This window comes from Allostigmatella hybrida, assembly GCF_020103775.1.
In the GTDB taxonomy this organism is placed as follows: domain Bacteria; phylum Myxococcota; class Myxococcia; order Myxococcales; family Myxococcaceae; genus Hyalangium; species Hyalangium aurantiaca.
The window spans coordinates 1-112,734 of the sequence record NZ_JAHXBH010000021.1; the positions used below are offsets into that span (position 1 = coordinate 1).

At 69.8% G+C, this 112,734-nt stretch carries 104 protein-coding genes and 1 pseudogene (1 of these 105 only partly in view); 41 read left to right on the forward strand and 64 right to left on the reverse strand.

The window, feature by feature from the left end:
• Positions 1–16: 16 nt before the first annotated feature.
• The 26 genes from KY661_RS25940 to KY661_RS26065 all read right to left on the reverse strand — a co-directional run bounded on the left by KY661_RS25940 (position 17) and on the right by KY661_RS26065 (position 19,348).
• On the reverse strand, positions 17–235 hold the full coding sequence (locus tag KY661_RS25940; protein ID WP_075004970.1) for a hypothetical protein: 219 nt from the start codon (positions 233–235) through the stop codon (positions 17–19).
• 124 nt (positions 236–359) lie between these two features.
• Positions 360–857 (reverse strand): tetratricopeptide repeat protein, encoded by a 498-nt coding sequence (locus KY661_RS25945; protein ID WP_225412781.1) that lies wholly within the window; start codon positions 855–857, stop codon positions 360–362.
• A gap of 87 nt (positions 858–944) precedes the next feature.
• Positions 945–2,066, reverse strand: coding sequence for a DUF1521 domain-containing protein (locus KY661_RS25950; RefSeq protein WP_225412782.1), 1,122 nt, complete (start codon positions 2,064–2,066; stop codon positions 945–947).
• 301 nt (positions 2,067–2,367) lie between these two features.
• Positions 2,368–2,586 carry a hypothetical protein gene (locus KY661_RS25955; protein ID WP_075004970.1) on the reverse strand — a complete coding sequence of 73 codons (219 nt, stop codon included), beginning with the start codon at positions 2,584–2,586 and terminating at the stop codon, positions 2,368–2,370.
• A 128-nt stretch (positions 2,587–2,714) separates the two neighbouring features.
• Positions 2,715–3,311: a hypothetical protein gene (locus KY661_RS25960; RefSeq protein WP_225412783.1), complete on the reverse strand. Its 597-nt coding sequence runs from the start codon at positions 3,309–3,311 to the stop codon at positions 2,715–2,717.
• Between the two features lie 120 nt (positions 3,312–3,431).
• Entirely contained in the window at positions 3,432–3,908 is a 477-nt protein-coding gene (locus KY661_RS25965) for a SycD/LcrH family type III secretion system chaperone (protein ID WP_225412784.1), read from the reverse strand.
• 4 nt (positions 3,909–3,912) lie between these two features.
• Positions 3,913–4,392, reverse strand: a complete 480-nt coding sequence (locus tag KY661_RS25970) for a hypothetical protein (protein WP_075004967.1) — start codon at positions 4,390–4,392, stop codon at positions 3,913–3,915.
• Between the two features lie 50 nt (positions 4,393–4,442).
• The gene (locus KY661_RS25975; protein WP_225412884.1) at positions 4,443–4,724 is read right to left on the reverse strand and encodes an EscU/YscU/HrcU family type III secretion system export apparatus switch protein; all 282 of its coding nucleotides are present in this window, start codon (positions 4,722–4,724) and stop codon (positions 4,443–4,445) included.
• A 55-nt stretch (positions 4,725–4,779) separates the two neighbouring features.
• The gene (gene sctU, locus KY661_RS25980) at positions 4,780–5,844 is read right to left on the reverse strand and encodes a type III secretion system export apparatus subunit SctU (protein ID WP_225412785.1); all 1,065 of its coding nucleotides are present in this window, start codon (positions 5,842–5,844) and stop codon (positions 4,780–4,782) included.
• A gap of 12 nt (positions 5,845–5,856) precedes the next feature.
• Positions 5,857–6,678 carry a flagellar biosynthetic protein FliR gene (locus KY661_RS25985; RefSeq protein WP_225412786.1) on the reverse strand — a complete coding sequence of 274 codons (822 nt, stop codon included), beginning with the start codon at positions 6,676–6,678 and terminating at the stop codon, positions 5,857–5,859.
• Positions 6,679–6,685: 7 nt separating this feature from the next.
• Positions 6,686–6,952, reverse strand: coding sequence for a flagellar biosynthesis protein FliQ (gene fliQ, locus KY661_RS25990; RefSeq protein ID WP_075004964.1), 267 nt, complete (start codon positions 6,950–6,952; stop codon positions 6,686–6,688).
• A gap of 12 nt (positions 6,953–6,964) precedes the next feature.
• Positions 6,965–7,795, reverse strand: coding sequence for a type III secretion system export apparatus subunit SctR (gene sctR, locus KY661_RS25995; RefSeq protein ID WP_075004963.1), 831 nt, complete (start codon positions 7,793–7,795; stop codon positions 6,965–6,967).
• Positions 7,796–7,805: 10 nt separating this feature from the next.
• Positions 7,806–8,414: a flagellar biosynthetic protein FliO gene (locus KY661_RS26000; protein WP_398577240.1), complete on the reverse strand. Its 609-nt coding sequence runs from the start codon at positions 8,412–8,414 to the stop codon at positions 7,806–7,808.
• 116 nt (positions 8,415–8,530) lie between these two features.
• The gene (gene sctQ / locus KY661_RS26005; RefSeq protein ID WP_225412788.1) at positions 8,531–9,856 is read right to left on the reverse strand and encodes a type III secretion system cytoplasmic ring protein SctQ; all 1,326 of its coding nucleotides are present in this window, start codon (positions 9,854–9,856) and stop codon (positions 8,531–8,533) included.
• Positions 9,853–10,863 carry a flagellar hook-length control protein FliK gene (locus KY661_RS26010; protein ID WP_225412789.1) on the reverse strand — a complete coding sequence of 337 codons (1,011 nt, stop codon included), beginning with the start codon at positions 10,861–10,863 and terminating at the stop codon, positions 9,853–9,855. Before KY661_RS26010 ends, sctQ begins: the two co-directional genes overlap by 4 nt.
• 30 nt (positions 10,864–10,893) lie before the next feature.
• Positions 10,894–11,382, reverse strand: a complete 489-nt coding sequence (locus KY661_RS26015) for a flagellar assembly protein FliH (RefSeq protein ID WP_225412790.1) — start codon at positions 11,380–11,382, stop codon at positions 10,894–10,896.
• A gap of 63 nt (positions 11,383–11,445) precedes the next feature.
• Complete coding sequence (gene sctN / locus KY661_RS26020) at positions 11,446–12,756, reverse strand: type III secretion system ATPase SctN (protein ID WP_225412791.1); 1,311 nt, start codon at positions 12,754–12,756, stop codon at positions 11,446–11,448.
• 3 nt (positions 12,757–12,759) lie between these two features.
• Positions 12,760–13,425 carry a FliH/SctL family protein gene (locus KY661_RS26025; protein ID WP_075004957.1) on the reverse strand — a complete coding sequence of 222 codons (666 nt, stop codon included), beginning with the start codon at positions 13,423–13,425 and terminating at the stop codon, positions 12,760–12,762.
• 24 nt (positions 13,426–13,449) lie between these two features.
• Positions 13,450–15,120, reverse strand: a complete 1,671-nt coding sequence (locus KY661_RS26030) for a hypothetical protein (RefSeq protein ID WP_225412792.1) — start codon at positions 15,118–15,120, stop codon at positions 13,450–13,452.
• A 53-nt stretch (positions 15,121–15,173) separates the two neighbouring features.
• Positions 15,174–15,983 carry a type III secretion protein gene (locus KY661_RS26035; RefSeq protein ID WP_225412793.1) on the reverse strand — a complete coding sequence of 270 codons (810 nt, stop codon included), beginning with the start codon at positions 15,981–15,983 and terminating at the stop codon, positions 15,174–15,176.
• Between the two features lie 127 nt (positions 15,984–16,110).
• Entirely contained in the window at positions 16,111–16,596 is a 486-nt protein-coding gene (locus KY661_RS26040) for an ATP-dependent helicase HrpB (protein ID WP_225412794.1), read from the reverse strand.
• A complete protein-coding gene (locus tag KY661_RS26045; RefSeq protein ID WP_225412795.1) occupies positions 16,553–17,386 on the reverse strand; it encodes a sigma-70 family RNA polymerase sigma factor in 834 nt (277 codons plus the stop codon). The genes KY661_RS26040 and KY661_RS26045 overlap by 44 nt, the downstream gene beginning before the upstream one ends.
• Before the next feature lie 7 nt (positions 17,387–17,393).
• Positions 17,394–17,789 (reverse strand): hypothetical protein, encoded by a 396-nt coding sequence (locus KY661_RS26050; protein ID WP_075004954.1) that lies wholly within the window; start codon positions 17,787–17,789, stop codon positions 17,394–17,396.
• 30 nt (positions 17,790–17,819) lie between these two features.
• Positions 17,820–18,254, reverse strand: a complete 435-nt coding sequence (locus tag KY661_RS26055; protein WP_075004953.1) for a tetratricopeptide repeat protein — start codon at positions 18,252–18,254, stop codon at positions 17,820–17,822.
• A 90-nt stretch (positions 18,255–18,344) separates the two neighbouring features.
• Complete coding sequence (locus tag KY661_RS26060; RefSeq protein WP_075004952.1) at positions 18,345–18,911, reverse strand: hypothetical protein; 567 nt, start codon at positions 18,909–18,911, stop codon at positions 18,345–18,347.
• A gap of 155 nt (positions 18,912–19,066) precedes the next feature.
• Positions 19,067–19,348 carry a hypothetical protein gene (locus KY661_RS26065; protein WP_225412796.1) on the reverse strand — a complete coding sequence of 94 codons (282 nt, stop codon included), beginning with the start codon at positions 19,346–19,348 and terminating at the stop codon, positions 19,067–19,069.
• A 259-nt stretch (positions 19,349–19,607) separates the two neighbouring features.
• Here KY661_RS26065 and KY661_RS26070 point away from each other — a divergent pair, with 259 nt between their 5' ends.
• From KY661_RS26070 to KY661_RS26075, 3 genes are all read left to right on the forward strand, one after another.
• Positions 19,608–20,261 carry a hypothetical protein gene (locus KY661_RS26070; RefSeq protein ID WP_225412797.1) on the forward strand — a complete coding sequence of 218 codons (654 nt, stop codon included), beginning with the start codon at positions 19,608–19,610 and terminating at the stop codon, positions 20,259–20,261.
• A gap of 198 nt (positions 20,262–20,459) precedes the next feature.
• Entirely contained in the window at positions 20,460–20,594 is a 135-nt protein-coding gene (locus tag KY661_RS37360; RefSeq protein WP_263437367.1) for a hypothetical protein, read from the forward strand.
• A gap of 98 nt (positions 20,595–20,692) precedes the next feature.
• Positions 20,693–21,535 (forward strand): hypothetical protein, encoded by an 843-nt coding sequence (locus KY661_RS26075; protein ID WP_225412798.1) that lies wholly within the window; start codon positions 20,693–20,695, stop codon positions 21,533–21,535.
• Here the strand turns inward: KY661_RS26075 and KY661_RS26080 are convergent.
• Positions 21,525–22,619: an EAL domain-containing protein gene (locus KY661_RS26080; protein WP_225412799.1), complete on the reverse strand. Its 1,095-nt coding sequence runs from the start codon at positions 22,617–22,619 to the stop codon at positions 21,525–21,527. The two genes, KY661_RS26075 and KY661_RS26080, sit on opposite strands and share 11 nt — an antisense overlap.
• 11 nt (positions 22,620–22,630) lie before the next feature.
• Positions 22,631–24,097: an LVIVD repeat-containing protein gene (locus KY661_RS26085; protein WP_225412800.1), complete on the reverse strand. Its 1,467-nt coding sequence runs from the start codon at positions 24,095–24,097 to the stop codon at positions 22,631–22,633.
• Between the two features lie 181 nt (positions 24,098–24,278).
• Here KY661_RS26085 and KY661_RS26090 point away from each other — a divergent pair, with 181 nt between their 5' ends.
• Complete coding sequence (locus KY661_RS26090) at positions 24,279–27,767, forward strand: tolB protein precursor protein (RefSeq protein WP_225412801.1); 3,489 nt, start codon at positions 24,279–24,281, stop codon at positions 27,765–27,767.
• Between the two features lie 35 nt (positions 27,768–27,802).
• On the opposite strand, the gene KY661_RS26095 is transcribed toward KY661_RS26090, so the two are convergent.
• A complete protein-coding gene (locus tag KY661_RS26095; RefSeq protein WP_225412802.1) occupies positions 27,803–28,276 on the reverse strand; it encodes a hypothetical protein in 474 nt (157 codons plus the stop codon).
• Between the two features lie 284 nt (positions 28,277–28,560).
• Between KY661_RS26095 and KY661_RS26100 the strand changes: the two genes are divergently transcribed.
• Complete coding sequence (locus KY661_RS26100) at positions 28,561–30,312, forward strand: CotH kinase family protein (RefSeq protein WP_317987300.1); 1,752 nt, start codon at positions 28,561–28,563, stop codon at positions 30,310–30,312.
• Between the two features lie 22 nt (positions 30,313–30,334).
• Here KY661_RS26100 and KY661_RS26105 read toward each other — a convergent pair whose 3' ends face one another.
• The 7 genes from KY661_RS26105 to KY661_RS26135 form a co-directional block, all read right to left on the reverse strand.
• Complete coding sequence (locus KY661_RS26105) at positions 30,335–30,934, reverse strand: DUF4476 domain-containing protein (RefSeq protein ID WP_225412804.1); 600 nt, start codon at positions 30,932–30,934, stop codon at positions 30,335–30,337.
• Between the two features lie 186 nt (positions 30,935–31,120).
• A complete protein-coding gene (locus KY661_RS26110; RefSeq protein ID WP_225412805.1) occupies positions 31,121–32,371 on the reverse strand; it encodes a DUF7305 domain-containing protein in 1,251 nt (416 codons plus the stop codon).
• Positions 32,368–33,204, reverse strand: coding sequence for a tetratricopeptide repeat protein (locus KY661_RS26115; protein ID WP_225412806.1), 837 nt, complete (start codon positions 33,202–33,204; stop codon positions 32,368–32,370). Before KY661_RS26115 ends, KY661_RS26110 begins: the two co-directional genes overlap by 4 nt.
• Positions 33,201–33,833, reverse strand: coding sequence for an RNA polymerase sigma factor (locus KY661_RS26120; RefSeq protein WP_398577241.1), 633 nt, complete (start codon positions 33,831–33,833; stop codon positions 33,201–33,203). Before KY661_RS26120 ends, KY661_RS26115 begins: the two co-directional genes overlap by 4 nt.
• The gene (locus KY661_RS26125) at positions 33,830–34,915 is read right to left on the reverse strand and encodes a hypothetical protein (RefSeq protein WP_225412807.1); all 1,086 of its coding nucleotides are present in this window, start codon (positions 34,913–34,915) and stop codon (positions 33,830–33,832) included. The genes KY661_RS26120 and KY661_RS26125 overlap by 4 nt, the downstream gene beginning before the upstream one ends.
• A gap of 216 nt (positions 34,916–35,131) precedes the next feature.
• A complete protein-coding gene (gene pbpC / locus KY661_RS26130) occupies positions 35,132–37,510 on the reverse strand; it encodes a penicillin-binding protein 1C (protein ID WP_225412808.1) in 2,379 nt (792 codons plus the stop codon).
• Between the two features lie 9 nt (positions 37,511–37,519).
• Positions 37,520–43,252 carry an Ig-like domain-containing alpha-2-macroglobulin family protein gene (locus tag KY661_RS26135; RefSeq protein ID WP_225412809.1) on the reverse strand — a complete coding sequence of 1,911 codons (5,733 nt, stop codon included), beginning with the start codon at positions 43,250–43,252 and terminating at the stop codon, positions 37,520–37,522.
• A 309-nt stretch (positions 43,253–43,561) separates the two neighbouring features.
• On the opposite strand from KY661_RS26135, the gene KY661_RS26140 reads away from it, so the two are divergent.
• The 4 genes from KY661_RS26140 (at position 43,562) to sthA (ending at position 46,862) form a co-directional block, all read left to right on the forward strand.
• Positions 43,562–44,284 (forward strand): RNA methyltransferase, encoded by a 723-nt coding sequence (locus KY661_RS26140; protein WP_225412810.1) that lies wholly within the window; start codon positions 43,562–43,564, stop codon positions 44,282–44,284.
• A 105-nt stretch (positions 44,285–44,389) separates the two neighbouring features.
• The gene (locus KY661_RS26145; RefSeq protein WP_225412811.1) at positions 44,390–44,578 is read left to right on the forward strand and encodes a hypothetical protein; all 189 of its coding nucleotides are present in this window, start codon (positions 44,390–44,392) and stop codon (positions 44,576–44,578) included.
• 60 nt (positions 44,579–44,638) lie between these two features.
• Positions 44,639–45,451 (forward strand): pseudouridine synthase, encoded by an 813-nt coding sequence (locus tag KY661_RS26150; RefSeq protein WP_225412812.1) that lies wholly within the window; start codon positions 44,639–44,641, stop codon positions 45,449–45,451.
• Positions 45,444–46,862 carry a Si-specific NAD(P)(+) transhydrogenase gene (gene sthA / locus KY661_RS26155; RefSeq protein ID WP_225412813.1) on the forward strand — a complete coding sequence of 473 codons (1,419 nt, stop codon included), beginning with the start codon at positions 45,444–45,446 and terminating at the stop codon, positions 46,860–46,862. Before KY661_RS26150 ends, sthA begins: the two co-directional genes overlap by 8 nt.
• Before the next feature lie 24 nt (positions 46,863–46,886).
• On the opposite strand, the gene KY661_RS26160 is transcribed toward sthA, so the two are convergent.
• Positions 46,887–48,248 carry an L-type lectin family protein gene (locus tag KY661_RS26160; protein ID WP_225412814.1) on the reverse strand — a complete coding sequence of 454 codons (1,362 nt, stop codon included), beginning with the start codon at positions 48,246–48,248 and terminating at the stop codon, positions 46,887–46,889.
• A 176-nt stretch (positions 48,249–48,424) separates the two neighbouring features.
• On the opposite strand from KY661_RS26160, the gene KY661_RS26165 reads away from it, so the two are divergent.
• From KY661_RS26165 to KY661_RS26180, 5 genes and pseudogenes are all read left to right on the forward strand, one after another.
• A complete protein-coding gene (locus KY661_RS26165) occupies positions 48,425–48,751 on the forward strand; it encodes a hypothetical protein (protein ID WP_225412815.1) in 327 nt (108 codons plus the stop codon).
• A 51-nt stretch (positions 48,752–48,802) separates the two neighbouring features.
• Positions 48,803–49,261, forward strand: coding sequence for a hypothetical protein (locus KY661_RS26170; RefSeq protein WP_225412816.1), 459 nt, complete (start codon positions 48,803–48,805; stop codon positions 49,259–49,261).
• A 428-nt stretch (positions 49,262–49,689) separates the two neighbouring features.
• Positions 49,690–49,923 (forward strand): annotated as a pseudogene (locus KY661_RS37910) (DUF7151 family protein); the annotation flags it as partial.
• Positions 49,924–49,959: 36 nt separating this feature from the next.
• Positions 49,960–51,372, forward strand: a complete 1,413-nt coding sequence (locus KY661_RS26175) for a DUF7151 family protein (RefSeq protein ID WP_225412817.1) — start codon at positions 49,960–49,962, stop codon at positions 51,370–51,372.
• Between the two features lie 282 nt (positions 51,373–51,654).
• Entirely contained in the window at positions 51,655–53,067 is a 1,413-nt protein-coding gene (locus KY661_RS26180) for a serine/threonine protein kinase (RefSeq protein WP_225412818.1), read from the forward strand.
• A gap of 206 nt (positions 53,068–53,273) precedes the next feature.
• Here the strand turns inward: KY661_RS26180 and KY661_RS26185 are convergent, their stop codons facing one another.
• The gene (locus KY661_RS26185) at positions 53,274–53,636 is read right to left on the reverse strand and encodes a nuclear transport factor 2 family protein (protein ID WP_225412819.1); all 363 of its coding nucleotides are present in this window, start codon (positions 53,634–53,636) and stop codon (positions 53,274–53,276) included.
• Between the two features lie 215 nt (positions 53,637–53,851).
• Between KY661_RS26185 and fusA the strand changes: the two genes are divergently transcribed.
• From fusA to KY661_RS26225, 8 genes are all read left to right on the forward strand, one after another.
• Positions 53,852–55,966: an elongation factor G gene (gene fusA / locus KY661_RS26190; protein WP_225412820.1), complete on the forward strand. Its 2,115-nt coding sequence runs from the start codon at positions 53,852–53,854 to the stop codon at positions 55,964–55,966.
• 124 nt (positions 55,967–56,090) lie between these two features.
• Entirely contained in the window at positions 56,091–57,560 is a 1,470-nt protein-coding gene (locus KY661_RS26195) for a DEAD/DEAH box helicase (RefSeq protein WP_225412821.1), read from the forward strand.
• A 15-nt stretch (positions 57,561–57,575) separates the two neighbouring features.
• Positions 57,576–59,498, forward strand: a complete 1,923-nt coding sequence (locus KY661_RS26200) for an ABC-F family ATP-binding cassette domain-containing protein (RefSeq protein ID WP_225412822.1) — start codon at positions 57,576–57,578, stop codon at positions 59,496–59,498.
• Between the two features lie 19 nt (positions 59,499–59,517).
• Positions 59,518–60,417 (forward strand): aspartyl/asparaginyl beta-hydroxylase domain-containing protein, encoded by a 900-nt coding sequence (locus KY661_RS26205; protein WP_225412823.1) that lies wholly within the window; start codon positions 59,518–59,520, stop codon positions 60,415–60,417.
• Positions 60,418–60,518: 101 nt separating this feature from the next.
• Positions 60,519–62,141 carry an ABC-F family ATP-binding cassette domain-containing protein gene (locus KY661_RS26210; RefSeq protein ID WP_093521277.1) on the forward strand — a complete coding sequence of 541 codons (1,623 nt, stop codon included), beginning with the start codon at positions 60,519–60,521 and terminating at the stop codon, positions 62,139–62,141.
• Between the two features lie 2 nt (positions 62,142–62,143).
• Positions 62,144–62,584, forward strand: coding sequence for a hypothetical protein (locus tag KY661_RS26215; protein ID WP_225412824.1), 441 nt, complete (start codon positions 62,144–62,146; stop codon positions 62,582–62,584).
• Positions 62,585–62,672: 88 nt separating this feature from the next.
• On the forward strand, positions 62,673–63,551 hold the full coding sequence (locus tag KY661_RS26220; protein ID WP_225412825.1) for a hypothetical protein: 879 nt from the start codon (positions 62,673–62,675) through the stop codon (positions 63,549–63,551).
• Positions 63,552–63,643: 92 nt separating this feature from the next.
• Complete coding sequence (locus tag KY661_RS26225; RefSeq protein ID WP_225412826.1) at positions 63,644–65,668, forward strand: serine/threonine-protein kinase; 2,025 nt, start codon at positions 63,644–63,646, stop codon at positions 65,666–65,668.
• A gap of 13 nt (positions 65,669–65,681) precedes the next feature.
• Here the strand turns inward: KY661_RS26225 and KY661_RS26230 are convergent, their stop codons facing one another.
• A complete protein-coding gene (locus KY661_RS26230) occupies positions 65,682–66,989 on the reverse strand; it encodes an Ig-like domain-containing protein (RefSeq protein WP_225412827.1) in 1,308 nt (435 codons plus the stop codon).
• A gap of 99 nt (positions 66,990–67,088) precedes the next feature.
• Here KY661_RS26230 and KY661_RS26235 point away from each other — a divergent pair, with 99 nt between their 5' ends.
• The 3 genes from KY661_RS26235 to KY661_RS26245 are packed head-to-tail and all read left to right on the forward strand — an operon-like array spanning position 67,089 to position 69,647.
• Complete coding sequence (locus KY661_RS26235) at positions 67,089–68,087, forward strand: glutathione S-transferase family protein (RefSeq protein ID WP_225412828.1); 999 nt, start codon at positions 67,089–67,091, stop codon at positions 68,085–68,087.
• 11 nt (positions 68,088–68,098) lie between these two features.
• The gene (locus KY661_RS26240; protein ID WP_225412829.1) at positions 68,099–69,025 is read left to right on the forward strand and encodes a hypothetical protein; all 927 of its coding nucleotides are present in this window, start codon (positions 68,099–68,101) and stop codon (positions 69,023–69,025) included.
• Positions 69,026–69,035: 10 nt separating this feature from the next.
• On the forward strand, positions 69,036–69,647 hold the full coding sequence (locus KY661_RS26245) for a glutathione S-transferase family protein (protein WP_225412830.1): 612 nt from the start codon (positions 69,036–69,038) through the stop codon (positions 69,645–69,647).
• Positions 69,648–69,681: 34 nt separating this feature from the next.
• On the opposite strand, the gene KY661_RS26250 is transcribed toward KY661_RS26245, so the two are convergent.
• Entirely contained in the window at positions 69,682–70,074 is a 393-nt protein-coding gene (locus KY661_RS26250) for a DUSAM domain-containing protein (protein WP_225412831.1), read from the reverse strand.
• Between the two features lie 4 nt (positions 70,075–70,078).
• A complete protein-coding gene (locus tag KY661_RS26255; RefSeq protein ID WP_225412832.1) occupies positions 70,079–70,555 on the reverse strand; it encodes a hypothetical protein in 477 nt (158 codons plus the stop codon).
• A gap of 35 nt (positions 70,556–70,590) precedes the next feature.
• Between KY661_RS26255 and KY661_RS26260 the strand changes: the two genes are divergently transcribed.
• Positions 70,591–70,734 carry a hypothetical protein gene (locus KY661_RS26260; RefSeq protein WP_225412833.1) on the forward strand — a complete coding sequence of 48 codons (144 nt, stop codon included), beginning with the start codon at positions 70,591–70,593 and terminating at the stop codon, positions 70,732–70,734.
• Positions 70,735–70,751: 17 nt separating this feature from the next.
• Here the strand turns inward: KY661_RS26260 and KY661_RS26265 are convergent, their stop codons facing one another.
• From KY661_RS26265 to KY661_RS26280, 4 genes are all read right to left on the reverse strand, one after another.
• The gene (locus KY661_RS26265; RefSeq protein WP_317987302.1) at positions 70,752–71,051 is read right to left on the reverse strand and encodes a PAAR domain-containing protein; all 300 of its coding nucleotides are present in this window, start codon (positions 71,049–71,051) and stop codon (positions 70,752–70,754) included.
• Positions 71,052–71,224: 173 nt separating this feature from the next.
• Complete coding sequence (locus tag KY661_RS26270) at positions 71,225–73,138, reverse strand: OPT family oligopeptide transporter (RefSeq protein WP_225412835.1); 1,914 nt, start codon at positions 73,136–73,138, stop codon at positions 71,225–71,227.
• Positions 73,139–73,200: 62 nt separating this feature from the next.
• The gene (locus tag KY661_RS26275) at positions 73,201–73,686 is read right to left on the reverse strand and encodes an FKBP-type peptidyl-prolyl cis-trans isomerase (protein WP_075004918.1); all 486 of its coding nucleotides are present in this window, start codon (positions 73,684–73,686) and stop codon (positions 73,201–73,203) included.
• A 114-nt stretch (positions 73,687–73,800) separates the two neighbouring features.
• Positions 73,801–75,078 carry a dicarboxylate/amino acid:cation symporter gene (locus KY661_RS26280; protein WP_225412836.1) on the reverse strand — a complete coding sequence of 426 codons (1,278 nt, stop codon included), beginning with the start codon at positions 75,076–75,078 and terminating at the stop codon, positions 73,801–73,803.
• A 114-nt stretch (positions 75,079–75,192) separates the two neighbouring features.
• On the opposite strand from KY661_RS26280, the gene KY661_RS26285 reads away from it, so the two are divergent.
• From KY661_RS26285 to thiE, 3 genes are read left to right on the forward strand one after another with little or no spacing between them, the layout of a single operon-like run.
• Entirely contained in the window at positions 75,193–75,831 is a 639-nt protein-coding gene (locus KY661_RS26285; RefSeq protein WP_225412837.1) for a hypothetical protein, read from the forward strand.
• A gap of 15 nt (positions 75,832–75,846) precedes the next feature.
• Positions 75,847–76,650 carry a hydroxyethylthiazole kinase gene (gene thiM, locus KY661_RS26290; protein WP_225412838.1) on the forward strand — a complete coding sequence of 268 codons (804 nt, stop codon included), beginning with the start codon at positions 75,847–75,849 and terminating at the stop codon, positions 76,648–76,650.
• 4 nt (positions 76,651–76,654) lie between these two features.
• On the forward strand, positions 76,655–77,314 hold the full coding sequence (thiE, locus tag KY661_RS26295) for a thiamine phosphate synthase (RefSeq protein ID WP_225412839.1): 660 nt from the start codon (positions 76,655–76,657) through the stop codon (positions 77,312–77,314).
• Here the strand turns inward: thiE and KY661_RS26300 are convergent.
• The 3 genes from KY661_RS26300 to KY661_RS26310 form a co-directional block, all read right to left on the reverse strand.
• A complete protein-coding gene (locus tag KY661_RS26300) occupies positions 77,280–78,038 on the reverse strand; it encodes a DNA-methyltransferase (protein WP_225412840.1) in 759 nt (252 codons plus the stop codon). The two genes, thiE and KY661_RS26300, sit on opposite strands and share 35 nt — an antisense overlap.
• A gap of 33 nt (positions 78,039–78,071) precedes the next feature.
• Positions 78,072–78,311: a hypothetical protein gene (locus KY661_RS26305; protein WP_075004912.1), complete on the reverse strand. Its 240-nt coding sequence runs from the start codon at positions 78,309–78,311 to the stop codon at positions 78,072–78,074.
• An 83-nt stretch (positions 78,312–78,394) separates the two neighbouring features.
• Positions 78,395–79,138 (reverse strand): endonuclease III domain-containing protein, encoded by a 744-nt coding sequence (locus KY661_RS26310; RefSeq protein ID WP_225412841.1) that lies wholly within the window; start codon positions 79,136–79,138, stop codon positions 78,395–78,397.
• 147 nt (positions 79,139–79,285) lie between these two features.
• On the opposite strand from KY661_RS26310, the gene omp85 reads away from it, so the two are divergent.
• A complete protein-coding gene (gene omp85, locus KY661_RS26315) occupies positions 79,286–80,683 on the forward strand; it encodes an Omp85 family outer membrane protein (protein WP_225412842.1) in 1,398 nt (465 codons plus the stop codon).
• Between the two features lie 21 nt (positions 80,684–80,704).
• Here the strand turns inward: omp85 and KY661_RS26320 are convergent, their stop codons facing one another.
• From KY661_RS26320 to KY661_RS26330, 3 genes are all read right to left on the reverse strand, one after another.
• On the reverse strand, positions 80,705–81,877 hold the full coding sequence (locus KY661_RS26320) for a TfuA-like protein (RefSeq protein ID WP_075004909.1): 1,173 nt from the start codon (positions 81,875–81,877) through the stop codon (positions 80,705–80,707).
• Positions 81,874–82,980: a YcaO-like family protein gene (locus KY661_RS26325; RefSeq protein ID WP_398577244.1), complete on the reverse strand. Its 1,107-nt coding sequence runs from the start codon at positions 82,978–82,980 to the stop codon at positions 81,874–81,876. Before KY661_RS26325 ends, KY661_RS26320 begins: the two co-directional genes overlap by 4 nt.
• A 126-nt stretch (positions 82,981–83,106) precedes the next feature.
• Entirely contained in the window at positions 83,107–83,691 is a 585-nt protein-coding gene (locus KY661_RS26330; RefSeq protein WP_225412844.1) for a TIGR02265 family protein, read from the reverse strand.
• Between the two features lie 173 nt (positions 83,692–83,864).
• Here KY661_RS26330 and KY661_RS26335 point away from each other — a divergent pair, with 173 nt between their 5' ends.
• From KY661_RS26335 to KY661_RS26350, 4 genes are read left to right on the forward strand one after another with little or no spacing between them, the layout of a single operon-like run.
• Positions 83,865–84,503, forward strand: coding sequence for an RNA polymerase sigma factor (locus KY661_RS26335; RefSeq protein ID WP_225412845.1), 639 nt, complete (start codon positions 83,865–83,867; stop codon positions 84,501–84,503).
• Positions 84,500–85,024 (forward strand): anti-sigma factor family protein, encoded by a 525-nt coding sequence (locus tag KY661_RS26340; RefSeq protein WP_225412846.1) that lies wholly within the window; start codon positions 84,500–84,502, stop codon positions 85,022–85,024. Before KY661_RS26335 ends, KY661_RS26340 begins: the two co-directional genes overlap by 4 nt.
• Positions 85,025–85,041: 17 nt before the next feature.
• Positions 85,042–85,551 carry a hypothetical protein gene (locus KY661_RS26345; RefSeq protein ID WP_398577242.1) on the forward strand — a complete coding sequence of 170 codons (510 nt, stop codon included), beginning with the start codon at positions 85,042–85,044 and terminating at the stop codon, positions 85,549–85,551.
• Between the two features lie 59 nt (positions 85,552–85,610).
• Entirely contained in the window at positions 85,611–87,425 is a 1,815-nt protein-coding gene (locus KY661_RS26350) for an amidase (protein ID WP_225412848.1), read from the forward strand.
• A 26-nt stretch (positions 87,426–87,451) separates the two neighbouring features.
• Here KY661_RS26350 and KY661_RS26355 read toward each other — a convergent pair whose 3' ends face one another.
• The 7 genes from KY661_RS26355 to KY661_RS26385 all read right to left on the reverse strand — a co-directional run bounded on the left by KY661_RS26355 (position 87,452) and on the right by KY661_RS26385 (position 100,782).
• Positions 87,452–87,997, reverse strand: coding sequence for a hypothetical protein (locus KY661_RS26355; protein WP_225412849.1), 546 nt, complete (start codon positions 87,995–87,997; stop codon positions 87,452–87,454).
• An 8-nt stretch (positions 87,998–88,005) separates the two neighbouring features.
• The gene (gene sitA5, locus KY661_RS26360) at positions 88,006–89,370 is read right to left on the reverse strand and encodes a SitA5 family polymorphic toxin (RefSeq protein WP_450097580.1); all 1,365 of its coding nucleotides are present in this window, start codon (positions 89,368–89,370) and stop codon (positions 88,006–88,008) included.
• 182 nt (positions 89,371–89,552) lie between these two features.
• The gene (gene uvrA / locus KY661_RS26365; RefSeq protein WP_225412851.1) at positions 89,553–94,853 is read right to left on the reverse strand and encodes an excinuclease ABC subunit UvrA; all 5,301 of its coding nucleotides are present in this window, start codon (positions 94,851–94,853) and stop codon (positions 89,553–89,555) included.
• A gap of 166 nt (positions 94,854–95,019) precedes the next feature.
• Positions 95,020–98,088, reverse strand: a complete 3,069-nt coding sequence (locus KY661_RS26370; RefSeq protein WP_225412852.1) for a TonB-dependent receptor plug domain-containing protein — start codon at positions 98,086–98,088, stop codon at positions 95,020–95,022.
• A 56-nt stretch (positions 98,089–98,144) separates the two neighbouring features.
• Positions 98,145–98,429 (reverse strand): hypothetical protein, encoded by a 285-nt coding sequence (locus KY661_RS26375; protein ID WP_143101283.1) that lies wholly within the window; start codon positions 98,427–98,429, stop codon positions 98,145–98,147.
• Between the two features lie 246 nt (positions 98,430–98,675).
• A complete protein-coding gene (locus KY661_RS26380) occupies positions 98,676–99,986 on the reverse strand; it encodes a M18 family aminopeptidase (RefSeq protein WP_225412853.1) in 1,311 nt (436 codons plus the stop codon).
• Positions 99,987–100,008: 22 nt separating this feature from the next.
• Complete coding sequence (locus KY661_RS26385; RefSeq protein ID WP_075004895.1) at positions 100,009–100,782, reverse strand: hypothetical protein; 774 nt, start codon at positions 100,780–100,782, stop codon at positions 100,009–100,011.
• A gap of 82 nt (positions 100,783–100,864) precedes the next feature.
• Between KY661_RS26385 and KY661_RS26390 the strand changes: the two genes are divergently transcribed.
• Complete coding sequence (locus KY661_RS26390) at positions 100,865–101,581, forward strand: hypothetical protein (RefSeq protein ID WP_225412854.1); 717 nt, start codon at positions 100,865–100,867, stop codon at positions 101,579–101,581.
• Here KY661_RS26390 and KY661_RS26395 read toward each other — a convergent pair.
• Positions 101,575–102,513: an acyl-CoA dehydrogenase family protein gene (locus KY661_RS26395; protein ID WP_225412855.1), complete on the reverse strand. Its 939-nt coding sequence runs from the start codon at positions 102,511–102,513 to the stop codon at positions 101,575–101,577. The two genes, KY661_RS26390 and KY661_RS26395, sit on opposite strands and share 7 nt — an antisense overlap.
• Before the next feature lie 253 nt (positions 102,514–102,766).
• Between KY661_RS26395 and KY661_RS26400 the strand changes: the two genes are divergently transcribed.
• Genes KY661_RS26400 through KY661_RS26415 form a run of 4 tightly spaced genes read left to right on the forward strand, consistent with a single transcriptional unit; the run spans position 102,767 to position 107,340 of the window.
• The gene (locus KY661_RS26400) at positions 102,767–103,978 is read left to right on the forward strand and encodes a TolC family protein (RefSeq protein ID WP_225412856.1); all 1,212 of its coding nucleotides are present in this window, start codon (positions 102,767–102,769) and stop codon (positions 103,976–103,978) included.
• Positions 103,975–104,715, forward strand: coding sequence for an ABC transporter ATP-binding protein (locus tag KY661_RS26405; RefSeq protein WP_317987303.1), 741 nt, complete (start codon positions 103,975–103,977; stop codon positions 104,713–104,715). The genes KY661_RS26400 and KY661_RS26405 overlap by 4 nt, the downstream gene beginning before the upstream one ends.
• Positions 104,712–106,121, forward strand: coding sequence for an efflux RND transporter periplasmic adaptor subunit (locus KY661_RS26410; RefSeq protein WP_225412857.1), 1,410 nt, complete (start codon positions 104,712–104,714; stop codon positions 106,119–106,121). The genes KY661_RS26405 and KY661_RS26410 overlap by 4 nt, the downstream gene beginning before the upstream one ends.
• A gap of 7 nt (positions 106,122–106,128) precedes the next feature.
• The gene (locus KY661_RS26415) at positions 106,129–107,340 is read left to right on the forward strand and encodes an ABC transporter permease (protein WP_225412858.1); all 1,212 of its coding nucleotides are present in this window, start codon (positions 106,129–106,131) and stop codon (positions 107,338–107,340) included.
• A gap of 12 nt (positions 107,341–107,352) precedes the next feature.
• On the opposite strand, the gene KY661_RS26420 is transcribed toward KY661_RS26415, so the two are convergent.
• Complete coding sequence (locus tag KY661_RS26420; RefSeq protein WP_225412859.1) at positions 107,353–107,997, reverse strand: SET domain-containing protein; 645 nt, start codon at positions 107,995–107,997, stop codon at positions 107,353–107,355.
• Positions 107,998–108,067: 70 nt separating this feature from the next.
• On the opposite strand from KY661_RS26420, the gene KY661_RS26425 reads away from it, so the two are divergent.
• Complete coding sequence (locus KY661_RS26425) at positions 108,068–108,439, forward strand: DUF423 domain-containing protein (protein WP_225412860.1); 372 nt, start codon at positions 108,068–108,070, stop codon at positions 108,437–108,439.
• Between the two features lie 3 nt (positions 108,440–108,442).
• On the opposite strand, the gene KY661_RS26430 is transcribed toward KY661_RS26425, so the two are convergent.
• Positions 108,443–108,754, reverse strand: a complete 312-nt coding sequence (locus tag KY661_RS26430; protein WP_225412861.1) for a hypothetical protein — start codon at positions 108,752–108,754, stop codon at positions 108,443–108,445.
• 44 nt (positions 108,755–108,798) lie between these two features.
• On the reverse strand, positions 108,799–110,139 hold the full coding sequence (locus KY661_RS26435; RefSeq protein ID WP_225412862.1) for a DUF4032 domain-containing protein: 1,341 nt from the start codon (positions 110,137–110,139) through the stop codon (positions 108,799–108,801).
• An 85-nt stretch (positions 110,140–110,224) separates the two neighbouring features.
• Here KY661_RS26435 and KY661_RS26440 point away from each other — a divergent pair, with 85 nt between their 5' ends.
• Positions 110,225–111,766, forward strand: coding sequence for a hypothetical protein (locus KY661_RS26440; RefSeq protein WP_225412863.1), 1,542 nt, complete (start codon positions 110,225–110,227; stop codon positions 111,764–111,766).
• Between the two features lie 10 nt (positions 111,767–111,776).
• Here KY661_RS26440 and KY661_RS26445 read toward each other — a convergent pair whose 3' ends face one another.
• Positions 111,777–112,139, reverse strand: a complete 363-nt coding sequence (locus KY661_RS26445) for a metal-sulfur cluster assembly factor (RefSeq protein WP_225412864.1) — start codon at positions 112,137–112,139, stop codon at positions 111,777–111,779.
• Positions 112,129–112,734: the 3' portion of an amidohydrolase family protein gene (locus KY661_RS26450; RefSeq protein WP_075004886.1), read on the reverse strand. The gene runs 474 nt beyond the window's last position; 606 of the gene's 1,080 nt are visible here — the last part of the coding sequence; the start codon falls outside the window, past its right edge; the stop codon is at positions 112,129–112,131. The genes KY661_RS26445 and KY661_RS26450 overlap by 11 nt, the downstream gene beginning before the upstream one ends.

A 112,734-nucleotide genomic window follows, 5' to 3' on the forward strand; every position in this document is an offset into this window, starting at 1 on the left:
ACTTCAGGAGGGTGAATTACCCGCCGATGTTGCGGATGATGCTCATCGACATCTCGTGCATCGCCTTCATCATCTGCGTGATCAGCTGCACCATCTCCTGCATCTTCTGCATCTCCAGCTGCGCCTTCATCTGGCCCTGCATCTCAGGGGGCGCGTTCGCGATCCACTGGTTCTCCGTCGCGGTGTTGCCACGAACTCCGCCAGCCACCTGGTTCACGATTCCGTTGAGCGACATGTGGGTATCCTCTGGTCCTGAAAGGGTTGGAAGGGGGGAAGCAACAACCTGTACACCCTGATTATCGGTCTACCCCCGGCGGAGTTTCCTCCCCTTTTTCAGATTTTTTCGGGGAGGTGCCGCTTCACTTCCCCTCGGCCATCCGCTGGAGCACCATCAGCGTGGCCCGCGCCCGCTTGGTGGTGTCGCGCTCCGCCTTGGGGTCCAGCGCCAGGGCCTTGGTGATGTCCTTGAGCGCCTCGGGCACCTTGCTCTCGCGCAGGTACAGCTCTCCACGGCCCACGAGCGCGTCCACGTTGGCGATGTTCAGCTCGAGGGCGCGCGTGTAGGAGCTCTTCGCCTCATCGAAGCGCTCCAGCCGCGCGTAGGTGGCGGCCAGGTTGCAGTGGAACACGCTGTCGTAGGGCGAGGCCGCGGTCAGGCCCTCGAAGATCTCCAGGGCCTGCGGGAGCTGGCCCGACTTCAACATCCCGTGGCCCAGCGTGGCGATCTTGTAGAGCCGCTCGTTGGAGAGGCCGAGGAACTCACCGGGCGTGATTTCGCCACCGATGAGTTTCTCCGCATCCTCCTGGCTCAGCTCGCGGGTGGTGCTCTTGGCCTTCTCTTGGGTTTTGTCGCTCAAGGGATTCCTCCTGCAGAAATGACGACGGGAGGCAGGCACGCGGCAGCGCACCTACCTCCCCTCGGGAGCTTCAGAACTGGGATGCTATCAGGCCATGAAGTGGTTGCGGTTGGTCTGGATGCCGGTGCTCAGGTTCTGGAACTTGGTGGCCGTGTCCAGCATGCGGCCGATCTGGGCGAACGCCTTCTCCAGCGCGCCCTGACGGCGGTTCAGCCAGGGGCCGCGGCCCGGGGCCTGCGCACCACCGCTCTGCTCGTTGCGCTTGCCGAGCAGGTCGGACAGCTTGGACAGGGACTCGAACACCTTCGACAGCGACTTGAACAGGTCCGCCAGCTGCTCGAACTTGTTCGCCGGGGCCGGCTTGGTCGTCGGGTTGGTAGGGGTCGTCGGGGAGCCAGCGGCCAGGTCCTTGCCGAGCTTGAAGGACTCACCGCCGTTGTTGCTGCCGATGACCTCCTTGCCCTGGAAGGACCAGTCGTCGGACTCCTTGCCCATGACGAACACGTCCTTGCCACCGAAGCTGTTGACGTTGGCGTAGCCGTCCGCCGTCACGGGGCCGGTCTTGCCCTTGCCCTTGTCGATGTCGGTGATCTGCACGCGGTCGTTGCCGGAGATGATGTCCAGGCCACCGGTCACCGTCATGCCGTTGCCGTAGGGCTTGCAGGTGACGTTGATGCGGGTGCCGTCGCCCAGCACGAAGGTGCTGTCACGCTTGAAGTCCCAGGTGCCGCCGTCGCCCTCGGCCACGTGCGGGTCGCCCCAGATCTTCGTCTCCTTGCCGTCCGGACCGGTGATCTTCCAGTCGAACTGGCTGAGGGCCTCGATCTTGTAGCCGCCCGGGGTGGTGACGACGCCCGTCTTGGGGTCCGTCTTCAGGTTGCCCGACGGGTGCGCGGAGTCGCCCGGCACCGGGGAGGACGGGGCGCCGTTGAGCGCCAGGTTGAACACGTCGTTCAGGGACTTGGCGCTCCCACCCCAGTCCAGGGCGTCCGTCTGGGCGCCCGTCGCGGTGTTGGTGGGGGCAGCGGCCGCGGGGGCGGCGGTCTTCGACAGCTGGTCGAGCGTCGAGGCGGCGGTCTTGGCGAACTCACCCAGCGTCGCGACGGCGGTCTTCACCAGCTGCGCATCGGTCGCGCTCAGGCCCGCCTTCAGGCCAGCGCCCCAGGCGTTCACGTTCGGGGTGTTCGCTCCGACAGACTTGGTAGACATGGTTTTTCTCCTTCGGGTTTGGTCAGGTGTGAGCGGGATTCCTCGGGGCATCATGCCCCCCGCGTTTCCGCGGGGCCCCACTCCACCGGAGAGGCTTGAAAGGATTATCGCACGCCCTATTTTCGAGTTTCCACTTCACTCCGAAAATGTGCTGGCTGGTACCCCGAGGAGAGAGCCAGCCTGCGGCCCGGCCATCAGGCGTCAGGACAGACCCCAAGCCCGCAAAGCGGAACCGGCTCCGCCCGAGACCCGAAGGTCCGCGCGAAGCCGGTTTCGACTGCTTCTACTTCAGGAGGGTGAATTACCCGCCGATGTTGCGGATGATGCTCATCGACATCTCGTGCATCGCCTTCATCATCTGCGTGATCAGCTGCACCATCTCCTGCATCTTCTGCATCTCCAGCTGCGCCTTCATCTGGCCCTGCATCTCAGGGGGCGCGTTCGCGATCCACTGGTTCTCCGTCGCGGTGTTGCCACGAACTCCGCCGGCCACCTGGTTCACGATTCCGTTCAGCGACATGGGGGTATCCTCGAACTTTCGAAAGGGTGTTTGGAAGAAAAGCACCTGCTATGCACTGATTATCGGCGGACCCCGGCGGGAGTTTCCTCCCCTTTTTCAGGATCATTTCCGGCCTCAGGCCACGGGCCTCAGCCCTTCACGTTGCCGACGTTCGGATTCTTCATCCACGTCTTGAAGGACTCGAGCTTCTGCTGCTCGGACTTCTCCGGGGCGTTCGCGGGCGGCGGCGGCGCGGCCTCCGGGTTGATCTGCAGCGAGCGCTTCGCGGAGCCCTCGAAGCCGTCCTTGATGCCGCCTCCGGCCGAGGCCGGGGCCGCCATCGGGGCCGGAGCCGCCGCCGGGGCGCTCACCTGGGTCTCCACCAACCCGGCGGGAACCGGGGGCGCGCCCGGGGGCAGCTGCATCTGGCCGGTGAAGCCGAAGGCCACCAGGCGCTTCTGCATGAACTCCACGCACTGCATGATGATCGCCGGGGGCGGCAGCACGGGGTCCTTCATGAACCGCTCGAACGCGGACTTCACGTCCCCGTAGATCTGAATGTCGAACGGTGCGCCCGGCCGGGTGTGCGCCATCAGCTCGTGCAGCTTGCGCAGCACCGCCTGGGCAGTCCCCGTGGCCGCCTTGGCCTGCTTCTCCAGTTCGGGCAACAGGCGATCGCGCTCTGCGGCCAGCTCAGGAGGCTCGGGGGGAAAGGCGGGAGCCGCCGGATTCTTTGCGTTCGACATCGATGGATCCTCTTCTGGGGAAGACGGGGGTTACTCGCTACAAGTCGGATAGAATGTTACCAAGAACAGGTATTCTTGGATCAAGGGGCACCGGGCGGTAACCCCCCCGAGCGGCCTGAATCACCGCCTGGACAGCGTGGACACCATGGCGGCGGCCTTGCGCCCCACGGGATCCTCCTCGGGCACGAGTGACGCGGCGCGGCGCAGGTCCTCCACCGCCTGGGCCTTCTGGCCCAGGGTCAGCTTCACCTCGGCCCGGCCCACGTAGGCCTGGGCATCGTTCGGCGACAGCTTGATGGCCACATCGTAGGCGGCCAGGGCCCCCTGGGCGTTGCCCGAGGCCAGCTCCACCACGCCCAGCGCCTTGGCGAAGTAGGAGTCCGCCGGGTTGATGGCGTACAGCCCCTGGAAGAGCGTGCGCGCCTCGTTCAGGCGCCCCTGGTAGAAGAAGAAGTAGGCCGTCTTGGCGATGGCGTAGAGCTCTTCGTCCGTGTAGCCCCGCACGTCGCGCAGGGTGGCCTTGCCATCCGCCCAGCGCTGCAGCGCCGCGACGAGCTTCGCCTCTTCCTGCGGGCTGTTGGAATCCGGTGCGGCCATGCGGCTAGTACCCCTGGTCCTTCTGCTCCTCGCGCATGCGGCGGTAGATTTCCTCCACCTCGGAGTGGACCTGGCCCACCAGGGTCAGCATCTGCGACTCGCGCTGGAGCAGCGCCTTGAGCCGCTCCAGGCGCTCCGGGGGCGCGTTGATGCGGCTGAGCCCCCGCTCGAGCATCCGGCGCTGGTCCGTCTCGCCCCGCCCGGACACCGTCTCCAGGTGCGGCCGGTCCGTGAACCCCTCCAGGGGCGCGTCATTGCCCCGGGGGCTGGGCGGCGTCGGCAGCCGCATCTCCTCCGAGGAGTGCGCCGGACCGATGAAGTCCAGCAGGGCCGCCGAGGCCAGGGCGGGGTTTTTCGGGTTTCCGGCTTTTTTCGCCTTCCGCCGGTCGACCTGCGAGGTATCAACGAGCCGCTCGCGGACCGAGCGAGGGCCTCCCCAGGGCCAGAGGGGCGCTTTTGGAGGTTGATTGTTGATTTTAGCCATGGTGCGGACCCCACCTCACTCCAGAAAGGGACTTGCCGTCCAGTCCCCGCTCAACGCTTCCCGCCTGCCTGCTGTTCCTGCTGCAGTGCGTAGATGAAGTTGAGGACCTCGGCCACCGCGTCATAGAGCTCCTCCGGCACTTCCTGGCCCACGTCCACGCGGTACAGGGCGTTGGCCAGCGGCAGGTTCTTCATGAGGGGGATGTTGTACTGCTTGGCGATCTCCCGGATCTTCTCCGCCTTGAGCCGCATGCCCTTGGCCACCACGCGCGGCGCGGAGTCCTTGTTCTGATCGTACTTCAGCGCGATCGCGATCTCGGGCTCGTCATTCATGCCTGGCATGCCTGGCTCCGGGGAGGGTTCGGGATGATACCGGATTTCCGGGGGCTCACGAGGGGGCCCCCGCCGCCCCGGTCTTCAGCCCGTAGACGAAGTTGAGGACCTCGGCCACCGCGTCGTACAGCTCCTCGGGGATGTCCTGGCCCACCTCCACGCGCAGGAGCGCGTGCGCCAGCGGCACGTTGCGCAGCATGGGCACGTCCGACTCGCGGGCAATCGCCTTGATGCGCTCGGCCTTGAAGTCGATGCCCTTGGCGAGCACCCGGGGGGCCGCGTCCTTGTCCCGGTCGTACTGGAGGGCCACCGCCACGTGGTCGGGGTTGGTGACGATGACGTCGGCGTCCTTGACGGCCTCCATCTGCGCCCCCTCCATGATTTCCTGGTGCATCTGCTTGCGGTGCGCCTTGTGGTGCGGGTCGCCTTCGCTCTCCTTGTACTCCTTCTTGACGTCGTCCTTCGACATCATCATTTCCTTCATGAAGGCCTTGCGCTGCCACCAGATGTCGAAAATGGAGAAGAGCAGGAAGACGAGCGCCACGCGCGTGCAGACCCGGTAGACCATCTCGCCCATCACCGCGAGCAGCCCGTGGGTGTCCATGCGCACCGTCTGGAGCAGCATGTCGAGCATGTCCCGCACGACGCCGAAGACCACGTAGCCCGCGACGCCGATCTTCACCAGGTTCTTGATCATCTCCACCAAGGTCTTCTTGGAGAACATGTTCTTGATGCCCTGGATGGGATTGAGCTTCTCGAGCTTGGGAATCAGCGGGTCCATGGTGAAGAGCGCCCCCACCTGGAGGAACTCCACCAGCCCCGCGATGATGGCGCCGCCGGCCACCACCGGCAGCGTGAGGAACAGCGTCGTGTGCACCGCCATCGTCATGGCGTTGGATGTGGCGCGCGCCAGCTCGTCCGGCTGGGAGATGTACTGGAAGGTGAAGAGGAAGAGCGCCTTCAGCTCCTCGACAATCGTCTCCCACATGCCCTTCACGGCGCCCAGGCCCACGAGGAAGACGAAGACGCCCGTCAGGTCCTTGCTCTTCCAGACCTGGCCCTTCTTCCGGGCGTCATCGAGCTTCTTTTGACTCGGTTCCTCTGTTTTCTCGTCGGACATGACGGCTCGGAATCAGGCCAGCAGGTGCACGGCGCGGTTGAGGAGCTCCAGCATGCGGATGAACTCCGCCTGGAACCGTCCGAGGAGCATGCCCATCGCGAGCGCCGCGATGAGCACCGACACCATGGGCTTGATGGCCATGGCGATGAAGAAGACCTGGAGGTTGGGCGCCACGCGGTTGACGGCGCCCATGGCCAGGTCCGTGAGGAACGCGGAGAGCATCTGCGGGGCCGCCAGCGACAGGCTGATGGCCAGCAGGTTGGCGAACGCACGGCTCACCACGTCGAAGAAGGCCCACGTGCCCCGGCTGAACTTTGGAAAGCTGTCGAGCGGGACGATGGCGAAGCTGTCCGCCAGCGCCGAGATGACGATGTGGTGCCCATCCAGCGTGAGGAACAGCACCACGGACAGCTGCACCTTGAGGCTGGAGAAGAGCGAGACTTGCTGCCCCAATTGGGGCACGTAGAGCTGGGCGTTGTTACTGCCCGCCATGGTGTCCACCAGGGTGCCCGCCACGCGCGCCGCATCGAAGATGATGTTGACGATGAACGCCAGCGAGACGCCGATGAACACCTCCTTGAGCAAGAGCGCGATGTAGGGCAGCGCGCTGGTGGGCAGCGCCCCCATCCGGTCCGCCACCGAGGGGAAGAGCACCAGCGACAGGGTGACGCCCACGCCCATGCGCACCTCGGTCGGCACCACCTCGCCGCCGAGGAACGGCGAGAAGATGAGCACGGGCATGATGCGGCACATCAGCAGCCCTATCGTGAAGATCATCAGCGATAGGTTCGACTGCTCAATGAGCCGCGTGAAGGCTTCCTGGACGTTGTTCATCCGCGGTTCACCCGTTGATGAGGGCCGGGAACCGGTCGAAGACGTGGAAGGTGAAGCGCAGGAGCTGGTGGCCAATCCACGGCCCCGCCATGGCCAGCACGATGAAGACGATGACGACCTTGGGGGCGAACGTCAGCGTCTGCTCTTGAATCTGCGTGGTGGCCTGGAACAGGGCGATGATGAAGCCCACGATGAGGCTGATGAGCACCGGCGGCGCCGAGACGATGAGCACCAGGAACAGGGCCTGCTGGGTGATGACGGACAGTTGGTGCATGGAAGGCGTCTCCTACAGGTAGCCGACGACCAGGCCCTTGGCGATGAGGTACCAGCCGTCCACCAGCACGAACAAGAGCAGCTTGAACGGCATGGAGATGGTGGTGGGCGACAGCATGTGCATGCCCAGCGCCAGGAGGATGTTGGCCACCACCATGTCGATGACGATGAAGGGCACGAAGAGCAGGAAGCCTATCTGGAAGGCCTCCTTCAATTCGGACACCACGAAGGCCGGGATGATGATCATGAAGTCCCGGTCCCCGATGTCCTTGCGGTCCTCCGCCTTGCGCATCTTCTTGGCGAGGTGGAAGAACAGGGCCCGGTCCTTGTTCTTCACCTTCTTCACCAGGAACTCGCGCAGCGGCTCCTTCGAGCGGTCCGCGGCCTCCAGCAGCGTGCCCACCGTCTCCGAGGACAGGAGGCTCGGCCCCTTGGCCCAGATGTCCACCTTGGCCGCCTTGTACATCTCCTGCCCCACCGGGGCCATGATGTAGACGGTGAGGATGACGGCCAGGCCGGTGATGACCTGCGTGGGCGGAATCTGCTGGGTGCCCAGCGCCGAGCGGACGATGGAGAGCACCACCGAGATTTTCACGAAGCTCGTCACCATCATCAGCATGAACGGCACGAGCGACAGGGCCGCCAGCGCCAGGATGAGGATGAGCGGCCGCGAGGCGAACGACTCGTTGCTCGTGGCGGCCTGGACGACGCTGTCGGGGATGTCGTCCCCGCCCCCTCGGCGGCGCTGCGCCAGCGCCACCGCCGGCTGAAGCGCGACCGTGGTGGCGAAGAGCCAGGGGATGATTCGAGACGACAGGAGCGGTCGGACGGACAAAGGTCTCACGGGGCAGTCTTCAGGAACGCGGCGGCGTGGAGCCGGTGCGGCGGGAGAGGAGCTTCTGAAGGAAGGGGCTCAAGGGGATGGCGGGCGCCGGCGGACGCTCGGCGCGGATGCGCTCGACCGCCTCGGTATCGAGCTTGGACAGGAGCTGAAGGCCCCCCTCCCCGCCCCCCACCAGGAGGTATTCGTCCGCCGCCTTCAACACGAAGAGCGTCCGGCGCTGGTCCAACGGCAGGCGCTCCAGGACCGCGATGACGGAGGGGCGCCCCACCGGCACGCCCTGCAGCCCCATCAACCGCCGCAGCCCCACGTTGAGCGTCAGGTAGATGGAGGCCACCACCGCGGCCAGCAGCAGCAGCGTGCGCACCAGCGTCCAGCCCATGCTCTCGGGCTCCTCGGGGGCGGCCTCGGCGGCGAACGGATCCGGCAGCTCGCTTCCCGCCGTGGGCGCGGAGGCCGCCGGCGCCGCGGGCGCGGCCGGAGGGGGCTGGGCCACCGGGGCCGCGGCCTCCGGAGGGAGGGCCGTGGGCGCGGGGGCCGACGGGGGTGGCGAGGAGACCGCCTGCGCCGCGGCGAGCGACGGCGCGATCAACAACCAGCCACAGGCCACGAGGGGGCGCACGTTCGAACCAAGGAAAACCGCCATGAATGGACCGAAGGCTAGTCCATTCGGAGGCGGGACCGCCATGGCCGCCCTTGGATTCGGGCGGTGCCTCCTTGCCCGCCCTCCCGCCAAGGCTACCCGGCCAGGGAGAGCACCCGGACGCCGAGCTGGCCCTCCACCTCCACCAGCTCGCCCCGGGCCACCACCTTGCCGTTGACCGACAGCTCCACGGGCTCCCCGGCGGAGCGGTGCAGCTCGATGACGTGGCCCACCCGCAGGGCCACCACCTCGTCCGCGGAGACGGCGACCCGGGCCAGCTCCACGGCGATCTGCAAGGGGATGTCGGCCAGCAGGTCGCTGCCCTCTGGCTTGTTCATCGTGTCCACGGACTGTCCTTCCGACTCCGGAGACCCGCCGGTCTCGGACTGGGTAAACCCGTCTTCCCCCTCGGGCGGAGGGACGGCGCGCTGGAAAGCCGGCTCGCCAATGACGATGGAGGTGACGCGCGCCTTGTACTGGCCGTCCTCCAGAAACACTTCCGCTTCCACCCGGGAGCTGCCCGCGCCCAGGCGCAGCACCGCGGTGCCCTCCTCGCCCCGGTCCGGCCGGGCCGTGAGCGCATCCAGCAGCACCACGTCCTTGACGCGGATGTAGGCCAGGTCCTCGCTGGCGATCTCCGCCTGGCCGATCTCCGCGCGCATCCAGGAGCGCACCGTGGAGAGCATCCACTGGTTCTGCTGGAGGTCCGCGTTCAGCCGGGAGCGCCGCTCCGCGGCGGCCTGCCCCAGCTCGGCCGCGCCCACCACGGCGGCGGGAATCACCAGGCGCACCAGCCCCGTGTGGGGGCCAAGCGAGGCGTTCAGGTGGACGACCACCATCCGGTCATCGTCTCCCAGCCGCGACGCCACGTCCTCCACCCCGCGGGCCACCGTCTCCAGCCGCAGCTTGGGCAGGGCCGGATCCAGCGCGGGCGCCAGCGCCTTGAGGGCCTCGAGGACGACGAAGCTCATCACGCCCTCCTCGATGTCCGTCAGGGGCCTGAGGCCCACCGTCTCCCCCACCCCGCCCAGCAGCATGTCCACCAGGTTGTGGGCCAGGGGCAGCTCCACCTCCAGCACCACCCGTTCCTTGAGGGCGCCCGGGGCGAGCACCCCCAGGAAGGATGGATCCCCCAGGTAGCGCTGCAGCTCCAGGAAGGGGCGCACCTGCACGGACACCAGGTTCACCCGGGCCTCGGCGTCGAACAGCGCCTTGAGCCGGGCGTACAGGGGCTCGGCCGCGCTCGCGGGCGGCAACATCCGTTGAACCTGCAGCGAGAGCCCGGCCTGTTCGCGGTTCACCCGCTCCAGGTTCCGGAAGCTGAAGGGCTTCCAGGACTTGGCCGGCGGACGGATCTGGCGCAAGTCCACCAGCATCGTCCGGTCGTAGGTTCCGGGCTCATCATCCCGGCTGAGACTCATGCGCGGACCTCGAAGCGCAGATCCTCAAGCTTCAGGCCCCGGCTCGTCAGCGCGCTCTTCAGGCCTTCCTTCTGCTCTTCGATCATCTTGAGCACGTCACGGTCGCTGCCGCTGAAGACGGCTTGAATCTTGCCGTTCTTCGCCGACAGCTTGATGGACAGGCCGCTGAGCACGTTGCTGCGCAGGTCGATCTGGAACTCCGCCACGCCCGCGCCGTTGGTGCCCACCCGCGCCCGCTCGACAATCTTCTGGGCGATCTCGTTGGCCACGGCGCGCATCCGCTCCGAGCCCGTGTTGGGCTTGGGCTTGGCCACCGGCACCGGGGCCATCAGCGCCGGGTTGAAGCGGAAGCCCGCCGCGGCGGCCGCATCCCCTCCGCCCTCCTTCTTGTCCTTGCCGCCGCCGCCCTGGCCTCCGCCCGCGTCCGCGTCCGCCTTGAGCGAGCCCTTCTGCCCGGAGCGCCCCTCGCTGCGCGACAGCGAGCTCTTCTCGTCCGCCTCGGAGTCGCTCTCGGCCTTGCCCTCGGTGTGGCGCGCCTCGGTGCGGGCCTCGGAGACGCCCTCGTCGTGCCTGCGGCTGGCGCTCGCCGCGCCGCCCTGGGACGACTCCGTCTGCCGGCCCTCGGCCGTCTGCCGGGCCTCGCCGGTCTGGCCCTGGAGCACGCGCTCGTCGAGCGCCTTCGCGTCCTGGCGGCCCTGGGCGCGCGTGGTGTCCTGGCGCAGCCCGGACTGCTGGGCCTGGGTGCCCTCCTGCTGGCGCACTTCCGCCCCGGCCTCCTTCGTGCCCGACTCCTTCAGGAGCCGGGCGAGCGTGGCCTGGGCGAAGGTCTGCTTCGTCTCCTGCTTCTGCTGGGTCTGTCCCTTGTCCGTCTGGGACTGCTGGACCAGCTTCGAGAAGGCCGTCTCCCCGTCCTTGCGCTGCTTGCCCTTGGCCTCGGCCAGCTGCCGCTCCTGGATGAGGCGCTGGGCAATCCGCTCTGCGTCGCGATCGTCTTCGACTCGGCTCATCTCTTCACACCCGGAAAGGAGGAGGCCAGATTACTTGCGCTGGCGGGCCAGGAACAAGGCACTGCCGATTTCTTCCTGGGTCAGTTCCTCGCGCTGCTGCCGCTCGTACTTGATCTGCTTCTGCCAGTTCTCCTTGTGCTTCTCGATGGCCTTGAGCTCCTTGGCGGCCTCCGCCATCTGGGCCCGGCGCTGCTCCACGGTGCGCTCGGCCACCTTCACCACCTCGCGCTGGCGCTCGATGTCGAGCGCCACCTGGGCCTCCTCGTCCTTCAAGCGCTGCTCGAAGCGGGCCATCATGTTCATGCCGTTGATGCCGGCACCCTTGGCCATCACCTCGTTGAGGTAGGCCATGACCTTCGCCTTGCGCTCGGCCTTGCGGCGCGCGAGCTCGTCCTCCAGGCGCTTGAGCTCCACCTTCTCCTTTTCCAGCGCCTTGATGGCCGCGGAGAAGGCCTGCTCCGCCTCCTCCTTGGCGCGGGCACGCATCTCCAGGAGGGTCTCTAACCGGTACGGGGGCATGGGGCGCCCATCCTAACCCGGAAAACCCCGCCCGGAAACCCAGCCCGGAAACCCGGGCCCGCCTCAGTCCTCGAAGAGGGCCAGGAGCCCGTTGACGGTCTCCTCGTAGGTGGAGTTCGAGTGGGTGTCCTGCTTGAGGTACTCGATGATGGCGTCGTACTTGTCGATGGCGTAGTCCGTCCGGGGGTCCGTGCCGTACTGGTAGGCGCCCAGGAGGATCAGGTCTCGCTGCTTCTCGTACGTGGAGAGCGTCTCGCGCAGCTTGCCGGCCGCCTTCTTGTGTTCCTTGGCGACAATCCCGCTCATCACACGGGAGAGGCTGGCCAGCACGTCCATGGCGGGCCACTGGTTGCGCTCGCCCAGGGCACGGTTGAGGATGAAGTGACCGTCGAGAATACCGCGGACCTCGTCGGCGATGGGCTCTTCCATGTCGCCACCGGCCACCAGGCACGTGTAGATGGCGGTGCACTTGCCCTTGGCCGAGTTGCCCGTGCGCTCCAGGATGCGCGGCAGCATGGAGAACACGCTGGGCGGGTAGCCCTGGCGGGCCGGGGGCTCGCCCACGGCCAGGCCGATTTCACGCTGGGCGCGCGCCAGACGCGTCACCGTGTCCAGCATGAACATCACGTTGCCGCCGCGCTCCCGGAAGTACTCCGCGATGGCGGTGGCCACGTAGGCGGCCTTCAGACGCACGAGGCTGGGCTGGTCCGAGGTGGCGCACACCACCACGGAGCGCTTGAGGCCCTCCTCGCCGAGCGCGTCCTCGATGAACTCGCGCACCTCGCGGCCACGCTCGCCGATCAGCGCGATGACGTTCAGCTCCGCCTTGGTGTTGCGGGCAATCTGCCCCATGAGCGTGGACTTACCGACGCCGGAGCCTGCGAAGAGGCCCACGCGCTGGCCCTCGCCCACCGTCAGCAGGCCGTCGATGCAGCGCACCCCCAGGGGCAGCGGGTGCTCGATGCGCATGCGCGTGAAGGGGTCCGGGCAGTCCCGGTCCACCGACCAGTCGATGAGGTCATCCGGCAGGGGCTTGCCGTCGAGCGGCTCGCCGGTGCCCCCGAGCACGCGGCCCAGGAGCCCCTCCCCGCACTTGATGGTGAGCGGCTTGCCGGTGGGAATCACCTCGCTGTCCGGACCGATGCCGTACAGCTCGCCCAGCGGCATGAGCATCACCTCATCGCCCTGGAAGCCCACCACCTCCGCCTTCACCTTCCCGCGGATGCGGCTGTTGATGTAGACGACTTCGCCCACGCGCACGTTGGGCACGCTGGCCTTGATGACGAGGCCCGTCAGCTCGGTGACGCGCCCCCGCACCCGGACGAGCGACGCGTCCTTCAGCAGCGCGTAGTAGCGCGATAAGTCGATCGCCATGGGCTAGGCCGGTCCTTCCGTCTTGGAGAGGTCGGGCAGCAGCACGTTCTGGAGCATCTCGAACTGGGTGGGCAGCTGCGCGTCCACCGTGCCGAACTCCGTCTGGACGATGCAGCCCACGGGCGCCACGTCCGCGTCCTCGCGGATGGCCAGGTCCACCGCGCGGCCGATGAGCTCGATCAGCTCGGGCTTGCGCGCCCGCAGCACCTGCGCCGTCTTCGGGTGCACCCGGAGCACCATGGCGCGCGCGCTGCGCAGCTGCTCGATGGCCGAGGCGCACATGTCCACCAGCAGCTCCGGCTGGCGCTCGATGTCCCGGCCGATGATTTTCTCGGCGATGCGGCACGCCAGGGCGATGACGTCCTTCTCCTGGCCCGCGAGCATCTCCCCGGCCTGCATCTTGGCGCGCAGGAGCAGCTCCGTCGCCTGGGCCAAGCCCTCCTGGCGCCCCTGCTCGCGCGCCTTGGCCAGCACGTCCTCGCGCTCGCGCTGCGCCTCCGCGAGGATGCGCTCCTTCTCGCGCTGCGCTTCCTCCAGGATGCCCTGGGCGGACTGACGCGCCTCGAAGACGTCGGCGTTCATCACGCCCGCGCGCGAGGGACGCGGCGCGGACCGCTCAGGGACGGGGTCCGGCGTCACGTCGCCTTTGATTACCTTGCCGATCGCCATGAACCGCTCCTTGTCCCCCGGATGCTAGCGCGATCCGCCGCGAGGTCCACGCCCGGAATTCCCAGGAGGCGGGGAAGACGGGGGACGGCGCGGGAGGCTCCTTCCCTCGCCTGGTGAGCCCTCCGCCGAGCGCGGCGCCGCCGAGGGCTTGCCCGACAACACCCGCGGAGGCCGCTCCGGCTCCTCGGAGGCCACCGCCCGCATCCCGGTCCGGCTGACGCTGCGGATGCTGGGCGAGCTGATGACGCGGGAGCCTTCCGGATCCGAGCCGCTGGCGCGCTCCGTGGCCCGAGGGGGAACCCGCGCGGGCGGCACCTCCCGGCGGGGAACGCCCGGGGCCCCGGCGCGGGGCGAGGGAACCCGGGAGCTCGCGCGCGGAGGGCCCGAGGCCCCGGCGCTGCTCCGGGCCACGCCCCGCTCCGCCTCGCGCGGTGGGGCAGGCGGGGCGGCCCCGGGCTCCCGGCGCACACCCGCCGCATCCCGGGTTCCCGGAGCGACGACGCGCGACGGCTCACGGGCCGAGGAGAGCGCTCCGGCGCGCCGGGCGGCCCGCTCCGCCATCGGGTCCCTGCGCACCGCGTCATCGCCGGTGTTGGAGGCCACCGCGCCCGCGCGGCGGGCCTCGCGCTCGGCCATCGGGTCCCTGCGGGAGGGGGCGGCGGAGGACGGCGGCGGCGGGGCGCTCGGGCGGGGCGCGGCCTGCGGGGCGGCGCGGCCCGGCGGCGGGTTCAGCACGGGGCGCGGCGGGGTGAGCCGCACGGGGCGCTCGATGAGCCCCCGGACCGCCAGCCGCTCCATGTCCGCCAGGATGTCCGCGCGGCCCCCATCCGTGGTGCGGGAGCTGGGCTTGGAGCGCTCGTCCCGGACCCACTTCGCCAGCTGGCTGCCGAAATCGCCCCGGTGCCGCTCCAGCATGCGCGCGGCGAACTCCGCCGACTGCGCCACGCACGCGCGCGCCAGACGCTGCACGCCCGCGCTGCGGATGGCGCCGGAGAGGTTGTTCAGCCCGTCATGCACGGCGAGCTGCTCCTGGGCTTCCTCCTCGGGCAGCTTGCGTGGGGCATTGGCGGCAATGGACTTGGTGGCGAGCTGCTTCTGATCTGGCGGCAGGGCCGCGATGAGCCCCTCGCGCACCGCCTCGGGAAGTCCCGCCATCGCGGGCCCGAGCACCCGGGCACCCAGCCGGTCACACACGGTGAGCAGCTCGCGGGGCTGCAGCAGCAGCACATCGGTGAACTTCAGGCTCGCCTGGGGCCCCGCGGTGCGCGCCAGCCCCTCCTCCAGCTTCCACCGGACGATGTCGAGGATCTGCGGGCGCACCTCGCGCGTCAGCTTCACCGGCCGCTGCGGGACATGGGCGCGCATCGCGTCGGCGAGCCCCGAGGGCAGCGCGCGCAGCACCACCTCCACCAGCGCCCCGCGCTCACGCCGCAAGAGCTGGGCGAGCCGCTCCGGGTCCGCGCTCCACAGCTGGCCGCGCCGGTCCTTCACCAGCCGCTTGAGCTCCTGCACCAGCAAGGGGATCCGCTTCTCGCGGGGAATCTGCATGATTCCCTGCGCGCGGTGCCCGAGCAGTTCGGCCTGCTCCTGGGAGAGGTGCTCCAGCGCCGCCACGCCCTCCTGGCCGCCAAAGGTGATGGCGGTCAGGAGCAGCATGGTCTGGCGCTTGTTGAGCGAGGTGAAGAATTGATCCAACGGTCACCTGGCGAGCCTGGGGCTCGGGGCGGGGGTGCGCTCCAGAATCAGGGTCAGGCCTGCGGCGGACGCGGGCGGGCCGCGCGCACCGACGCGTTGCTGGAGCCGCCTCCGCGCATGAAGACCCAGGCCGCCAGGCCGACGATGGCCAGCACGAACAGGGAGACGACGCCGATGAGCACGCGGAACTGGCTGGCGCTCGCCGCCGTCATCCGCATGCCGAACACGTCCTGGAGCCGGCTCTCGGGGCTGGTCTCCGCCGAGGCCGACACGGAGGGCGTCAGCAGCACGGTGACCGCCTCGGGCTTGAGCTCCTGCACCGCGGAGGCGACGAACTGCTTCACCTGCGGCTCCTCCACGGGCGCCTTGCCCTCCACCGAGGGGCGGTAGCGGATCATCACCGAGGCGGAGGGCATCGGCTTGTTCTCCGGCTGGGTGAGATCATTGTTCTCGGGGATGTTGACGATGACGTTGGACTCCAGCACGCCGTCGATCTTGTTGAGCGCGTTGGACACCTCGCCCGCGATGGCCTTGAGCATCATCGCGCGCTCCTCCGCGGCGGTGGGCACCATGCTGCCCTTGGCGAAGTGGTTGAAGCCCTTCTCCATGGGGCGCGGCAGGGAGTTGGCCCGCAGCAGCTCCGCCGCCTGGGCCGCGTCCGCCTTGGGCACCTGGATGGAGAATTGGACGTCCTGGCCTTCCCCCTCCTTCAGCTTGACGGCGTTGATGCCGTTCTTGCTGAGCAGGACGTAGATCTCGTTGGCATCCTGCTCCGTCAGGCCGTGCTGAAGATCAATGGAACAGCCCGTGACGAAGAGCAGGGCCACCAGGGGAAGGACGCGCGCGTGCGAAAGGTGATTCATGTGCGGCACCTAGCTTAGCGGTGAGGCCGCCGCGTTCCAACAGGGCCCCGGAAAACAGGAAGGGCGACCCCTCCTGCGAGGAATCGCCCTTCATGCGAAGCGCTGGGACGGCCAGCAGCCAGGGAGGCTACACCTGGGTCTTGACGACGTCCTTCAGGCCGCTGGTGGCCTTCTCGACGACCTTGCTCGTCAGGTCCAGCTCCTGGGTGTACTTGTACATGGAGGCCTGGAGCGACAGCAGCTCGCCGTTGGAGAACTGCTTGCCGGAGGAGCCCTGGGCGATGAGCTTCTCCAGGTTGAGCTGGCCCTTCTCCAGCGAGCTGACGACGCTGGACATCATGTTGCCGGCCTTGGAGGTCTCCGCCTTCGCGGTGACGGGCTCGGCGGCGCGCGAGGTGAGCTGCTCGCTGGTGGCGCCATTCACCTTGTTCAGGGCCGCCTTCTCCGTCTTGTTGACGGTCTCCACCTGGCGCACCTGGTCCGCGCGCTGGGTGGCCTGAGCGGCCTGGGCCTTCTGCGCGGCCTGGACGCCCTGGACCTGCTCGGCGCCACCGGCCGCCTGGCTCTTGTTAGCGAGGACCCCGTCGAACTTCGAGGCTCCCTGCTTGTTCACCTGCTGCGCGCCCTGATCCTGCAGCTTCTGCTGAGCGATCTGCGCGGCCGAGACGCCCGCCATTGGACCCGCCATGTGACTGCCTCCTTGTATCGTCGGAAGAGGCAGGTGCCTCTTCGTCATCCAGAATCTCTTTGAGCCGCTCGATGGCCCGCGCATGCAGCCGCGACGCCCAGCTCTTCGACTGACCGATCTCCGAGCCCGCCTCTTCCAGCGTACGGCCCTGGAAGTAATACCCCTGCAACAGCTGGCGCTCCTTGTCCGGGAGCTTGTCGATCGCCGCCCTCACCCGCCGCTTCAACTGCTCCATCTCCAGCCGCTGGTCTGCCGGCAGGGACTCGTCCGAGTACCCCGCGCTGTCGGCGCCATCCAGGCTGGTGGCGAACACCATCGCCAGCCCCGCGACCGCGTTGGAGATGTCATTGACATCATCGTCGAATGACCCCCCGCGGTTGCCTCCGCCCTGCTCGCGATCCGAAAGATTTCCCAGGTACGCCGCGGCGCGCTCGCCCACGAACGCCGAGCGGGCGTCCCCGCCGCGCAAGATGCCCATTTTCCTCAGCCCGTCGAAGATCGCACCTTTGATGCGATAGTGGGCAAAGGTAAGGAAGTTGGCCCCGACCTTGGGATCGAACCGGTCGGCGGCCTCGAGCAGGCCAATCTGGCCGTAGGAGACCAGCTCGTCGAGCTCCAGCTGGGCGTTGAACTGCTTGCGGACGGTGGCCGCCAGCGACCTCACATATGGGCCGTACTTTTCGAGGATCGCCTTCTTGTCGTCGCCGAACCCCAAGCGCCGCTCACTCGGCCTTCGACCACAGCCGCTCGAGAACCTGGTTCAGCCGCGGATCCTCCTGGAGCGCATCTGCGATCTTGCTCGAAAGCGTGGAGGACTTCATGTGGAGCTTCTCCTTGAGAACCTCGGCGACGAGCTGCTTGGTCGCCTCTTCCTTGTTCTTGAAGCCCCCGTTCTTGAGCTGCTTGGCGATGGCCATGGCCTGGGAGGCAATGGGGTCCGCAGCCTGGGTTCCCTGAACATTGGAAGAGCCTACCAGACCCGATGGGCCCACGAGCGACTCGGTCTTGTCGACCTTGCCCCCGAAGCTGGCTCCGCCCGCCGGTGCCTTGCCGGAGGCACCCTTCGCCCCACCGGCCCGGCCCTTACCGCCCCCTCGTCCGACTCCACCGACAGACATCGCCCGTCCTCCTCGTATGCTTGCGGACCGCTACTTCTTGGCAGGCGGGAGAATCCCCGCTTCCTTCGCATCCATCAGGGCCTGCGCGAGCCGGGCCCCGTCGCTGTCCGGCTCCAGATCCATGGCCGCCTTGAGCTCCTTCACGGCCTCCGGCACCTTGCCCATGAACAGTAGCGCTTCTCCGGCGTGCGCGCGCGGCAGGGCCGACTGAGGCGCCAACCTCTGGGCTGCCCGGTAGGCCTGCAAGGCCTTGTCGTGGCGCCCCTGCGCGAACTCCAGCGCCCCGAGCGCCAGCTGGGGCACCTCGCTCTTGGGCATCAGCGTGGCGGCGCCCGCGAAGACGTCCTTGGCCTTGTCGAACTTGCCCATGTCCATCCAGACATAGCCGGACTCCAGCAGGACCATCGCCTGCTGCTTGGCAAGGGGAACCAGACTGCCCGAGATCTCCGACGCAGACTCCGCCATGAACGTCCTTCTCCTTGGTCAGGCCCAGAAGACAAGAGGGCGGCACAACGGCCGCCCTCCCGAGATCCGACCCGATATTGCCGCCAGAGTCTAGCGGATGTTGCCGATCGAGTTCTTGGCCGACTCGTGGCGCGACTTCAGCACGTTGGAGATGGCCTGGTAGCGCTGCTGCTCGTTCTGCATCTGGGTCTGGAGCTTCAGCAGTTCCTTCTGCTGGGTGAACATGCTGGAGAGCTCACCGTTGAACTCGCTGCCCACGCTGCCGGAGGAGCCGCCCAGGTAGTTCGGGCCGCCCGTGGTCGCCGTGCCCGGGATGCCCACGCCGCCAGTGCCCACCGTGGTGTTCACGGAAGGAACGCCGCCGGTGACGCCGCCCGGCGCCCCACCCGTCACGCCGCCGGGAACCGCGCCCGCGTACGGGGTGCCCGCGGAGCCGGTGGCGCCCGAGGCGAAGGTGTTCACCGAGGAGACCGCGGCGGACACGATGCCCCCGCCCGGAATCATGCTGGTGGCCATGCCGACGCCGCTGGACACCGCGCCCGCCGCCGCGTTCAGGCCCGCCTGCACGCGGTGACCGAACTCGTTGTTCGGGGTCTGCTTGTTCACCGTCAGGTTGGTGGACATCCGGGGACCCATCATGTTGCCGTCAATCTTCATTTTTCCTCCAGGACGCGAATCAAAGAAAGGGGTAGAGCCCGGCCAGTCCGACGCTCACACAAAGGATTATCGGTGAATCGGCGCCGGGGTTGCCTCACCCCGGACGGTTTGTGGCCACCGCCCGGAAAGGCCAGGAAATCCAGACGGTTGCCGCGCTAGCGGCGACCCTTGGAGCCCTGCGCCTCGGCGATCAGGCGCTCGCGGGTTTCCAGCAGCAGGCCCAGCAATTCCTCGGCGCTGGCCAGGGCCGTCTGGACCTTCTTGCCCTGCTCGGCCTTGGGGCCCTTGAGGGTGGTGAGCTCCTCCTTGATGGGCGAGAAGAAGGACTGCACTTCCTCGGCGGACGCCCGCTCGATGAACCCCTCGATGGCCGGGTAGGTGGGGGTGGGAAGCGGCTCTTGCGCGGGGGCGGTCTGCGGCTTGGAAGGAGGAGGCATCGTGAGAAAGGTCTCCTGACAGGGCGCCCACCAGACGGCAGGCGCGAAAGGACACCGCCACGCTAGGTGAAAACCCCCTCTGGACTCAAGCCACCGGAAAACCCGGGCAACGGGGGCTCCAAGCGACGGCCGTCCAGCAAGCGTGCACGCGAGGCGGGCCGCCCGGGCCTGTCGTCTTCCCCGGCCGCCCCTAGGTTTTTCTCAGCGGGGGGCTTTTCTTTGCCCTCGCCTCCATCCCCCCACCCACAGGAGAGAGACCATGACCCGGAAATTGATTGGACTGTTTGCATCCATGGCGCTGATGGGCTCGAGCGCGGCCCTGGCGGGTGACACCTGGAAGAAGGGCGAGGCGGCAGGCCGCGAGCAGGAGAGCATCGGCGCGGTGGGCCGTGACTCGGACACCGCCCTGCCGGAGGTGGGCTCGCAGGAGGATGCCATCGGCGGCTCGGGCCAGAGCGGCATGAGCCAGGAGCTGACGGGGCGCGTGGTGAAGATCGACCGCAAGACCGTGTGGATCGAACACGCCGGCGCCGTCATCCCCCTGAAGATCGACAAGAGCACGCAGTTCACCGGCACCGGGCAGAAGCGGGCCAGCGACTTCAAGGAAGGCGCTGAGATTCGCGCCAGCTTCTCGGTGAACAAGACGGACAACGTCGCCACGAGCATCGGCCTGGCGAGCGAGGGCACCGGTGGCAGCGGCGAGGTGCAGTTCCCCGCGCAGGACACAGGCGCGCTGCCCCCCGCCCCCATTCAAGAGGGCACCAGTGAGGGCACCACCTCCGAGGACCCCCTGAATGGCACCGGCGGCAGCGGCAGCACCCTGACGCCTCCGGACATCAGCGAGGACGGAACCAGCTCCGACCTGGGCACGGACATCGGCGTCAATCAAGGTAGTCGCAACGGCAACTACTGAGAGGAATGGACGGACGGCACAGCGGACGTTGACGCGCTGGGCCGAAAGAGGAGATAGATGCCCGGTTCATCTGGGGAGGTGCTCGCCAGGGCACCTCCCTCCCTCTGGACTCTTGGCGCTATGAATGCAGGTGGACCCAATAAGACGGCGCGCCGTTTCCAGGACGCTTCCGGTGAGCGCCTGCCGTCCGAAAGTGGCATGAGCCCGCGGCTCCCCCCTCCTCCTGCGGAGTTCCCCTACCGAGGACGGTCCTGCATCGCCTGGTCGGCCATGCCGCTGCGCCCGCCGCCGCTCCGCCGGCGCATCCACGCGCACGGCCTCCTCAAGTTCTGAGGCCCCCTTCTCCCCTGTCGCGGTGAGCAAGGAGGCGGACGGGCCACCCCCTCCCTTCCCGTGTTCATCCCGTTGGCGAATGAACACGTTGAGTTGCGATGAAGCCCTTGCTCGCACTCTCCTTTGGCTTGTTGCTCGGGCAAACGCCCCCCTCCACCTCATCCCTGCCTCCGGATGCGGACGTGCAGGACTCCGCCGCCATCGCGTTCCGGGATGCCTGGGAAGAGGCCCTGGAGGATGCCTCCGCCGCGGACACCGCACAGCCCGCGCAGGGCACGGTGGCATCCACGCTCGCTCCCCCTCAAGTCACGGTGCTGGAGCCAGCGCAGGTGTCCCAATCCCAGGCCAATGAGGGAACCGGCGGCTCGGGCCCGGCGGCCTCCACCGAGGGCGCCCCCGCGCAGGCGGCCGCCCCCCCGGAAACGGCCGCACAGCCGCCGCCCCTCACCCTCCAGCAGATGGGCGAAGAGGTGCAGCGCCTGCGCGCCCAGGTTCAGACGCTCCAGGGACAGCTCGAGACCCAGCAGCAGGAGAGCGCCGCGGTGGCGCAGGGCATGGGCCAGGAGCTGACGGGCATGCGCGAGCGGGCCCAGGAGCTGGAGCGGCTGCGCACCCAGAACCTCGCCCTGATGCAGGAAGCCTCCACGTGGCTCGCCGCCGCCGACCAGTCCCTCGATACGGGGGAGCTGGATGTGGACACCGCCCTGGCGGAGGCCGACGCCATGCTCGCCGAGGCCCTTCAGAACGCCTCGTCCGCCGGCCGGGGCAACGCGGCCGCCCAGGTCCAGTCCGCTCGGGGCTTCATCGCCCAGGCGCTCGATGCGGCGGGGCGCCGGGACGTCTACTACGCCCGCTGGGCCCTGCTCTACGCGGCGGACCGGCTGCGCGCCGCCCACGGCGATACCCTCGACCAGCAGGGTACCTCCGTGCTCAGCCCGTGATGTGCGGCGTGCTCTGCACGGGCGGGTTCTGCGGCCGGGCGATGAGGTAGCCCTGGAGGTAGTCCACCCCATGCGCCCGCACCCAGCGCAGCTCCTCGGGCGTCTCGATGCCCTCGGCCACCGTGAGGATGCCCAGCTTCTGGGCAATCTCCAGCAGCTTCTGGGTGATGGACGCCTTGTACTCATCCTCGTGGATGTTGCGGATGAGCTCCATGTCCAGCTTCATGATGTCCGGCCGCAGCTGGTGGATGAGGTTCAGCGAGGAGTGCCCCGCCCCCAAGTCGTCCAGCGCCACCCGGAAGCCCGCCTTCCGGTAGAAGTCGATGATGGCCCGCAGGTGCCGGGTGTCCTGCGCGTGGTCCGACTCGATGACCTCGAAGACGACCTTGTGCGGCTCCAGGCCCGCTTCCTTGATGACCGAGACCGTGGAGCGCAGGCAGTACGCCGGATCATAAATCGCCGTGGGCGTGAAGTTGATGAACAGCGAGCCGGTCAGCCCGTGGCGCACCGCCTCGCGGATGGCCGAGCCGCGCGCGGCGAGATCCAACTGGAACAGCAGGTCCGCCCCGCGTGCCGTCTCCATGATGGTCCCGGGCGAGACCAGCGAGCCGTCCTTCTCCATCCCCCGCATGAGCGCCTCGTGCGCGAAGATGCGGCGCGTGTCGTCCGCGTGGACGATGGGCTGGAAGTGCGAGGTGAGGCGCTGCTCGGCCAGCATGTCCACCAGCCACCCGGCCCGGCTCAGGGTGAGGAACTGCTGGAGCGGCCCCACGTTGGGAAAGTCCGTGAGGTCCGGCTCCCCCGAGCCCTGCTTGAAGAGCGCCCGCGTGCCGCGCAGCTCCTCGCGCGTGAGCGTGTCCCCCAGCCGGCCCGCCAGGGCCGCCGAGGAGCCCTGCTCCAGCCGGACCACCACGCACTGCGCCTCCGGCCGGAGCTGGTACTCCAGCCCCGCCTCGCGCATGAAGGCCACCAGCTTGCCGAGGCTGTGCCCCAACGGCGGCCAGAGGAACAACTGCCCCGTCTCCTCGACCTTGGCGGGAAGCGTCTGGCACCGGCCACACTGCGCGGGAATGGTGTCGCTCATGGCAACCACGCTCAGGGCTGTTCGCGGAAGACGAGCAGGCCCCGGGACGTCTCCGAGGCGTAGATGAAGCCATCTCCGGGCGCCTTGATGCCACTGAGACCTTCATAGAAGGAGGCCCCGCGGCCGGTGTCCGTCTCCCGCCAGGTGTTGTAGTAGCCCACCTGCTCCAGCGCGCCCGAGGGCGACACCTGGAGCACGCGCAGTCCTTCCTGGTAATACGCGACGTAAAGCCGCTCGCCCGACAGCGCCATCGCCTGGACGGAGATCTCCGGGCGCAGCTTGAACTCGCCCGCCTGGGTGATGTTCTCCGGCGACGTCACGTCCAGCACGCGCAGGTAGGAGTTCCAGGACTGGCCGCCCTCGAACGCCAGCGTGCGGCTGCCGAAGGTGCCCACCACCGCCGTGCGCGAGCTGGCCGCCGTGTAGGTGAAGGAGCCCAGGCGCTTGGGCTGGGCGGGGTTCGTCACATCCGCGACCGCCAGGCCGTAGGACCAGTGGCTCACGTACAGCCGCCCGTTGCGGGCCTGCACCCCGTAGGGGCGCTCGCCCGCGTCCGGCCGGGTGTTCTCGACGAAGTAGCGCTTGGAGAGCGACGGCTCCAGGGGCTTCGTCACGTCGAAGATGAGCACCTCGGCGTTGGGGTACGGCGCCGCCACGTACAGCCAGTTGCCGTCCAGCGACAGCGCGCGCGCATCCACGCCCGTGCCCGGCACCGTCTTCTTGTAGAGCGGCTCGGAGGGCTTCGACACGTCATAGACGAGGACGCCCTTGGTGGAGGAGGCCACGTACATCGCCGGGCCCTGCACCCAGACCTCGTTCCACACGTCGCCCGCGCTGGGCTTCAGCGACGCCACCAGCCGCGAGCTGCCCGGCGCCCGGGGCGCGTCCGGCGTGGAGACGTCGAAGATGTGGAGGCCGCCCTCGTACGCCGAGACGTACGCGTGGTTGCCCGACACGAACACGTCCCGGGCAGAGCCGGCCGGCAGGGGCAGCTCCAGCACCAGCTCCACCTGGGAGGCCTCGGCCTCGCCCTCGCGCCGGGTGAGCCGCGCCGCCTCGAAGGTGCCCTCCAGGTCCGCCGTACCGTTGGAACACCGGCGGAACACCCCGGACAGCTTCGTGGGGCTCGAGGCCCTGCACCCGGCGAACAGGTAGCGCAGCGGCACCCCGTTCGCGTTCGTCAGCTCGCTGGTCATCAGGAGCACCCCCGGTTCCACCCGCTTCTCCGTCAGGGGAAGCCCGGCGACGTGGGGGGATGTGCCCTGGAACTGGATGACGCCCGGGGAGTGCTCTCCATCCCCGAAGTCGAAGTCCATGTTCCAGATTCCTTCGGCCTGGACGGCGCCGAGGCTGGCCGTGTCACACGCGGAGAGATCCAGCTCCTCGAACTCACAGTCCCGGCGAAGGGTGTTTTCATTCTTTCCGCACCCCACCAGGGGGAGCAGTGCACTGAGGGACAGGGCCAGGAAACGTTTCATGCCCCTTCCATACCGGGCAGCCCGCCGGGACGAAAGCCCTACCCACCCGGCGGCGCCTCCCTGCCCGGAAGTGCAGAGCTGAGCAAAACCTCACGCAGGGCTTGTGCCGCCCTGTCCTGGGAGGGAGCCTTTGCCCGTCAGGACGCTCCAGCGCCCGTCTTCCGTCCCAAAGGTCGTGCTCGTGAACCGTCGCCCCCTCGTTGCCGCCGCGCTCCTGGTCTTGCTGCCCAGCGCCGCGCTCGCTCAGGTCTTCGTCGTTCCCCGCCGCGCCGAACGCAGCGCCGTCAACACCTTCGACTTCGAGTGGAAGCACGTCGACATCCTCGTGGGCCCCGCCTCCACCGGCGTGGCCGATGCGCCCGAGCGCACGGCCTACCCCCAGCCCCCCGGCGCCCCGGCGGGCCCCGCCATCGACGCCCCCGCCACCGAGGCCCCCGCGGACCCCTTGGCCCCCCCGTTGGATCCGCCGGGTGAGACGCGGCAGACGCGCTCGGAGCCGCCCTCCCCGGGCGGCATGGGCGCACCCCAGGCCAGCGCGCCGGACGGCGGGACGCCTGGCTCCGATGGGGGGCCCATCACCGTGCCGGAGTCCCCCGGCCCGATGCAGGCCTCGGTGGATGGGGGCGCCGACGGGGGCACCACGCTCACGGTCGAGTTCGCCGACGGCGGCAGCGCCGATGGCGGCCCCAAGTACGCCACCTCCCTGGGAGCGGCCACCGGCGGCGTGCGCTTCTACTTCTACGAGCGCGAGCGCACCGTCGCCGAGCGCGCCACGCCCCTGATTGAAGAGGCCTACCGCTACCTCGTGGAGCAGTTCCAGTACGTGCCCACGAAGACATTCCCCTACATCCTCTACAACTCGTACCAGGAGTTCCTGCAGACCAACGTCTTCTTCGTGCAGGAGGGCACGCTCGGCGTCACCAGCACCGAGGACCTGAAGCTGTCGCTGCCGTACCTGGGGGACCACCAGCTCTTCGAGGAGATCAGCACGCACGAGCTGGCGCACCAGTTCACCATCCAGAAGGTGCGCACGCTGGCGGACACCGAGAAGACGTTCGGGGATCCGCTGCAGGCCATTCCGCTCTGGTTCATCGAGGGCCTGGCCGAGTTCTACGCCAAGCGGGGGTTGGATCCCGAGGCGGAGATGCTCGTGCGGGACTTGATGGTGAACCCCGACCTGATGAAGGGCTATGCCTTCCTGGACTTCTTCTCGCCCGGGCCCTACGGCTACCTGTGGATCTACAAGGTGGGCCAGACGCGCGTGGCCTTCCTGGAGGATGAGTACGGCAAGGGCTTCACCCAGCGGGTGCTCAACGAGTCCCCGCGGCTCGTCTCCGCGGGCAAGGGCTCGGAGGCTCTGAAGTTCGAGGAGCTGCTGGAGCGGCTCACCGGCGACAACCCGAAGAAGATCTCCGCCCGCTTCGAGAACTGGATGAAGCGGCGCGCCTTCAAGACGTACCTGGGCTCCGAGCAGGCCGCGCCCGCGCTGGACTTGCTGGAGGAGCGCACCGGCATCGTCACCGCGCTCAACAGCTCCCCGGATGGAAAGCTCCTGCTCTACCGCACCATCGTGCCGGAGACGGGCGAGAGCCGCCTGTACCTGGTGGACCCCAAGGCCCCCCAGAGCGCCGAGAAGGTGGTGAGCGACGGGCAGCCGGGGGCCGAATCGCTCCACCCCATCTTCGGGCGCAACTTCGCCCTGTCGAAGGACACCGTGGCCTACGTGGCGGAGGTGAATGGGCGCGACGTCATCTACGTGCGGCGCTACACGTACACCTCCGAGCAGCGCACCCAGGATGCGCTGGAGCGCCGCAGCGCCATCCGCACCACCGTCAAGCGCGAGACGAGCTTCTCGGTGGACATCGACCTGGGGGACACCACCGCCTACCGCGTGGGCCAGCATGGGCTGCTGGGCGTGGCCTCGGTGGCCTTCTCCCCGGATGGCCAGTCCCTGGCCTTCATCGGCATCAACGAGGCGGGCTTCCGGGACGTGTACGTGCTCTCGCTCGCCGGGGGCAAGAACGCCCAGCCCGTGAAGCTCACGGATGACCAGTACACCGAGCGGCACATCACCTGGGGCCCCGGCGGCATCCTCTACACCTCGGATGCCACCTCCCACCGCCACTTCAACCTCTTCCGGGTGCAGCCCACCCCGGGCACCCCCGAGCGCCTCACCACCGAGGATCGCGACGAGGCGGACCCCGTGGCCCTGCCGGATGGCCGCATCTTCTTCGTGGCCTACCGCAACAGCAGCTCGGACCTGCACGAGCTGATGCCCGGGGGCGCCATCATCCGGCGCTCGGACCTCACCACCGGCGTCTTCGAGCCGGGCCCCGGCCCGGAAGGCAGCCTGTGGATGCTCTTCCACCAATCCGGGGAGCGGCGGCCCGCGCGGCTCGAGGCCCCCAAGATGTTGAACCTGCCCACCGCGGGCGCGGATGTGCCGGCCGAGCCGCCGGTGCCGCTCGCCGCCCGGCCCCTGGACAATGCCCAGGACTACCGGCCCCTGGCCTGGGAGAACATCGAGTTCGGCCCCTTCCTCGGCTTCGCGGGGGCCGGCAGCGGCGGGTTCTTCGGGCAAATCTTCGCCATGGCGACCGACCGGCTGAGCGACCACGCCATGCTCTTCAATCTGGCCGTCTACGGCTCGTTCGAGCTGGCCGATGGCGTGCTGCTCTACGTGAACCAGGAGAAGCGCTCCACCTGGGCCACGGGCCTCTTCCAGTCCCTGCGCTTCCGGCTCGACGAGAGCTTCGCGGACGAGAACACCACCTTCTTCTCCGGCGAGCGCTACTTCGGCGCGACGGGCACCCTGCGCTACCCGCTCAGCAGCTTCTTCTACCTCCAGGGAGACGTGTCGGCCGGCGGCGCCTCGTACTTCATCGACTCGTACACCGCCTTCCGCCTGAACAACCCGTCGTTCAACGGCGCGGGCCGGGACTTGTACACCCCCTGGCTGGCCGCCAACGACGAGATGCGCTTCCAGACGGAGCTGACCGGCCAGGTGGGCTACAACAACATCCGCTACCACTACGCCACCGGGCCGCTCTCGGGCTCCTCCGCGCTGCTGGAGCTCACCGCGGGCGCGCAGCCCTTCAACGAGCAGGCCTACAGCAACGTGCGGCTGGACCTGGAGCACTACTTCTCCGTGTATGGCCGCACCAACCTCCTGTTCCGCGCCGCGGGCGGCACCACGTTCGGCGGCCGCTACGCGCGCTCCTACTACCTCTCCAGTTTCGACACGCTGCGCGGGGTGAACTTCCGCGACGAGGACTGGCTGCTCGGGCGGCACTTCGCCTACTCCACGGTGGAGCTGCAGCTGCCGCTCAATGATCTCATCCGCATCGCCTTCCTCAGCGACCTGGAGGCCGTGGCGGCCGTGGACGTGGGCGGCGTGGGCAACTCGTCCCGGCAGCTCTGGGACCGGCGCGTGCTGGACTTCGTGCTGGGCACCAACATCGCCCTGGGGCCGCTCGTGCTCCGGCTGCACTTCGCCCGCCCCGTGGACATCGGCGCGGACGCGGGCAAGCCGGACCCTGGCTGGGTGACCAACTTCTCCATCGGCATCGCCGGGCTCAACGGCTTCTTCGATCAGCGGGGCGAGGCCCGCGGCAAGCCCACCGTCATGCCCCCGCCGGGCTTCATCGGAGGCCCGCGCGCGGGGCTCTGAGCCCCCATCCGGGTTTTCCCCTGGGGATGGCCGCCTCAGGACTGCGCGGCCACGAGCGCGGCGTTGGCCCGCGCCAGGGGGCCTCCGTCGTTCTTGGGAATGCGCTCGAAGTCTCCCCGCAGGGCCTTGAGGGCGAACTTCTCCAGGTCGATCTCCCGGCGCGTCCGCACCCCACCCACGGCGCGCACCAGCCCCGCCAGCGGCCCGAAGCCGAACAGCCCGTGCTGGAGCAGCAGCCCCGAGGCCACCGCGCTCACGGTCCTCCAGCCGCTGGGCTTGCCCCGCCCCAGCCACAGCCCCACCAGGGAGACCAGGGAGCCGGCCACCATCGCCGTGCGGCCCACGTCCCACTCGCGCTCGAGCTTCTCCAGGTAGGGGGTGATGTCCTTCCGGTCCTGCTGCGCCATGTGGCGCACGCACCGCTCCACCTGCTCATCAATGCGCTTGTTCACGCCAGCAGCCGCGTGCGAGCGCACCCCATCGGCCGACATCTGGTTCCAAGACTCCATCGCCACTCCCTCGCTGGTGTGCGGGCAGATCCACGCCTTAAGGGTAGGAGCGCCCTTCCCTCCGTGGTCCCCTGCCCCGCCGCCCCCTTGCCCTCTCCACCGGAGGACAAGGGAGCAAGCAGGCCCCGGCCGCCGCGAGGGGGCACCGGGCAGGGGGGAAACATTTCTCCGTCCCCAGGCAGCGCGTTTCCCTGCCAGAAGGCCACGCCTTCCATGGCCGAGGCATGAAACATGCCGAGCGCAACCTGCACGGCAAGGCACACCGCTTGCTCAGGCGTAGGGCCATGAAACACCTACGGCCTCTCTTCTTCCTTCTCATGGCGCTCGGCGCTGGCTGCGGGGACACCGGCTCCGGCAGCACGCCGCCCTACGGGAACCCGCCTCCGACCGCCGGAGAGCCGGAGCCCGGGCCTCCCGTCACGCCGCCGCCCACGACGCCTCCCACCTCGCCGGGCCCCCTGGAGCCGCAGGAGCCCTCGGAGCCGCCCGCGCCGCCCGAGGTGGAGCGCCGCTTCGAGCTGCCGCCGGTGCAGACGGCCCTGCCGGAGTACGAGCTGCTCATCCCGCTAGAGGCGATGGCGAAGTTCGAGGCCGATCCGTGGACGCCCGAGCAGGACGCGGTCTTCGTCAGCGGGGGCCAGCGCTACAACGTGAAGGTGCGCCTGCGCGGCGCCTCCGCCCGCTTCTTCGTCAAGAAGAGCTGGAACGTGAGCTTCGAGAAGAGCACCCCCTTCCAGGGGCGCACCTCGCTCAACCTCGTGGCCGAGTTCGCCGATGCCACCCTGCTGGCGGAGAAGATCAGCTTCGACTTGCTGGCCGCGATGCGCGTGCCAGCCTCGAAGGCCACCTTCGTGCGCGTCAAGGTCAACGGCGTCTACCAGGGGCCGTTCCTCGACATCGAACAGGTGAACAAGGCCTTCCTCGCCGCGCATGACTTCAGCGACGGCGACGCCTCCATCTACCGCTGCGGCTGGAAGGACTGCGAGTTCAAGACGGTGAAGGTGCCCTACCAGGGCAACTGGGCGAAGAAGACGAACGAGAAGGAGAAGGACAACGCGCTGCCCGAGGTGCTGGAGGTCATCAACCACACGCCCGAGCCGCAGTTCGCCGCCACCCTGGAGCAGCACCTGGAGGTGGAGGGGTTCCTGCGCTCCATGGTGCTCGATGCGCTGATGTCCAACAACTACGTGGAGGACTCGGAGAGCTACTTCATCCACGACCGGGTGACGAAGCGCTGGGTGTACGTGCCCTGGGACTTGAACAACGTGGATGCGCGCTGGTGGTACGAGAGCACGCTCGACAACCGGCCGCTCGTCAACCACCCGCTCTTTGGCTTCACCCTGACGGACGGGTGGACGCAGAAGATGTACGACCGGCGCAAGAACGAGCCGAGCTACCCGGGCTACCTGCCGGTGTTCTCCAACCTGGGCACCCGCGTGGTGATGAACCCCGAGCTGAACGCGCGGCTCACCGCCCGCCTGCGCAAGGCGCTCGATGAAATTTTCACCCCGGAGGTGATGAACCCGTACATCGACGCGCTCCACGCCCTGGTCGATGACGCCATGAGGGAGGACCCCTACATGGACTACGCGAAGTTCACCGCGGGCAAGCCGTTCCTGCGCAACTTCGTCGTCCAGCGCCGCCAGTTCATCCTCTCGGAGCTCCACCGTCACAGCACCCGGAAGTCCACGCTCGTCATCGAGGAGTTTGATCCGCGCGCGGGCGTCATCGTCCTGGGCAACCGGGGCCCGCAGGCCGTGTCCCTTGCGGGCAAGACGCTGACCACCCAGCTCCGCGTGAGCCTCGCCAGCCTGGTGACGGCCCCTGTGGGCACGGTGCTGCCCGCCCTCACCCTGGCGCCCGGGGAGACCCGGCGCTTCACCGCCCCGGAGCTGGGGCTGACGTTCCCCGAGAAGGGCGAGATTGGCCTCTTCGACGGGACGAGCGTGGTGGGGGTGTTCGACCTGATGTTCTACGGGCCCCTGCCCTACGGCCAGCGCTACCTCCACGGCCCGAAGGGCTGGGAGGCGCGCTGAACCGGAGGAGCCCCGGAGGGGATTACGGCTGCTGCTCGGCAATCATCTCCGTGTACTCCTCGCTGGAGATGGAGTTGCGCCACTTGGAGGCGAAGCCCAGGGCGTGCTGCGGGTTGACCACGCGGCGCGCGGCGAAGGTGGCCACCTCCAGGCGGGAGATCTCATTCACGAAGAGATCCAACACCTGGCCGTACTGGGACGCCGTGAGGTACTGGCGCTTGAGCATCTTCTCGGCCATCTCCTGGCGGGAGATTTCGTTGGCCTGGGACTTGAGCGCCGTCATGAAGCCCCGGTAGGTCTCCGCGTCCATGGCGTACTGGCCATCCCGCGACATGTCACAGCCCGGATCCCTCCCCGTGCCGCAGTCCCGGTACACGGGCTCGGCGGGGGGACGCGGGCGGCGGCGCGAGGCGGGCTGCTCCTCCTGAACCTCCACCACCTCCCGGTGGGCCGGCGGGGGCGCGCCCGGGTCGCCCTTCACCTTCACCTCCATGCGCATGCCGCTGTTCTTCACCCGCATCTCCTGCCGCATCTCCTGCGGGTTGCCTTCCGCGTCCGGCACCTGCATGCGGATCTGCGTGGAGGGCATGCCGTCCTCGTCGACATGAACGTTCATCTCCATGTTCATGTCCTGAGCCAGAGCGGCGGACGACGCACACAGGGAAGAGACAAGAACAGCGCGCAGGATGTGTTTCACGGGGTTCCTCAGGGGTGGGAAGGTCAGCGGCGTCCCCGCCAGGGGGAAATGGCCGCCCCCACAGGACGCCCCTGCTTCTGTTCTTATTCACACATTGTGAACCCAATCGCGTCAACGGGTCGAAGACGACACACAGGCGTCCGCCGCGTGGAGCACGTCGAGATCATGGTGGAACAGCGCCGTGCTGGAGGCTTCGACGCGGCGCACCAACACCGAGCCGAACACATCCGCGTTGCCGCTCAGGCGCAGCAAAACTTGGGGCGCATACAAATGGCCCGTGAGGGCGCTGTCCACCTCGACCGTGAGCGTGCCGGGGCCCGCGATGTAGACGCGCATCCGGGGCAGCTTCGTTCCGCTGCCCAGGCGCAGCGGCCCCGTCACCGCCACGTCTCCCGCGATGAAGAGATCCAACTCCGCCCCGGGCCCCTGGACTTCCACCGCGAGCTCGCCGCCCAGGCTCACCCTGCCCCCCACGAAGAGCGCCGTGCGCCCCTGGGCGGCCAGCGTCAGCCCGCCCTCCCCTGAGATGCGGTCGAGGTAGAAGCGCCCGCAGGGCAGCTCCAGCCGCCGCGAGCCCGTGAAGCCATCCAGCGCCGACGGCGCCAGGCCGATGTCCGCGTTGTGGTTCTCCTGGGCGTGGTGGGCCACGAGCCCCGCGATGTCCAGCGCGCCGGTGGGCGCGCAGCCGCAGGGCGCCGGCACCTCCACGGGCTGCCGCAGCACCTCGGCGGCCTGGAGGGTGCCGGTGAGGGTGTTGCCCGCGGGCACGGTGAGGCGCCCGCCCACCGTCAGCGAGCCCACCCCCACGTTGCCCCGCACCTGGGCGTCCTTCGCCACGGTGAAGGTGCCGTTGCCCAGCAGCGCGCCGCCGCCGTGCAGCGTGTCCCCCACGGCGAGCGAGAAGCCCATCCGGATGAGCCCCCCGGCGCTCACGGCCCCGCCCACGTCCACCACGTTGTCGGACGTCAGGTCCCCGTTCACCCCCAGCGCCCCGGCCTTCTCCCCGGTGGTGTACGGCCCCTGGGAGCCGTGGAAGGCATCCACCCGCAGGGGCGCGCTCAGCGACAGCCCCTCGCAGGCACACAGGGCATGCGTGAAGGCCTGCTGGGCCAGCACCCCGCTGCACACGGACGGCCCGCTGCCGTTCACCAGCACCGGCGGCCCGCTGCCCTGGCAGTACGTCACCCAGTCCTCGGGGGGCGGGGGCGGCGGAAGGCCCCCATCCTCTTCGCCCTCGCCCGGAACGGAGGCGTCCTCGCCGTCGCGCACCTGCGCCACCGGATCCCTCACGGTGCAGGCCCCGGCCAGGGCGCCCACCAGCAGCCACACGCCCCACGCCCTTCGAGAAGCCCCTGTCCTCATGGTCCGGCGAGCTCCCGCAGCCGCTTGCGCGCGGCCGCCTCCAGGGGCGAGTCCGGGTGGCCCGCCAGAAACCGCTCCAGCGCCCGCGCCTCCTGCGCCCGGTCCCCCAGGGCCCGCCAGGCCTCCGCCACGCCGTGGCTCGCCTCGTGGCTCAGCACGCCCTGGGGTTGCAGCCGCTGCGCCTCCTGGAACTGGCGCAACGCCCCGCGCGCATCCCCCAGGTGCTCCAGGCGGAGCGAGCCGGAGGCCACGCGCGCCACGTAGGCGGCCATGCCCCCGGGGTGCGCCCGGATGACCCGCTGGTAGAGCGCCTCCGCATCCTTCCACCGGCCGGCGACCCGGTGCGCGTTGGCCATGCGCAGCAAGTCCTCGGGCGCGAGGACCTTCGCGGGCCGGGGCTCCTTGCGCACCGGCCCGGGAGGGGGCGCCGCTTCGAGGGCCGCCTCGGGAGGCGCCCCGGGCGGGGGCTCCCCAGGAACAGGGCCCGGCACCTCCGGAGGCGCGGACTCCGCCGGGGGCGGGCCGGGCTCGGGCGGCACGGGGGCGTTCACGGAGGGGGGGGGCTCGGGGGGAGGCGCGGAGACGAGGTGGCCGATGCCCGCGGCGGCCGCCGCCGTCACCAGGAGCGAGCCTCCCGCCCAGGCGGCCCGGGGCCACCGCCGGCGCACGGGCTTCGGGGGCGCGGAGGAAGGCTGAGCTGCCGCCGCGTCCAGCGCCGCGCGCACCATGTCCGCCGCCTTCTGGCGGGAGATGCGCCGCGCGGGACCCGACCGGTCATCCAGCGGGGTGAGCAACTCGAAGGGCTCCTCACCGTCCTCGTTGTACGGACTCATCGGGACGCTTTCTCCTCGGCTTCCTTCTTCTTCTCCGCCATCGCCCGGAGGGAGGTGCGCCCCAGCCGCAGCCGGCTCCTCACCGTCTCGAAAGGAATTCCCAGTTCCTCGGCGATCTCCGGCACGCTCAACTCCATCACGTGGTGGAGCACCAGCGCATGGCGTTGCTCCGGCGGGATGTGGTCCAGCAGGGTGACCATGTGCCGCCGGTGGACGTACTCGTCCAGGGGCGCATCCTCCGAGGGCACCGCCACCAGCTCCACCTGCTCCGCCCCTTCCGCGTTGCGCCGCGCCCCCTCATTCCGCTCCCGCTTCAGCCCCGCGAACACCGTGCGCGCCACCACCCGGTCCGCCCAGGAGCGGAACGTGCCCTCGCCCCGGTAGGACTTCAGCCCTCGCAAGATGGCGAGCAGCGCCTCCTGGGAAAAATCCTCCGCCTCCGCATCCCCCTTCACCAGGTACCGCACCAGGTTGCGCACCCGGGGCAGCATCTCCTCCAGCAAGGCCTCGGCCGCCTCGCGGTTTCCCGCCAGGACCGCCCGGAGCTGGGGGTCCACGGCCTCCGGGCCCCCCTTTCTCGTTTTTGGGATGGAGAGCGGAGGGGGGGACTTCGGGTCAGTCGGGTTCACGGAAAAAAGACCCCCGTCACACTGAGGCGGGGCCGCACGGCCCACCCTTCACTGTGTTTCACGAATTCCCCCGCCTCGAGGTAGCCCAGGACCGGGCGCCCCCAGAGCCCCTCGGCCGCCACCGCCGCCTCCAGGGCGAAGGGGCGCGACACCCGCCAGCGCAGGGAGGACTCGGGGCCCACCGCCAGCGCGAACACCGTCCGGGACGGGGTGGCCTCCACCTCCGGGACCCGGGCCTCCGTGTCGCGGGAGAAGCTCAGGACACCTACCCCTCCCCCCAGCGCCCACCGCCAGCGCGGCGTGGCCACCAAGGTGGCATCCGCCCACACCCCACCGCCCTGCTGGCGCAGCCCCACCCGGGTGCGCCCATCCTCGCGCGCCGCCGGGAGCCCCACGAAGAGCTGAAGCCGCACCCGCAGCCTGTCCCCCTCGTGCCCCGCGCCCAGCACCACGCCCTGGGTGCCCCCCATGCCGTACCCGTCGAGCGCGGCCTGGCCGCCCACGGCAAGCTGCCACGGGCTGGGGGGCCTCACCGCCGGTGCGGGGGGCTCCGGGACGAGGCTCACCGCGGGCCGCAGGGGCTCGGCCGGCTCGGGCGGCGGCGAGGCCACCGCGACTTCTTCGCCCAGGGGCTCGCCCACCTCCACGGCCCGGAGCGCGGAGCGCACCACCAGGGCCACGGCCTCGGCGCCGGCGGACCACTCCAGGCTGCCGGGGCGGCCCTTCACCTGGGCCGCGCGCACGAAGAGGTGGCGGGTGCCCGGCTCGGCCAGGTGGATGTGCAGCATGACGCCGGTGCGCTGGAACCAGAGGACCGCCCGCGCCCGGTGGGCCCCGGCGAGCGCCTCCGCTCCCCGCCAGCGCGCGGGCTCGCCCAGCTCCAGCGGCGGGCCCGGATCCGCCACCAGAAGCACCGGCAAGTCACTGCTCTGCCCCCGCACGCGCTCCAGGAGCAGCTGCTCTTCGTCCGAGGACACCCGCGCCACGGCCCGCCAGGGCTCCGCGGCCCCGCGCGCGGGGCTCACCACGAGGAGGAGGGTGAGCACCTGCGCCAACCGAACCACGGTGTCCAACCACCTCATCCAGGTGACCCTAACGTCGCGAAGAGGGAGCGCCACGGACGGCCCCGGAGAGGGCATGTCTCCTTCAGGGCACCGGCCGTCCAGGCCCACCAGGATAGCGCTTACCTCCCACGAATGCCGATGGGAGCACGCCCGGCCACGCGTGACATCCTGCGTCAGCCCGTGCGGGGACGAGGCGGGAACGGCGGGCGCTCCGCCGCACGCCTGGAGGGAGGCTCAGCGCCGCTCGCGCACCACCAGCAGGCGCCGGGAGGTGAGCCCCCGGTCATCGGTAACGAGGATCTCGTGCGTGCCCTGAGCGGGCGTCCACCAGAGCCGCTCGGCCGCCTTGGCGCGGCCCAGGAATTTGCCATCCACGAACCACGTCAGCTCGCGGTCGTTCGCGGCCTCCGCCTCCAGGGGCACCTCCTGCTGCTCCGGGGCCACGCCCGGAATCAGCAGCGACACCTGCCCTTCCGCGGGCGAGAGAATCTCCGGCGGGTGCTCGGCCCCGCCCGGCTCGCAGCCCGGCGCGTACGCGGGGGGCGTGGGCAGGCTGCGGTGCTGCTCCGTCAGCCAGCGGCGGATGCTCGCGGGCCAGGTGAGGTACACGCGCGAGTCCACCTCGCGCCCCGCGCGGCACACCGGGCTCACCGCCAGCCCCGTGCGCGCATCCACCTCCACGTGCTGGTGGTAGGGGCAGCGCCGGGTGGGCACCGACTCGCGCCGCGCGTACACCTGGCGCCGCTGCGGGCAGGCCTCCGTGGGCAGGTGGCCCGAGTAGGCGCAGACCTCCACGGACGTCAGGTCCGGGGGCGGCACGGGCGCGTCCGCCTCCGCGGCGAGCCCCCGGGGGCCCACGGCCTCCAGGATGTCGAAGAGCAAGGGGCCCGCGGCCTCCGCGCCCACCAGGTGCACGCTGGGCGAGCTGTCGAAGTTGCCCAGCCACACCACCGCCGTGTGCCGGGGGCCCGAGCCCGCCGCCCACGCATCCCGGTGGCCAAAGCTCGTCCCCGTCTTCCAGTGCACCTGCGCCGGAATGCCCGTGAGCCTGCGCCGGGCCGGAAAGTCGGGCCGGTCCTTCAGCGCCAGCGCCCGCCGGGTGAGCCAGGCCGCCCCGGGCGAGAACAGCTCCGGGGCCTGGGACGGGGGCGCGGGCGGCTCCTCGCGAAGGACCTTCAGCGGCGCAGCGCGGCCGTCCCGCGCGAGCGCCACGTACACCCCGGCCAGCTCCAGCGGCGTCACCTCCAGCCCGCCCACCGCCGCGGACAGGCCGTAGAAGCCGGGCTCGAGGGCCAGGCTGCTGACGCCCGCCCGGCGCAGCGTGCCCAGGAAGCGCTCCACGCCCAGCCCCTTCAAGAGCCGCACGAAGGGGATGTTGAGCGACTGGGACAGCGCGTACTCCATGCGCACCAGCCCCATGAAGCGCCCATCGAAGTTGCGCGGCGCATAGCCGCCATAGGCCTCGGGGACGTCCGCCACGAGGTGCTCCGGCAGCATCAACCCCCGGTCGATGCCCATGGCGTACAGGAGCGGCTTGAGCGCCGAGCCCGGCGAGCGCGGCGTGGCGAAGCCGGCAATCTGCCCCCCATGCCGCGCGTCGAAGAAGTCGAAGCTGCCCACCAGCGCCACCACCTCCGCGCTCGCGTGGTCCACCACCACCGCCACCCCGTTGTGAATGCCCCGGGGGCGCAGCTCCCCGGCCGCATCGCGCATCAGCCGCTCGGCCAGCCGCTGCGTCCCCGCCTCCAGGGTGGTGCGCAGCCGCGAGGCCTCCGGCCGCTGGGCCCGCAGCCACGCCGCCGCGTGGGGGGCCTCGCGGGGAAAGGGCTTCAAGCCCTGGGGCACGGGCGCGGCCAGCACCTCGGCCTGGAGCTGCCCGGGCGTCACCTCCGCCCCCGGGGGCCCCAGCGGCAGGGCGCCCTCGGCCAGCAGGCGGCGGGCAATGTCATCCCGGGCCGCCTTCAGCCGCCCCAGGTTCGCGGGCGTGGGAAAGCGGCGGTTGGGGTTCTGCGGCACCGCCAGCAGCGTGGAAATTTCCGTGGCGCTCAGGTGCGTGGCGCGGTGGCCGAAGTACGCGAGCGACGCGGCCTCCACCCCCTCCACGTTGCGCCCGTACGGCACGAACTGAAGGTAGGCGGCGAGAATCTCGTCCTTGGACAGGTGCAGCTCGAGCTGCACCGCGCGGAAGGACTCGATGAGCTTCGAGAGCAGCGTGCGCGGCCGGGGCTCCAGCACGCGCACCAGCTGCATGGTGAGCGTGGAGGCCCCGGACACCCGGCGCCCCCGCGTCATGTTGGAGAGGCCCGCCCGCACCACCGCGAGCGGATCCACCCCGGGGTGCCACCCGAAGCGCTTGTCCTCCAGGGCGAGCAGGGCCCGCACGTATGCGGGGTCCACGTCCTGCCTCCGGGTGAGCACCCGCCACCGCTCGTCCGGGGCGAGGAAGACGTGCGCGGGCGTGCCATCCCGGTACTCGATGACGGCCGAGTGCGGCGAGGCGAGGCGCGCGGGCAACGGCACGAGCCAGGCCGCCCCGCCCCCCCCCGCCACCAGGCCGAGGAGGAGCAGCAGTCCCAGGCCGAGCCGGCGCTTCGGGAGGCGGGGCAGGCGCATGGCGGCGGGCTACAGCAGGAAGTCCTGCCAGGGGCCGGCCACCTCCACCGGTCCGCCGGCCTCGCGGGCCCAGATGCGCGGATCATACATGGCCTCGGCCTCCACCGGCGGCAGGGTGAACTTGCCGGAGGTGACGGCGCGCACCGCGTAGACGACCTTCTTGGACTCCTTGGCCTCCAGGCTGCCGAACACCTCCATGCGGTCATCCCGGATGTTCACGTAGTCCGCCGTCCAGAGGCTGCTGGTGTCCACCCACTCCACGCTGCCGCCGCGCCCCAGCCGGGCGTTCTCGATTTCCCAGCCCGCGGGCAGCCGGTCCACCAGGGCGATGTTCTGGATGCGCTCGCCCGAGGTGTTGGCGATTTCCACCTCGACATAGAGGAGGTCCGCCAGGTTCACCGGCTGGCCCGGGCTGATGACGGTGCCATCCAGCTTGCGGTAGGTGCGGGTGAGCGACAGCCCCTCGCCGCCCGTCTTCACCTGGCCCCCGGTGCGCACCCCATCGCTGTTGAGGATGAGGTAGAGCTTGCCCGAGCTCTTCTCCTTCAGATCAAGCGCCACGCCCTTGCGCTCGCTGGCGCGCACCAGTGCCCAGGTGCTGTCCGAGGCGCGGGCCGCCTTCGGGTTGCCGGTGGCCTGGGGGGCCACCTCCTTGCCATCCGCCACCAGCGTGGGGGGCGTGAAGTCCGAGGCGGCGCCGGACACGCGCTTGCCCAGGCCGGTGATGCCCCACACCAGCTCCTGCGTGGTGTACCAGGCGCTGGAGTGGCCCTGGAGCGCCTGGGCCACCTGCTGCGCCAGCGGCTCACCCGTGGCGTCGTTGCCGAACAGGTCCTGGAAGGTGCTGAGCATGAAGCCGCGGCGGCGGCGGTCCGAGTAGAAGGACCAGGAGTTGCGCCGCTCGTCCGTCACGGGCTCGAGCACGGGGTTGCGCAGCTCCTTCTCGTAGCGCCGGTCTCCGGACAGGTAGAGCGCCGCCTTGAGCATGTACTCCTGCTCGCGATCCTCGCCGGAGAGGGTCTTCTGCTGGGCGAACTCCTCCACCATCTTCTGCACGCGCGCCTTGCGGCCCTTGCCCGCCATGGCCAGCACATAGTGCATGTAGGGCTCCGCCTCGTGGCCGGAGGAGCGCTCCTTCACGCTGCTGCCCTCCTTGCGGGTGAGCTCCTGCCCCATCCACGCCAGGGCGTCGTCCAGCCGGTCCTGCGGCACGGGGTACTTGAGCTTCTGCGCGTCCAGGAGCATGTGCGTGGCATAGGCGGTGCCCCAGGCCACGGGCTCGGTGTCGCCTGGCCAGTAGCCAAAGCCGCCCGCGGGCGTCTGCATGGAGACGATGCGGTTGAGGCCCGCCATCACCATGTCCTCCACCTTCTTGTTGCCCGTGAGCGACGGGTCCACGTTGTCGATGAGCTGCGAGACGAAGAGCAGCGGGCGCGTGGAGGAGGTCGTCTGCTCGATGCAGCCGTAGGGGTAGCGCACCAGGTAGCTCAGGTGCTGGAGCGACTCGGCGTACGGATTGGTCGTCACCCAGAACGTGCTGCGCTCGGTGGTGGGCACCCAGCCCTGGAGGTAGGGCATGAGATCCATGCGCCCCGCGGCCAGCTCCAGCCGCTGCACCTGGCGCTCGCGCGGGCCCGCGGGCAGCAGCGGCACGTCGAGCTGCTCGAAGGACGTGTGGCCTCCGCCCTCGGCCGTCACCTTCAGCCGGGCGGCGCCCACCGCCTGCACCGCCTTCGCCTGGAAGACGAGCGTGGCCGCCTTGCCGTTCTCCAGCCGCATGCGCCCCTCGCTCTTGCCGAGCAGCTTCAGCGGCGAGCCCAGGGAGGCCGCGGGCATGGCCATGCCGGGCACCGGGAGGCTCTCCGCCGTGAGGGTGACCTTCACCTCCTGGGGGCTGCCCGAGAGGTTGGTGAGGAAGACGGGAATCTGAATCTCGTCATTCTGCGTGAGGAAGCGCGGCAGCGTGGCCTGGAGCACCAGCGGATCCCTCACCAGCACCTGGGCGCTGGCGCGGCCCACGCGCTTGGCGCCGGCCGTCACCGCCATCACCCGCACCGCGCCGCGGTACTGCGGCAGCGTGAAGGGCAGGCTCAGCTTGCCGCTCGCGGGCACCGGCACCACGCCGCTCCACAGCGCCACGGGCTTCACCGGCTGCACGCGGCCGGAGGCATCGCCGCCCTCGTCACCGCCGGTGCTCCGGGAGTTGCCCGCCGGGGGCACCAGCAGCGTCCAGCCGATGGTCTCGTAGGTCTCCACGCCCAGGGCGCGCTTGGCGAACAGCTCCTTCAGGGGGTCCGGGCTCTGGAAGCGCGTCAGGGACAGGATGCCCTCGTCCACCACGGCCACCGTGGCGTAGGTGGGGCCCTCCAGCGCCCCCAGCTCCAGGTTCACCGTGAAGGTGCTGTTCGAGCGGACCTCCTCGGGCACCGAGAGCTTCACCTCCTGGGTGAAGGCCGTGGGCTCCAGGGTGACGCTGCCCACCCCGAAGGCCCGGTCCGGCATGAAGGCCTGGGCGGACTCCAGGTGCGGATCCTTCACCATGAACGCGCTGAGGTAGACGTTGGGCGCGAACTCCCGCGGGGTGAACGTCCACGTCACCTCGCCGGGCTCCATCGTCTTCCACTCGGAGGCGATGACGCGGTCGGTCTCCGCGGTGAGCAGCACCCGGCCCCGGTACGGGGCCTTGAGCTTCACCGTGAGGGGCTCGCCCACCTTGCCCGAGCGCGGCAGTTCCATGGCGATGGAGGCGGGCTTCATCGGGCGCGGCGTCTGGTCCACGCGCTCCTCGCCGTCGCCCCACCAGTAGTACTCACCCCGGCCCTCCAGCTGCAGGTCCGTCTGCGCGTTGCCCGAACGCACCCGGACGATGAAGCCGGCGGCGTCCTGCGAGGGCGTCACCGTGAGCTGGAACTTGCCCCCCTCCACCTTCACGGTGCCCTTGCCCTCGCGCACCGGGCGCAGGTAGCGCTGATAGCGCTCATAGCCCTCCGACTCGTCATAGAAGGAGCCGTACTCCTGCTCCAGCCGGAGGTACTCCACCTCCAGGGGCTTGATGTCCTGGGCGCGGGTGAAGGGCTGGCCCTCCCAGTCCACCACCACGCCCGTCACGGTGAAGGCCTTGCCCGCCTCCACCTTGCGGGTGCCCGTCTGGAGCCCCACGTAGTAGCGCTCCGGGTGCATGGGCACCGTGGCCTCCCCGAGCGTGGAGCGGCCGCTGCCCGCCTCGAACACGCTGGCCTGGGCCACCAGCTTCGCCGGGCCCTTGAAGCCGCCCGCGGCCGCCTGCGCCGGACACTCCAGCACCGCCTGGCCCTGGGCGTTCAGCGCCCCCGTCACCTGGCCCAGCGTGACGGCCTTGGCCTCGGAGCCGCCCTGGCGCCACACGCCATAGGCGAACTGGCCGTTCTCCTTCGGCGCGAACGTGGAGGGCTCCAGCCGGCACGTCAGCTCCAGCGGGCTGTCCTCGGCCGAGCCCCCGAAGAGGTACGCGGCCTCCACCTTCACCGGCACCGGCGCACCCTGCGCGTAGCCCGGCTTGTCCGTGGTGGCCGTCACCTTCATGCGCTCCGGGACGAACTCCTCCACGCTCAGCGTGTACTGGGCCACCTCCCGGTCCGCCACGTGCAGGGACACCCGGTAGCGGCCCGTGTCCTGGAAGGAGGCGAACGGCAAGTCCAGCGCCACCAGCCCCGCCTCGTTCGTCTTGAGCGCCACCTTCTTGAACTCGCGCTCGCGCGGATCCACCACGCGCATCTCCACCGGCAGGTCCGCCGGGGGCGCCACGCTGTCCTGCCCGCGCACCACCGCCGCCACGTGCGCGGTGTCCCCCGGCCGGTACACGCCCCGATCCGAGTAAATCGAGGCACGGTAGAACGTCTCCGCCCGGTACGGCTCGCCCTGCACGTCCGAGTTGGCGATCTCCGTCTTCAGCTCGCTGTACTTCAGGTACGTGAGCTCCTCGCCCTTGCGCGCCACCAGCGCGAACGGGGCGCTGGGGTCCACCTTCTGCGCGGGCACCTGGAGCTTGCAGCCCTGGGCGCCGTCCGTGGTGCAGCGGGCCACCGCCTGCCCGCTCTTCTTCACCAGCGACACCTCCACCCCCGACAGCGGCTCGGTGGACTCCATGCCGAGCACCCACACCCGCACTTCCTCCTGGCCCTGGGAGCCCTCGGCCACGCCGCCGCGCTTGGCCACGAGGCTCAGGTCCGTGAGCAGGATGCGCGTGGAGGCGCGCTTGTTGAGGTAGCTGAGGGAGACTTCCACGAGCCCACGGGTGGTGGCGGGCACCAGGCTGCCGACATCCAGGTAGGTGGTGGAGAGCACGTCCTGAGTGCCCTGGAGGGGCAGTGCCTTCGCGAGCAGGACATTGGAGGTGCGCTCATCGGCGGTCTCCTGCCCGTCATTGCTCATCCAGAAGATGAGGTTCTCCGGGGGCACCTGCCGCACCACGAGCTGCGCCTCGTCCACGTTGAGGTGGCTCAGGGGCAGGTTGCGCCAGGCGCTGCGCGGCAGGTAGCGGCCCGCCGAGGTGAAGACCAGCTGGGGCGTGCGCGCGCCGAAGGTGTAGGAGTTCTCGAAGGCGGAGAGCAGCCGGCCCCGGCCCTCGGAGAGCGCGCCCGCGTCGATCTTCAGCGTGTACTTGCCGCTCTTGAAGTCGCCGAAGAGGCGGAAGCCCCGGCGGGCCGGCGCCACGGAGAACTTCACCGGGGGCGTGAAGTGGATGGCCTCGGCGGCCGCGTCCTCGTCGAACGTACAGCCGGGCTGGTTGCTGTAGTACCAGTCGTCATACTGGCGGCTGGGCGGCGCGTTCATCTCCACGTCGCGGCACTGCACCTCCAGGTAGAAGCCGGTGTTGCCCTCCTCCAGGGAGACCGTGGTGATGTCCAGGCGCTTGCCGCCGAGCACCTCGAAGGTGCCCTGCCCCGCAGGCGCGCCCTTCCCGCCCTGCTGCGACGTCAGCCCGGCCTTGAGCGCATAGCCCACCTTGGCGCCGGGCTTGAGCAGGGGGCTGGTGAGCTGCGCCGAGAGGATGTGGCGGTGCTCTGGATCCGCGCTCAGCTTGAAGGACGTCAGCGGCTTGCCGTCCACCTGGAAGGTGCTCACGCGGCGGGCCTTCGCCGCGTCCACGGGGCCCGAGAAGACGAGGTCCACCGTCACCAGGCCCTTCTCCGTGTCCACCTGCCGCGGGGCCATCCGCAGGAAGGCGAACGCGGGGGTGGTGAAGGTGTAGGGGGCCGGGGGCGGCTTCACCACGCCGGTGGGCGTCTCCACGGCCTCCACGGTGACGGTGTACTGCGTGCCCAGCGCGAACCCGTTGCCGGGCGTGAAGGAAAGCGCGGTGCTGTCGCGGTAGTACTCGAGCTGGCCCTCCACCTCCGGGGTGAACCGGAACACCGTGCCCTTCTTCCCATGCCCATCGGAGTACTGCACGCTCCGGGAGAACTGGAACACGAGCTGGGTGAGCACCACCCCCTCGCCGGGCGCCACCTCGCGGACGGTGGGGACATAGGCCTCGGGCTTGAGGGGCTCGGCACTGGCCGGGGCGCCCAGGGTGGCCGGGGTGGGCGTGCTGGAGGCAGGTGCCCCCGGAGCGGGCGTGGCGCCAGGGCCGGACGCGGCGGGCGGAGTGCCTTCCTCCTTCTTGCAGCCGGCGAGCGCGGTGCCCACCAGCAGGGCCGCCACCAGCCACCGCGCACGGGCGGGACGGGGCGGACGCGGTGTCTTGAGAGACTGCGGATTCATGGTTCCTCCGAAGGGCATCTTCGACATTTCACGTGGCATGCCGGGAGCGCCGGCGCCGGATTCAAGGGGAAGTGTGGTTCAGGGCCCACGGCTCGACGGCGCCCCCCGCGCGTCTTGGGGCCCACACGGTGTCCCGCGGGCCACGCAGGGGCCCCGGCACCGCGCTGGCAATGAGTGATGGCGGCGGACGCTAGGCGCCCCCCCTCCGCCGGTCAACGGGGAGGCCCCCGGGCCCCGCGCCCACCGGGGGTGTTTCGAGGCCGGAGGTGTTTCGATGTTTGATAATTCAGGAGTAGAAGGCCCGGGCCCATGGTGTTGCCCATCCGCTTTGTCCTGATGCGTCCGCGCAACGCGGAGAACCTCGGTGCCGCCGCGCGGGCCATGAAGAACTGCGGCCTGTCCCACTGGACATGGGTCCGGCCCGAGGCGGAGGACCTGGCCCCCGCGCGCCGCCTGGCCGTCCACGCCGAGGAGCTGCTCGACGGGGTGCGGCGGGAGGACACGCTGGAGGCGGCGGTGGCCGACTGCGTCTGGGTGGTGGGCACCAGCTCCCGCAAGGTGGAGGGCAAGCGCCGGCTGGCGCCCCGGGCCGTGGGCGAGGAGCTGGTGGCCCGCGCCGCCCAGGGGCCCGTGGCCATCGTCTTCGGGGATGAGCGCAGCGGGCTGACGAACGCCGAGGTGGAGCGCTGCCATGATCTCTCGGCGGTCCCCACGGACCCCTCCCAGCCCTCCATCAACCTGGCGCAGGCGGTGCTGCTGTACGCCTACGAGGTCCGCATGGCCTCGCTCGCGGCGGCCCCCCCGCCCCCCGCCCCACTGCCGGTGGCCGCCTCGGACGCGGAGCTGGCGCGGGTGGAGGAGACGCTGGAGACGCTGCTCAAGTCGGGAGGCTTCCTCGTGGACCCGCACGCGGGGCGCACGGGCCTGCGGGACTTGTTCGCCCCGCTGCGGCGCTCCCGGCTCACCCACCACGAGGCCCGGCTGTGGCTGGCGGCGCTCCACACCCTGCGCAAGCGCCTGACGGCGGGCTGAGCGCCCTCCGCCTGCTGCTCCCCCAGCAGCCAGGGGGCCATGAGCAGCCCGCCGCCCCCGCCAGACCTACCTTCTGGGGACACCGAACTCCCGAGGGAGGGACCCATGCACCACAAGCCCAAGAAGGACATGAAGTTCGGCGGCGGCGAGGCCACGCCGTCCCGGGAAGCCGGTTCGGAGCAGGCCCCGGGGCGCACCCCCAACTCCGCCGAGGGCAAGGACGGCGAGCAGCGCCGGATGCCCGGGGGAGAGCCCGGGAAGACCCCGGGCTCGGCCGAGGGCGAGGACCGCTAGCCCTCGCTTCGCGGCAGGCCTGCTGCTCCATGGGCGGGCACCGGGTACAGTGCGCCGCCCATGCCCCGTAAACCGCCCCCGCGCCGCGCGCCCGCCCTTCAGGACAACACGTCTCGCCCGGCCCGGTGGGAGGGCAAGACGAAGCCGGACTGGCTGTCCCGGGCCCTGGCCCGGGCGGGCGCCCTGCCCCTGAAGCAGGCCGAGGAGGCCATCGAGCAGGGGCGCGTCACGGTGAATGGCCGCGCGGTGCGCCAGCCGCTCGCCCCCGTGCCCGAGGGGGCGGTGCTCAAGGTGGACGGCCTGCCCATCCGCCGCGAGGTGGAGACGCACGTGCTGGCCTTCCACAAGCCGGCCGACTTGCTCACCTCCACCGTGAGCCAGCACCGCACGGGCACCGTGTACGAGGTGCTCCTGCCCCAGCTGCCGGATGCGCTGGCCCGCTACACCTGGCACGCGGTGGGCCGGCTGGACCGGGGCACCACGGGCCTGCTGCTGTTCACCAATGACGAGAAGCTGGTGGCGCACGCCACCGCCCCGGAGACGCACCTGACCAAGCGCTACGTGGCCACCGTGCAGGGCACTGCGGACGACGCCCGCCTGGAGCCGCTGCGCCGGGGCGTCCAGTTGGAGGACGGGCCCACCCGGCCCGCCCAGGTCCAGGTCCGCGACGCGCACACCGTGGAGGTCATCGTCACCGAGGGCCGCAACCACCAGGTGAAGCGGATGCTCGGGGCGGTGGGGCTGCCCGTGCGCGCGCTGCACCGGGAGGCCATCGGTGGGGTGGTGCTGGATGTGCCCGAGGGCGCCTTCCGCCCGCTCACCCCCGGGGAAATCACCGAAGGACTGGGCTACACGGGAAGACACCATGGTTGATGTGGACTTGCTGGTCATCGGCTCGGGCCCGGCCGGCGAAAGCGGGGCCGTGCAGGCCGCGCGCATGGGCAAGCGCGTGGTGGTGGTGGAGAAGGAGCCCGTGCTGGGAGGCACCGCCGCCAACACCGGCACCCTGCCCTCCAAGACGCTGCGCGAGACGGCGCTCTACCTCTCCGGCTACCGGGCCCGGGGCCTCTACGGCGTGGAGCGCAGCCTGCGCCACGAGGCCACCGCCTCGGACTTCCTCTACCGCGAGCGGCGGGTGAAGGACGTGGAGCGGCTGCGCATCGGGCAGAACCTCCAGCGCCACGGGGTGACGGTGCTTCAGGGCACCGCCTCCCTCGTGGACGCGCACACGGTGCGCATCCGCCAGGAGGGCCACCCCGAGCGCCTCCTCACCGCCTCCTACCTCCTGGTGGCCACCGGCTCCTCGCCCTACCGCCCCCCGCTCTACCCGTTCGGGGATGACCGGGTGCACGACTCGGACGAGGTGCTCGAGCTGGCCGAGCTGCCCCACTCCATCGTGGTGGTGGGCGCCGGCGTCATCGGCTGCGAGTACGCGTGCATGTTCGCCGCGCTCGGAATCCCCGTGACGCTGGTGGATGGGCGCAAGGAGCTGCTGCCCTTCCTCGACGACGAGTTCTCCGCGCTGCTCGGCCAGCGCATGGCCGCGCTCGGCATCCAGATGCGCCTGGGCTTCACGGTGGAGGACCTGCAGATGACGCCCGGGGCGCCCCTGCGGCTGACGCTCTCGGGGGGCGAGGTGCTGGAGACGCACCAGGTGCTGGTGGCCTCGGGCCGCTCGGCCAACACCGCGGGGCTGGGGCTGGAGGACGTGGGCGTCACCCTGGGCACCCGGGGCCTCGTGGAGGTGAACGCCACGTACCAGACGTCCCAGCCCCACATCTACGCGGTGGGCGACGTCATCGGCTTTCCCGCCCTGGCCTCCACCTCCATGGAGCAGGCCCGCGTGGCGGTGCTGCATGCCTTCGGGATGCCGCGGGGGCTCTCGCCCATCCTGCCCTACGGCATCTACACCATCCCCGAGGTGTCCATGGCCGGGGAGACCGAGGAGTCCCTGCGCGCGAAGGGCACGCCCTACGTGGCCGGCCGCGCCGCGTTCGCCACCAACCCCCGGGGGCAAATCATCGGCGAGCAGCACGGGCGGCTGAAGCTGCTCTTCCACCGCGAGAGCCTGAAGCTGCTGGGCGTCCACGTGCTGGGCGAGCAGGCCTCGGAGCTGGTGCACGTGGGGCTCACCGCGCTGGTGGCGGGCGCCGGCGCCCAGCTCTTCATGGAGACGTGCTTCAACTACCCCACGCTGTCGGAGGCCTACAAGACGGCCACCCACAACGCGCTCCACCAGCTGGAGCCCCGGGATCAAGCCGCCCCCGTCAGCACGGGGACGTGAGGCGGCCTGCCTTGCCCGCGCGTCTTAGCGGCGCGGGCCCGTCACCTGGCGCAAGGAGACGTCATCCACGAAGGTGCCCACCCCGTTGGAGCTGCCCACGTCGCGCAGCTCCAGGCGGGAGTTGGGGCCGTTGGCGCGGACGCGCACCGTCGCGTACGTCCACGACGTCTCGGAGAGCCCCTGGCCACTGGCCTCCAGCTGGGTGACGACCTCGCCGTTCCACACCACCTCCAGGGCGTTGTCCGAGACATCCGTGCCCGGCCGGGCCGCGAACGCCAGCCGCAGCTCGTACTCGGCCCCCGGCCGCGTGGCCACGTCCTGGAAGATGCCCGTGGTGTCGGCCCCATCCAGCTCCACGAGCTGATCTCCCGACACGGGGCTGCCCGCGGCGCGGTTCTGCAGCTCGATGGAGCGCCCCACGGAGCGGCTCCACCCGGGCACGTTGGACACGAGCCGGAAGTTGCCCCGCGGCAGGGAGGGCTGCTCGAAGCTCCCGTTGATGAGCAGATCCCCACGCTGACCGGGGCCAGGACCCGGACCATGGCCAGGACCCGGGCCATGGCCCGGCGGCGGCGGCGGGGGCGGCACCTGCCGCGGCTGGAAGGTCAGCCGCACGTCACGCACCGCGTGCATCGCGGTCGCATCGCCGGTGGCGGCCGACAGGCCCAGCCGGTCCGAGGAGAGCTGCACCGAGCCGCGCCAGTCGATCTGCTGCTCGCCATTGAGGAAGACGCGGATGCCATCGCGCTCCACCTCGACGCGCAGGGTAGCCCAGTCATTGCCGGTGTAGACGCCGGGGTTGCGGCGCGCGGCCAGCGTGCGCCCCGTGCCGTCGGTGAGCAACAGGCCGCGCTCATCGCCATAGAGGGGCAGGTGCACGCCGAAGCCCTGCCCGTCGGGGGCGAAGCCGCGCGTGCCGCCCGTGGGCAGGGAGTCGCGGCGGTTGGGCGGACGGCGGCCGAACATCAGCACCAGCCCATCCCCGGAGACCCACGGGCCGATGCCGCCCCGGTTGTACGTGGAGAACTGGAACTGCACGGCGAACGGCGCCTGCACGGGCTCATTCAGGAAGACGGCCCCCGCGGCCTTGCGCCGGTTCTCGGGGATGAGGACCAGGCGGTTGGCCTCCACGCGGGGGTAGCCCGCGTTGAGGGTGGACAGGAAGGTGAAGCGCGCCGAATTCTGGAAGCTCCAGGGCGGCGTGTCCTGAAGGGCCGCCTCCCAGCCAGAGCCGCCGCCCCAGGCGGGCTGGCCACCGGGAACCCGCACGCCTTGCAACGACGTCGACGGCTCGGTTTGAGCCCACGCCCCGGCCGAACCCAGCCCCAGTCCCCACGCCCCCAGAATGGCCAGTACTTCGGCGCGCCTTCGACGGTTCAAACGCATTGTGCCCCTCAGGAATTGCTACAGGCGCACATCTACTTGAAAAGGGCGCCCCGGGGCAGGGGGCTGTTGGAAAACGGGACCTGACGCCGCCGGACAGGCTCTCGAAAAACAGTCGGCTCCGGCAAAGCGCACGCGGCACTGCCCTGGCGCCGGCCAGAGGGCCAGCATGGAGGCGCATGGCCCTTCAGCCTTCTCTGGCTGCCCTTCGAGCGCAGCTCCGCACCTCCCCCTTCACGCCGGAACTGGCCCGGGAGCTGGGCGTCTCGTTGGACGAACACATCGATCAGGTGGTGCACTTCGTCCTGCACCCGCGCGAGGAGCCGCAGCTCGCCGTGGTGGAGACGGAGGGCCTGCTCGACGAGGGCCACCGCCCACCCCGGGAAGAGGACATGGCGCGCCACCTGGACCGGTCGGACGCTTCGCCAGAGCCGGATTCCCAGCGTGAGGAACTTCGGTCCTACCTGGAGTCGCAGCGCCTCAAGGAACGCATCGCCCTGGACTGATCCGGCGTCGCGTTCCAACCCTCACCCGCACAAGGAGTGCCCATGGGAGTGATGCTCGACGGTTTCCTCAAGAGGCTGCGCAGGGGCCTGGGCCACGCCACGCAGGGGCTGTCCTGGTACACCCGCTCCCCGCTGGGAAGACGGGCCGCGCAGACCGGGCTCTCCCATGTCACCGGGGAGCCGGGAGCCCCGCGGGGCCAGGGCTTCAGGAAGCTCGACCGGCTGAGCGGCGCGGGCCGGCTCCTGAGCACATTCTCAGGATTCGCCAGCCGGTTTCTCGGACAGGCCACCCACCTGCTCAGCCTGTCCGGGCTCAACGGGCTCTGGGCCTTCCTCCAGGGGGCGGACAGCCCCCGGGAGCTGCTCGGCATGACCCAGCAAGTCATGGCGGCCCGCCGCTCATGTCAGGCCAAGAATCCCACCACCGAGCTGATGGCCAACCGGAACCTCTTCCAGCTCGTCGCCTACCGCTATGCCCAGACGCTGAAGCAGCAGGTCCAAAACCGGTAGCCATACTCATCCCATGGTGTGGGGCGAAAGGAATTCCTTAGGAAGTGTTGAGTTAGAGCGATCGCAGCATGATGGGCCTGACCAGCGGTCGACCAATCACAAGAAGTTGGGGCGGTGCTCAGAAAAGCAACCTGCTCACCTGCCCCTGCTCAACACCCTCTTAGTAATACCCGGCCATATCGGGACACCGCTCCGAGGGAATCGACCCTCTGGAGTTCGCCGGTATTCGGAAAGCCCTCTACGAGAGGGAGAGCCGCCTGTGGCTCTCTGGAAGTGACTGCGTAGTATTAGAGGCATAAAAAGGCCATAAACACCACCAAAGCCATCCCGTGCCACAAGAGGCCTGCTCCAGTTCATGAGGACTTCCTTGCTTGCACCTAGCCTGCAGCTGGGATAGGCCGCAACAGCTTAACCAAGGAGATCAAGCCATGCCAATTTGGACCAGATTGTATGGGTGTATTCTAGGAGTCCTCTTCACGGCCTGCGGTCAGGGAGCCGACTCAGAGGGCCCAGCACCACAAGACAAACCCAGCCAAGGAATCCTTTTCCGATGGAGTGCGGCACCTCCAGGGGGCCTTTGCGAGGACGGCGGCACGGCTGTCCAGTTTGGTGCCGACACGAACGCCAATAACGTCCTAGACGATGAAGAAGTGACCCGAACTACTCACACTTGCCATGGAACAGCACGCACTGAAGTAGTGCCAGGGACGAAGGTTCTGCTGCATCTTGAGGCCGAGGTCATTGGAACCAACTGTTACTATGGCGGCACCTCGGTCCGAACTGGTATTGACACCAATGGCAATGGCATTCTGGAAACGGCCGAAGCCACACAGACAGAATTCGTCTGCTCGTCCGCTCCGCCTTATGCAACGGGTTGGGCTGCCTCGTCTCCCAACGGCATCACGTCAGGGCTCGCACCCATCGGTTTCTGGGTACCTAGCGGACGGAAAGTTACCATTTTCAAGGCCAGTCCGTCGTCGCAGCTTAAAATCACTGTCTCAGACAGCCTCATCAGTGGACACCTCGTCAACGGCGGCCAAAGCACCTATGAGGTCCGGATGAACGGCGGCAGAATGTCACCGGCATGCTATCAAACACAGTACACCTGGAACGCAATGGGATGGAGCACCTCTTTCTCGTTTCCATTCTCCACCGTATGCCTTACTGACCAACTGCCCGTTGGACTCTATGAGTTTGAGACCTGGATATTCGCAAGTACAGGTCAAGCAGGCGTCGGCTATGGAGTCTCACAACCTCTCGTGCTTGTTGAAGAACTCACCCAGGCCGCCAACTACGGAAGCTCCACGTCCGGAAGCACCTTCGAGACCACAAACACGGTCTTCCAGAGAGCACCAGGAAGATCTGTGTCCTACCAGAAAAAAACGCAAACCTCACTCTTGAAGATAACCCTCGCCGACACATTGCGCACCGGCTACAATCAGAACCACGGCGTTGGCACTGTTATGGTGAGAATCGACAACACCAACACAGCCTGCTTCACCGGAAAACACAACGCACAGGGCACTGGAAGCGACATCGCCACTCCTTTCGTAATGACGTGCATATTGCAAGGCATCTCATCTGGAAACCATACGTTCAGCGTATGGCTCAGAGCAGACTCCGGCGGCGGCACACTTCTGGGCTGGGAGCGCTCCTATCCACTTCTCCTTGTTGAAGAATTGCCCAATCAAAACATCACCTACACCCAGAACACATCCGCAAGTGGAGAGGTAGGAGGCGACTGGTCCATCCTCAGCGGCCGCTCATTGATACACTCCATCAGCGCCAGTGGAAAAACCCTGCGCGTGACCTATTCAGACACCTTTCGTCCAACTGCAGGATGCAACGATTACTACGGGTTCTACCAACTCTATATTGATGGACAGCCCTCCAGATGCATCAATAGCCAGATGGCATACAACAGCGCGGGCACTTATCAAGACCACCACCACCCCATCAATCAGGTATGTTTATTTAAAAACCTCTCCCAAGGCCCCCATAGCTTCGCTATTGCCTCAACAACCCGGCAAAACAACGGCACCACCTGCGGCACCAATCACTTTGGTTGGAACCGAGGGCAGCCCTTGCTCTTGATCGAAGAATTGCCGTAGTTCAACAGCCTTTCCTCCAGCAAGAGCGGGCACCCCTCATTCAGAGGAGTAGCTGAATAGCACCTGCTCGTGTAAGTTCTTGCTCATTCGCCTTGCAGGTGGCCGAAGAAGCCCCGGACGAGGCTTGTTCGGCCAGTCGGCCTGCCTAAACGTTTAGACAGGCCGCTGCAACCCTCATGGTTTCTCCATCCCGCCCATCAGAGCACATGATGGCCTGCCTACGTCTGACGTAGGCTCCAAGCCTTTGGACGGTGTACCCTTTTTCCGCTGAAGGCCTTTTTCATGGAGACCACGCACGATTGCGGCTGGAAACAAGGCTTCCTTCTGGAAGGAACCCGAATCGGCGCGTGGCGCGTGGTGCGCTGGTACGGACAAGGGGCGCATGGTGCTGTTTACCAAGCCGTGCAGGTGCGCTCCCCATGGCCCTCTCCCGTGGCGCTCAAGTTGGCACTTGCTCCAGAAGACCCGCGCTTCGCCCGCGAGGTGGCGCTGCTCACCCGCGTGCGCCACCCATGCATCCCTCGCCTTCTCGGCCATGGGCATTGGCGGCACCCGGCGGGGACGCTCCACCCCTTCATCGCCCTGGAATGGGTTGAAGGCCCGTCCCTGTATGACTGGGCCCGCGAGCGCAATCCCTCCTCCCGCCAGGTCCTCCTGCTCCTCGCCCAGCTGGCCCGCGCCCTCCAGGCCATCCATGGGACTCACGCCGTTCACCGGGACGTGAAGGGCGGCAACATCCTGGTTCGTGCTTCGGATGGCAGGCCTGTCCTCACCGACTTCGGCTCCGGCGACTACCAGGGCTCCGAACGCCTCACGTGGCGCTCCATGCCTCCGTTCACCCGGGCCTACCGTTCTCCCGAGGCCTCTCGCTTCGCCTTCCGCTTCATCCACGAGCCCGAGTCCCACTACGTGGCCCGGCCTTCCGACGACCTGTTCTCCCTGGGCGTCACCGCCTACCGGCTCCTCACCGGCCTTTACCCGCCTACCCAGTTGCCCTCGGCAGAGGCGCCTGCGTGGAACCCCGAGGACGAGGGACCCGGGTCTCTCCGGAAGCTCAACCCACGGATGGCGCCTGCGCTCGGAGCCCTCGTCCTGCGCATGCTCTCCCCCCAGCCCGAAGCTCGCGGGACGGCCCAGGAACTGGCCGAGGCGCTGGAACTCGCTGCGGCACGCGCGGGCACAGAGGCGGATCTTCCCCTCTTCGAGCCGTCGCGCCTCCCACTGGAAAAGCCCCTGCCGTCCAGGCAGGCCCGTTCCTGGGCCATGGGCCCGCGGAGCGGTACCGCACTGGCGGTGGGACTGCTCCTACTCCTGTGGCTGGCTCAGACCGCGACCCAAAGGGCCGACGTGTCCCTCCTTCAGAGGCAGGATGCTGGAACCCCCGATGCGGGCAACGTGGCCGTGGGTGACGGCTCACTGACGGCTCCCAGCGCTCCTCAGCAGGCCCTTTCCGCCTCCGAGGGCATTGCGCTGGAGCTTCCCTCCAAGCCCTTTCCTGGACAGCACAGGCCGGATGCGAACAACCAGTGCCCCCGCCGAGGGCAGGTCGCGATCAATGGCGGCTGCTGGATAAAATTCGCTCTGGACGATGAAGCCTGTGCGGCGAACGCCGACACCAGCTACGTCTACAAGGGCCGGTGTTACGCCCCGGCCTTCCCTCCCCGGCGCCAGCCCACTTCCACCCAGGGACCCTAAGAAGGCCCAGCGGGCTGCCTAAACGTTTAGGCACCCCCTCGGTTGGGACGAGGGCCGAAAACTCCATCGAGGTGTCTAACTGGTTAGACACCTCACCTCCCGGTTGGGGCAAGGACCGAGGAACCCATCGAGGTGTCTAACTGGTTAGACACCTCACCTGTCTAAACGTTTAGACACCTCTCCCCGGGGTACACCCATCCACCCGCTCAGCCGTGGTAGACGCGCGAGGCGACAATCTTCCCGCCCCGCACCTCCAGCACCTCGGCCACCGGCATGGGCGCCTCCCCGGGGGCGTGGCGCAGGTACTCCATGAAGACGCGCTCCCCGTCCGCCGTGAGCGCCGTCTCCTCGTAGCGCAGCCCGGGCAGCCGGGCGTTGGCCTCCTTCCACCACTGGGCCAGGGCCGGCTTGCCCACCAGCTTGCCCCCCGTCTCCGGATGCAAAACCCGGATTTTCGGAGAGGTATGCGTGGCGTCCTCGGCGTACAGGGCCACCAGGGCCTCCACGTCGTGGGCGTTGAAGGCGCGCAGCCATTCGCGCGCGAGGGAGAAGTTTTCGGCAGCACTCATGTGTTAGGAGACCTCGGGAAGGCGTACCGCAGGCCCCGGACGCAGGGCTCCAGCGCCTCTCCTCATATAATGACGCAAGCCAGGCTGGTAGGCGGAGGTGGGAGCACGGGGTGCCCCACCGACATGCGGATTTGGCTGGAAACTTGAACTTGTGGGAAGTAGAGGCCCCGCCTGCCCTGTTCCCTCAGGCATTTCAAAAGAAGAAGGACCAGATCGTGGCCTCCAACGTACCCATCGAAAAGATTCGTAACATCGGTATCTCCGCCCACATCGACTCGGGCAAGACGACGCTGTCCGAGCGCATCCTCTTCTACACGGGCCGCATCCACGAGATCCACGAAGTGCGTGGCAAGGATGGCGTCGGCGCGAAGATGGACTCGATGGACCTGGAGCGTGAGAAGGGCATCACGATCCAGTCGGCCGCGACCTACGCGATGTGGGGCGAGCACAACATCAACCTGATCGACACCCCGGGACACGTCGACTTCACCATCGAGGTGGAGCGCGCGCTGCGCGTGCTCGACGGCGCCATCCTGGTGCTCTGCTCCGTGTCGGGCGTGCAGTCCCAGTCCATCACCGTGGACCGGCAGATGAAGCGCTACAAGGTTCCGCGCATCGCGTTCATCAACAAGATGGACCGCGCCGGTGCGAACTATGATCGCGTGGCCGCCCAGCTCAAGGAGAAGCTCAACCACCACCCGGTGAAGCTCCAGTACCCGATCGGCGCCGAGGACCGCTTCCAGGGCCTCATCGATCTGGTGCAGATGAAGGCGTTCTACTTCGACGGCGAGAGCGGCGAGACCGTGCGCGAGGAAGAGATTCCCGCGGACATGCTCGACGAGGCGAAGCTGCGCCGCCAGGAGATGGTGGAGGGCGTGGCCGAGGTGGATGACACGCTCGGAGAGCTCTTCCTCGCCGACGCGGCCATCAGCAACGACCAGATCGCCGCGGCCATCCGCCGGGCGACCATCGCGCTGAAGATGACGCCGGTCATGTGCGGCTCGGCCTACAAGAACAAGGGCGTGCAGCTGCTGCTCAACGCGGTGTGCAGCTACCTGCCCAACCCCAAGGAAGCGACCAACGAGGCCCTCGACCAGAAGAACAACGAGGCCAAGGTCATCCTGGAGTCGGATCCGGCCAAGCCCTTCGTGGGCCTGGCGTTCAAGCTGGAAGACGGCCGCTACGGGCAGCTGACGTACATGCGCGTCTACCAGGGCCGTGTGGCGAAGGGCGACTTCATCTTCAACCAGTCGAACCAGAAGAAGGTGAAGATCCCCCGCATCGTGCGCATGCACGCCAGCGACATGAACGACATCAACGAGGGACAGGCCGGTGACATCATCGCCCTGTTCGGCGTGGAGTGCGCCTCGGGCGACACGTTCACCGACGGCACCGTGAGCTACACGATGACGTCCATGCACGTGCCGGACGCCGTGATTTCGCTCGCGGTGAGCCCCAAGGAGCGCACCTCGACGGCCAACTTCTCCAAGGCCCTCAACCGGTTCACCAAGGAGGATCCGACCTTCCGCGTGCACCGCGACGAGGAGAGCGCCCAGACCATCATCAGCGGCATGGGCGAGCTGCACCTGGAGATCTACATCGAGCGCATGAAGCGCGAGTACAACTGCGAGGTCATCGCCGGCAAGCCGCAGGTGGCCTACCGCGAGACGATCAGCCAGAAGGGCGAGTTCTACTACACGCACAAGAAGCAGACCGGTGGTTCCGGCCAGTTCGCGCGCGTGTGTGGTTACCTCGAGCCCCTGCCGGCCGACGCCGTGCAGCAGTACGAGTTCGTGGATGACATCGTGGGCGGCTCCATCCCCCGCGAGTTCATCCCCGCGTGCGACAAGGGCTTCCAGGAGGCCGTGAAGAAGGGCAACCTCATTGGCTTCCCCGTGGTGGGCGTGCGCGTCGTCATCAACGACGGTGCGTTCCACGCGGTGGACTCCAGCGAAATGGCGTTCAAGACCGCCGCCATCATGGGCTTCCGGGAAGGCTACGCCGCGGCGAAGCCCATCATCCTGGAGCCGATGATGAAGGTGGAGGTGCAGGCGCCCGAGGACTTCCAGGGCTCCGTCGTCGGCCAGCTCAACCAGCGCCGCGGCACCATCCTCAGCACGGAGAACCGGGACGGCTACCTCATCGCCGTGGCCGAGGTGCCGCTGAACGCCATGTTCGGTTACTCCACGGACCTGCGCTCGGCGACCCAGGGCAAGGGCGAGTACACGATGGAGTTCGCCAAGTACTTCCCCGTGCCGAAGAACGAGGCGGAGGCCCTGATGGCGGCCTACCGCGAGAAGCAGGCGGCCGAAGCCGCGGCCCGTAAGTAGTCCGGGCATTCGCTCTACACGAAGTGCAGTAAAGGGAGGGCGCCTCACGGGTGGAGGCGCCCTCTTCCTTTTTCCGGGTCCCGTTTGTTCGGAGCCCTTCCTCCACCCGGACCTGACGAGAACCATGACTTTCGAAGAACTGAAGCTCTCCGAGCCGCTGCTTCGCGCCGTGAAGGCCGAGGGCTACACCACGCCCACCCCTATCCAGCAGCGGGCCATTCCCCCCGCGCTCACCGGACAGGACGTGCTGGGCTGTGCCCAGACGGGCACGGGCAAGACCGCGGCGTTCGCGCTGCCCATCCTCCACCGGCTGTCGTCCGGCCGTCCCCCTCCCGCCGCGCATGGCCGCCCCATCCGCGTGCTCATCCTCACCCCCACGCGCGAGCTGGCCAGCCAGATCGCCGAAAGCTTCCAGTCGTATGGCCGCTTCACCGGCCTGTCCTGGGCGGTCATCTTCGGCGGCGTGGGCCAGCATGCCCAGGAGCAGACGCTGCGCCGGGGCGTGGACGTGCTCATCGCCACCCCGGGCCGCCTGTTGGATCTGATGAACCAGGGGCTCGTGTCCTACAAGGCGCTGGAAGTGTTCGTGCTCGATGAGGCGGACCGCATGCTGGACATGGGCTTCATCCACGACGTGAAGCGCGTCATCGCCGCGCTGCCCCCCAAGCGCCAGACGCTCTTCTTCTCGGCGACGATGCCGCCGGAGATCCAGTCCCTGGCGCAGGGCATCCTCAAGAGCCCCGTGCGCGTGGAAGTCACCCCGGAGTCCACCACCGCGGAGACGGTGGAGCAGAAGATGTTCTTCGTGGAGCGCGAGCAGAAGCGGCACCTGCTGGTGCACCTGCTGGGCGACACCTCCATCCGCCGCGCCCTGGTCTTCACCCGCACGAAGCACGGCGCCAACCGGGTGGCCAAGCACCTGGAGTCCTCGCGCATCAGCGCCGAGGCCATCCACGGCAACAAGAGCCAGAACGCCCGCGAGCGCGCCCTGAGCGCCTTCAAGGACGGCAGCTGCCGGGTGCTGGTGGCCACGGACATCGCCGCGCGAGGCATCGACATCGAAGGCATCACCCACGTCATCAACTTCGATCTGCCCAACATCCCCGAGTCCTACGTGCACCGCATTGGCCGCACCGGCCGCGCGGGCGCGGTGGGCACCGCCCTGTCCTTCTGCGACGGGGAGGAGCGCGCCTACCTCCGGGACATCGAGCGCACCATCCGGCGCAACGTGCCGGTGATGGCCGACCACCCGTTCCGCTCCGGCCAGGCGGCCCCCGCGCCCACCGAGCCGGGCGAGGCCCGCCCCCGGCCCGCGCAAGAGGGACGGCGGCACCCGGGCGGCCAGCGCCCCCAGGGCCGCGGCCCGGGCAATGGGCAGGGTGAGGGGCGCCACCGGCGCCGGGGCGGCGGCCGTGCCGGCGGAGGCCAGAGCGGCAATGCCCGGCAGGCCGAGGGCCACCGGGGCTCCGGCGGCCGGGGTTCCGAGGGAGGCTCCCGGGGTTCCGGGGGACGCCCTTCCGGGGCGTCTGCCCCCGCACAGGCGGCTTCCCGCCCGGCCCCCCCTCCGGTTCGCACCGCTCCGAAGTGGCTCTGAGGTAAAGAGGGCCCCGTGACCCTGCTCCGCGCCGCCAACGTCCAGCTCAGCTTCGGCAGCCGTACCATCTTCCAGGGGCTCACCCTCACCATCGAAGAGGGTGAGCGCGTGGGCCTGGTGGGGGTGAATGGCTCCGGCAAGTCCTCGCTGATGAAGATCATGGCGGGGGTGGCGCGGCCGGACACGGGCGAGCTGCAGCTGCGGCGCGGGGCCCGCGTCACCTACCTGCCCCAGGAGCCGGAGTTTCCCGAAGGCGCCACGGTGGCCTCCGAGCTGTCCGTGGCCCAGGGGCCGCTGCGCGAGGCGCTCGCCAAGCACACGGAGCTCAGCCGGCGGATGGAGACCACGCCCCCGGAGGGCCACGCCAAGCTGCTGGAGCAGATGGCCACGCTCTCCGACCGCATCGAGCACCTGGGCGGCTGGGACACCGAGCACCACGCCCGGATGCTGCTGGACCGGCTGGGCGTGAAGGACTGGGACAAGCCCGTCGCGCAGCTGTCCGGCGGCCTGCGCAAGCGCGTGGCCATTGCCCGGGCGCTGCTCACCCAGCCGGACCTGCTGATGCTGGACGAGCCCACCAACCACCTGGACGCGGACACCGTGGACTGGCTGGAGGAGGAGCTGGACAAGCTCCCCGGCGCGCTGCTCCTGGTGACGCACGACCGGTACTTCCTGGACGGGCTCGTGGACCGGATGGTGGAGATTCAGCCCGGCGAGGGCGTCACCTCGTACCCGGGCAACTACGAGGCCTACATCGAGCAGAAGGTGGCCGCGCAGGAGCAGGCCTCCCTGGCGCAGCACAAGCGCGAGCGGTGGATTGCCCAGGAAGTGGCCTGGCTGCGCAAGGGCCCCGAGGCCCGGCGCACCAAGAGCAAGGCGCGCATCGACCGGGCGCGCAAGCTGATGGCGGAGAAGGGCTTCGAGCGGCCCAAGGCCGCGGGGCTCCAGGTGGTGGCCGCGCCCCGGCTGGGGCACACCGTCATCGAGGCCGAGGGCGTGAAGAAGGCCTTCGGCGAGCGGCGGGTGCTGGACAAGGTGGACCTGCGGCTGCAGCGCGGCGAGCGCGTGGGGCTGGTGGGCCCCAACGGCGTGGGCAAGACGACGTTCCTGCGCGTGCTGCTGGGCGAGCTGCCGCCGGATGACGGCAAGCTCGTCATCGGCAAGAACACCAAGGTCGCCTACTACGACCAGAGCCGGGCCGCGTTGGATCCGGAAGCCACCGTGTACGAGGCGGCCTCCTCCGGCGAGGACTGGGTGGAGATGGGCGGGCAGAAGATCGCCCTGCGCGACTACCTGGACGATTTGCTCTTCCCGGTGCCCATGCAGCGCCAGAAGGTGCGGGCGCTGTCGGGCGGCGAGCGCAACCGGCTGCTGCTCGCGCGGCTGTTCCTGGAAGGCGCCAACGTGCTGGTGCTGGACGAGCCCACGAACGACCTGGACATCGTCACGCTGAACATCCTGGAGGGGCTCTTGCTGGGCTTCACCGGCAGCGTACTGCTGGTGACGCACGACCGGTACTTCCTGGACAAGGTGGCCACCTCCATCCTCGCCTTCGAGGGCGAGGGCAAGGTCATCCGGTACGAGGGCAACTACGCCATGTACCGGCGCCTCAAGGAGCAGTCCGAGGCGGCCCGGGCCGCGGCCGCCGCGCCGAAGAAGGAAGCCCCGGCCCCCGCTCCCGCCTCGGAGGCGGCGAAGTCCGCGCGCAAGCCCGGGAAGCTCTCGTACAAGGAACAGCGGGAGCTGGAGGGGATGGAGGCCGCCATCGAGGCGGCCGAGACGCGCAAGGGCGAGCTGGAGGCGAAGCTGGCCGACCCCGCCGTCTACAGCAGCTCGACGAAGGTGCCCGAGCTGCAGCGCGAGCTGGACGCGGCCACCACCGAGGTGGACCGGCTCTACGCCCGCTGGCAGGAACTCCAGAACACCGTCAGCGGGTAAGCCCACCCGGGGAGCCGTCATGCCGGACGCCGCCACCCAGCAGGTCCTCATCCAGGTGCACCATGCCCTCGTGCAGCTCGCGCGCCAGGGCGGCTACATCGATGCGGTCATGCAGGCGGGCAGCGAGCTGGACCGGCTCAAGGCGTACCTCGAAGTCTGGGAGGGCCGGCGCTCCGCCCCGCCGGCCCGGCCCGGCCAGGCCCCGGTCCTCTTCCCGCCCTTCCCCGGCCTGGAGGAGCGCCCCTGGCGCGACCCAGCCAGCATCCCCGAGGCGGCGGCGCTGGAGCGGCACTTCCCCGCGGTGCTCGAGGACCTGGAGCGGCTCGAGCAGGCGGACCTGGTGAACTACAGCACGGGCATCGTCCAGGGGGGCCAGTGGTCGGTGCTGCCCATCTACCTGGCGGGCGAGCGCGTGGACCGCCTCTTCCGGCCCGAGCGGGCCCTGGACGCAACGGCGGCGGCCGTGGAGTCCCTGGCGGGCCAGTGCGCCGCGTTTCCCCTGAGCGACGTGCTCTTCTCGGCCCACACCCCTGGCACGCGGCTGACGCCCCACTGCAGCTGGGACGGGTTCCGGATGCGGCTCCACCTGGGGCTGACGATTCCCCCGGGGTGCGGCATCCGGGTAGGTACCGAGTCCCGGACGTGGGAGCCGGGCCGCGTGCTCGCCTTCCACGACTCCTTCGAGCACGAGACGTGGAACACGGGCGAGGGGCGCCGCGTGGTGCTCATCGCCGACTGCTGGCACCCAGGGCTCACCGTGCCCGAGCGCGAGGCGCTGCTGGCGCTGACGCGCAAGTTCGAGGTGCGGCGCATCCTCGCCCTGCTGCGCATTCCGGATTCCATGGAAGCCCCCCTCATGGCCCGCTTCGCCGAGGCCGAGCGGGACGATCCCCTCCTCCAGCGCTTCTGGCGGACCTGACGGGGGGGAAGTCTCCCGGCGCGCCACGCGTTATAGGCCCGCCTCCCCGCCCCCCGGGGCGTGTGCTAGGTAGGCAACCTTTCTTTCACCCGTAGAGACCCATGATTCGGCTCGACAACATCGGCAAGCAGCACGGCCAGCAAATCCTCTTCGTGGAGGCCTCCGCCCAGCTCAACCGGGGCGAAAAAGTGGGCCTCGTGGGCCCCAACGGGGCGGGCAAGTCCACCCTCTTCCGCATGGTGGTGCAGACCGAGCACCCGGACGAGGGCCAGGTCTCCGTCGATAAGGGCGTCACCATCGGCTACTTCGACCAGGACGTGGGCGAGATGGCGGGCATGAGCGCCGTGTCGGCCACCATGGATGGGGCGGGCCCGGTGTCCCAGGTGGCCGCGGAGCTCAAGGAGCTGGAGGCCGCCATGGCGGACCCCGAGCGCATGGACGAGCTGGACAAGCTCGTGGAGCGCTTCGGCATCGTGCAGGGCCGCTACGAGGAGCTGGGCGGCTACGCGCTGGAGGGCCGCGCCCGGGAAATCCTGGCGGGCCTGGGCTTCAACCAGGACATGATGGACGGGGACGTGGGGGCGCTGAGCGGCGGGTGGAAGATGCGCGTGGCGCTGGCCCGCATCCTCCTGATGCGCCCGGACGTCATGCTGCTGGACGAGCCGAGCAACCACCTGGACATCGAGTCCATCATCTGGCTGGAGACGTTCCTCAAGGGCTACGAGGGCGCCCTGCTGATGACGAGCCACGACCGCGCGTTCATGAACCGCGTCGTGTCGAAGATCATCGAGATCGACGGCGGCACGCTCACCACCTACTCGGGCAACTACGACTTCTACGAGCAGCAGCGCGCCATCGCCGAGCGCCACCACCAGGCGCAGTACGAGCGCCAGCAGGCCATGCTCGCCAAGGAGCTGAAGTTCATCGAGCGCTTCAAGGCGCGCGCCTCCCACGCCGCCCAGGTGCAGAGCCGGGTGAAGAAGCTGGAGAAGATCGAAAAGGTGGAGCCGCCCAAGCGCCGCCAGACGCTCGTCTTCGAGTTCCAGCCCGCGCCCCGCTCGGGCGATGACGTGGCGAAGCTGCAGAACGTGGTGAAGGGCTACGGCAAGCGCCGCATCTACGAGGGGCTGGACTTCCTCATCCGCCGCGGCGAGCGCTGGTGCGTGATGGGCGTCAACGGCGCGGGCAAGTCCACCCTGCTCAAGCTCATCTCCGGCGAGTCCCGGCCGGACGACGGCGAGGTGACGGTGGGCTCCAGCGTGAAGATGGGCTACTTCGCCCAGCACGCCATGGAGGTGCTGGCGCCGGAAATCACCGTGTACGACTCGCTGGTGAACCGCTTCCCGCGCGCCACGCAGGGCTCCATCCGGGCGCTGGCCGGGTGCTTCGGCTTCTCGGGAGACGAAATCGAGAAGAAGTGCCGGGTGCTCTCCGGAGGCGAGAAGGCGCGGCTGGTGCTGGCGCAGATGCTCTATGATCCGCCCAACTTCCTGGTGCTGGACGAGCCCACCAACCACCTGGACATGGCCACCAAGCAGATGCTCATCACCGCGCTGGCGCGCTACGAGGGCACCATGCTCTTCGTCAGCCACGACCGGCACTTCCTCGCCGCGCTGTCCAACCGCGTGCTGGAGCTGACGCCCGAGGGCGTGCGCCAGTACGGCGGCGGCTACAACGAGTACGTCTCCAGCACCGGCCAGGAAGCGCCGGGGCTGAGGAGCTGAGCGTGCGCTACCCTCCCCGGCTGGGCCACCTGGCCACCCGTCCCGTGGTGGTGAACCGGCTGGTGCCCACCTACGCCCAGGCCCATCAAATCGATGAGCAGGAGGCGGCCCAGCGCCTGTCGCGCGCCATCTCCGGACACCTGTGGGAGGACCTGCTGGCGGCCACCTGGAAGGCGCTCCAGGCCAAGCTCAAGCGGCCGGATGAGGACAAGCTCCTGGAGAAGGTGGCCACCACCCTCCAGGAGCGGCCCCTGCGCTACGGCAAGGCGGTGGAGACCAACCCTGCCTGGAGCGCCTTCATGATGATGCTGGACCTGGAGATTGGCACCGCGGGCGACGCGGCCCGGCGCGTCATGGAGACCGAGCAGGGCCGGAAGATGGTCGGCGCGGGCCTGGAGGAGGCCGGGAGGTTCCTGGCCACGGAACTGACGAAGGGAAAATAGCCTGCCCGAGCTCATCCGCTACGCCGACTGGAAGAAGCCCACCGACGCCGCCTACGCCTTCGCGCTCCGCGCCGGGCTGTCCCCGGCCGTGCCCCCCCTGGGCACCGTGAGCGACATCCGGGACGTGGCCCGCGAGGTGCTCGGCGAGGAGGCCGCGGCCCGGTTCGAGCAGCGCATCCACCGCTGGACGGGCCCGGAGAACGCGGTGGGCGAGGCGGGCGAGAAGCCCTACGCGGGCCGGCAACTCACCTTCCAGGAGTGCCCCTGGAAGGACACGCTCTCCCCCTCGGACATGGACACGGTGCTCCGGGGCACCGTGCAGGTGATGCGCGGCCCGGGGGGCCAGACGGACTACGTGATGCGCGACCACCACATGCTCGATGTGGTGCTCTACCATTACCGGACGGCCCAGGCGCTGCCCTCCGCGCTGTTCCACGCAGACCGGCACTCGGACTGGTGCAAGGACAGCTACCTGGAGGCGCGCATCCCCCAGCAGGCGGCCACCTGGTGGCGGCTCCTGGAAGGGCTGAAGCGCCCCGGCAGCGGGGACCCGGTGCTCACCGAGCAGGACGTGCACTTCACCACCGGGGCAGCGCCCCGCACCGAGGGCATGAGCGGCCGGGACATTGGCGCCTCCGTGCGCGTACCCTGGTTCCTGGAGCCCGCGCAGCTGCGCTGGAGCCACCTCGTCGAGCAGCCCCAGGCCCTGGCCTCCGATTGGGTCTCGCTCGACCTGGACTTCTTCCAGCCCGCCCCCCAGCTCCGGGTGAGCCGGGGCCTACTGCGCGACGCGCGCTTTCAGGGGATGCTCGCCCAGGCCCGGGTCCGGGTCTTCGTGCTCTCGCCCCAGTTCACCAACGGGGGTGACCGGATCGAACCCTGGGAGGTCCAGGGAAGCGTGCCCTCCTCGCTCCGGCTCCTGAACCTCCTGCGCCACCTGCCCGGTAGGGCGCGGCTGCGGCCCTGACGCTCCGCGCCGGTACGGGCACAAGTGACTTTCTGCCGCGAGACGGCGAAAATCAGGCCCGCGGCAGCAGCGCAGAGGATCCAAGGAGTCCGATGCCTCAGGACAGCAAGAGCGATCCCGGGGCCCCCTGTCCAGAGCCCTCGGAGCGCTCCGAGAAGACGGCCATGCTGGGCAACCCCGCGCCGGGGCCTGACGCCGTTGCGTCCACCCCGCCCCCCGCCGAAGCCGTGGATCCGCTGCTCGGCCAGGTGATTGGCAGCTTCCAGATTCTGCGCAAGCTGGGCGGCGGGGGCATGGGCACCGTCTACCTGGGCCAGCACACCCTCATCGGCAGCAAGGTCGCGGTGAAGTTCCTGCACGACCACTTCGCCTCCAACGAGGTGCTGGTCCAGCGCTTCCTCGCCGAGGCGCGCGCGGTGAACCTCATTGGCCACGAGAACATCGTCAACATCTTCGACATGAACGTGATGCCGCCCCGGCGGCACTACCTCGTCATGGAGTACCTGGAGGGCACCCCGCTGTCGTCCCTGACGCACAGCCCGGAGGCCCCCTCCGTCGTCATCCCCATCCTCACCCAGGTCTGCGATGCGCTGCAGGCCGCCCACGGGCATGGGGTGGTGCACCGGGACTTGAAGCCGGAGAACATCATGCTGGTGCGGCACGACCGCATCCCGCACTTCGTCAAGGTGCTCGACTTCGGCATCGCCAAGCTCTTCGACTCGGACAAGAAGGGGCACACCCAGGTGGGGGTGCTCATCGGAACGCCGGGGTACATGGCGCCCGAGCAGTGGTCGGCCCAGGCCGTGGACGGCCGCACGGACCTCTACGCGCTGGGCATCATCGCCTACGAGCTGCTCACCGGCCGGATGCCCTTCCCCAAGGGGCCGCTGGGAACGATGCTCCACGCCCACCTCAAGGAGATTCCCCCCGCGCCCCGCGAGGTGAATCCCGAGGTGCCCGAGGCGCTCTCGCAGCTCGTCGTGCGCGCCCTCGCCAAGCGCCCGGAGGATCGGTTCCAGAGCGCCAGCGAGATGCGCGCCGCCCTGGAGCAGGCCCTCTCCCCCGAGCCCCCGGCGGTTCGCCCCGCCCTGACGCCCGTTCCGCAGGCGCCCTCCGGGAAGGTGGCCGAGACGCCTCTAGCCTCGGAGCCCCCGGCCTGGAATGCCCCGGCCCTGCCCGCCCCGGTGGACATGATGGCACGGGTGGTGCTCCCGCCGGGCACGGGGCCCTCGCGGGTGCACTGCACGGACCTGTCCCGCAACGGCGTGTTCCTGTGCACCGGCGAGCCCTTCCCCGCGCTGCGCTCCCGCCTGTCCCTCACGCTGGAGCTGCGCGAGCAGCCGCTGACGTGCGAGGGGGAAGTCGTCCACCACGTGCCCGCGGCCCAGGCCAGCGCCTGGGGAACGCGGGCGGGCTTCGCCGTCCAGTTCCTCCACTTGGCGCCCGAGGCCCGGGAGCGCCTCTCGCGCGCGCTCCAGGGCCGGCTCGCGGCCCCCGCCCAGACGCCCTCCAGCAAGGCCCCCGTGGCGGACGACGCCGAGGCGGGCGGGGTGCTCACCCCGCTGGCGAAGGCGACCCCGGCGGACCCCTACGCCCTGCTCTCCCTGCCCCTGGATGCCCCCTTCGACGACATCCGCCAGCAAGCACGCCACCTGCTGAAGACCCTGGAGGGGCTCGCCGCCCGGCCGCTCTCCGCGCGCCAGAGCAAGGAGCTGGGCGAGGCCCGGACCCGGGTGGAGAAGGCGGGAGAGCTGCTGGGCCACCCCCGGCAGCGCATCGAGCACGATGCCTGGCGGGGCAACTTCGCCGGGGTGGCGCGCTGCATCGCCAGCGGACTGACGGCCTCCGACATCGAGGCCCTGCGGGTCCGCTTCCTCCAGGCCCACCCCGGTGCGGAGGCGCGCGAGCGGATCCACGCCACCACCGCGTCCGCCTGGGAGTCCCAGGGCAACCTCGCCCTGGCGCTGGCCGAGTACGAGAAGGCGCTGGCGGCCGTCCCCCTCAGCCTCTCGCTCCAGCAGCGCTACTGGCTGCTCAAGCAGCGGGGCCTGAAGTCCACGCCGCCTCCCGCGAAGGGCCCCGAAGGCGGAGGGCCCCGCCGCCCGGGCCGCTCTTAGCGCGGAGTCCCCGTCAGTTGTTGGGCGCGCCCAGGAGAATCCAGGAGCGGATCCGCGTGAGCTCGCCGGGGTTCTTGTCGAAGTACTCGGGATCCAACTGCGGCATCCGGCCGCCACAGCTGTCCCCGCTGATCTTCAGCACCAGCAAGGAGTCATCGGGCAGCCCCGGCTCGACACGCTTGAGCGCGCTGCAGCTGCCCCGGCCGGACGTGTTGACGAGCGAGGCGTAGGACTTGCCCGCTTGCAGGTTCAGCCCCCCGGGGGAGCCGTCGCTGTGGCAGGTGGTGCAGGTGGGGGTCCACAGGGGCTCGATGTCCTGGGCATACGAGGGAATCCGCACCTGCACATCCACCGAGCGTGTCACGGAGGCCGTGCCATCGGACACGGTCACTTGGAAGGTGTAGCGCGTGTTGGAGGTGAGGTCCGGAGAGCGCCACTGCACGGACGAGGGCTCCGTCTGCGTGAAGGTGCCCGCTCCGGGGGGCACTGTCGTCCACGCGTAGGTGAGCGCATCCTTGTCCAGGTCGCTCGCGCCAATGGAGAGCAGCACCGGATCTCCGGCCACGACCGGCGCGGTGGGGGCGATGATGGCCTCGTCCACGAACGGCGGACGGTTGAGCGCCGGCACATTCACCGCCTTCACCGGCACCGTGGACTGGACCGAGCCGCCCCGGCCATCGCTGACCGTCAGCTTCAGCGTGAAGGCCGTGTCGCGCGACAGCAGGGGCGCGGTCCACGTCCAGGTGCCCCCGCTCCCGGCGAAGGTGCCCGCGGGCACGAGCGGGCTCTGCGTCCAGGAATAGCTCAGCGCATCTCCATCCGGATCGCTGGCGGAGACCTGGAGGGTGGCCGCCGAGCCCTCCTCCACGGTGGGCGGCGAGGCCGTCACCCCGGTGAGCGAGGGGGCCCGGTTGGGCGCGGGGACGGTGAACGTCAAGGGCTCGGAGTCCGAGGCATTCCCCGCCGCGTCATACGCGCGGGCCGAGAGCGTGTGGCGCCCCTGGGGGGTGGCGCCAGGGTCCCAGCCGCAGGAGAACGGCTCCCCGGAGTTGCGGTCCGTGCCATCCGTGCACGCCAGCGTGCCGGAGACATAGAACTCCACCTTGGACAGCTTGCCCGAGTCATCCTCGGCGGTGGCCTGCAACGGCCGCCGTCCGGTGACGGTCTCCCCGGCCGCCACGCCGCCCGTCACGCGGACGTTCACCGGGGCCAGGGTGTCCTTCGTCTCCTCGCCGCCGCCGCCGCCGCCACAGGCCAGGCCACACAGCCAGAGAGAGGACCACCAGAGGGGGGAGCGGACCACGTGCAGGGGCGTTGTCATTCAGGGAACCATGCTACCCGAACCCTGTTTCCCCGAGGTGCCAGGAGCACGGGCCGGGCCGTACCCTGGCACCGGCGTCCGCACACAGGAGGCACAGCCGTGGGACTTCTGGTCAAAGGGGAGTGGAAGGATCAGTGGTACGACACCGGGAAGACCGGAGGCCGGTTCGAGCGCGAAGCGAGCCGCCTGCGCAACTGGGTGACCGCGGATGGCGCGCCCGGGCCCACCGGCGAGGGCGGCTTCCAGGCCGAGCCGGGCCGCTACCACCTCTACATCGCCCGGGCCTGCCCGTGGGCCCACCGGACCATGATTCTTCGCAGCCTCAAGGGGCTCGAAGACGCGGTGAGCGTCTCGGTGACGCACTGGAAGATGGCGGAGCACGGCTGGACGTTCGAGCCCGGGGAAGGCGTCGTGCCGGATCCGCTCTTCGGGGTGCGCTACCTCTACGAGCTGTATGTGCGCTCGGAGCCCGAATACACCGGCCGGGTGACCATCCCCCTGCTCTGGGACAAGAAGCGCAACCGGATTGTCAGCAACGAGTCCGCGGACATCCTGCGCATGTTCAACAGCGCCTTCGACGCGGTGGGGGCGCGGCCCGGGGACTACTACCCGGAGGCGCTGCGCGGGGAGATCGACGCCGTCAATGCGCGCGTCTACGACACGGTCAACAACGGCGTGTACAAGGCGGGCTTCGCCACCACGCAGCAGGCGTACGAGGACGCGGTGCGCCCCCTCTTCGAGAGCCTGGACTGGCTCGAGGCCCGGCTGGGCCAGCAGCGCTACCTCTGCGGAGAGCAGCTCACGGAGGCGGACTGGCGGCTGTTCACGACCCTGCTCCGGTTCGACAGCGTTTATGTGGGCCACTTCAAGTGCAACCTGCGGCGGCTGACCGACTCCCCCAACCTCTGGGCCTACACGCGCGAGCTCTACCAACTGCCGGGGATCCGGGAGACGGTGAACTTCGAGCACATCAAGCGGCACTATTACCAGAGCCATGCCCAGATCAACCCGTCTGGAATCGTCCCACTCGGGCCGCTGCTCGATTTCAACACGCCGCCGCCGCGGCGCCCCTTGGGTGGAGAGGCCAGGGCCACGTAACCTGCCGACCCATGCGATTTCTTTCCCTGTTGCTCGTGCCGCTCCTCGGGGCGGGCTGCGCCTCCAACCTCTCCACCCTGCAGACGGCACGGCCGCTGGCGCCCGGGCAGGTGCAAGTGTCCCTCGGGGCCGGGGCCTTCCTGCCAGTGGGCAACCTGCTCGACGTGGTGGACCTTGGCATCGACCAGGGAAAGCAGCTCAAGGAGGACATCGAGGACGGAGAGTCCGTCAACCTCTCGGAGGCGGACCAGCAGCGGCTGCTCACGGCAGGCACCGCGCTCGCGGTGGCGCCACCGGGCATCGTCAACGAGCTGATGATCCGCGCGGGCGTGGTGGAGAACCTGGACCTGGGCCTGCGCTACAGTGGGATTTCGCTGCGGCTGGATGCCAAGTACCGCTTCCTCCACAGCGGCAGCCCAGAGGGAACGTCCGAGCACACGCGCCGCTCCTTCGACATGGCGATCGGCCTCGGCGGGTCGCGCCACATCTTCAAGAGCCCGGCGCTGGATGCGCTGAAGGTCGTCGAAATCAAAGACTTCTCACGGTACGACGTGGAGGTGCCGCTCTACATCAGCTGGGACGTGGGCGACATCTTCAAGCTGTACGCGGCGCCCAAGTACATCTTCAGCCGGACGACGCTGGACCAGGCGCTCATCAACTACGCGGAGCAGGGCAAGCCGGTGACAGGCTTTGATGCCTCGCTGCCCGCCCGGGTGAACAGCCATTTCGCCGGGTCCACGCTGGGCCTTTCTTTGGGCTACAAATATGTCCACCTGTACGCGGAGCTGACGGGGGGCTACACCTTCTGCGAGCCGCAGCTCTTCGGGGCGAAGCGCAACCTGGGCGGGGCGACGTTCTACCCGGCGGTGGGCCTGGCCTTCCGCAACGGGGCCTCCTCGGAAAGACAGCCCATGCGGCCGGGGCCCGCGAGGCAGTAGAGTGGGCGGCATGAAACTCTACGGAACCCTCACCTCTCCATTCGTCCGCCGGGTGCGCATCGTCGCCCTGGAGCTTGGCCAGTCCTTCGAGTTCATCACCACGGCGGCGCCAGAAGGCGACGCCGAGCTGCGCCAGCATACGCCCCTGTGGAAGTGGCCCACGGCCGTCTTCACGGAGAACGGCACGAAGCGGGTGCTCTGGGATTCGCGCAACATCATCGACGACCTCTTCGCCCAGCACGGAACGGGACCGTTCCAGCTCCCCACGCCGGAGGAGGCATGGAAGGAGCGCAACGCGATTGAAGCCATCGACGGCGCGCTGGAGGCCAGCATCCACCTGTTCTACCTGGAGAAGGAGGGGCTGAGCATTCAAGCAGCGCCCTACCTCACCAAGCAGAGCCAGCGTGTTGCCTCGGTGATGACCTGGGCGGAGTCGCAGTTGCACGGGGCCTCGTTCTTCGAGAAGCCGCGGCTAGGCATGGCGGAGTTGGCGCTGCTCACCACGCTGGACTTCATGGTGTTCCGCAACCGCTACCCGGTGGCCCAGCACCCGAAGCTGGTGGAGTTCCAGCGCATCCTCTCGGAGCGCCCCAGCATCCGGCAGACCTACCCCACGGCCTGAGAACAAAGCCGTCGAGGAACAGCTTGGCTCCGGCCTATGACGGCTCGTCGAGCTGTTCCAGTTGCCCTTCCGCAATATCCCGGTAGAGCGGCACCACCTCAACGGCAAGCAAGTCTCTTATCAGCTGGCGCGCCGCATCGAGACTGCCTGAGTCTCGCAGCCGGTACATGCGGTGCAAGGCATCGCTCAACCGATGTGAGCCCTCACGGATGCGTGCCCGAATCTTCAGAAGCAGTGCCGTAGCGCCTTCCATGCTGGCGAGGGCGGCTTCTGACTCGCCCCTGCTGATGGCAACCGTTGGAGCCGCCTTCTGCAGCAAGGCCCGCACTTCAGGGGTGAGGTTCAGGGCTTCGCCCCTTTGCACCCGGTTCTCCAGTTCCCACAGCTGATTCCAGACGGCATCCAGATCAGCATCCACATCCTCCACTTTCTCACCTCTTGGACTTGCGCTTGTTGGGTCCGCACATGGCAAACGGCCACTCTTGCTGCCCTTCGCAGCGCCGCAGGCAGTCATAACAGGGGCCAGCCCAGTCTGGTTCCTGCTTACATGCATAGTAGTTCTTGATACATCGCTGCTTCCATTCAGGAAGATTAGCGTTGTTGGCAAAATCGTCCTTCTCTTCGGGCTCCTCGCCTTCTGCCTGTGAAGCCTCGTTGAGAACTTTGACTCCATTGAGGACTGCGGCCACCTCCGCTGCGGCGGCCCCACAGCTCTCCATGGCGGTGCGGGGGAACTTCTTGATGCAGCAAACCATCGAGGAGTCACCGGGACGACAATCGATATTGAGCGATTGCGCCAGGTAAATTGAGCCGTTCGCCGAGTAGTTTGCCCCTGATGCACAACCTGACGCGGGACCTCCCAAGAGAGCAGCCAGCCCAATTCCGAGAGCATGGAGCGTGTTCTTCATACGGGGCCTCGTTCTTCGAGAAGCCGCGGCTGGGCATGGCGGAGCTGGCATTGCTCACCACGCTGGACTTCATGGTGTTCCGCAACCGCTACCCGGTGGCCCAGCACCCGAAGCTGATGGAGTTCCAGCGCATCCTCTCGGAGTGCCCCAGCATCCGGCAGACCTACCCCACGGCCTGATCGCCAGCCCCTGGGGCTTACGCCTTGGCCTTCTCCACGAAGGCCGCCGCCGCCTTGGCGGCGCAGGCCAAGCAGAAGCCCTGGGTCACCGAGCCGATGAGGACGGTGGGGCATCCCGTCACGATGACGCCTCCATGTGAGGTGGAGTCCCCCAGGCGCGCGGCCTGCTTTCCCCCGATGATGACCGTGGCCTCTCCCTTGGAGATCGAATCGGGCGGCCCGATGCAGACGAGCGAATCGCCTACCCGTGCCGCCGGCTGCCCTCCAATGATGACCGTCGGCTCACCGACGATGACCGGGCCTCCGACGTGCGGCACGGGGCCTGGTTCCACAGCAGGGCACGTATGCATGTCGGTGATACGGGCGGCTGGAGGCATGGATCCTCGTCTGTGGAAGAGGTACGCACCCACAGTATAGACGCAAGCGCTGAACGAACGGGAGAGTAAGTCTTGTTCTTACACCGGGTTCGCGGCGCATCGCGCCTGCGCAGCTACTTGGGCATGTACTTGAAAGCCTTGAGCATCACGAGCGCGATGCCCATCAAGCTCTCGCCCGCGATGAAGCCCGAGCCCACGGGCATCACCGCCGCCTCGGCCAGCTTCGGCTTGCGCCGCCGCAGCACCTCGGCAATCGCCGCACCGATGAAGAAGCTGATGGAGCTGGAGCCCGGCAGCACGATGGCCAGCCCAAACCCAGACGGCGAAGGAATGTAGGGCTTGGCCGCCTTGGGCGCCCACCGGTCCAGCAGCACCAGCGCCACCCCCAGCAACGCGCCGCACAGCGCCCCCACGCGGGCGCTCGGGTGCAGCGCCTGCAACCCCACCGACAGCATCTTCGACACGCCCGCCCACACCAGCACGCCAGGCGCCGGGAAGTCCTCCGAGCCCAGCACCGAGGCATCCGGCACCAGCAAATTGAACACCGGCACCACGATGGCGGCCCCCGCCACCACGCCGAACAGCTGGCCGATGAACTGCTGCCGGGGATTGGCCCCCAGCAGCCACCCGGACTTGAGGTCCGTCAGCAAGTCCGCCGCATGCAGCCCCACCCCACCCGTGGCGTTGGCGCTCATCACGTTGGCCGCGACATTGCCCGGCGCCAGGCCTCCGTAAACGAGCTGCGTCACCGGCCCCAGGGCCTTGGTGGGCGTGGTGTCCGTCTCGCCCGTCACCCGCGCGGCAATCACGCCCATCACCACCGCCAGCGGAAGCGCCAGCACGCCGGCCCATACGGGAATCTGGAACAGGTACGCCATCAGCCCCACGGCCACGGGCCCCAGCACGGCGAAGCCCAGGGGGAACCATGCGGGCGGACACTCAATCCCCGCCAGCGGATCCGCCGCCGCGCCCTCGTCCTTCTTGCCGAACAGCCCGGACAGGGCCTTGAAGGAGCGCGCCACGCTGCGCCACTGGAATGCGAAGGACAGCACCCCGGAGGACACGAGCAGGGCCGCGCCCGTCCAGAGCGTCCACGTGTTGATGGCCTTGAAGCTCACCTCGGCGATGTAGCCCTGGTCCACCATCGCGGGCGCCAGGAAGCCATAGGTGAGAATGGCCCCCAGCAACAGGGACCAACCCGTCTTCCAGCTCATCAGCGCCCCGGCGCCAATGAGCAGCAGGCTCAAATCAAAGGACAGCCCCCAGTCCCCGGCGGGCCGGCCCCGGATGGACAGGAACGGCACGCTCAGCTTGGAGGGAATCAGCGGCGGCTGCAGCCACGAGGGCGCATGGGTACTCAGCCACACGCTGCGCAGCTCGCGCAGCATCGCCACGAAGGCCCCCAGGAGCCCCGCCCCGCCCAAGAGCCACGCCTTGCTGCGCGCCTCCTGCCCGTGCCCGTGGAGCGCGTTGATGGTCTCCGCGGTGGCCGTGCCGGTGGGGAACGGCAGCGCCTCGATGTTGACGAGCTGGCGCTTGATGGGGATGGCGGCGAAGACGCCCAGCGCGGAGATGACGGCGAACCACACCACCAGCCACCCCGCGCTGGGCAGCGTGCCGGTGAGCAGGAGCAGCGCGGGCACGGCGGCCATGTTGCCGCCCCCCGTCATGTAGCCCGCGGCGGAGGCCACCGAGCCCATGGCGTTGTTCTCCAGCGGGGAGAACTCCTTCTTGAACAGGCCCAGGCCCTTGAGCCCGCTGAAGACGGCGAACGCCAGGATGCAGGCGGTGATGGTGACGCCCATGCTCCAACCCGTCTTGAGGATGACGTACAGGTTGGACAGACACATCACCATGCCGATGAGCATGCCGGCGATGACGGCGCGCACGGTGAGCTGGCGCGAGCCTCCTTTGTAGACATGCTCCAGCCAGTACCGCTCGGGGTCCTGTCCCGCGCCCGGCGAGGCCGCTGGGGCGGGAGGAAGGGACTCGGGGGGAGCGGACGGCGTCGAGGCGGGGTGGCTCATGGGGGCCGCAACGATAGTGCAAGGGCTCCCTCAGAACGAGGGCCCTGGCCCCCCCGGGACACTCAGTGCTCGTGCCCGTCCGGGCCGTGCGCGTGGCCGTGGGAGAGCTCCTCCTCGGTGGCCGCGCGGACATCCCGCACGGTGACATCGAAGTGCAGCGTCTTTCCCGCCAGCGGGTGGTTGAGGTCCACCAGCACCGTCTCGCCCTTCACCTCGCGGATGCCGATGGGGATGACCTCGCCCCCGTCCGTCTGGGCCGCCAGGCGCACGCCCGGGCGCAGCTCGGCATCGGGGGGGAACATGGAGCGGGGCACTTCCTGGAGCCCGGCACTCTCGTGCTCGCCATAGCCCTCCGCGGGGCTCACGACGACCTTCTTGGCATCTCCGACGCCCATGCCCTCCAGGGCACCCTCCAGGCCGGGAACAATCTGTCCGCCGCCGTGCAGATACGAGAGCGGCTGGCCGGGCTCGCTCTCGTCAATGACTTCCCCGTCTCCGAGGTGCAGCTTGTATTCCAAGGCAACGATTCGATCCTTGCCAACTTTCATGGGGCTCCCCGGTCCTGGACTGCGAGTGGGCCTGCGCGGGAGGGCTCTTATCAGCCGCCCCCGGCGCGCACGAGCCTCAAGCCCCAAAGGGGCGAACAGCGGACACTCTCCCTGTTACCCGGGCTGCTGAGCAGGCTCGCCGGGCGGAGGCTCCGAGGCGGACTCGCCCCGGGCAACGTACACCGCGGCGGCCAGATCCCCGGTGACGTTGAGCGTGGTGCGGCACATGTCCAGGAAGCGGTCCACGCCGAGGATGAGGCCAATGCCCTCCACGGGAATCTTGAACATCCCGAGGATCATCATGATGACGGGCAGGGAGCCGGCCGGGACGCCCGCGGTGCCAATGCCCGCCAGCACGCAGATGAACATGATGACCATCTGGTCGCTCAGGCTCAGGGGCACCCCGTACACCTGGGCGATGAAGAGCACGGTGATGCCCTCGAAGAGCGCGGTGCCGTTCTGGTTCATCGCCGAGCCGGCGGTGAGCACGAAGCGCGACACGTGGTTGGGCAGCTTGAGGTTCTCCTCGGCCACCTTGAGCGCGGTGGGCAGCGTGGCGTTGGAGGACGCGGTGGAGAAGGCCGTCACCATGGCCAGGCGCACGTCACGGAAGAACGTGAGCGGGTTGCGCTTGCCCAGGAAGCGCACCGCCAGCGAGTACACGCCGAACAGGTGCAGCCCCAACCCCAGCACCACCACGAACACATACGCGGCGATGTTCTTGAGGATGCCCACCCCCAGGTCCGCCGTCACCGAGAAGAGCAGCGCGGCCACGCCAAAGGGCGCCAGCCGCAGCACCCCGTCGATGAGCCGCATCATCACGTCATAGAGCCCCTGCACCATCTCGCGCAGCCGCCGCGCGCCCGGGGTCTGCGTCACCGCGAGCCCCGCGCCGAACAGGAGCGAGAAGACGATGAGGCCGATCATGTCCCCATCCGCGGCGGCGCGCAGGGGGTTGTCGGGCACCATGGCCACGAGAAAGCCCACCGGCGAGCCGCTGGAGGGCGGGGGCGCGGCCTTCAGGGACAGGGGGTTCTTCTCCGCGGCCTGGAGGGCCTCCAGGTTGAAGCCCTCCCCCGGGCGGATGACGTTGACGAGGACGAGGCCCAGCGCCACGGCGATGGCGGAGAACACCACGGTGTAGCCGAGGGTGCGGACGCCCAGGCGGCCCAGCTGCTTCAGGTCCAGCTCGCACACGCCCATCACCAGCGCGGAGAACAGCAGCGGCACCACCAGCATGAGCAGCAGGCGAATGAAGATGCGTCCCAGGGGCATGGTGAGGTTGGCCACCACCCATTTCAGCGCCTCGGTGTCCCCCGCCAGCTGGTTGGCCAGCAGGCCCGCCGCCGTGCCGGCCGCAATGCCCACGAGCATCTTCTGATGTGCTTTCATCCGGGGTTTCTCGCGCCTCGCTGAAGAGCGTGGCCCACGGGCCACGAAGGGGGCAGCCTACCGGCGAAAGGGGGTAGCGCCTACCTTCCCGTTCAGCGGAAGCTGCCCTCCACCGTGGATTCCCTCGTCCAGCTCACCGATGGCGCCCTGCCGGGGCCCCTCTTCCGCCGTCTGCTCAAGCGCGTGGGGGCGCTGGGCACCGAGCGCCTGCGCACCACCTACCAGACGACGTTCTGGTACGGCTTCGGCCCTCCGGCCAACGTCGTCGAGGAAGTGATTCTCGCCCTGCGCCCGGCCGTGGTGGGCCGGCGGCGCATCGCGGGGGTGGAGTGGTGGCTGTCGCGCATGCACACCACGGATGTGCGGGTGGACTTCCACCAGGACCGGGACGAGCGGCTGGCCTTGAGCACCGGGAGGCTGGTGCACCCGCGGCTCTCCTCGGTGTTCTTTCTCAACCGGGTCCGGGGCGGGGCGCTGGCCCTCACCCGCCAGCCGCCCGAGCCGGACAACCCCTCGCTCGCCCCCAAAGACTTGAGCGATTTGACGCTGGTGGCCCCGCGCCCCAACCGCTTCGTCCTGTTCGACGGCACGCTCACGCATGGGGTGCTTGACGCGAACAACCAAATCCCCGATGGACGTTTGCCAGGACGCACCCGGCAGCGGCGCACCATCCCGCTCAACTGGTGGAGCCACCGCCCCACGGGCGTGCCCACCTGGGCGGAGACGGGCTTCTACCGCGCACTGGGCGTGTAACCGGAGGAGACACCCGTGACCCTGACCGCCGATGCCATCTGGAAGGATGTCCAGGCCATCCGTCAGCAGAGCCCCCTGGTCCACAACATCACCAACTACGTGGCCATGGAGTTCACGGCCAACGCCCTGCTCTCCCTCGGCGCCTCGCCCGTCATGGCGCACACGGCCGAGGAGGTCCGGGAAATCGTCGGCATCTCCCAGGCGCTCGTCATCAACATCGGCACGCTCAGCCCGGCGTGGATTCAGGGCATGCGCGAGGCGATGGCAGAGGCGGCCCGGCGCAACGTCCCCATTGTCCTGGATCCGGTGGGCGTGGGCGCCTCGCGGCTGCGCACCGAGACGGCGCGGGAGCTCATCGAAGCCGTGCCGCCGCGCATCATCCGGGGCAACGCCTCGGAGATCATCGCCCTGGGCTCCGATGCGCAGAAGACGCGCGGGGTGGACAGCTCGGCCACCTCCTCGCAGGCCTATGAGACGGCCCGGGCGCTGTCCAAGCGCTATGGGTGCGTGGTCTCCGTGAGCGGGGCCACGGACCTGATTCTCCAGGGAGACCAGGAGCTGCGCGTGAGCAACGGCACCCCGCTGATGACGCGGGTGACGGCCATGGGGTGCGCGGCCTCTGCGCTCACCGGCGCCTTCGCCGCCTGCAACCCGTCCGCGCTGCACGCCGCCGCCCACGCCATGGCGGTCATGGGCATTGCCGGCGAGCTGGGGGCCGAGCAGGGCCAGGGCCCGGGCACCCTGCCCATGCACTTCCTGGACGCGCTCTACCACCTGAGCGCCGGGCAGCTTCAAGCGCGGCTGCGCGCGGGCGAATGACACGATGGACCTGAGGGAACGGCTCTCCGTCTACGTCATCGTCAGCGGCGCCACGCCCGAGGGCATCGTGGACCGCGTGCTCGCCGCGGGCGTCGGCAGCCTCCAGTACCGGGAGAAGCACCTGCCCCTGAGCCAGCAGCTGCGCCAGGCCCGGCGCCTGCGCGAGCAGTGCCGCCAGGCAGGGGCGCTCTTCTTCGTCAACGACCGGTTGGACCTGGCGATGGCCGCCGGGGCCGACGGCGTGCACCTGGGCCAGAGCGACCTGCCCCCCGCCGAGGCCCGGAGGCTCTGGGGCCCTCAGGCCCTCATCGGCGCGAGCTGCGCGACGCTGGAAGAGCTCCCGTTTTCCGCGGGCGCGGACTACGTGGGCGTCGGGCCCATCTACGCCACCGCCAGCAAGGAGGACGCGGGGGCGCCGCAGGGCGTGGAAGCCCTCGCGCACATCTGCCAGGCCTTCCCCGGCCCCGTGGTGGGCATCGGGGGCATTGGGCCCGGCCGCGTGGCGCCCCTCATCCGCGCGGGGGCGTGCGGCGTATCGGTCATCTCCGCCGTGCTCGATGCGCCCGACCCAGCCGCCGCCGCCCGCGAGCTGCTGCGGGAGGTGAAGCACGCCCTGGCGGAGACGGGCGCTACCCGGGGCGGCCCTCGCGCAGACGGTTCGTGACGCGCGCGGCCCACTCGGGCTCAATCTCCATGCACGCGGCCCGGCGCTCCAGCCGCAGCGCCGCGGCGGGCGTGGAGCCGCTGCCCGCGAACGGATCCAACACGGTCTCCCCCGGCCGGCTGTAGGTCCTCACCAGCGGCTCGAGCACCGAGAAGGGCTTGTGGTGGGGATGGTTGCCCCAGCGCTCGGCCTCGGCGTCATCGTCATAGCCCCCCACCACCGCCCAGACGGCCGGAGCGTCCCCCGGGCCCGGCGGGGGCAGCGGCGTGCGGGAGAAGACGAGCGCCACCTCGTAGACGCGCAGGAGCTGCTCGTTGGCGTTCTTGTCCGTGGTGCGCTTGCCCCAGACGTACTCCCCCAGGAAGTGCGTGTAGCCGAGCTGCCGGGCCACGGTGGTGATGGGCTCCTTGCCCAGGAGGTTCGTCCAGATGACCAGCCGCGCCTCGGGGGTGAGCCAGGAGACGGCCCGGGTCATCCACGCTTCGGTGAAGACGCGGTAGTCCCGCACGGTCTCGAAGCGGACGATGGGGTTGCGGTCGATCTTCTTGTGGGCCCGGGGGGCGCGCTCGTCTCCGCCCTTGCGCCTCCGGGTGAGCAGACAGTACGGAGGATCCGTCAGCAGCAGGTGGGCGCGGGACTCCCCGAGCGCGGCCCGGTAGCCCTCGGGCTCTCGCGCGTCGGCGTGATGGCAGCGCGGCGCCTCGGCAGAAGGTTCAATGCTCATCCGCCTCGCACCCTACACCCGCCCGGGCCCGGCTCAAGGCGCGCGGACGGGCTCCGGGCGGGAAACGGCGGAGATCTGCCCAATCGACACCCGGTCATGCTGCCGGAACACGGCGAACTCGTCCCCGTTCTCGGTCAGCACATCCAGGAGCTGGTCAATGAAGGTCTCCCCCTCCCGGAGCTGGACGGCCACGGGACGGCCCCGCGTCACGGCCTCCTCGAGCACATCGATGAAGTCACACCGTCCCACATCGTCCTGAGAGATCCGGCTCATGGTTGGCTCGCCTTCTGCGGTTAATCACCGGAAGGCTCCCATGCAAGCCGGACTGCCCCGGGAACCGGCGCTCTGTCCGTCCCTCACCGCTGTCCGAGCCGCGCTTGTCCATGAGGGCACAGATCCAAAACGGGACAGCGCTGACAGGCGGGCGATTGATGAAAGCAACACCGCTGGCCGTGCAGCATCAGCACCTCATGGTGGTCATAGACGTGCTGAGCCCCCCAGTCCTGGGGCAGCAGCGCGGCCAGCAGGGCGTGAGAGGGGCCCACGGGGATACGGGGCGAGAGCAGCCCCAGGCGGACCGCCACGCGGTAGTGGTGGCTGTCCACGGGCATGGCGGGCTTTCGCAGGCGGCTGAAGAGAAGCACCGCCGCGCTCGTCTTGGGCCCTACCCCCGGCAGGCACTCCAGCCACGCGCGAGCCTGGGGCACGGGCAGCTCCCCCAGGAAATCCAGCGCCATGTCCCCGTCCCGCCGGGCAGTGATTTCCCGCAGGATGAGCTGCAGGCGCGGGGCCTTCTGCTCGGGCCAGGTGACGGGGGCGATGGCCTCCTGCACCTCGGCACAGGGCGCATCCCGCACGGCCTCCCAGGTGGCGAAGCGCGCCCGGAGCTGGCGGAAGGCCCGGCCCGAGTCCGCGTTGTGCGTGCGGTGTGACAGCAACGCGGACACCAGCTCGCTCAGCGGGTCCATCTCGTGGAAGAAGGCGATGGGGCACCCGTACGTGACGCACAGGCGCTCGTGCACGAGCAGGGCCTTCTCCCGGGGGGAGAGCGCCTGGGGCGTCCCAGGGCTGTCCACGGGGGTTTCCTCGGGGGTGTCCATGTCCAAGCCTCCTCCTGCCCTCACAGGTTGCGCTGTTCCCGGTCTACCTGACAGGTTAGCCACGCCCCCTCGGGCGCCGCACCTCCCCCCCTGGCGTCCCGAGGAGTCCCCGTCGTAGCGTGGCCCTCTCCAAGCAACCGAGCCTCCATGCGCTGGAACCCCCTCCAAGTCCCGCACCGCGCCCCCGGAAGCCCCCTCCTGCTCGCGCTGGTGCTCTGCCTGGTGCTCCGCGCCCCGGCGGCCCAGGCCCGCCAGGCGCCTCCGGACGCGCCCGTGGAGACGCCCCCGGCGACATCCGAGTCCCGCGTGGAGCCCTCGGACACGGCCCCGCGCCGCACCGGCTGGGACTTGCAGGGCCTGCCCATCCTCAACTTCAACACCGACGAGGGCTTCGGGTACGGGGCCCTGGTGATGCTGGTGGACCGGGCGGATGGCACCCACGAGCCCTTCCGCTACTCGCTGCTCGCGCAGTTTCTGCAGACGACGCGGCAGGTGGCCTCCCACCAGCTCATCTTCGATGCGCCCCGCTTCCTGGGCAGCCCCTGGCGGGTGGGCGTGGAGGCCGCCTACACCCGGGCCCGGTTCGCCCCGTACTACGGGCTGGGGAACACCTCCGAGCGCATCCGCGAGTACGCCGCCTGCGAGGACCGGGACGCGCTGGAGGACAACCCCGACGTGTGCCCGGGCAACCCGGACTTCCGGGGCCTGCGCTACTACACCTACGACTTGAAGAGCCTGCCGCGCCTGCGCCTCAACCTGCGCCGGGCGGTGGCGCGCTCCTGGAACCTCTTCCTGGGCTACCGGTTCCGCCCGGACCGCGTCGTGCCCCGCTACTCCGCGGACGACCTGGGCCAGAGCGGGGACTCGAAGCTCCTGGAGGACGCGAAGGCCGGGGTGCTCGAAGGCTTCGAGGATGGGGTGCCCCGCAGCATCCCCGCCCGCACCTCGGAGGTGCTCGCCGGTCTCCAGTACGACACCCGGGACGTCGAGGCCTCCCCCAGCTCGGGCATGTTCCACGAGCTGTCCGTGCGCGGCGGGGCGGGCCCCCTGGGCAGCCAGTTCGACTACTGGGGCGCCACGCTGCACGCGCGCTTCTACCTGCCGGTGCTCCCGGGCTCCCGGCGGCTGGTGGCCGGCGCGCGGGTGCTCGCCGATGTGCTGGGGGGCGAAGTCCCGCTCACCCTGCTGCCCTTCTTCGGCGGCCTGGAGGGCAAGGACGGACTGGGCGGCGTCTACTCGGCGCGCGGCCTCCTGCTGCGGCGCTTCCAGGGCCCGGCGAAGCTGCTGCTCAACGGGGAGCTGCGCTGGACGGCGCTCTCCGGAGGGCTCTTCGGCCAGCAGTTCGGCCTCACCCTGGTGGGCTTCGTGGACTCCGGGCGCGTGTGGAGGGACTTGGACTTCCAGGAGGGCGGCGGGCTGAAGACGTCCACCGGCGGGGGCCTGCGCATCGCCTGGAACCGCGAGTTCGTCATCCGCGCCGACTACGGCGTGGGCCTGAGCGAATCCACGAGCGGCTTCTACCTCGACTTCGGCCACATCTTCTGAGCCGGGGCGAAGCCCGGCGCCTCACCGGGCGCGGCGGCGGCCCGGGCGCCCCACCTCGCGCGCGGCCTGGCTCCAGCGCCCCTGCAGCCGCGCCTCGGAGGCCAGCGCCTCCTGCCACGAGGGCCCATCCGGCAACAGGCGCGAGGCATAGGTGAGCACCAGCCGCTCCAGGGCCCGCTCCTCGCACAGCCGCCGCAGCCCCTGCCCCTCCAGGCCACACTCCACCAGGAAGGCCGCCCGGGCCGAGGCGGGCACCGGGTGGCGGCGCCACCACTCGGCCTCCGCGGCCCGCACCTCGTCCTCGTGGGGGGTGAAGCCCAGCGAGCGGGCCCACCCGGCCAGCAGCGCCCGGCGCAACCCCGCCTCCGCCAGCTCCGTGCTGTCCGGCGCGCGCTGGAGCGCCGCCAGCACCTGGGAGGCGGGCACCGCCTGCCCCTTCACCACCGACACGCCATCGGCCAGCTGCCGGCGCCGCACCAGCGACGAGGGCGCGAGCCGCATCGGGTGCCGGGGCCCCACGGAGCGCACGGGCATGCCGGTGAAGGCCGCCGCGGCCCGGAGGCACTCCAGCGCATCCAGCTGCTTCAGGTCCTCCACGCCCCGGGCCCACCACCCCTCCCAGCCGCCGCGCGTGGCCGACGTCCAGGCGGGCCGCACGGAGCTGAGCACCCGCTTCCAGGTGCGCTCCTGGTAGAAGAGGCCCGCGGCGGCCTTCACCAGCGCGCGCGCCTGCGCCAGGTTGAGCACCTTGGCCTCGCGGGCCTTGGCCGCCACGTGCCGCACGTTCACGAGCGGCACGGTGAGGGGCCGGTAGCCGTGCTCCGCGTCGGCGTGCAGCAGCGCCACCTCGGCGTCGTCCTCCACCACCCCGTCCCGGTACCACTCGAAGATGCGGCCCACGCCCACCATGCCGTGCGGGGCCAGCTCCACGGCCCGCAGGGCCCCCATGCTCGCGCCGCCGAAGACGGCCACCCCGGCCTCCAGCGCGGCCAGCAGCTCGTGGTGCCACACGGAGGGCTGGGCCTCGAACACCCCGTCCACCAGCGCAATCACCCGGGGACGCAGCGAGAGCGCCCGCCACACGTCCCCCTGACGGGCCGGGGGCAGCACGTGGCAGGGCACCCGCTTTCGCGCCTCGCTCGCGGGCAGCGAGGGGCCGAGGAAGACGACGAGATCCTCTGGACGGCGTTTCATAGAAGCTCCGAGATGCGCATGCCCGGCACCACCACCCGCTGGACGTGCAGTCCGGGCACGGGCGCATCGAGCGGCACGGCGGCCACCTGGTTGAAGCCCGCGCGCCTCAGTTGATCCAGCACGCGCCGCAGCCCCCGCGTGGGAGCGCCCGCGTCCCGGGAGAAGTCCGGCAGGTCCGAGGCCTGGCGCTTGGCGCGCACCGAGGCACACGCCTCCGCGAAGGCCCGCGCGGCCGTGCGGTCCGTGGCGGCCACATCCTCGCGCGCGCCATGAATGTCCGTGAGGCGGGACTGGGCCGCCTCCAGCAGCGCGCGCAACAGGGCGGTGTCCCGCCCCAGCGCGCACGCGTACCCGGCGGTGAGCGGCACCGGCCCCTCCTCCAAGTCCACCAGCACCGCGGCGGCCACGGGCAGCCCCACCGCGCCGGGCGTGCGCGCGTACGGGGTGGCATCGAAGAGGTACACGCCAAAGCCCCGCTCCCGCAGGGCCTGGGCCAGGGCCGCCGTGTGGGGGGCCTTCTGCTCGAGCCCCGGCGTGCGCAGCATCCGCCGCCGCACGCTCTCCTCCGTCCACCCGCCGGGCAGCGCGCGCGCGAGCTGATCCCTCTCGGTGGCCTCCAGCAGCGCGTGGAGCTGGGCCTTGCGCGGCTCCGGGTGGGCCCCCGAGCCGTTGCTCGTCCACGTGACGCTCACCGGCCCCAGCTCCACCGCGCCCGAGGGCGGGCAGTACACCCCCTGGGCGGGCACCCACACGGTGCGCCCCGAGTGCAGCTCCTGGGCCTGGCGCCACGCGCACCGCACGGAATCCGACCACAGGCGGGGGACCACCAGGGTGCCCGCGGAGCCCAGGGCGGTGGCGCTCCAGAAGGCGCCCAGCCGGCCATCCAGCTCATTGCGAGAGCCCCAGACGAGGCGGCCCGGGGGCACGTTCTCCGCGGCCCACAGCTCCGCGGTCTCGAACAGGGCCCCCAGCGAGGCCTCCTCGGCGCTCAGCCCCTTGCCATTGCAGACCTGGAGCACATGGCCCCCGGGCCGCACGGCACAGGCCACTTCCACGCCGGTGCGATCCAGCCCGGTGATGCGGGCCACCCGGCTGACGCCCATGGCCTGGGCCAGGCGCGCTTGAAACCCCGGGGAGACGACGACTTGCTTGGTAGGAAGCACGGCACCCAACCTTAACCCGAAATCCGCCGCCGCCAAGGGGGGGCCCCACATAGGCCCCCAGGGCCGCTACTCCCACTGACAATGGTACTCACAGTGGGGAGCCCCCCACGCCACGCACTTGGGGTGGATCACCCGCACGGCGCGGCCCCCGGACAGCTCGATGGCGCGCTGGTGCCAGCCGACGATGGTGAGGCAGTCCGCGTCGCTCACGCGCTCCGCGCCGAGGGTGCGCAGGATGGCGGACTTGGGGCCCGAGCGCTCGTAGGTGCGCGAGCCCACCGCGTAATAGAAGCGGTAGATCTGCGGCGCCTGGCTCAAGAGGAAGTGCGGCTCGCCCTGGCGGACGAAGACGTGCTGGGCGCCGCGCAGGTTCTCGTCCGCCGAGGCGCGGCCCATGTCCACGAAGGCCCGCGTGCGGTCATCGGGCGACAGCACATCGGCGATGGCGTCGTCCAACCGCAGGTTGAGCTCCAGCGGGTACCAGTTGATGGGGAGGATCATCTTGCGCAGGGCGGCCTGGTCCGCGGGGGGCAACCGCCGCAGGACTTCCTCCAACCGCGCGGGGCCCCCGTGCTGGCGCACCATGTTGAGCCGGGAGATGAGCACCGTCCCCTTGATACGGGCACTGGACGTGGGGTCTGCCGTCGGCATGTCTCGGAACCCTCGGACGGACGAGAAGCAACAGCCCATTCTGTCAGCGGCCGAGAATACCCGGCAACTCCATGTACCCACATCCATCGCCACCGTGCAACTTGCCTGCCAGGGCAGCGGAAATCCGCGAAAAAGGGCTGTAACCTTTCGGCGCCCGGGGGGTTCAGCTTGCCGTGACGGTCTCGGACCCCGAAGAAACCGCCGGACGGGCACGGCTGACGTTGGCGTCAGCCCAGGCCCCCTCGGACGAAGCGCTGTGCCAGGCCTTCCTGGACGGCGACGAGGCGGCCTTCGCCACGCTGGTGGAGCGCCACCGCAAGCTCGTCTTCTCGCTCGTGCGGCGCTTCGCGCCCCGGCCGGAGGACGCGGCGGACCTGGCCCAGCAAGCCTTCCTGCGGGCGCTGGAGTCCTCGAAACGCGTGTTTGGCCGCTGGAATTGGAGCAGCCCCACCCCGTTCCGCGCCTGGCTGGTGCGCATTGCCCTCAACCTCGCCAAGAACCACGCCCGCCAGGGCAACCGGTGGCGGCCCGCCGTGCTGACGGAGGTGGAGAACGCGGCGGTGGACCCGCACGAGTCCGCCCAGGAGGCGCTGGAGCGGGCCGAGCAGGCACGCCACGTCCAGGCCGCGGTGCTCGCCCTGCCCCGCCGTCAGCGCGAGGTGCTCACCCTGCGGGTGGATGCCGGGCTGCCCTTCAAGGACATCGCCGAGACGCTCGGCATCACGGAGAACAATGCCAAGGTGCAGTTCCACCACGCCGTCAAACGGCTGAAGGCCGAGGTGGCAGGCGCGCCTGAGGAGAACCGCGAATGAAGCCCTGCCCGGATTACGAAGTGCTGCTGACGTTGCACGCCTCGGGGGCGCTGGAGCCCGCGGAGCAGGCCCAGGTGCACGCCCACCTGGCCACGTGCGTGGGCTGCCAGCAGGAGGCGCGGCAGCTCACGGGGGTGCTGGGCCAGGTGGCCCTGCCGCCGCCCACCCCGCTGGAGGAGGCCCGGCAGGAAGCCCTGCCCCGGCAGGTGGTGAGCCGCTGGCGGCGCGAGCAGGTGAAGCAGGCCGTGCGGCTGCGCAACGGCGGGGCGCTTCTGGCCCTGGCGGCCGCGGTGATGCTGGTGCTCACGGTGACGCTGCCGGGAGAGGACCCTTCCCGCGCCGGGCCGCTGTCCACCGTGGGGGTGGCCGCCTCGGACACCGAGACGGTCTTCGAGCAGTGGGCCTCCGCGGATCCGCTGCAAGATGAGCTGGAGCTGAGCGGGGGCGAGGACGAGGGCGGGTGGACAGAGCTGGACGGCGACGTGGACCTGGCCTCGGACGACTTGCTGTTCCTTCCTTGATGAGGAGAGACGCCATGATGAAACAGATTCGAGTGGCCGTGTTGGCGGTGGCCCTGCTCCCCCTGGGGGCGTTCGCGGCACCGGGCGACCGGCGTGAGGACATGGAGCGGCAGCTGCGCGTGGCGCGACTGGTGGAGCTCTCCGCGGAGCTGGAGCTGGACTCCGCCCAGGCCCTGAAGATGGATGGCATCCTGCGCCAGTTCGACGAGCGCCGGCGCCCCCTGCACGAGCAGGTGCGCGACTCGGCGAAGCTGCTGCACCGCGCGGCGAAAGGCGACGGCGCGGCGCAGTCGCAGGTGGACCAGGCGGCGCAGCGCGCCTTCGACGCGCGGGCCCAGCTGGCCGCGCTGGACCGGGAGCTGTACCAGGCGCTCGCGCAGGAGCTTCCGGCGCAGAAGAAGGCCCAGCTGGCCCTCTTCCTGGCGCGCTTCGACCGGAAGGCCATGAAATTCAAGCACAAGTTCCACGAGCGCCGGCAGAGGGACGACAAGCCCCGGGATGACCGGGACTCCGACAGCCGGGGCTGAGCAGGCCGCCCTGCCCGGGAAGTGGCAAACTCGGGGCCCTCTTTCCTGGAGGGCCGTCCATGTCCCGCTCGCGCAGAGAATTCCTGACCCACACCGCCCTGGGGCTCGCCGGAGCCGTCTCCGCGAGCAGCGCCGTGGAGGCGGCGCCCGCCGATGCGGGCACCCCGTCCGCGTCACCGCCCGGCTCGCCTCCCACGTTTGGCACCCTGCCCTCCGCGGGCCCGGCGGTGAGCGCGGCCACCTTCGCGGAGGCGGAGAAGCTCGTCCAGGTCCAGTACGCCCCGAAGGAGCGCGCCCAGGCGGCGGAGAACTGGAGCACGTCGATGGCGCCCCTCCTGGAGCGGCGCACGGGCCCGCGCCAGGTGGCGCTCGAGCCCACGCTGGCGCCCGCCTCGGTGTGGAACCCCGTGCTTCCGGGCCTCAAGGTGGGCCCCGCGCGCAACCGCTTCGTGCGGAGCAAGGGCGCGGCCGGGCTGCTTCCCAGCAAGGACGAGGACATCGCCTTCGCCCCGGTGACGAAGCTCGCGCGCTGGATTGAGTCCCGGGCGCTGAGCTCTGAGCGGCTCACCTCCATCTACCTGGAGCGGCTGAAGCGCTTTGATCCGCAGCTCAAGTGCGTGATTACGCTGACGCCCGAGTTGGCGCTCCAGCAGGCGCGCCGGGCGGACGCGGAGCTCGCCGCAGGCAAGTACCGGGGGCCGCTGCACGGCATCCCCTGGGGGGCGAAGGACCTCGTGGACACGGCGGGCATCGCCACCACCTATGGCGCCGAGCCCTTTCGGAACCGGGTGCCGGACACGGACGCCCCCTCCGTGGCACGGCTGCACCAGGCGGGCGCGGTGCTCGTGGCCAAGCTGAGCCTGGGGGCACTGGCCCTGAATGACATCTGGTTCGGGGGCCAGACGAAGAACCCGTGGTTCCTGGAGGAGGGCTCCTCCGGCAGCAGCGCGGGCCCGGGGGCGGCCACGGCGGCGGGCTGCGTGGGATTCTCCCTGGGCAGCGAAACGGGAGGCAGCATCATCTCCCCGTCCATGCGCTGTGGCATCACCGGGCTGCGGCCCACGTACGGGCGCGTGCCGCGCACGGGGGCCATGACGCTGAGCTGGTCCCTCGACAAGCTGGGGCCCATGACGCGGAGCGTGGAGGACTCGCTGCTGGTGCTCGCGGCGCTCTCTGGCCCAGACGCGGGCGACGTGGCGAGCGTGCCCTGCAAGCTCGACTTCGACGCCACGGCGGGCGTGAAGGGGCTGCGCGTGGGCTACGTGCCCGCCTGGATGGAGCAGAGCCCCGCCACGGACGTGGACCGGACAGCGCTCGAAACGCTGAAGCAGCAAGGACTGAAGCCGGTGGAGGTGAAGCTGCCCGACTGGCCCTACACCTCGCTCCACGCCATCCTCTTCGCCGAGGCGGGAGCGGCCTTCGAGGAGCTGACGCTCAGCCACGGCGTGGACACACTGGCCATGCAGCTGCCGGACGCCTGGCCCAACCTCTTCCGTCAAGCGCGCTTCCTGTCAGCGGTGGACATGGTCCAGGCGGACCGGCTGCGGCGCAAGGTGGCCGTGGAGATGGCGCGGGTGATGGCGGAGGTGGACGTGCTCCTGGTGCCCTCACTGCGCGACGACATCCTCACCATCACCAACCACACGGGCCACCCCTCGCTCACGCTGCGCACGGGCTTCATCGAAATCGACCGGGTGCGGAGCGACTGGGCACCGGATCCCAAGAAGCCCGCGGTCCCCTTCTCACCCAAGCGGCGCATGCCGCACGGCGTGACGCTCATTGGCCGGCTCTTCGACGAGGGCACCCTCGGCCGGGTAGGCCTCGCGCTGGAGCGCGCCTCAGGGGTTTCCGAAGAGCGCCCCTCCGGCTTTTGAAGCCGCCCGAACCGGCCGGGGGCTCGTCACGGCAAACGGCCCCTGAGCAGAAACCAGTCATTGAGCTCAGGGTGCTTCCTCAGCATTCCTGTTTCGGATATGTAGGACAGAGTATTGAGCGCACTCTTGATGTAGCGCAGCTTGAGAAGCGTCTCGGCCGGAATGGTGCGCCAGTCTGGGAGGGCCACTATCTTGGCTGCCTCTTCGATAGGAATGACGGCAAGCTCTTGAAACCACGAGAAGATGACTTCAGAATCCAATACCGCATCACCTTCTTGGGCGCCGAATTCCTTAATCATCCAGGCCCTCAAACTCATCGCCGAGAGCATGATGGAGTGGGCATCGCCGGCGGGCGGGCGCCCCGCGAGCGCCCCATAGACAAGCAGGGCAACATGCGCCCACGGCAAGCTCCGCTCTTCTCTGGCTCGGGCGGCCACGGTGAAGGCGAATCCATCCCAGTTGAAGCCCTCTCCTCCCACGGACTCACCGATGGAAAGCCCGTCGAGCCACGCTCTTACCTGGGGGAGAGACCACTTCAGGACGGTCTGCAGAAGAGGAGTCTTGGTTTCCATATCCCTGCTCACGGAACGAACGTGATTCCGAACTGGGCAAACGCCCGCCGCCCGAACTCTAGGACCCTATCACTCGTGGATTGAGAAGCTCCGTTCAGATAATGACCGCTCCGCGGTGTTATCCGGATTCCGAAGCGAGTGGAACCGTGGATCGACAGTTCTGCCTCACCGGCGGCCAGCACGGGGCGGCCTCCACTCGCGACGGCATGAGAGATTTCTACCTCCTGCCATCTGTGTGGAATGATTCTCAGCTGGCCTTCCTCGGTGACGACCCATTTGATTCTCTCCCCACTCGCATACCGCAGGAATTCAGGTGAGTCCACGCTGACGGGCCGGACTCCGAGCCGCTGAGCAGTTTCCAGTTCCGCAGCCAGCTGCTCTGGCAGTTGATTCTCGTAGAGCGTTGCCTGAGTCGAGTTGCCCCTCTGCGGCTCGCCCTGCCGTCCCTGCCCCCGCGCTGCCATGGCGACTGCATGGGGCGCGAGTCCCACCGTCATGACTCCCTCGGCCACGGAGATGGAGCGAACGCCGCCAGCCATCGCCGCAGACAGTTGGAAGCCCGCATTCGTTTCCGCCGCCAGGGCCACACGGGCGAAACCCGGCAGCATGGGGCCCTTCGAAGCCATGTTCGCCGCCCCGCCCCCCAGCGCCGCCGTCAATGCCAGGATGAGGACTCGCGCTCCATTGGCTCCCATCACCTTGCCGAAGCGGTGCCCGGCCTCCTCCAACTCATGGAAGGACACAGCCTTCTCCGAATCCATGGTCAGCTGCTGCCAGCCCTCCACGAGGTTCGCGAACAAATCCAGGCCGATGTATGCGATGACGTACGTCGTCAGAGCGATGGCCACGAGCTTCGTGACGGGTTCGGGTGCCACGACGAGGATCATGTAGGCAGCCATTGCCGAGGTAATCATCGCCTTCAGGGCCAGCGGGTTGATGCTCTCTTTCACCGCCTCTTGCGCTTCCTCCCACACCCCATCCCACGCGAAGGACAGGGCCATCTTCCGACGCACCTTGGCGTCCAGGAAGGTGAAGCCGTCCTCCAGCAGCGAGAGGCATTCGCCCGGACTGTCCTGCCGGGAGCACCACGCGCCATAGTCTCTTCCTTGGGTGCGAGGCTCGGGGGCCCATGAGGCGAACCGGACTCGTGGGCGCTCCTCCTGCTCAGGACGCAGGGAGAAGCGCATGTCCAACACAAACCGAGTCATCACCTCCTGGAAGGCGCCCGCGTCAATCCCGATGGGCTCCACCCGCTTCGGCGGAGTGTAGACGATGGGCGCGCCCTCACCTGTGTCCAAGCGGACAACTCTCGGCGTTGCACAGCCCACAATGAGGAACCCCAGCAGCAGCACTCCCCCCCAACGCGGCCTCATCTCTCCCTCCAGACTGGCTTCCTCACAGGGGAAGCACGAGACCAGAATTAGCACTTGAGCCCGACATCCTGGGATTACGGCAAGCAATGTCCAACCCGCGCGCAGGCGTGCACCCGCGCGCCGACGACGGCACCGCTCCGAAGAGAGATAGTCGTCCGCTATTGACCAGCGGAGACCATCGCTCAGCGCGTCCGCGCCACTTTGGGAACCCGCTCCTCCGTTCCGGAGAACAGGGACTTGAGCACCCGCCCGGTGGCGGTCTTCTCTTTCGCCACCTCACGCGGCGTGCCCTCCGCCACGATGCGGCCTCCGGCCTCGCCTCCCTCGGGCCCCAGTTCCACCACGTGGTCCGCCGCGGCAATGACTGACGGGTGGTGCTCAATCACAACGAGCGTGTCCCCCCGGTCCACCAGCCGCCCCAGGAACGTGATGAGCCGCTCCACATCGCCCAGGTGCAGCCCCGTGGTCGGCTCGTCCAGCACGTACAACGTGGGCTCATGGCGCGCGGTGGCGGTCAGCTCCGCCGCGAGCTTCAACCGCTGAGCCTCTCCGCCCGAGAGCGTGTTGGAGCCCTGCCCCAGTTGCAGGTACCCCACCCCGAGGTCCGAGAGGCACTCCAGCGGCGCGGCCACCTTCGGCAGTGCCCGGAACACCTCCTTCGCCTCGTCCGCGGACAGGCGCAGCACCTCGCCAATGGTGAGGCCGTGGTAGCGCACCTCCAGCGTGGCCGCATCGAACCGGGCCCCGCCGCACGCCTCACACGGCGTCACCACGTCCGGAAGGAACGACATCTCATGAGAGATGGCGCCCTGCCCCTCGCAGGCCGTGCACCGTCCGCCCGAGGCCGAGTTGAAGGAGAAGCGCGTGGGACCGAAGCCCCGCACCTTCGCCTCCGGCGTGGCCGCGAAGGTCCGGCGCAGCTCGTCCCAGATGCCCAGGAACGTCGCCGGCACCGAGCGGGGCGTACGTCCAATCGGAGACTGGTCCACGGCCATCACCCGGGAGAACGCCTCCACGCCCTTCAGCGCCTCGAACGGCCCCGGCTTCGTCCCCACCAGCCCCAGTGCCTCGCGCATGGCTGGGTAGAGCACCTGGCGGATGAGGGTGCTCTTACCCGAGCCCGACACGCCCGACACCACATTGAGCCTTCCCACCGGCAGCCGCAGGTCCACGCGCTTCAGGTTGTGCGCCCGGGCCCCCTTCAGCTCCAGCCACCGCTCCGGGGCCCCGCGCCCCGAGGGCGGGCGGACCTGAGAGGCCTGGAGCGCCTTGGCCGTGGGCGAGTCCTCCCGCTGGAGCACGTCCTCCGGAGGCCCCTCCGCGAGGATGCGCCCGCCGCCCCGTCCCCCCGTAGGCCCCAGGTCGATCAGGTGGTCCGCCGCACGGATCGTGTCCGTGTCGTGCTCCACCACCAGCACCGTCGAGCCGGTGTCCACGAGCGCCCGCAGGTTGGCCAGCAGCCGGTGGGTGTCCCGGGGGTGCAGGCCAATGGTGGGCTCATCCAGCACATACAGCGCGCCCGTGAGCCCCGCGCCCAGCTGCGCGGACAGCCGCAGCCGCTGCATCTCCCCGCCCGACAGCGTCGCGGCGGCACGGTCCAGCGAGAGGTAGCCCAGCCCCACCCGCTCCAGGAACTCCAACCGGCGCACCAGCTCCTGCCGCGAGGGCTCGCCGATGAGCGCCCGGTCCCCCCGGAACTTCCACCCCTGCACCCGGGCCAGCGCGGCGGTGACGGACACGTCCACCACCTCGTGGTAGCGCGCGCCCTCCAGCCGCACCGCGCGAGGCACCGGCGCCAGCCGCGAGCCCTGGCACGTCCGGCACGGCGAGGTCCGTCCCTCCGCGATGGCCTCGGAGCCGCCCTCCACGCCCGTGCCCTCGCACGCCTCGCAGCGGCCCTGCTTCGTGTTGAAGGAGAACCAGCGCGGATCCAGCTCCGGCACCGCCGTGCCACACCGGGGGCAGGTGCGCTCGGTGGACAGCAGCGTCTCGCCCTTGCCGCCACGCACCTTCAGGGCTCCCTGCCCCCAGCTCAGCGCCCGGTCGAACACCGCCCGGGGCAGCTTCGCGAGCTTGCCCTCGTACATGACGAGATCGATGTCGTGCTCGCGCGTCTTGGCCAGCCGGGGCGGGCTGTCCGTGGCGGCCACCTCGCCATCCACGATGGCGGTGGGGATGCCCGCGCGGGACGCGGCATTGAAGAGATCCAGGTACGTGCCCTTGCGCGCGCGGACCGCCGGGGAGAGCACCGTGCCATCCCCCTTCATCGCGGAGAGCTGCGCATAGAGCGCGTCCGGGGTGGTGGAGGCGATGGGCGCGTCATCGTTCGGGCAGTGCGGCTGGCCCAGCTTGGCGAACAGCAGGCGCAGGTAGTGGGCCACCTCGGTGACGGTGGCCACGGTGCTCGTGGCCCCCGCCCGGGAGGTGCGCTGCTCCAGCGCCACCGTGGGCGGAATGCTGCTGATGCGCTCCACGTCCGGCCGGGGCATGGTGGGCAGGAACTGCCGCGCGTAGGGCGTGAGCGTCTCCAGGAAGCGGCGCTGGCCCTCGGCGAACACCACGTCGAACGCCAGCGAGCTCTTGCCCGAGCCGCTCGGCCCCGTCACCACGGTCATCTTCCCCAGCGGAATCCGGCAGGAGACATCCTGGAGGTTGTGCTCGCGCGCGTGCTCCACCTCGATGGCGGGGGCCGCCGTGCCCGGGCCCCGGCGCTTCACCGGCCGGCGGGACACGGCCGCGGGGGCCCGCAGCGCCTCCGCGGTCCGGCCCTGGGCCCGGGCCACCTGCTCCGGGGTGCCCTCGGCCACCCACCGGCCACCATGCCGCCCTCCGCCCGGCCCCAGGTCGATGATCCAATCCGAGCCGCGCATGACGGACAGGTCATGGTCCACGACGATGACGCTGGCCCCCTTCTCCACGAGCGCATGCAGGGCGGCGAGCACGTGGCGGACATCCGTCTCGTGCAGGCCCGCGCTGGGCTCGTCGATGAGGAAGAGCGCGCCCTCGGTGTCCCCCGCCAGGGCGCGGGCGAGCTTCAGCCGCTGGGCCTCGCCCCCGGACAGCGTGGAGAGCGGCTGGCCCAGCGCCAGGTACCCCAGGCCGAGCTGCGCCACGGGCCCCAGGGTGCGCCGCAGCACGGTGTCCGCACCGAAGTGCTTGAGCACCTCGTCCACCGTCAGCTCCAGCACCTGAGCCACGCTGAAGCCCTGGTGCTGGACGGCCAGCACCTCCTCCTTGAAGCGGCGGCCCCGGCAGACGGGGCAGCGCAGGGCCACATCGGCCAGGAACTGCATCTCGACCGTCTCGTAGCCCTCGCCCGAGCACGCCTCGCAGCGGCCCTTGTCCACGTTGAAGGAGAAGTGGGCGGAGGTCAGCCCCCGCACCTCCGCGTCGGGCTCGGCGGCGAAGCGCTCGCGCAGCCGGTCCCACGCCTTGGTGTAGGTGGCGGCATTGCCGCGCGAGGTGCGCCCCAGCGGGGACTGGTCCACGAAGGTGATGGCCTGCACGGCCTCGGCGCCCTCCAGCGCCTCCACCTCGCCGGGCGCCTCCACGTCCTTCTCCCCCAGCCGACGCGCCAGGTGCCGGTACAGCACCTCGTCCATCAGCGTGCTCTTCCCGGAGCCACTGGGGCCGGTAATGGTGCACAGCACCCCGAGCGGCACGCTCACGGAGAGCCCCTGGAGGTTGTGGCTCTTGGCCCCGCGCACGCGCAGCTCCGCCGTGCGCGAGCGGGGCGTCCGGGGCACCGCATGCGTGCCCGCGAGCAACTGCCCGGTGGGCAGGTCCGCGCGCTGGGCGAGCGCCTCCGGCGTCCCATCAAAACAGAGCTGTCCGCCGTGCCGCCCCGCCCCGGGGCCCAATTCCAGCACGCGGTGCGCGGAGCGGATGACGTGGGCATCCTGCTCGATGACGAGGGTGACGTTGCCCCGGTCGGCCAGCTCCGCCATCGCCTCGGTGAGGGGCACCACGTCGCTGGGGTGCAGGCCCACGGTGGGCTCATCCAGCACGAAGAGGGCCCCGGTGAGCGAGGTGCCCAGCGCGGCCGTGAGGGACACGCGCTGCGCCTCGCCGCCCGAGAGCGTGCGCGCGGGCCGGTCCAGCGTGAGGTAGCCCAGCCCCACGCGCAGCAGGTAGCGCAGGCGGTTGGCCAGCTCCCGCCGCGCCAGCTCGCCCTGGCCGGTGGTGGTGCGCAGGGCCTCCAGGCGCTCGCACGCATCGGACAGCTCCAGCCGGTGCCAGGCGGACAGGTCCAACCCGCCCACCCGGTAGGCGCGGGCCTGCGCGTTCAGCCGCGCCCCGTGGCACGTCTCACACAGGGAGTAGGCCCGGTAGCGCGACAGCAGCACGCGCACGTGCATCTTGTACGTGCGGCTCTCCATCCACCGGAACCACGCGCGCACGCCGGGGTACACGCGGCCGCCCTGGTAATCCCCCTCGCCCTGCAACACCTGCTCGCGCTGCACGGGGGTGAGCTGGGCCCACGGCCGGTCCAGCGGAATGCCCTTCTGCTGCGCGTAGCGCAGGAGCATGCCGCGCTCCCACTCGGACGTCTTGCCCGACCAGGGGCGGATGGCCCCCTGCGCGAGGCTCAGCGCGGGGTTGGGGATGACCTTGTCCCAGTCGATGCCGATGGTGCGCCCGAAGCCCCGGCAGGTGGCACAGGCGCCCGTGGGAGACTGGTAGCTGAAGAGTCCGGGCCGGGCGGGCTCGAACTCCCGCGCGCACTTCGGACACACGAGCCCCCGGCGAAGGCGCTGGGTAACGCCCCCGGGCAGGAACGCCACGGCCTCGCCCTCGCTCCGGGCCCACGCATCCTCCAGGGCCTGGGTGACGCGCGAGAGCTGCGCGCCGGAGAGCTTCACGCGGTCCGCCAGCACGTGCGCCACGCCCGCCGAGTCCGTGGCCTCGGCCGGCCGCAGCGTCTCCAGCTCCCGCACCTCGCCCTGCACCACCAGCCGGTGGTAGCCCTCCTTGAGCAGGTGGGCGCGGACATCCAAGTACTCGGCGGTGCCCGCGATGCGCACCGGCCAGGCGAGCAGCACGGGGGCCTCCGGGTGGGCGGCGAGGAGCGCCTGGGCGGCGGCCCGCGCATCGGTTCGCACCGCCTCCACGCCGCAGTCCGGGCACACCGGCAGGGCCTCGCGGGTGAAGAGGGCCGACAGGTACGCCTCCACGTCCGCCAGGGTGGCCACCGTGGAGCGGGAGCTCTTCACCGGCGCGCGCCGGTCCACCGCCACCCCGGCCGCCACGGGCTCCAGCAGCTCCATGGGGGGCCGCTCCAGCCGCTCGAGGAACTGGCGGGCATACGGGCTGAAGCTCTCGACGAAGCGCCGCTGCCCTTCCGCATACAGCGTGTCCAGGGCCAGGCTGGACTTGCCCGCGCCGGAAACGCCAGTGATGCAGACGAACTCCCCCTCGGCGAAGTCCACCGAGAGCGACTGGAGGTTGTGGGTGCGGGCGCCGACGAGGTGCGTTTTATGCATGGGGGCCGCTTCCTTAACGGCCGGATTGGCCCTCGCCAAGCATATCCATCAGGTTGGATTCAGCAGTGAGCAGGGCCCGCCTGGCCGGCCGCCCCCAGGCCCGCAAAACGGCGGGGGCCGCCACGGCATCCGTGACGGCCCCCGGGTGTTTCAGACCTTCTGAGACTCAGTAGAACTCGTGCGACAGGCGGGCGTAGAAGTAGCGGCCCATGTAGTCGTACGTGGAGGCGTCCGAGTCCGCGAGGAAGCCGGCGTACAGGCGGGGCGGGGCGCGGTTGAGGACGTTGTTCACACCGAGCTGCGCGGTGGTGTTGCCCACGCCCGTCATCCACGTGTACGCGGCGTTGAGGTCCACCGTGTAGTAGGAGGACACGTCACGCGACAGCGGCGTGGGGGCACCCTCCTCCACGTCGCAGGCGTTGGACTGGCACTCCTTGTAGCCGTTGAGCCAGCGCAGGTTGACGCCCGCGGAGATGGGGTCCATCGCCCAGTTCACGCCGAAGTTGGCCTTCCAGTTGGGCAGCACCAGCTCCAGGTCGTAGTTGTCCTTGCCGCTGATGACGGTGCCGTCCGACAGCTCCTGCTCGAACTTCGCCAGGTACGTCGCGTCGATGCCGAAGCCGAAGCGGCCGTACGGCGTCTGCGGCTGGTAGCGCAGCGAGATGTCGATGCCGGAGGTGGTGTTGCCACCCACGTTGGACAGGGGGTTCGAGATGGTGTCGATGAGGCCGCCCGGCAGACGGACGATGCGGTCGCAGTACGTGCCGTTCGTGTAGCAGTTGTTCAGGATGACGCTGGTGCCCACCGACTGGATCGCCTCGTCCACGTCCACCAGGTAGTAGTCCACCGTGGCCGTCACGTCCTTCACCCAGCGGGGCTGGAACACCGCGCCCACCGTGAAGATCTTCGCCGTCTCGGGCTCCAGGTCCCGGTTACCGCCCACGACGGCGCGCTGCTGCGAGCGGGCGTCCTCGAAGTCCGCCGGCACGCCGGCCGCGGTGCAGCGGCGGTCGATCTCCGTGCCCGGCGCACGCTCCGAGCAGGGGTCCACCACGTCATCGAAGCTGTCGGTGCTGCCCAGGTAGAGCTCGTTCACCGCCGGCGCGCGGAAGGCCGTGGAGTACGTGGAGCGCAGGGTGAAGTCCGGAATGGGGCTCACGCGGGTGCCAATCTTGTAGGTCGCCCCCGAACCGAACGTGTTGTAGTTGAAGGCCCGCGCCGCGCCGGACACTTCCCAGATGTCGAAGGCGTCGCCCGTCTCGGGGTTCGTCCCGCCGAGCACGGGAATCGACAGCTCCGCGTAGCCCTCGTTGATGTAGTAGCTGCCCTCGGTGGCGGCGACCTTGTTGCCCGTGGTGTCGCCCGAGTTGGTCAGCGGATCCGGGATGTTGGAGCCGGCCTCGCGGCGGTGCTCGTAGCCCACGGCGAGCCCCAGGGCGCGCGCCGACGGGAACAGGCGGAACAGCTCACCGCCCACGTTCGCCGCGAGCACCGTCTGCTGGGTGTTGCCGCGCCGGGTGCCCCGGTAGCTCAGGTAGTCGCGCATCTCCGGGGTGATGGTGCCCTCGCCGCCGAACAGGTTCAGCGGCACGCACCCGTCGATGGGCGCATCCGCGGTGCCGCACACCGCGGCGCCCGTGGCGGGATCGATGAAGCTCGGGCCCAGGGCGGACTGCAGCCGGCTCAGGCGCAGGTTGCCCTCCTTGAGCTCCACGCCCGTGGTGCGGCCGTGGTTGAAGGAGGCCTCCCAGCCCCAGCCCTCCAGGAAGCCCAGCCCCTCGGGCAGCTTGCCCTGCAGGCCGGTGACGACGCGGAAGGTGTTGATGTCCTGCTCGTAGCCGCGGGTACCGAACTCGTTCAGGCGCCGGCGCACGTCGTTGAAGTCGCGGTTGAACGGGTTGTAGACGTTGTCCGCGGAGACGACGACGCCCTCGCCCACCGTGTTGAGCGGCTCGGAGGCGAGCTGCTGGCTCGACTGGCGGTTGACGTACGTGGCCTCGAAGAAGGCGCGCGTCTGCCCCCCCAGGCGCAGGCCGCCGTTGGCGTACACGTGGGCACGCTCCGAGGGCGTCACCAGGTAGTTGTCGGGCTGGTAGTTGAACAGGTCTCCGCCCGCGTCCTGGACGCCCGTGGTGTCGAAGTCCCGCCACCCATCCGCGCCCCGGTAGTACGCGCCCGAGCCGCTGGAGATCAGCCGCTCCCAGGCCTCGTTGCCCGCGCCCGTGTCGCGCGAGTCCTCGATGATGGCGCCCTGGGGCGTCGTCGTGCTGCCCGAGGTGGTGATGCGCCGGTTGTTGAAGTTGTACGCCCGGTCATACAGGCTGTAGTCGCGGTCCCCGGCGAACACGTCCTTCTGCGTGTAGTAGCCCGCGGAGAACAGGATGTTGCCGCGCTCGGTGCTCTGGCCCGTCGTGAGGCTCAAGTCGTAGAGCAGGCCGTCGCCCTTGCCCGACACGCCGGTGAAGGCGCGCAGCTCGGTGCCGGAGTAGTCCTGCCGGGTGATGATGTTCACCACGCCGCCGATGGCATCCGAGCCGTAGACCGCCGAGCCACCGTCCTTGAGGACCTCGATGCGCTGGATGGCCACCGTGGGGATGGCGTTCAGGTCCACCGAGGAGTTCGCGCCGGTGCCGCCCGCCACGTGGCGGCGCCCGTTGAGGAGCACCAGGGTGCGCGAGGCGCCGATGCCGCGCAGGTTCACGCGCGAGGAGCCGTCACCACCGTTGTTGTACTGGGTGTTGATGGCGTTGGACTGCTCGGGGAGGTTCTGGAGAATCTCGGCGATGGTGGTGCGGCCCGTCGCTTCGATCTGCGCCTTGTCGAGCACCGTGACGGGGGCCGCCGTGGTCAGCTCCTTGCGCGGGATGCGCGAGCCGGTGACGACGATCTCCTCCACGTACTCCTCGGGAGGCGGCTCCTGGGCGGCGGGCTGCGGGGCCGCGGGGCGCGAAGGACGCGCCGCGGGGGCGGCCGGAGCCGCCGGGGCGGCCGGGGCCGCCGGCGCCACGGGGGCATCCGAAGGCGGAAGGGCCGTGGGCGCGGGGCCCGGCGCGGCCTGCGTGGGCGAAGGCGCCGGAGGCGGCTCCTGGGGCACGTTGGCCGGGGCCGGAGCGGTGGCGGGCGCCTGCGCGGCGGCGGGCGCCGGCGGCGTGGCCTCCTGCGCGGCGGCGATTCCTGCGGAGCCGTTGACGAGCACGGCCAGGACCAGAGCGGTGTTTCTGGGGGTGGATGGCATCTGAGCGTTTCCCTACGGGGTGAAGTCGGAGAAAGGGGTTGGAAACGGGGGAGGGCCTAGAACGGCAGCAGCCGGGTATTGCCGCCGGAGCAGTTCACGTCGGTCTTGCCCGCGTCGGTCTTGCAATACGTCCCCATGCAGTTGCGCCAGGCCGTGGCCGCCTCGGTGCACCCCGTGAACTCCTTGCTGCAAATCTGAGAGGCGTTGCTCTCCCAGCAGTCCAGGTGCGCCTCGAAAAGCCCGTTGCAGTCCTCCTGCCCCGCCTGCACCGCGCGCGCCTGGAAGGCCTCGACGTCCTCGCAGTACGGCGTGCACTCGACGTCCGCGGGCCGCTCGTTCACTTCACACGCGTTGGCGTCCTCGCAAACCGACTCGCACGTGCTGGAGGAACACCCGCTACCAAGGCACAACACCGCCAACAGACTTGCAGTCAGTACTCCTGCTCTCACGCCGCGCTCCTGGATGGTGAATTGTCTGGAACCCAACACATTGTGAACGTGACGTGATTGTTCCGTCAACTCGCGGCGTGCATTTCACGCCGCTCCTGGATCTGACCTGAGAGGTCTCTCCCGATTGTCGGGACTCGCTCAGGAAAACAGGCGCGAGAGCACGCGAATCATGTCCGCGATATCCGAGGCCGCGGCCATCTCGCGGATGGAGTGCATGGACAGCATGGGGCTGCCCACGTCCACCGTGCGCATGCCCAGCACCGAGGCGGTGATGGGCCCGATGGTGCTGCCGCACCCCAGGTCCGTGCGCGTGACGAAGTGCTGCGCGGCCACCCCCGCGTCCCGGCACAGCGCCGCGAAGTACGCCCACGATTCACCGTCCGTGGCGTAGGACTGGTTCACGTTGGACTTGATGACGGGCCCGCCGCCCATGAGCGGCTGGTGCTTCGGCTCGTGCATCGAGGCGTAGTTCGGGTGCACCGCGTGCGCCATGTCCGAGGACACCAGGTAGGAATGGTGGATGGCGCGGTGGATGGCATCCGGACGGCCATCGCCGAGCCCCAGCACGAGCCGCTGCAGGCAGTCGCGAAGGAAGGAGCCGTCGGCGCCCTGGGCGCTGCGGCTGCCCACCTCCTCGTGGTCATACAGGACGATGCCGCAGGTGGCCTCGGCGGCCCCGTTCATGGCCAGCAGCGCGGAGAGCCCCGAGTAACAACTGGCCAGGTTGTCCAGGCGCGGCGCGTGGACGAACTCGCCCTGGGCGCCCGAGCGCGTCGAGGGCTGTGTATCGTAGAGACACAAATCATAGCCGAGGATGTCTCCCACCTCCGCGCGCACGCTCGCGCGCGCCAGCTCCGCCACGAGCAGGGCGCGCAGCTCCGCGGGGCCGTGGCGCTCCAGGCCGAGCACCGGCACCAGGTGCTCCTGGGCGTTGAGCTTGAGCCCCTCGCTGTTGACGGTCCGGTTGAGGTGGATGGCCAGGTTGGGCACGCGCAGCAGCGGCCTGCGGAAGTCCACCAGGTGCGGCTGGGGCTTGCCCCCCGCGTGCAGGAGCACCCGCCCGGCCAGGGACAAGTCCCGGTCCATCCAGGTGCTCAGCAGCACGCCGCCGTACACCTCCACGCCGAGCTGGTGGTAGCCATTGCGCGCCACGGCCGCGTTGGGCTTGAGGCGCAGGTTGGGCGAGTCCGTGTGCGAGCCCACCAGCCGGAACCCGGCGCGGTCCACGGGCTGGGTGCCCAGGTGGAACGCGGCGATGCTCGTGCCCCCGCGGATGACGAACACCCGGTCCCCGGGCTGGAGCGTCCACGGCTCGCCCTCGTCGAGCGCGCGGTAGCCCTGCTGCGAGAGGCGGCGGGCCGTCTCGCGCACCGCGTGGTACGGCGTGGGGGAAGCATCGATATAAGAGAGGAGATCCTGAGCGGGGGCGCCGGCGTCGGTCGAACTCATCGCGCCCCAGGCTAGCACCGCTTCAGGGCCGTCCCAGTGTCTTCGCGCGGGCAGGCGCCCGGGGCGCATCCAGGAAGGTGCCGAGCAACACCCAGCGCCGGGCGGCCTCGGCCTGCCCCGGGCGGGCCATCAGCGGCGTGGTGTAGTGCCAGAACGGCAGCCGGTACACCGTCACCCCGCCCACGGTGTTCACCGGGACCATCTGGGTGAAGTGCCCCCCCTGGGCGTAGACGAGCCACTGGTGCGCCACGGCCGGGGTGGCCAGGGAGATGTGCATGTCCACGTACCCATCCCGGGCCTCCAGGTCCTCCGGGTGGTGGTCATTGTGGGGCCCCGAGTAGTCCCCGGGCCCGTAGCACAGCACCTGGATGCCCCACTTGCGCCGCAGCGCGCGGCCGCTCACCGCGGCGGCGAAGGCGGCGAAGCTCTCCGAGCGGAGCATGGTGGTGAGCCCCACCTGCTCGGCGGCGCGCCAGGACCGGGAGCGGCGGCTCTCCAGCAGCGCGGTGCGCACCCGCACCGTCTTGGGCAGAAGCTCCGCGTAGTTCTCCGTCATGCCCAGGATGCTCTCCGGGGGGATGGGGTCCTCCATCTCCACGAGCGAGTCCTGGAGCGCCGCCTCCAGCGCGGCGCGGCACGCCACCGCCTTCTTCACCTGGATGACGTCCGTGAGCGAGAGGAAGCGCCGGGGCGGCACCTGGAGCAGCGCGCCACAGGCCTCGGCGTCTCGTCCTTTGAGAATCCGGAGCCCCCGGGGGGTGAGCAGATCAGCGAACTCGGAGGGAAAGGCGGGCATGCAACTTTCAGGGAGACTGTCAGATAATGCTCCGAGTGTCTCTTCCCATTTCCGGGGAGGGCCCGCCCCCGAGGAGCCATTCATGGAGCCCATTGGCCGCCGCCCGTCCGCCTTTCCGTCCCCCACGAGCGCGCCGCGCGCCGAGGCCCGCGCCCCGGCGGCTGCCGCCTCCGTGAAGGCGGCCAACACGGTGGCGCAGGTGCAGCGCAGCAGCTTCGAGGCGCCGGTGGCTCAGGCCGCGGCGGCCAAGCCCATCCCGGGCGCCTGGCGCGGCGGGCCGGACACCCCGGTGGGCAAGGCCATCGCGGGGATGATTTCGCGCATGCGCGGCTCGGACGCCGCGGGCATCCAGCTCAAGGGCGACACCATCGAGAGCCTCTTCACCCGGGCCATCCTGGACAACAAGCACGTGTCGAACGAGCAGCTGCTCGCCATCACCCAGGTGAAGCTGGAGCAGCTGGCCACCAGCCCCGAGGACCGCGCCAAGGTGCTGAAGAAGGTGCCCAACGCCCGGGAGCTGGACGTGCACAAGTTCACCGTGGCGATGCTCGCCTCGGCCACGGGCCTGGATCCGAAGCAGCTCTCCGAGGTGTGCCCGGACCTGGGCCTCACGGGCGCGCCCGGCACCCCGCTGCTGTACGCGGCGGAGGGCGCCGGCATGCAGCGCTCCACGGCGCTGCACGACTTCACCGACTACCTGCGCGGCGCGGGCATCAAGGGCATGAACAAGGCCGTGTGGGGCGTGGAGAACCGCATCCTGTCGGCCATCGTGAGCGCGGTGGGCGGTGGGCGCTACTGAGCCTCCCCTCCCCCGAGCCGTTGCCGGGCCACCTCGCGCCGCTTCGCGCGGGCCTTGCCCGCGAGGGTGAGCAGCTTCCGGTCCCGCTCCCAGCGCTCGCGGGTGGCGGGGTCCACGGAGGGCCACCAGCGCTCCAGTCCGTCCAGGAGCCGCTGGCTCAGGTCGAGCACCCCGCCGAGCGCCACGTGCACGGCCTCGGAGGCGGGGTCCTCCAGGGCCAGCGCCCGGAGCGCCACGGCGACGGCGAGCACCTCGTCCCGCACGGGCCCGGGCCAGTCCGCGCGGCGGGACACCTGGAGCAACCACCCGAGCAAGGCGGCCTGGACGTGGCAGTCCTCCACCGTGCGGAAGGGCTTGAGGTAGTTCACGTAGCCATCGCCGGGCAACACCTCGCCGGGGAGCACCGCCACGGACGCCAGCTGGACCGCCGCGTGGGGCAGCTCGGGGGCGAAGGGCAGCGGCGGCAGGGCCTGGAACTGGACTCCCTCGCGCCGCGCGTCCACCTTCACCACCCGTAGCCGGTTGCGGCCCTGCGCGTCCTGGCCCTCGCTGGCCACCACGAGGAGCACGTCCGCCGCGGTGCCCAGGGTGACGAACAGCTTCTCCCCCGTCAGGCGCCCCGGCCCTCCCCCCTCGCCCGGCACCAGGCGGGTCTGGATCGCCGCCGGGTGGCCCCCGCCCGCCTCCGTGGCGCAGAGCGCCGCGCGGCAATCCGCCGGGAGCTCGGGCCACAAGGCCCGGAGGGCTGCCTGGTAACCCGAGGCAAAGGCGAACGCGAGCCGGTCCGACAGGAAGCCCCCCGCGAACGCCATGTCCACCGCCACGGGGAAGCGCGCGGCGATGCCGTGGTGCCGGGGCCACCAGTCCTCCACGGATTCCAGAGGCGCCGTAGGCAGCGGGGCGGTGAGCAGGAAGCGCAGAAGGTCATCCATGGTGCCACCATAAATCACGGCGGCCCCGGGTTTCTGCAGGGGGAGACTTAATCTTTCGGCCTCAGCGGGGTTCTGCTCCTGTGGTACCTGCAACCCCGGATCGGACATGCCCTCTTCACGCACCTGGCGACATCGCTGCGGACTGACGCTTCTGGCCTCGGGGTTTCTCGTCCTGGCGCTCCCAGGGACTGGCTGGGCACAGCCACAGGCGCCAGCGTCGGCGCCTTCACCCGCCGAGCCCGCCTGGGTCCGCATGACGCTGGAGGAGGCGATCGAGCGGGCGCTCAAGCAGAACCCGCAGGTGGTCCAGGCGGCGGGCTCCATCCGCAACGCCCGGGCCTCCGAGCGGAGCGCCTTCGGCGCCTACCTGCCCAGCCTGTCCGCGAGCGCCAACGGCACGCTCTCCAGCAGCGATCGCCTCAACCCCGACACGGGCACCATCGTCTCGGGCTCCAATGACTCCTACAGCGCGGGGCTCTCGGCCTCGTGGGACGTGTTCACCGGCGGCCGGCGCAGCGCCGCGCGGCAGCAGGCCCAGGCGGAGTTCCAGTCCGCGGAGGCCCAGCTCACCACCCAGCGCTTCAGCGTGTCGCTCTCCGTCCAGAGCGCCTTCTTCGAGGCCCTGCGCGCCGATGAATTGATGGCGGTGACGCGCTCGCGCATCGAGCTGGCCCAGCAGGGCATCACCGCCGCCGAGCGCCGGCTGGCCGTCGGCTCGGCGACCCGCTCCGATGTGCTCCGGGCCCAGCTCGAGCTCAACACCGCGCGCGGCACCCTGCTCCAACAGGAGAGCCAGCGCTACGCGGCGGCCCTGAGCCTGGGCCGGCTCACGGGGCTGGAGCAGCCCGTGGCCCCCTCCACGGACACCCCCATCCAGCCCGTGCCGCTCACCATCTCGCGCGAGGAGCTGGTCAACGTCCTGCTGGCGAAGGCCCCCGCGGTGCGCTCCGCGGAAGCCGCCGTCGCCTCCGCGGAGGCGGGCATCCGCTCGGCGAAGGCCCAGTACCTGCCCTCGGTGGGCCTGTCCGCGGGCTACAACTGGTTCAACGAGGACATCGCGATCACCGGGGGCCGGACGAGCTGGTCCGTGCGGCTGGGCCTCTCCTACCCCCTCTTCGATGGCTTCGTGCGGGACGAGGGCAAGGTGCGCGCGCGGACGCAGGCGGAGGTGGCCCAGTCCCAGCTCGCGGATGCCCAGCACGCGGTGCGGACCGAGACCGAGCGCGTGCTGAACCAGCTCCAGCTCGCCGAGGAGCGCGTCGTGCTGTCCCGGCAAGCGGTGGAGGTGGCCCAGGAGGACCTGCGCGTCCAGCAGGAGCGCTACCGCCTGGGGGCCACCACCATCCTGGAGCTGCTCACCTCGCAGACGGCCCTCATCGAGGCCCAGAACAACCTCGTGGGCCTGCGCTTCGACTACCAGCAGTCCCGCGCAGAGCTCGAGTCCATCGCCGGGAGGAAGCTGTGAGCGCCCCGGACACGGCGAACGCGCCCCCTTCGGGCGGACGGCCCCTGGAGGACGTGGTCATCCGGGTGGAGGCCCTGAGCAAGAACTACCGGGTGGGCTCGGAGACGGTGCACGCCCTGCGGGGGGTGAACCTGGAAATCCGGCGCAATGAATATGTGGCCGTCATGGGCCCGTCTGGCTCGGGCAAGTCCACCTTCATGAACCTCATCGGCTGCCTCGACATCCCCAGCGGAGGCCAGTACTGGCTCAACGGCCAGCCGGTGGCCGGCATGGACGAGTCGCAGCTGGCGCGGATCCGCAACCGGGAGATCGGCTTCGTCTTCCAGAGCTTCAACCTGCTGCCGCGCGCCAGCGCGCTGGACAACGTGGCGCTGCCGCTCGTGTACTCGGGCGTGAAGAAGCGCATCCGGCGCGAGCGCGCCGCGATGATGCTGGACCGGGTGGGCCTGGGGGCCCGCAAGGACCACCGCCCCAACGAGCTGTCCGGTGGCCAGCGCCAGCGCGTGGCCATTGCCCGCGCGCTCGTCACCCAGCCGGCCCTGCTGCTGGCGGACGAGCCCACGGGCGCGCTCGACAGCAAGACGGGAGAAGAGATCATGGCCCTCTTTGGAGAGCTGCACACCCAGGGGCAGACCCTCATGCTGGTCACCCACGAGCCGGACATCGCGGAACACGCCAAGCGCATCCTCTATCTGAAGGATGGCGTCATCGAACGGGACAACCGGAGGACGCAGTGAGCGCGTTGAAGAAGGTCATCCTTGCCGTTGCAGTGCTCGCCCTGGTGGGCGCGGGCGTGTACTTCGTGCGGAGCCGCTCGCCCAAGCCCGCCCCGGGCAGCACCCTGCCCACCACGGTGGCCGAGCGCCGGAACCTGGAGGTGGTCGCCGAGGCCTCCGGGCTCCTGGAGCCCATCCGCGTGGTGGAGGTGAAGTCCAAGGCCTCCGGCGAGGTGCTCCGCGTCCTCTTCGAGACGGGCCAGCGCGCGGAGCAAGGCACGCTCCTCGCCGAGATCGATCCCCGCGACGTGCAGAACGCCCTGACGCAGGCCGAGGCGGACCTGGAGTCGGCCCGGGTGGCGCTGTCCACCGTGACGGCCCAGCGGGAGCGGATGGAGGCCCTGCGCGCCTCGGGCGTCGTCACCCAGCAGGAGTACGAGGCGGCGATCAACTCGGCGGCCACCGCGCGCGCCACCCAGGTCCGCACCCAGACGAACCTCCAACTGGCCCGGGAGCGCCGGCAGGACGTGACGATCCGCGCCCCCATCGGCGGCACCATCCTGTCGCGCAGCGTGGAGCCCGGGCAGATCATCGCCTCGGCGACCTCCAACGTGTCCGGCGGCACGACGCTCTTCACCATGGCGGACCTGTCGGAGATGCAGGTGCGCGCGAAGATCGACGAGACGGACATCGGGAAGATCTACCCCAATCAGACCGCCCGGGTGACGCTGGAGGCCTATCCGGGCCGCACCTTCTCGGGCAACGTGGTGAAGGTCGAGCCGCAGGCGGTGGTGGAGCAGAACGTCACCCTGTTCCCGGTGCTCATCCGCCTGAAGAACCCCGAGGGGCTGCTCAAGCCCGGCATGAACGCCGAGGTGGCCATCGAGATCTCCAGCCGCCGCAACGTCGTGACCGTGCCCACCACCTCCGTGGTGGAGGGCCGGCAGGCGGCGGCCACGGCCACCCTGCTGGGCCTGGACCCGGCGGCGGTGCGCGCGGAGCTCCAGGGCGGCCGTCCCCGTGGCGAGTCCCCTCCTCCGGACGCGGACGCGGGCCCGGATGGGGGCACGCCGGGTGAGAATCTGGCGATGGGTGGGAGCCCGGCGGAAGGCGGCGCGGCGGACGGCGGCACGGCCCCCGCGGGCCGGGGCGGTGGGAGGCAGCGGGGAACGGGGGACACGCGCTTCGGCGTCGTCTTCCTCCAGGAGCCCGGGGGGCTGCGCGCCCGGCGCGTCACCCTGGGCCTGAGCGACTGGGAGTACACGGAGGTGGTCAGCGGCCTGGAGGGCGGCGAGCAGGTGCTCCAGGTCTCCGCGGCCCAGATGCAGCAACAGCAGCAGAAGGACCTGGACCGGTTCCGGCAGCGGGCCGGCGGGGTGATTCCGGGCGCGGGCGGCGGTGGTGCTCGCGGCGGCGGACCGAGGTGAGCACGCCATGCTAATCCTGGAGATCCTCCTCGTCGCCATCGACGCGGTCATCGCCAACAAGCTGCGCTCCCTGCTGACCATGCTGGGGGTGGTCATCGGCATCGCGGCGGTCATCACCATGGTGGCGCTGGGCGAAGGGGCCCAGCGCTCGGTCCAGGCCCGGCTGGGCACGCTTGGGGCCAACGTGCTCACCGTGCGTCCCGGACAGTCGTTCGCCGGCGGCCTGGGGCGCGGCCAGGCCATGCTCTCGGTGGAGGATGCCGAGGCGCTGCGGGCCAACCCCCGCGCCATCGTGGCCGTCTCGCCGGAGCTGGAGGGGCGCATCCAGGTCCAGTCCGGCGCGAGCAACGCCAACCTGTCCATCCTGGGCTCGTGGCCCACCTACTTCACGGTGAACAACAACCAGCTGGAGAGCGGGCGGCTCTTCACGGAGCAGGAGGACAAGGGGCGGCGCCGGGTGGCGGTGCTGGGCGCCCTGGTCGGCGGGCAGCTCGGCGGCGTCTCCTCGACCTCGCTCATCGGGCAGACGATTCGCATCGGCGGCGTGCCCTTCGAAGTCATCGGCGTGCTGAAGGAGAAGGGCTCCCAGGGCTTCTCCAACCCGGACGAGAGCCTCTACATCCCCCTGTCCACCGCGCAGCTGCGCGTGCTGGGCACCAACCGCGTGCGCTCCATCGCAGTGCAGGCCGCGAGCGAGGGGCAGATGAGCGAGGCCATGGCGGAGATCGACCAGGTGCTCCGCCGCGAGCACCGCATCCGCCCCGGCCAGGACGCCGACTTCAACATCCGGGATCAGGCCTCGCTGCTGAGCACCATCCAGGAGACGACGAAGACGTTCACGATGCTCCTCGCGGGCATCGCGGCCATCTCCCTGCTGGTGGGGGGCATCGGCATCATGAACATCATGCTCGTGTCGGTGACGGAGCGGACGCGCGAGATTGGCCTGCGCAAGGCGCTGGGCGCCCGGCCCAACGACATCCTGTTCCAGTTCCTCATCGAGTCGCTGGTGCTGTGCCTCGCCGGCGGGGCGCTGGGGCTGCTGCTGGGCGTGGGCGGCTCCTACGCGCTCAAGCAGCTTGCCGGGTGGGACACGGCCGTGGCCCCCGAGTCCGTGGTGCTGGCCTTCGCCTTCTCGGGGGGCGTGGGCGTGTTCTTCGGCATCTGGCCCGCCCGGCGTGCGGCGAACCTCACGCCGATCGAGTCGCTCCGGTACGAGTAGCCGCGGGCCGCGCTACGCCCGCTTGCGGCCCCCGGCGCCCTTGCCCGGGGTGCGCCGGCTGCGGGGGCTCTTGGGCCCACGGGGGGTGGGCTCCTTCGCCTTGCGCTTCTGGGTGCGCTTGGCGGCCTTCTTCACCGCCCGGGGCTTCTCGGGCGGCTTGGGCGGGGCCAGGATGGTGCCCCGGCACGTCTCCGCGCCACAGCGGCAGACGTACAGCGACTCCGATTCCTCGTCCATGCCCTCGGTGCGCTCGTAGGCGTAGTCGTAGCAGAGCTCTTCGTCCGCGGCGATGTCGCGCAGGGCGTAGATGAAGATGCGGTCCTCTTCGACGAACGCCTGGCAGTTGGGATCGCAGCTGTGGTTGATGTAGCGCGCGTCGTTGCCGTTCACCGCCCCGTCCACCACCGTGTCGTCATCCAGGTTGAACAGGAAGGTGTGGTGGCGGTCCATCGCCTCGTCGTCGTAGCGCGCATCCGCCTCTTCCTGGGAGATGTGCTCGCCCACGTACTCGGTGATGCGCGCGCCCTGGCGGATGCGCCGGGTGGCGAACGCGCCCCGCCCCTGGATGGGCGAGTCGCGCAGCTCGAAGGGAGGAGGACTCCCGGCACCGGCGGTCTTGGAGGAGCTTCGCTTCTTCTTCGGGGTGGAGTCGGTCATGTGAGGAGACGCCTGATGGCAGGCGGTGTAGCGTGCCGCAACTCGAACCTTGGATGAAAGGCGCTCGACGATGCGGATGTGGATTGTTCTGGGGGCGGCCAACGCGTTTCTGTCCGTGGCAGCGGGGGCCTTCGGCGCCCATGCCCTGAAGGCCCGGCTCTCCCAGGATCTGCTGACCATCTTCGAGACCGGGGCGCGCTATCACATGTACCACGCGCTCGGGCTGCTCGCCGTGGGGCTCGTGGCCCAGGGCCGGCCCTCGGGCCTGCTCTCGGGGGCCGGGTGGGCCATGCAGGTGGGAATCGTCCTCTTCTCGGGCAGCCTGTACGCGCTGGCGCTCTCGGGCGTCCGGGCGCTGGGCGCCATCACCCCCCTGGGCGGCGTGGGCTTCCTGGTGGGGTGGGTGCTGCTGGCGCTCGGGGCCTGGCGCCAGGCGGGGTAAGGGCTACTGCTTCGCCGCCGGGGGGATGGGGTACATCAGCTCCACCTCGGCGTGGTTCCACAGGCCCATGGCCTCGCGCTGCACCACGAGGCACCAGCGCTGGTACTCCGCGTCCGCCCGCATCTGCTCATAGAGCTTCACCCGGGCCGCCCGGGAGGGGCCGCTGAGCGTGCGCAGCTCGGACTCCACCTGCACCAGCTCCGCGATGAGCTTGTCCAGCTTGTCCCCCGTGCGCCGCAGCGACGAGGCCTTCTCCTGGCGGATGTGGACTTCCACCGCCAACGGCTCGAACAGCGATGACCGGATGGTCGACATGCCGGACAAGCTAATGGCCTGGGGGGGAGCTGTCGACGCCTTCGCTAGGCCCCTCCACCTGGGGGCTCCTGGCGGCCATCGCCCGCCCTAATCGGTGCCTGCGCGGGCGCGGGCTCCGCGCGGGGAAGCGAGGGAGAGGCCGGCCCCCCGAGCAGCAGCATGTTCATCGTGAGATCCTTCTGGCGCTTGCGCAGCTCCATGTAGTCCACGATGGCCCGCTGGAGGCCCACGTCCTTCTTCTCCCGCTCGGACAGAAACCATTTGTGCTCCAACACCTGGCAGTACACCTCGGAGACTTCGGTGGTGCCGACGACGGGCTGAAGCTGCTGGATGGTGGGGTGGAAGCGCTCCTCCAGCCAGCGGAAGGCGGCGGTGCTCAGGGGGATGCTGCGGTTGAGCTCGCGCGTGAGCGTGGCGCGCAGCTCCTGGAGCTCGTTGAGCAGCAGCGTGGCCTGGCGCTCCTCGGCGACGATGCCGGTGAGGTTGTGGAGCTGGTGGCGGTGGTAGTTGCGGTCCGTGATGATGGTCCGCATGCGCAGGTGGTCGCTCACCCCCGGCTGGGCCACCAGGTCCACCTCGCCCACGGAGAAGCCGAGATCATTCAGGGCGCGGATGCGCTCGTGAATGCGGTAGCTCTCGTTCTTCGCCACGGGGATCTCCTTGTTGATCTCCTCCCAGAGCCGCTCGTAGCGCTTGCGGATGTGCGTCCCCGTCTCGTACACGTCCAGCGCCCGGGGCAGTTGCACCACCGCGGCCAGGTCCGCCAGCCCGCCGGCGACGTTCTCCTCCATGATGAGCAGGTCCTGCTGGCGCTGCCCATCCGACAGCTTCTCGTGGAGCTCGGACGTCTCGGCGTCCACCGCGTAGGCCTGGAGCTCCCCCGCGTCCCGGCGGAAGAGCGTGTTGGAGAGCGAGCAATCCCCCCAGTAGAAGCCGCCCAGGTGCAGGCGGACGAGCAGGCTGGCCATCGCATCCAGCAGCCGCTCGCGGTAGCGCTCCAGGCCCTGGTTCATGAACAGGGTCCGGTACGGCAGGGAGCCCTCCAGGAAGAGGGTGATGAGCACGCTGCTCTCCTCCCCCCCTACCTCCTCCGAGGTGCGCGCCCGGACGAGCCCCACGGCCCGCACCGAGGGCAGCTCCCGCTCCTCCAGCCCCCTCAGGGCCTCGTATTCCCGCTGGCCCAGGCGAGGCGGCAGCTCCTTGAGGGCGTAGATGGCCCTGCCATAGCTGACGAAGAGCACCTCGTGGCGGGACAGGCCGCGCGGCACCTGGACGAGCCGGGAGCTGTGGCCCTCCCACTCGGCGAGGGGCAGGTGCCAGGGCAGATCGAGAAAGTCGGGATGCCCCTGGCGGATCTGGATGGAGGTGAGCCCGGTCGGTGGCATGGCGCTTCCTTGAGACGAGCGGCGGTCCAGTGGAAAGCATAATCCGCAAGTCCACGGGATGCCCAGGAGGCTAGGATCCAGCCCCGTGCGTGTCCCCATGCCCCTGCCCTTTCCCCGCGCCTGGACGTCTGTCCGCCTCCTCACCACCCTGCTCCTGCCGGTGGGGGCGCTGGCCCTCTCGTGCGGGGACGAGGGGCCCTCCGCGCCGCCTCCGGGCGAGGCGCAGGACCGTGTCACGGGGCAGCGCTCCATCACCCGGCGGCTGGAGAGCGGCGATGCGCGCGCCCGGGACACCACGGGCGTCATCGACTCGCTGTCGGTGCTCGTGCCCACCGGGGACACCTTCGAGACCCGGCCCGTCGTCTCCACGGGCGAGGGCACCTTCCGGTTCGAGCACGTGCCGCCCGAGGCCCCCTACTACCTGAAGCGCGGCTCGGCCACGTACGTCGTCACCGTGCACCGGCAGTTGGATCTCGACGAGTACATCCTCGGGCGCGAGGGCGTCGTCACCGTGACGGCGGGGCTGCCCGTGACGCTGAGCGTGGACGGGCTGACGCCCCTGGAAGCCCAGACCGTCTTCGAGCTGGTGGCACCCAACGCGGGGGCCGCAGGCCGGATCTTCCTGGAGACCGAGCCCGCCCCGGGCAGCACCCAGCTCACGGGCCTGGCGGGCCTCTACCGCTCCTCCTTCGGCCGCCAGGAGGTGCTGGATGAGACGCGCGGCGACCGCCTCTACCTGCTGCAAAGCCAGCCCAGCACGGCCGGGGAGCTGAACTACCGCAGCATCACCCGGGCGCTGTCCCTCGCCCAGACGACGTTCCAGACGAGCGGCCCGGCCACCCCGCTGGCGGGCACCTTCCAGCCCGTGGCGAGGAAGGCGGCCACGGTGGACTGGAGACGCGCGAGCTTCGAGGCGCACCGGGCCGCGGTGCACCCGCTGGCGGTGCCCCTGGACACCTCCTCCGTGCGGCACACCCTCATCCTGGCGCCCGCGCCGGGCGGGGTGGCCCAGGGCGTGGTGGGCTACGCCGGGGAGCTGCTCTCCGGCAGCATCCTCGCGGCCAGCCAGGACGTGACGGCCACCGTGGAATACGGCGACCCCTACCCCGCCACCTGGGGGGTGGTGGCCAACGTCGTCCACCGCTACCAGTTGCCCCTGCGGCTGCGCGGCACGACGGGCACGGTGGGGGCCTCGCTGGTGGACCAGGCCGAGCTCCAGGCCTTCACCTCCCGGCCCGTGGAGGCCCGCCTGTCCCCGCCCACGCGCCTCCAGGTGGAGGGCCGGAACGCCCAGCAGGAGCAGGACCTCCCCTCGCGGACGCCGCTGCTCACCTGGGAGGCGCCCACGGTGGGCACCGCGGACGTGTACGACGTGCGCGTCTTCCGGCTCTACACGGCGCCGGACGAGCCGGACTTCACGCGCACGGAGACGGTGGCCACGCTGCTCACCGCCCAGCGCCAGGTGCGCATTCCCCCCGGCGTGCTCCAGCCGGGAGAGGCCTATGCCGTGCGCATCGGCGCGATGCGCACGCCGGGCGTGGACCTCACCCGCTCCCCCTTCCGGCTGAACTCGCTGGTGGACTACGCGGTGGCCGAGGCCCTCACGAGCGTGCTCCACGCCCCGTGAGGGGCCCGGCTCACCCGGCGGCGGGCCGGGGCAACATCCGCCCGCCGATGGTCTGGATGCGCCGCTCCAGCAGCCGCTGACGCGCCTCGGGGGCGATGTCCTCGGGCTTCCAGTTCAGCGCCGTGTCGAACACCACCTGCACGGACTGGACGTCCGCGTGGGAGGCCAGGCGCTGTTCAATCTCGCGCATGAAGTAGGCGGCCATCATGCACATGGGCGAGGTGATCTGCATGCGCACCGTCACCTGGCCCCCGGCGTACTCCAGGCCTTGGATGAGCCCCATCTCCTGGATGCTCACCGGCACGCCCGTGGCGAGGCTGCATGGGTCCGGAATGGAGCCAATCCGCCCCAGCAGCTCCCCCTCAATCGTCATGGCCATCCCCCTGGAAGCTGTAGGGTGCGGCCAGCTTCCCGGCGCGGAGCTGGGAGAAGGAATCGTTGGCGAGGCGGGCCTGATGGGCCTGGATGTCGATGCCCGCGTAGCGCGCGTAGTTGTCGCAGAGGATCATCCGCTTGATCTCCGGCGTGAGCTGCATGCCCGCCACGCTCACCAGATCCTCCGGCAGCTGGAAGTGGTGCCAGAACTTGTGAAGCGCCGGCTGCGGGTGGCAGAACACCGCGCCCGAGCCCCACATGATGCGCGAGGGGCCCGCCCACTTCAGCAGCGCGGCCAGCGCCTCGGCGAACCAGCGCTCGCGCTTCACGATGAGCGCCCCGGTCACCTCCAGGTTCACGTACACGTTGGGGAACAGCGACAGCTGCATCCCCGTCTCGTCGAGGAACGCCATGCCGCCGTGGACGATCTCGAAGTTCAGCCCGGGGAAGGCATCCGCCGCCCCGCCGATGTCGTCCACCTTGTAGGCCTCGATGGGCACCGCGCCCATGGGCAGCCCCTTGTGGACCGCGATGTTCTTGACGCCCAGCTTGAGCGCCCGCTCGAACAGCGGAAAGGCGATGCGCGCATCGTC

Excerpts from the sequence above, each read along its gene's own strand:
- KY661_RS25940 (WP_075004970.1), bottom strand. The coding sequence starts at position 235 with ATGTCGCTCAACGGAATCGTGAACCAGGTGGCTGGCGGAGTTCGTGGC.
- KY661_RS25950 (WP_225412782.1), bottom strand. The coding sequence starts at position 2,066 with ATGTCTACCAAGTCTGTCGGAGCGAACACCCCGAACGTGAACGCCTGG.
- KY661_RS25955 (WP_075004970.1), bottom strand. The coding sequence starts at position 2,586 with ATGTCGCTGAACGGAATCGTGAACCAGGTGGCCGGCGGAGTTCGTGGC.
- KY661_RS25960 (WP_225412783.1), bottom strand. The coding sequence starts at position 3,311 with ATGTCGAACGCAAAGAATCCGGCGGCTCCCGCCTTTCCCCCCGAGCCT.
- KY661_RS25965 (WP_225412784.1), bottom strand. The coding sequence starts at position 3,908 with ATGGCCGCACCGGATTCCAACAGCCCGCAGGAAGAGGCGAAGCTCGTC.
- KY661_RS25970 (WP_075004967.1), bottom strand. The coding sequence starts at position 4,392 with ATGGCTAAAATCAACAATCAACCTCCAAAAGCGCCCCTCTGGCCCTGG.
- KY661_RS25975 (WP_225412884.1), bottom strand. The coding sequence starts at position 4,724 with ATGAATGACGAGCCCGAGATCGCGATCGCGCTGAAGTACGATCAGAAC.
- sctU (WP_225412785.1), bottom strand. The coding sequence starts at position 5,844 with ATGTCCGACGAGAAAACAGAGGAACCGAGTCAAAAGAAGCTCGATGAC.
- KY661_RS25985 (WP_225412786.1), bottom strand. The coding sequence starts at position 6,678 with ATGAACAACGTCCAGGAAGCCTTCACGCGGCTCATTGAGCAGTCGAAC.
- fliQ (WP_075004964.1), bottom strand. The coding sequence starts at position 6,952 with ATGCACCAACTGTCCGTCATCACCCAGCAGGCCCTGTTCCTGGTGCTC.
- sctQ (WP_225412788.1), bottom strand. The coding sequence starts at position 9,856 with ATGAGTCTCAGCCGGGATGATGAGCCCGGAACCTACGACCGGACGATG.
- KY661_RS26010 (WP_225412789.1), bottom strand. The coding sequence starts at position 10,863 with ATGAGCCGAGTCGAAGACGATCGCGACGCAGAGCGGATTGCCCAGCGC.
- KY661_RS26015 (WP_225412790.1), bottom strand. The coding sequence starts at position 11,382 with ATGCCCCCGTACCGGTTAGAGACCCTCCTGGAGATGCGTGCCCGCGCC.
- sctN (WP_225412791.1), bottom strand. The coding sequence starts at position 12,756 with ATGGCGATCGACTTATCGCGCTACTACGCGCTGCTGAAGGACGCGTCG.
- KY661_RS26025 (WP_075004957.1), bottom strand. The coding sequence starts at position 13,425 with ATGGCGATCGGCAAGGTAATCAAAGGCGACGTGACGCCGGACCCCGTC.
- KY661_RS26035 (WP_225412793.1), bottom strand. The coding sequence starts at position 15,983 with ATGAATCACCTTTCGCACGCGCGCGTCCTTCCCCTGGTGGCCCTGCTC.
- KY661_RS26050 (WP_075004954.1), bottom strand. The coding sequence starts at position 17,789 with ATGTCTGTCGGTGGAGTCGGACGAGGGGGCGGTAAGGGCCGGGCCGGT.
- KY661_RS26055 (WP_075004953.1), bottom strand. The coding sequence starts at position 18,254 with ATGGCGGAGTCTGCGTCGGAGATCTCGGGCAGTCTGGTTCCCCTTGCC.
- KY661_RS26060 (WP_075004952.1), bottom strand. The coding sequence starts at position 18,911 with ATGAAGATTGACGGCAACATGATGGGTCCCCGGATGTCCACCAACCTG.
- KY661_RS26065 (WP_225412796.1), bottom strand. The coding sequence starts at position 19,348 with ATGCCTCCTCCTTCCAAGCCGCAGACCGCCCCCGCGCAAGAGCCGCTT.
- KY661_RS26070 (WP_225412797.1), top strand. The coding sequence starts at position 19,608 with ATGACCCGGAAATTGATTGGACTGTTTGCATCCATGGCGCTGATGGGC.
- KY661_RS37360 (WP_263437367.1), top strand. The coding sequence starts at position 20,460 with ATGAGCCCGCGGCTCCCCCCTCCTCCTGCGGAGTTCCCCTACCGAGGA.
- KY661_RS26075 (WP_225412798.1), top strand. The coding sequence starts at position 20,693 with ATGAAGCCCTTGCTCGCACTCTCCTTTGGCTTGTTGCTCGGGCAAACG.
- KY661_RS26080 (WP_225412799.1), bottom strand. The coding sequence starts at position 22,619 with ATGAGCGACACCATTCCCGCGCAGTGTGGCCGGTGCCAGACGCTTCCC.
- KY661_RS26085 (WP_225412800.1), bottom strand. The coding sequence starts at position 24,097 with ATGAAACGTTTCCTGGCCCTGTCCCTCAGTGCACTGCTCCCCCTGGTG.
- KY661_RS26095 (WP_225412802.1), bottom strand. The coding sequence starts at position 28,276 with ATGGAGTCTTGGAACCAGATGTCGGCCGATGGGGTGCGCTCGCACGCG.
- KY661_RS26100 (WP_317987300.1), top strand. The coding sequence starts at position 28,561 with ATGAAACACCTACGGCCTCTCTTCTTCCTTCTCATGGCGCTCGGCGCT.
- KY661_RS26105 (WP_225412804.1), bottom strand. The coding sequence starts at position 30,934 with ATGGAGATGAACGTTCATGTCGACGAGGACGGCATGCCCTCCACGCAG.
- KY661_RS26110 (WP_225412805.1), bottom strand. The coding sequence starts at position 32,371 with ATGAGGACAGGGGCTTCTCGAAGGGCGTGGGGCGTGTGGCTGCTGGTG.
- KY661_RS26115 (WP_225412806.1), bottom strand. The coding sequence starts at position 33,204 with ATGAGTCCGTACAACGAGGACGGTGAGGAGCCCTTCGAGTTGCTCACC.
- KY661_RS26125 (WP_225412807.1), bottom strand. The coding sequence starts at position 34,915 with ATGAGGTGGTTGGACACCGTGGTTCGGTTGGCGCAGGTGCTCACCCTC.
- pbpC (WP_225412808.1), bottom strand. The coding sequence starts at position 37,510 with ATGCGCCTGCCCCGCCTCCCGAAGCGCCGGCTCGGCCTGGGACTGCTG.
- KY661_RS26135 (WP_225412809.1), bottom strand. The coding sequence starts at position 43,252 with ATGAATCCGCAGTCTCTCAAGACACCGCGTCCGCCCCGTCCCGCCCGT.
- KY661_RS26140 (WP_225412810.1), top strand. The coding sequence starts at position 43,562 with ATGGTGTTGCCCATCCGCTTTGTCCTGATGCGTCCGCGCAACGCGGAG.
- KY661_RS26145 (WP_225412811.1), top strand. The coding sequence starts at position 44,390 with ATGCACCACAAGCCCAAGAAGGACATGAAGTTCGGCGGCGGCGAGGCC.
- KY661_RS26150 (WP_225412812.1), top strand. The coding sequence starts at position 44,639 with ATGCCCCGTAAACCGCCCCCGCGCCGCGCGCCCGCCCTTCAGGACAAC.
- sthA (WP_225412813.1), top strand. The coding sequence starts at position 45,444 with ATGGTTGATGTGGACTTGCTGGTCATCGGCTCGGGCCCGGCCGGCGAA.
- KY661_RS26160 (WP_225412814.1), bottom strand. The coding sequence starts at position 48,248 with ATGCGTTTGAACCGTCGAAGGCGCGCCGAAGTACTGGCCATTCTGGGG.
- KY661_RS26165 (WP_225412815.1), top strand. The coding sequence starts at position 48,425 with ATGGCCCTTCAGCCTTCTCTGGCTGCCCTTCGAGCGCAGCTCCGCACC.
- KY661_RS26170 (WP_225412816.1), top strand. The coding sequence starts at position 48,803 with ATGCTCGACGGTTTCCTCAAGAGGCTGCGCAGGGGCCTGGGCCACGCC.
- KY661_RS26180 (WP_225412818.1), top strand. The coding sequence starts at position 51,655 with ATGGAGACCACGCACGATTGCGGCTGGAAACAAGGCTTCCTTCTGGAA.
- KY661_RS26185 (WP_225412819.1), bottom strand. The coding sequence starts at position 53,636 with ATGAGTGCTGCCGAAAACTTCTCCCTCGCGCGCGAATGGCTGCGCGCC.
- KY661_RS26195 (WP_225412821.1), top strand. The coding sequence starts at position 56,091 with ATGACTTTCGAAGAACTGAAGCTCTCCGAGCCGCTGCTTCGCGCCGTG.
- KY661_RS26205 (WP_225412823.1), top strand. The coding sequence starts at position 59,518 with ATGCCGGACGCCGCCACCCAGCAGGTCCTCATCCAGGTGCACCATGCC.
- KY661_RS26210 (WP_093521277.1), top strand. The coding sequence starts at position 60,519 with ATGATTCGGCTCGACAACATCGGCAAGCAGCACGGCCAGCAAATCCTC.
- KY661_RS26225 (WP_225412826.1), top strand. The coding sequence starts at position 63,644 with ATGCCTCAGGACAGCAAGAGCGATCCCGGGGCCCCCTGTCCAGAGCCC.
- KY661_RS26230 (WP_225412827.1), bottom strand. The coding sequence starts at position 66,989 with ATGACAACGCCCCTGCACGTGGTCCGCTCCCCCCTCTGGTGGTCCTCT.
- KY661_RS26240 (WP_225412829.1), top strand. The coding sequence starts at position 68,099 with ATGCGATTTCTTTCCCTGTTGCTCGTGCCGCTCCTCGGGGCGGGCTGC.
- KY661_RS26245 (WP_225412830.1), top strand. The coding sequence starts at position 69,036 with ATGAAACTCTACGGAACCCTCACCTCTCCATTCGTCCGCCGGGTGCGC.
- KY661_RS26255 (WP_225412832.1), bottom strand. The coding sequence starts at position 70,555 with ATGAAGAACACGCTCCATGCTCTCGGAATTGGGCTGGCTGCTCTCTTG.
- KY661_RS26260 (WP_225412833.1), top strand. The coding sequence starts at position 70,591 with ATGGCGGAGCTGGCATTGCTCACCACGCTGGACTTCATGGTGTTCCGC.
- KY661_RS26270 (WP_225412835.1), bottom strand. The coding sequence starts at position 73,138 with ATGAGCCACCCCGCCTCGACGCCGTCCGCTCCCCCCGAGTCCCTTCCT.
- KY661_RS26275 (WP_075004918.1), bottom strand. The coding sequence starts at position 73,686 with ATGAAAGTTGGCAAGGATCGAATCGTTGCCTTGGAATACAAGCTGCAC.
- KY661_RS26280 (WP_225412836.1), bottom strand. The coding sequence starts at position 75,078 with ATGAAAGCACATCAGAAGATGCTCGTGGGCATTGCGGCCGGCACGGCG.
- thiE (WP_225412839.1), top strand. The coding sequence starts at position 76,655 with ATGGACCTGAGGGAACGGCTCTCCGTCTACGTCATCGTCAGCGGCGCC.
- KY661_RS26300 (WP_225412840.1), bottom strand. The coding sequence starts at position 78,038 with ATGAGCATTGAACCTTCTGCCGAGGCGCCGCGCTGCCATCACGCCGAC.
- KY661_RS26305 (WP_075004912.1), bottom strand. The coding sequence starts at position 78,311 with ATGAGCCGGATCTCTCAGGACGATGTGGGACGGTGTGACTTCATCGAT.
- KY661_RS26310 (WP_225412841.1), bottom strand. The coding sequence starts at position 79,138 with ATGGACACCCCCGAGGAAACCCCCGTGGACAGCCCTGGGACGCCCCAG.
- omp85 (WP_225412842.1), top strand. The coding sequence starts at position 79,286 with ATGCGCTGGAACCCCCTCCAAGTCCCGCACCGCGCCCCCGGAAGCCCC.
- KY661_RS26320 (WP_075004909.1), bottom strand. The coding sequence starts at position 81,877 with ATGAAACGCCGTCCAGAGGATCTCGTCGTCTTCCTCGGCCCCTCGCTG.
- KY661_RS26325 (WP_398577244.1), bottom strand. The coding sequence starts at position 82,980 with ATGGGCGTCAGCCGGGTGGCCCGCATCACCGGGCTGGATCGCACCGGC.
- KY661_RS26330 (WP_225412844.1), bottom strand. The coding sequence starts at position 83,691 with ATGCCGACGGCAGACCCCACGTCCAGTGCCCGTATCAAGGGGACGGTG.
- KY661_RS26340 (WP_225412846.1), top strand. The coding sequence starts at position 84,500 with ATGAAGCCCTGCCCGGATTACGAAGTGCTGCTGACGTTGCACGCCTCG.
- KY661_RS26345 (WP_398577242.1), top strand. The coding sequence starts at position 85,042 with ATGAAACAGATTCGAGTGGCCGTGTTGGCGGTGGCCCTGCTCCCCCTG.
- KY661_RS26350 (WP_225412848.1), top strand. The coding sequence starts at position 85,611 with ATGTCCCGCTCGCGCAGAGAATTCCTGACCCACACCGCCCTGGGGCTC.
- KY661_RS26355 (WP_225412849.1), bottom strand. The coding sequence starts at position 87,997 with ATGGAAACCAAGACTCCTCTTCTGCAGACCGTCCTGAAGTGGTCTCTC.
- sitA5 (WP_450097580.1), bottom strand. The coding sequence starts at position 89,370 with ATGAGGCCGCGTTGGGGGGGAGTGCTGCTGCTGGGGTTCCTCATTGTG.
- uvrA (WP_225412851.1), bottom strand. The coding sequence starts at position 94,853 with ATGCATAAAACGCACCTCGTCGGCGCCCGCACCCACAACCTCCAGTCG.
- KY661_RS26370 (WP_225412852.1), bottom strand. The coding sequence starts at position 98,088 with ATGCCATCCACCCCCAGAAACACCGCTCTGGTCCTGGCCGTGCTCGTC.
- KY661_RS26380 (WP_225412853.1), bottom strand. The coding sequence starts at position 99,986 with ATGAGTTCGACCGACGCCGGCGCCCCCGCTCAGGATCTCCTCTCTTAT.
- KY661_RS26385 (WP_075004895.1), bottom strand. The coding sequence starts at position 100,782 with ATGCCCGCCTTTCCCTCCGAGTTCGCTGATCTGCTCACCCCCCGGGGG.
- KY661_RS26390 (WP_225412854.1), top strand. The coding sequence starts at position 100,865 with ATGGAGCCCATTGGCCGCCGCCCGTCCGCCTTTCCGTCCCCCACGAGC.
- KY661_RS26395 (WP_225412855.1), bottom strand. The coding sequence starts at position 102,513 with ATGGATGACCTTCTGCGCTTCCTGCTCACCGCCCCGCTGCCTACGGCG.
- KY661_RS26400 (WP_225412856.1), top strand. The coding sequence starts at position 102,767 with ATGACGCTGGAGGAGGCGATCGAGCGGGCGCTCAAGCAGAACCCGCAG.
- KY661_RS26415 (WP_225412858.1), top strand. The coding sequence starts at position 106,129 with ATGCTAATCCTGGAGATCCTCCTCGTCGCCATCGACGCGGTCATCGCC.
- KY661_RS26420 (WP_225412859.1), bottom strand. The coding sequence starts at position 107,997 with ATGACCGACTCCACCCCGAAGAAGAAGCGAAGCTCCTCCAAGACCGCC.
- KY661_RS26425 (WP_225412860.1), top strand. The coding sequence starts at position 108,068 with ATGCGGATGTGGATTGTTCTGGGGGCGGCCAACGCGTTTCTGTCCGTG.
- KY661_RS26430 (WP_225412861.1), bottom strand. The coding sequence starts at position 108,754 with ATGTCGACCATCCGGTCATCGCTGTTCGAGCCGTTGGCGGTGGAAGTC.
- KY661_RS26435 (WP_225412862.1), bottom strand. The coding sequence starts at position 110,139 with ATGCCACCGACCGGGCTCACCTCCATCCAGATCCGCCAGGGGCATCCC.
- KY661_RS26445 (WP_225412864.1), bottom strand. The coding sequence starts at position 112,139 with ATGACGATTGAGGGGGAGCTGCTGGGGCGGATTGGCTCCATTCCGGAC.